Annotated in this window: 112 protein-coding genes, 1 pseudogene and 1 riboswitch (1 of these 114 only partly in view); of the genes and pseudogenes, 56 read left to right on the top strand and 57 right to left on the bottom strand. The window is 45.0% G+C overall.

Annotation, left to right across the window (positions count from 1 at the left end):
- Positions 1-176: 176 nt before the first annotated feature.
- From tdh to H9L11_RS18340, 5 genes are all read right to left on the bottom strand, one after another.
- Positions 177-1,208, bottom strand: a complete 1,032-nt coding sequence (gene tdh / locus H9L11_RS18360) for an L-threonine 3-dehydrogenase (RefSeq protein WP_005383983.1) — start codon at positions 1,206-1,208, stop codon at positions 177-179.
- Positions 1,209-1,252: 44 nt separating this feature from the next.
- Complete coding sequence (locus H9L11_RS18355) at positions 1,253-2,446, bottom strand: glycine C-acetyltransferase (protein ID WP_205391361.1); 1,194 nt, start codon at positions 2,444-2,446, stop codon at positions 1,253-1,255.
- A gap of 212 nt (positions 2,447-2,658) precedes the next feature.
- Entirely contained in the window at positions 2,659-4,989 is a 2,331-nt protein-coding gene (locus H9L11_RS18350) for an EAL domain-containing protein (RefSeq protein WP_205391360.1), read from the bottom strand.
- On the bottom strand, positions 4,986-5,918 hold the full coding sequence (locus H9L11_RS18345; protein WP_005375093.1) for a transporter substrate-binding domain-containing protein: 933 nt from the start codon (positions 5,916-5,918) through the stop codon (positions 4,986-4,988). The genes H9L11_RS18350 and H9L11_RS18345 overlap by 4 nt, the downstream gene beginning before the upstream one ends.
- Before the next feature lie 62 nt (positions 5,919-5,980).
- On the bottom strand, positions 5,981-7,390 hold the full coding sequence (locus H9L11_RS18340) for an aminotransferase class V-fold PLP-dependent enzyme (RefSeq protein ID WP_005375092.1): 1,410 nt from the start codon (positions 7,388-7,390) through the stop codon (positions 5,981-5,983).
- Between the two features lie 541 nt (positions 7,391-7,931).
- Between H9L11_RS18340 and H9L11_RS18335 the strand changes: the two genes are divergently transcribed.
- Complete coding sequence (locus H9L11_RS18335; RefSeq protein WP_104976434.1) at positions 7,932-8,447, top strand: superoxide dismutase family protein; 516 nt, start codon at positions 7,932-7,934, stop codon at positions 8,445-8,447.
- A gap of 27 nt (positions 8,448-8,474) precedes the next feature.
- Here H9L11_RS18335 and H9L11_RS18330 read toward each other — a convergent pair whose 3' ends face one another.
- The 4 genes from H9L11_RS18330 to H9L11_RS18315 all read right to left on the bottom strand — a co-directional run bounded on the left by H9L11_RS18330 (position 8,475) and on the right by H9L11_RS18315 (position 12,231).
- Positions 8,475-9,848 carry a HAMP domain-containing sensor histidine kinase gene (locus tag H9L11_RS18330; protein WP_205391359.1) on the bottom strand — a complete coding sequence of 458 codons (1,374 nt, stop codon included), beginning with the start codon at positions 9,846-9,848 and terminating at the stop codon, positions 8,475-8,477.
- A 116-nt stretch (positions 9,849-9,964) separates the two neighbouring features.
- On the bottom strand, positions 9,965-10,696 hold the full coding sequence (locus H9L11_RS18325) for a response regulator transcription factor (protein ID WP_192947989.1): 732 nt from the start codon (positions 10,694-10,696) through the stop codon (positions 9,965-9,967).
- A 146-nt stretch (positions 10,697-10,842) separates the two neighbouring features.
- Complete coding sequence (locus tag H9L11_RS18320) at positions 10,843-11,538, bottom strand: spondin domain-containing protein (protein ID WP_205391358.1); 696 nt, start codon at positions 11,536-11,538, stop codon at positions 10,843-10,845.
- Positions 11,539-11,547: 9 nt separating this feature from the next.
- Positions 11,548-12,231: a spondin domain-containing protein gene (locus H9L11_RS18315; RefSeq protein WP_005384002.1), complete on the bottom strand. Its 684-nt coding sequence runs from the start codon at positions 12,229-12,231 to the stop codon at positions 11,548-11,550.
- A 288-nt stretch (positions 12,232-12,519) separates the two neighbouring features.
- Here H9L11_RS18315 and H9L11_RS18310 point away from each other — a divergent pair, with 288 nt between their 5' ends.
- The 3 genes from H9L11_RS18310 to H9L11_RS18300 all read left to right on the top strand — a co-directional run bounded on the left by H9L11_RS18310 (position 12,520) and on the right by H9L11_RS18300 (position 14,414).
- Entirely contained in the window at positions 12,520-12,993 is a 474-nt protein-coding gene (locus tag H9L11_RS18310) for a hypothetical protein (protein ID WP_158173230.1), read from the top strand.
- 77 nt (positions 12,994-13,070) lie between these two features.
- Positions 13,071-14,000 (top strand): LysR family transcriptional regulator, encoded by a 930-nt coding sequence (locus H9L11_RS18305; RefSeq protein ID WP_104980165.1) that lies wholly within the window; start codon positions 13,071-13,073, stop codon positions 13,998-14,000.
- A gap of 30 nt (positions 14,001-14,030) precedes the next feature.
- Complete coding sequence (locus tag H9L11_RS18300; protein ID WP_009704980.1) at positions 14,031-14,414, top strand: VOC family protein; 384 nt, start codon at positions 14,031-14,033, stop codon at positions 14,412-14,414.
- A gap of 50 nt (positions 14,415-14,464) precedes the next feature.
- Here H9L11_RS18300 and H9L11_RS18295 read toward each other — a convergent pair whose 3' ends face one another.
- The 6 genes from H9L11_RS18295 to H9L11_RS18270 form a co-directional block, all read right to left on the bottom strand.
- Positions 14,465-15,904 carry a PepSY domain-containing protein gene (locus H9L11_RS18295; RefSeq protein WP_205391357.1) on the bottom strand — a complete coding sequence of 480 codons (1,440 nt, stop codon included), beginning with the start codon at positions 15,902-15,904 and terminating at the stop codon, positions 14,465-14,467.
- Between the two features lie 151 nt (positions 15,905-16,055).
- Complete coding sequence (locus H9L11_RS18290) at positions 16,056-16,415, bottom strand: hypothetical protein (RefSeq protein WP_080276971.1); 360 nt, start codon at positions 16,413-16,415, stop codon at positions 16,056-16,058.
- Between the two features lie 219 nt (positions 16,416-16,634).
- Entirely contained in the window at positions 16,635-17,024 is a 390-nt protein-coding gene (locus tag H9L11_RS18285) for a cytochrome b562 (protein ID WP_005375067.1), read from the bottom strand.
- A gap of 156 nt (positions 17,025-17,180) precedes the next feature.
- A complete protein-coding gene (locus tag H9L11_RS18280; protein WP_033906857.1) occupies positions 17,181-17,933 on the bottom strand; it encodes a phosphatase in 753 nt (250 codons plus the stop codon).
- Positions 17,934-18,016: 83 nt separating this feature from the next.
- Complete coding sequence (locus tag H9L11_RS18275; protein WP_005375065.1) at positions 18,017-18,463, bottom strand: SRPBCC domain-containing protein; 447 nt, start codon at positions 18,461-18,463, stop codon at positions 18,017-18,019.
- Positions 18,464-18,562: 99 nt separating this feature from the next.
- Positions 18,563-19,486 (bottom strand): DMT family transporter, encoded by a 924-nt coding sequence (locus H9L11_RS18270; protein WP_025768592.1) that lies wholly within the window; start codon positions 19,484-19,486, stop codon positions 18,563-18,565.
- 128 nt (positions 19,487-19,614) lie between these two features.
- Between H9L11_RS18270 and H9L11_RS18265 the strand changes: the two genes are divergently transcribed.
- Positions 19,615-20,508 carry a LysR substrate-binding domain-containing protein gene (locus tag H9L11_RS18265; protein ID WP_033906699.1) on the top strand — a complete coding sequence of 298 codons (894 nt, stop codon included), beginning with the start codon at positions 19,615-19,617 and terminating at the stop codon, positions 20,506-20,508.
- A gap of 73 nt (positions 20,509-20,581) precedes the next feature.
- Positions 20,582-21,640, top strand: coding sequence for a serine protease (locus H9L11_RS18260; RefSeq protein WP_025768593.1), 1,059 nt, complete (start codon positions 20,582-20,584; stop codon positions 21,638-21,640).
- A 16-nt stretch (positions 21,641-21,656) separates the two neighbouring features.
- Here the strand turns inward: H9L11_RS18260 and fliJ are convergent, their stop codons facing one another.
- The 8 genes from fliJ to H9L11_RS18220 are packed head-to-tail and all read right to left on the bottom strand — an operon-like array spanning position 21,657 to position 29,680.
- Entirely contained in the window at positions 21,657-22,097 is a 441-nt protein-coding gene (gene fliJ / locus H9L11_RS18255) for a flagellar export protein FliJ (RefSeq protein ID WP_005384016.1), read from the bottom strand.
- 24 nt (positions 22,098-22,121) lie between these two features.
- On the bottom strand, positions 22,122-23,468 hold the full coding sequence (gene fliI, locus H9L11_RS18250) for a flagellar protein export ATPase FliI (RefSeq protein WP_005375057.1): 1,347 nt from the start codon (positions 23,466-23,468) through the stop codon (positions 22,122-22,124).
- Positions 23,461-24,216 (bottom strand): flagellar assembly protein FliH, encoded by a 756-nt coding sequence (gene fliH / locus H9L11_RS18245; protein ID WP_005375050.1) that lies wholly within the window; start codon positions 24,214-24,216, stop codon positions 23,461-23,463. The genes fliI and fliH overlap by 8 nt, the downstream gene beginning before the upstream one ends.
- A gap of 4 nt (positions 24,217-24,220) precedes the next feature.
- Entirely contained in the window at positions 24,221-25,234 is a 1,014-nt protein-coding gene (locus tag H9L11_RS18240; RefSeq protein ID WP_005375048.1) for a flagellar motor switch protein FliG, read from the bottom strand.
- Positions 25,203-26,954, bottom strand: coding sequence for a flagellar basal-body MS-ring/collar protein FliF (gene fliF, locus H9L11_RS18235; protein ID WP_005384024.1), 1,752 nt, complete (start codon positions 26,952-26,954; stop codon positions 25,203-25,205). The genes H9L11_RS18240 and fliF overlap by 32 nt, the downstream gene beginning before the upstream one ends.
- A 3-nt stretch (positions 26,955-26,957) precedes the next feature.
- The gene (fliE, locus tag H9L11_RS18230; RefSeq protein ID WP_005375045.1) at positions 26,958-27,314 is read right to left on the bottom strand and encodes a flagellar hook-basal body complex protein FliE; all 357 of its coding nucleotides are present in this window, start codon (positions 27,312-27,314) and stop codon (positions 26,958-26,960) included.
- Positions 27,315-27,329: 15 nt separating this feature from the next.
- The gene (locus tag H9L11_RS18225) at positions 27,330-28,661 is read right to left on the bottom strand and encodes a sigma-54 dependent transcriptional regulator (RefSeq protein ID WP_017820535.1); all 1,332 of its coding nucleotides are present in this window, start codon (positions 28,659-28,661) and stop codon (positions 27,330-27,332) included.
- Complete coding sequence (locus H9L11_RS18220) at positions 28,661-29,680, bottom strand: OmpA family protein (protein WP_205391356.1); 1,020 nt, start codon at positions 29,678-29,680, stop codon at positions 28,661-28,663. Before H9L11_RS18220 ends, H9L11_RS18225 begins: the two co-directional genes overlap by 1 nt.
- A 379-nt stretch (positions 29,681-30,059) precedes the next feature.
- Here H9L11_RS18220 and H9L11_RS18215 point away from each other — a divergent pair, with 379 nt between their 5' ends.
- The 9 genes from H9L11_RS18215 to lafA all read left to right on the top strand — a co-directional run bounded on the left by H9L11_RS18215 (position 30,060) and on the right by lafA (position 38,270).
- The gene (locus H9L11_RS18215; protein ID WP_005375039.1) at positions 30,060-30,878 is read left to right on the top strand and encodes a flagellar motor switch protein FliM; all 819 of its coding nucleotides are present in this window, start codon (positions 30,060-30,062) and stop codon (positions 30,876-30,878) included.
- Positions 30,875-31,246, top strand: coding sequence for a flagellar motor switch protein FliN (gene fliN, locus H9L11_RS18210; protein WP_005375038.1), 372 nt, complete (start codon positions 30,875-30,877; stop codon positions 31,244-31,246). The genes H9L11_RS18215 and fliN overlap by 4 nt, the downstream gene beginning before the upstream one ends.
- 18 nt (positions 31,247-31,264) lie before the next feature.
- A complete protein-coding gene (gene fliP, locus H9L11_RS18205; RefSeq protein ID WP_005375037.1) occupies positions 31,265-32,023 on the top strand; it encodes a flagellar type III secretion system pore protein FliP in 759 nt (252 codons plus the stop codon).
- Between the two features lie 12 nt (positions 32,024-32,035).
- Positions 32,036-32,305: a flagellar biosynthesis protein FliQ gene (fliQ, locus tag H9L11_RS18200; RefSeq protein ID WP_005375036.1), complete on the top strand. Its 270-nt coding sequence runs from the start codon at positions 32,036-32,038 to the stop codon at positions 32,303-32,305.
- On the top strand, positions 32,305-33,081 hold the full coding sequence (gene fliR / locus H9L11_RS18195) for a flagellar biosynthetic protein FliR (RefSeq protein WP_005375027.1): 777 nt from the start codon (positions 32,305-32,307) through the stop codon (positions 33,079-33,081). The genes fliQ and fliR overlap by 1 nt, the downstream gene beginning before the upstream one ends.
- Positions 33,078-34,205 (top strand): flagellar biosynthesis protein FlhB, encoded by a 1,128-nt coding sequence (gene flhB, locus H9L11_RS18190; RefSeq protein ID WP_205391355.1) that lies wholly within the window; start codon positions 33,078-33,080, stop codon positions 34,203-34,205. The genes fliR and flhB overlap by 4 nt, the downstream gene beginning before the upstream one ends.
- Before the next feature lie 31 nt (positions 34,206-34,236).
- On the top strand, positions 34,237-36,327 hold the full coding sequence (gene flhA / locus H9L11_RS18185) for a flagellar biosynthesis protein FlhA (RefSeq protein WP_205391354.1): 2,091 nt from the start codon (positions 34,237-34,239) through the stop codon (positions 36,325-36,327).
- Between the two features lie 19 nt (positions 36,328-36,346).
- Positions 36,347-37,117, top strand: a complete 771-nt coding sequence (locus H9L11_RS18180) for an EAL domain-containing protein (protein WP_017633491.1) — start codon at positions 36,347-36,349, stop codon at positions 37,115-37,117.
- A 301-nt stretch (positions 37,118-37,418) separates the two neighbouring features.
- Positions 37,419-38,270, top strand: a complete 852-nt coding sequence (gene lafA / locus H9L11_RS18175; protein WP_005375019.1) for a lateral flagellin LafA — start codon at positions 37,419-37,421, stop codon at positions 38,268-38,270.
- A gap of 70 nt (positions 38,271-38,340) precedes the next feature.
- Here lafA and H9L11_RS18170 read toward each other — a convergent pair whose 3' ends face one another.
- Positions 38,341-38,628, bottom strand: coding sequence for a hypothetical protein (locus tag H9L11_RS18170; RefSeq protein ID WP_005375016.1), 288 nt, complete (start codon positions 38,626-38,628; stop codon positions 38,341-38,343).
- 416 nt (positions 38,629-39,044) lie between these two features.
- On the opposite strand from H9L11_RS18170, the gene fliD reads away from it, so the two are divergent.
- The 9 genes from fliD to H9L11_RS23585 all read left to right on the top strand — a co-directional run bounded on the left by fliD (position 39,045) and on the right by H9L11_RS23585 (position 45,676).
- A complete protein-coding gene (gene fliD / locus H9L11_RS18165) occupies positions 39,045-40,391 on the top strand; it encodes a flagellar filament capping protein FliD (protein WP_005375015.1) in 1,347 nt (448 codons plus the stop codon).
- 32 nt (positions 40,392-40,423) lie between these two features.
- Positions 40,424-40,810: a flagellar export chaperone FliS gene (gene fliS / locus H9L11_RS18160; RefSeq protein WP_005375014.1), complete on the top strand. Its 387-nt coding sequence runs from the start codon at positions 40,424-40,426 to the stop codon at positions 40,808-40,810.
- On the top strand, positions 40,794-41,114 hold the full coding sequence (locus tag H9L11_RS18155; RefSeq protein ID WP_205391353.1) for a LafD: 321 nt from the start codon (positions 40,794-40,796) through the stop codon (positions 41,112-41,114). The genes fliS and H9L11_RS18155 overlap by 17 nt, the downstream gene beginning before the upstream one ends.
- The gene (locus H9L11_RS18150; RefSeq protein ID WP_205391352.1) at positions 41,111-42,184 is read left to right on the top strand and encodes a flagellar hook-length control protein FliK; all 1,074 of its coding nucleotides are present in this window, start codon (positions 41,111-41,113) and stop codon (positions 42,182-42,184) included. Before H9L11_RS18155 ends, H9L11_RS18150 begins: the two co-directional genes overlap by 4 nt.
- A gap of 22 nt (positions 42,185-42,206) precedes the next feature.
- A complete protein-coding gene (locus H9L11_RS18145) occupies positions 42,207-42,707 on the top strand; it encodes a flagellar basal body-associated FliL family protein (protein WP_005375011.1) in 501 nt (166 codons plus the stop codon).
- Between the two features lie 12 nt (positions 42,708-42,719).
- Positions 42,720-43,448: a FliA/WhiG family RNA polymerase sigma factor gene (locus H9L11_RS18140; RefSeq protein ID WP_005375008.1), complete on the top strand. Its 729-nt coding sequence runs from the start codon at positions 42,720-42,722 to the stop codon at positions 43,446-43,448.
- Between the two features lie 10 nt (positions 43,449-43,458).
- Positions 43,459-44,316: a flagellar motor stator protein MotA gene (gene motA / locus H9L11_RS18135; RefSeq protein WP_005375006.1), complete on the top strand. Its 858-nt coding sequence runs from the start codon at positions 43,459-43,461 to the stop codon at positions 44,314-44,316.
- Positions 44,316-45,311, top strand: a complete 996-nt coding sequence (locus tag H9L11_RS18130; RefSeq protein ID WP_005375003.1) for a flagellar motor protein MotB — start codon at positions 44,316-44,318, stop codon at positions 45,309-45,311. Before motA ends, H9L11_RS18130 begins: the two co-directional genes overlap by 1 nt.
- A 77-nt stretch (positions 45,312-45,388) precedes the next feature.
- Positions 45,389-45,676, top strand: a complete 288-nt coding sequence (locus H9L11_RS23585) for a hypothetical protein (protein ID WP_005375002.1) — start codon at positions 45,389-45,391, stop codon at positions 45,674-45,676.
- Here the strand turns inward: H9L11_RS23585 and H9L11_RS18125 are convergent.
- The 4 genes from H9L11_RS18125 to H9L11_RS18110 all read right to left on the bottom strand — a co-directional run bounded on the left by H9L11_RS18125 (position 45,673) and on the right by H9L11_RS18110 (position 47,219).
- Entirely contained in the window at positions 45,673-45,891 is a 219-nt protein-coding gene (locus tag H9L11_RS18125; RefSeq protein ID WP_017634431.1) for a DUF6500 family protein, read from the bottom strand. The genes H9L11_RS23585 and H9L11_RS18125 overlap by 4 nt on opposite strands.
- A gap of 10 nt (positions 45,892-45,901) precedes the next feature.
- Positions 45,902-46,279, bottom strand: a complete 378-nt coding sequence (locus H9L11_RS18120; RefSeq protein ID WP_005386881.1) for a PH domain-containing protein — start codon at positions 46,277-46,279, stop codon at positions 45,902-45,904.
- Between the two features lie 112 nt (positions 46,280-46,391).
- A complete protein-coding gene (locus tag H9L11_RS18115; protein WP_005374999.1) occupies positions 46,392-46,607 on the bottom strand; it encodes a TIGR02450 family Trp-rich protein in 216 nt (71 codons plus the stop codon).
- Between the two features lie 138 nt (positions 46,608-46,745).
- A complete protein-coding gene (locus H9L11_RS18110) occupies positions 46,746-47,219 on the bottom strand; it encodes an HPP family protein (RefSeq protein WP_005374998.1) in 474 nt (157 codons plus the stop codon).
- Between the two features lie 98 nt (positions 47,220-47,317).
- Here H9L11_RS18110 and H9L11_RS18105 point away from each other — a divergent pair, with 98 nt between their 5' ends.
- On the top strand, positions 47,318-47,863 hold the full coding sequence (locus tag H9L11_RS18105) for a TetR/AcrR family transcriptional regulator (protein ID WP_025768600.1): 546 nt from the start codon (positions 47,318-47,320) through the stop codon (positions 47,861-47,863).
- A gap of 84 nt (positions 47,864-47,947) precedes the next feature.
- On the opposite strand, the gene H9L11_RS18100 is transcribed toward H9L11_RS18105, so the two are convergent.
- Together H9L11_RS18100 and H9L11_RS18095 are read right to left on the bottom strand one after the other, a co-directional pair.
- Entirely contained in the window at positions 47,948-50,386 is a 2,439-nt protein-coding gene (locus H9L11_RS18100) for a formate C-acetyltransferase/glycerol dehydratase family glycyl radical enzyme (protein ID WP_025768601.1), read from the bottom strand.
- 2 nt (positions 50,387-50,388) lie between these two features.
- Positions 50,389-51,330, bottom strand: a complete 942-nt coding sequence (locus H9L11_RS18095; RefSeq protein WP_025768602.1) for a glycyl-radical enzyme activating protein — start codon at positions 51,328-51,330, stop codon at positions 50,389-50,391.
- Positions 51,331-51,584: 254 nt separating this feature from the next.
- Between H9L11_RS18095 and H9L11_RS18090 the strand changes: the two genes are divergently transcribed.
- Complete coding sequence (locus tag H9L11_RS18090) at positions 51,585-52,259, top strand: fructose-6-phosphate aldolase (protein ID WP_205391351.1); 675 nt, start codon at positions 51,585-51,587, stop codon at positions 52,257-52,259.
- Positions 52,260-52,496: 237 nt separating this feature from the next.
- On the opposite strand, the gene H9L11_RS18085 is transcribed toward H9L11_RS18090, so the two are convergent.
- From H9L11_RS18085 to H9L11_RS18070, 4 genes are all read right to left on the bottom strand, one after another.
- Entirely contained in the window at positions 52,497-52,925 is a 429-nt protein-coding gene (locus H9L11_RS18085) for a DUF2809 domain-containing protein (RefSeq protein WP_033906692.1), read from the bottom strand.
- Positions 52,912-54,252, bottom strand: a complete 1,341-nt coding sequence (creD, locus tag H9L11_RS18080) for a cell envelope integrity protein CreD (RefSeq protein ID WP_205391350.1) — start codon at positions 54,250-54,252, stop codon at positions 52,912-52,914. The genes H9L11_RS18085 and creD overlap by 14 nt, the downstream gene beginning before the upstream one ends.
- 75 nt (positions 54,253-54,327) lie before the next feature.
- Positions 54,328-55,770 (bottom strand): two-component system sensor histidine kinase CreC, encoded by a 1,443-nt coding sequence (gene creC / locus H9L11_RS18075; RefSeq protein ID WP_033906690.1) that lies wholly within the window; start codon positions 55,768-55,770, stop codon positions 54,328-54,330.
- On the bottom strand, positions 55,770-56,480 hold the full coding sequence (locus H9L11_RS18070) for a response regulator (protein WP_033906689.1): 711 nt from the start codon (positions 56,478-56,480) through the stop codon (positions 55,770-55,772). The genes creC and H9L11_RS18070 overlap by 1 nt, the downstream gene beginning before the upstream one ends.
- Before the next feature lie 259 nt (positions 56,481-56,739).
- Between H9L11_RS18070 and H9L11_RS18065 the strand changes: the two genes are divergently transcribed.
- Positions 56,740-57,252: a DUF2799 domain-containing protein gene (locus tag H9L11_RS18065; RefSeq protein ID WP_005374970.1), complete on the top strand. Its 513-nt coding sequence runs from the start codon at positions 56,740-56,742 to the stop codon at positions 57,250-57,252.
- A 34-nt stretch (positions 57,253-57,286) separates the two neighbouring features.
- Here H9L11_RS18065 and H9L11_RS18060 read toward each other — a convergent pair whose 3' ends face one another.
- Together H9L11_RS18060 and H9L11_RS18055 are read right to left on the bottom strand one after the other, a co-directional pair.
- The gene (locus H9L11_RS18060) at positions 57,287-57,745 is read right to left on the bottom strand and encodes a GNAT family N-acetyltransferase (protein WP_033906688.1); all 459 of its coding nucleotides are present in this window, start codon (positions 57,743-57,745) and stop codon (positions 57,287-57,289) included.
- Positions 57,746-57,769: 24 nt separating this feature from the next.
- Positions 57,770-58,240 (bottom strand): GNAT family N-acetyltransferase, encoded by a 471-nt coding sequence (locus tag H9L11_RS18055; RefSeq protein ID WP_033906687.1) that lies wholly within the window; start codon positions 58,238-58,240, stop codon positions 57,770-57,772.
- Positions 58,241-58,372: 132 nt separating this feature from the next.
- Between H9L11_RS18055 and H9L11_RS18050 the strand changes: the two genes are divergently transcribed.
- The 10 genes from H9L11_RS18050 (at position 58,373) to H9L11_RS18005 (ending at position 69,576) form a co-directional block, all read left to right on the top strand.
- Complete coding sequence (locus tag H9L11_RS18050; RefSeq protein ID WP_033906686.1) at positions 58,373-59,563, top strand: MFS transporter; 1,191 nt, start codon at positions 58,373-58,375, stop codon at positions 59,561-59,563.
- Entirely contained in the window at positions 59,538-60,506 is a 969-nt protein-coding gene (gene yidZ, locus H9L11_RS18045) for an HTH-type transcriptional regulator YidZ (RefSeq protein ID WP_005374957.1), read from the top strand. The genes H9L11_RS18050 and yidZ overlap by 26 nt, the downstream gene beginning before the upstream one ends.
- A gap of 141 nt (positions 60,507-60,647) precedes the next feature.
- Positions 60,648-61,517 (top strand): DMT family transporter, encoded by an 870-nt coding sequence (locus H9L11_RS18040; RefSeq protein WP_033906684.1) that lies wholly within the window; start codon positions 60,648-60,650, stop codon positions 61,515-61,517.
- A gap of 389 nt (positions 61,518-61,906) precedes the next feature.
- Positions 61,907-64,084, top strand: a complete 2,178-nt coding sequence (locus H9L11_RS18035; RefSeq protein ID WP_205391349.1) for an FUSC family protein — start codon at positions 61,907-61,909, stop codon at positions 64,082-64,084.
- A gap of 10 nt (positions 64,085-64,094) precedes the next feature.
- The gene (locus H9L11_RS18030; protein ID WP_031778877.1) at positions 64,095-65,738 is read left to right on the top strand and encodes a TolC family protein; all 1,644 of its coding nucleotides are present in this window, start codon (positions 64,095-64,097) and stop codon (positions 65,736-65,738) included.
- Entirely contained in the window at positions 65,738-65,941 is a 204-nt protein-coding gene (locus H9L11_RS18025) for a DUF1656 domain-containing protein (protein WP_005374946.1), read from the top strand. Before H9L11_RS18030 ends, H9L11_RS18025 begins: the two co-directional genes overlap by 1 nt.
- A gap of 12 nt (positions 65,942-65,953) precedes the next feature.
- The gene (locus H9L11_RS18020; protein WP_205391348.1) at positions 65,954-66,844 is read left to right on the top strand and encodes an HlyD family secretion protein; all 891 of its coding nucleotides are present in this window, start codon (positions 65,954-65,956) and stop codon (positions 66,842-66,844) included.
- Positions 66,845-66,860: 16 nt separating this feature from the next.
- The gene (locus tag H9L11_RS18015) at positions 66,861-67,547 is read left to right on the top strand and encodes a potassium channel family protein (protein WP_017634413.1); all 687 of its coding nucleotides are present in this window, start codon (positions 66,861-66,863) and stop codon (positions 67,545-67,547) included.
- Entirely contained in the window at positions 67,540-68,688 is a 1,149-nt protein-coding gene (locus H9L11_RS18010) for an AI-2E family transporter (RefSeq protein WP_017820553.1), read from the top strand. Before H9L11_RS18015 ends, H9L11_RS18010 begins: the two co-directional genes overlap by 8 nt.
- Positions 68,689-68,904: 216 nt before the next feature.
- Entirely contained in the window at positions 68,905-69,576 is a 672-nt protein-coding gene (locus tag H9L11_RS18005; protein WP_017634411.1) for a DUF2057 domain-containing protein, read from the top strand.
- Positions 69,577-69,635: 59 nt separating this feature from the next.
- Here the strand turns inward: H9L11_RS18005 and H9L11_RS18000 are convergent, their stop codons facing one another.
- Together H9L11_RS18000 and H9L11_RS17995 are read right to left on the bottom strand one after the other, a co-directional pair.
- Positions 69,636-70,082 carry an RDD family protein gene (locus tag H9L11_RS18000; protein ID WP_005374936.1) on the bottom strand — a complete coding sequence of 149 codons (447 nt, stop codon included), beginning with the start codon at positions 70,080-70,082 and terminating at the stop codon, positions 69,636-69,638.
- 180 nt (positions 70,083-70,262) lie between these two features.
- Complete coding sequence (locus H9L11_RS17995; protein WP_017820554.1) at positions 70,263-71,027, bottom strand: ferredoxin--NADP reductase; 765 nt, start codon at positions 71,025-71,027, stop codon at positions 70,263-70,265.
- Positions 71,028-71,237: 210 nt separating this feature from the next.
- Between H9L11_RS17995 and H9L11_RS17990 the strand changes: the two genes are divergently transcribed.
- Entirely contained in the window at positions 71,238-71,690 is a 453-nt protein-coding gene (locus H9L11_RS17990; RefSeq protein WP_005374933.1) for a thioesterase family protein, read from the top strand.
- Positions 71,691-72,661: 971 nt separating this feature from the next.
- On the opposite strand, the gene H9L11_RS17985 is transcribed toward H9L11_RS17990, so the two are convergent.
- A complete protein-coding gene (locus tag H9L11_RS17985) occupies positions 72,662-72,880 on the bottom strand; it encodes a VF530 family protein (RefSeq protein ID WP_005374929.1) in 219 nt (72 codons plus the stop codon).
- A 132-nt stretch (positions 72,881-73,012) separates the two neighbouring features.
- On the opposite strand from H9L11_RS17985, the gene H9L11_RS17980 reads away from it, so the two are divergent.
- Positions 73,013-73,936 carry a LysR family transcriptional regulator gene (locus tag H9L11_RS17980; RefSeq protein ID WP_005374928.1) on the top strand — a complete coding sequence of 308 codons (924 nt, stop codon included), beginning with the start codon at positions 73,013-73,015 and terminating at the stop codon, positions 73,934-73,936.
- Here the strand turns inward: H9L11_RS17980 and H9L11_RS17975 are convergent.
- Positions 73,933-74,223: a putative quinol monooxygenase gene (locus tag H9L11_RS17975; RefSeq protein WP_054574890.1), complete on the bottom strand. Its 291-nt coding sequence runs from the start codon at positions 74,221-74,223 to the stop codon at positions 73,933-73,935. The genes H9L11_RS17980 and H9L11_RS17975 overlap by 4 nt on opposite strands.
- Before the next feature lie 69 nt (positions 74,224-74,292).
- Complete coding sequence (locus H9L11_RS17970; RefSeq protein WP_054574889.1) at positions 74,293-74,946, bottom strand: oxygen-insensitive NAD(P)H-dependent nitroreductase NfsB; 654 nt, start codon at positions 74,944-74,946, stop codon at positions 74,293-74,295.
- 167 nt (positions 74,947-75,113) lie between these two features.
- Between H9L11_RS17970 and H9L11_RS17965 the strand changes: the two genes are divergently transcribed.
- Both H9L11_RS17965 and H9L11_RS17960 read left to right on the top strand, forming a co-directional pair.
- Positions 75,114-76,577, top strand: a complete 1,464-nt coding sequence (locus tag H9L11_RS17965) for an AraC family transcriptional regulator (protein ID WP_205391347.1) — start codon at positions 75,114-75,116, stop codon at positions 76,575-76,577.
- Positions 76,578-76,706: 129 nt separating this feature from the next.
- Entirely contained in the window at positions 76,707-79,364 is a 2,658-nt protein-coding gene (locus H9L11_RS17960) for an alpha-amylase family glycosyl hydrolase (protein ID WP_205391346.1), read from the top strand.
- Positions 79,365-79,448: 84 nt separating this feature from the next.
- Here the strand turns inward: H9L11_RS17960 and H9L11_RS17955 are convergent, their stop codons facing one another.
- Complete coding sequence (locus tag H9L11_RS17955; RefSeq protein WP_024701007.1) at positions 79,449-80,606, bottom strand: D-alanyl-D-alanine carboxypeptidase family protein; 1,158 nt, start codon at positions 80,604-80,606, stop codon at positions 79,449-79,451.
- A 210-nt stretch (positions 80,607-80,816) separates the two neighbouring features.
- On the opposite strand from H9L11_RS17955, the gene H9L11_RS17950 reads away from it, so the two are divergent.
- Together H9L11_RS17950 and H9L11_RS17945 are read left to right on the top strand one after the other, a co-directional pair.
- A complete protein-coding gene (locus H9L11_RS17950; RefSeq protein ID WP_033906678.1) occupies positions 80,817-82,112 on the top strand; it encodes an alpha/beta fold hydrolase in 1,296 nt (431 codons plus the stop codon).
- Between the two features lie 464 nt (positions 82,113-82,576).
- Positions 82,577-83,557 carry a rhodanese-related sulfurtransferase gene (locus H9L11_RS17945; RefSeq protein ID WP_017634441.1) on the top strand — a complete coding sequence of 327 codons (981 nt, stop codon included), beginning with the start codon at positions 82,577-82,579 and terminating at the stop codon, positions 83,555-83,557.
- A 55-nt stretch (positions 83,558-83,612) separates the two neighbouring features.
- Here the strand turns inward: H9L11_RS17945 and H9L11_RS17940 are convergent.
- Positions 83,613-83,897, bottom strand: a pseudogene (locus H9L11_RS17940) (DUF6482 family protein); the annotation flags it as partial.
- A gap of 108 nt (positions 83,898-84,005) precedes the next feature.
- Between H9L11_RS17940 and H9L11_RS17935 the strand changes: the two are divergent.
- The 3 genes from H9L11_RS17935 (at position 84,006) to gbpA (ending at position 88,005) form a co-directional block, all read left to right on the top strand.
- Positions 84,006-85,487, top strand: coding sequence for a deoxyribodipyrimidine photo-lyase (locus tag H9L11_RS17935; RefSeq protein WP_033906676.1), 1,482 nt, complete (start codon positions 84,006-84,008; stop codon positions 85,485-85,487).
- A gap of 80 nt (positions 85,488-85,567) precedes the next feature.
- Positions 85,568-86,068, top strand: coding sequence for a fasciclin domain-containing protein (locus H9L11_RS17930; protein WP_005384595.1), 501 nt, complete (start codon positions 85,568-85,570; stop codon positions 86,066-86,068).
- Between the two features lie 274 nt (positions 86,069-86,342).
- Positions 86,343-86,443, top strand: a riboswitch (cyclic di-GMP riboswitch).
- 98 nt (positions 86,444-86,541) lie between these two features.
- Positions 86,542-88,005, top strand: coding sequence for an N-acetylglucosamine-binding protein GbpA (gbpA, locus tag H9L11_RS17925; RefSeq protein WP_033906674.1), 1,464 nt, complete (start codon positions 86,542-86,544; stop codon positions 88,003-88,005).
- A gap of 53 nt (positions 88,006-88,058) precedes the next feature.
- On the opposite strand, the gene H9L11_RS17920 is transcribed toward gbpA, so the two are convergent.
- Together H9L11_RS17920 and H9L11_RS17915 are read right to left on the bottom strand one after the other, a co-directional pair.
- Entirely contained in the window at positions 88,059-88,931 is an 873-nt protein-coding gene (locus H9L11_RS17920) for a patatin family protein (RefSeq protein ID WP_033906673.1), read from the bottom strand.
- Between the two features lie 190 nt (positions 88,932-89,121).
- Positions 89,122-89,763, bottom strand: a complete 642-nt coding sequence (locus H9L11_RS17915; protein ID WP_005374889.1) for a MarC family protein — start codon at positions 89,761-89,763, stop codon at positions 89,122-89,124.
- Positions 89,764-89,957: 194 nt separating this feature from the next.
- On the opposite strand from H9L11_RS17915, the gene nfsA reads away from it, so the two are divergent.
- The 4 genes from nfsA (at position 89,958) to H9L11_RS17895 (ending at position 94,919) form a co-directional block, all read left to right on the top strand.
- The gene (nfsA, locus tag H9L11_RS17910) at positions 89,958-90,680 is read left to right on the top strand and encodes an oxygen-insensitive NADPH nitroreductase (RefSeq protein ID WP_033906672.1); all 723 of its coding nucleotides are present in this window, start codon (positions 89,958-89,960) and stop codon (positions 90,678-90,680) included.
- Positions 90,681-91,098: 418 nt separating this feature from the next.
- Positions 91,099-92,220 (top strand): polysaccharide export protein, encoded by a 1,122-nt coding sequence (locus tag H9L11_RS17905; protein WP_033906671.1) that lies wholly within the window; start codon positions 91,099-91,101, stop codon positions 92,218-92,220.
- A gap of 69 nt (positions 92,221-92,289) precedes the next feature.
- On the top strand, positions 92,290-92,730 hold the full coding sequence (locus H9L11_RS17900; protein ID WP_064376871.1) for a low molecular weight protein-tyrosine-phosphatase: 441 nt from the start codon (positions 92,290-92,292) through the stop codon (positions 92,728-92,730).
- Between the two features lie 29 nt (positions 92,731-92,759).
- Positions 92,760-94,919, top strand: a complete 2,160-nt coding sequence (locus H9L11_RS17895; RefSeq protein WP_064376872.1) for a polysaccharide biosynthesis tyrosine autokinase — start codon at positions 92,760-92,762, stop codon at positions 94,917-94,919.
- A 65-nt stretch (positions 94,920-94,984) separates the two neighbouring features.
- On the opposite strand, the gene H9L11_RS17890 is transcribed toward H9L11_RS17895, so the two are convergent.
- The gene (locus H9L11_RS17890) at positions 94,985-95,356 is read right to left on the bottom strand and encodes a hypothetical protein (RefSeq protein ID WP_017634450.1); all 372 of its coding nucleotides are present in this window, start codon (positions 95,354-95,356) and stop codon (positions 94,985-94,987) included.
- Positions 95,357-95,363: 7 nt separating this feature from the next.
- Positions 95,364-95,672: a monooxygenase gene (locus tag H9L11_RS17885; RefSeq protein WP_005374871.1), complete on the bottom strand. Its 309-nt coding sequence runs from the start codon at positions 95,670-95,672 to the stop codon at positions 95,364-95,366.
- A gap of 109 nt (positions 95,673-95,781) precedes the next feature.
- Between H9L11_RS17885 and H9L11_RS17880 the strand changes: the two genes are divergently transcribed.
- The 4 genes from H9L11_RS17880 to H9L11_RS17865 all read left to right on the top strand — a co-directional run bounded on the left by H9L11_RS17880 (position 95,782) and on the right by H9L11_RS17865 (position 100,779).
- The gene (locus H9L11_RS17880; RefSeq protein ID WP_033906667.1) at positions 95,782-96,672 is read left to right on the top strand and encodes a LysR family transcriptional regulator; all 891 of its coding nucleotides are present in this window, start codon (positions 95,782-95,784) and stop codon (positions 96,670-96,672) included.
- A gap of 280 nt (positions 96,673-96,952) precedes the next feature.
- Positions 96,953-98,218, top strand: a complete 1,266-nt coding sequence (locus H9L11_RS17875; RefSeq protein ID WP_005374868.1) for a DUF1835 domain-containing protein — start codon at positions 96,953-96,955, stop codon at positions 98,216-98,218.
- Between the two features lie 389 nt (positions 98,219-98,607).
- A complete protein-coding gene (locus H9L11_RS17870; protein ID WP_025768631.1) occupies positions 98,608-99,912 on the top strand; it encodes a dicarboxylate/amino acid:cation symporter in 1,305 nt (434 codons plus the stop codon).
- Positions 99,913-100,314: 402 nt separating this feature from the next.
- Positions 100,315-100,779, top strand: a complete 465-nt coding sequence (locus H9L11_RS17865) for a DUF6795 domain-containing protein (protein ID WP_033906666.1) — start codon at positions 100,315-100,317, stop codon at positions 100,777-100,779.
- A gap of 133 nt (positions 100,780-100,912) precedes the next feature.
- On the opposite strand, the gene H9L11_RS17860 is transcribed toward H9L11_RS17865, so the two are convergent.
- The 5 genes from H9L11_RS17860 to H9L11_RS17840 all read right to left on the bottom strand — a co-directional run bounded on the left by H9L11_RS17860 (position 100,913) and on the right by H9L11_RS17840 (position 104,449).
- Positions 100,913-101,356 (bottom strand): DUF6795 domain-containing protein, encoded by a 444-nt coding sequence (locus H9L11_RS17860; protein ID WP_033906665.1) that lies wholly within the window; start codon positions 101,354-101,356, stop codon positions 100,913-100,915.
- Positions 101,357-101,526: 170 nt separating this feature from the next.
- Complete coding sequence (locus H9L11_RS17855; RefSeq protein ID WP_205391345.1) at positions 101,527-101,901, bottom strand: YkvA family protein; 375 nt, start codon at positions 101,899-101,901, stop codon at positions 101,527-101,529.
- 206 nt (positions 101,902-102,107) lie between these two features.
- Complete coding sequence (locus H9L11_RS17850) at positions 102,108-103,232, bottom strand: M20 family metallopeptidase (protein ID WP_205391344.1); 1,125 nt, start codon at positions 103,230-103,232, stop codon at positions 102,108-102,110.
- Positions 103,233-103,241: 9 nt separating this feature from the next.
- Complete coding sequence (locus H9L11_RS17845; RefSeq protein WP_158173260.1) at positions 103,242-103,709, bottom strand: YjiG family protein; 468 nt, start codon at positions 103,707-103,709, stop codon at positions 103,242-103,244.
- On the bottom strand, positions 103,709-104,449 hold the full coding sequence (locus tag H9L11_RS17840; protein WP_005437881.1) for a nucleoside recognition domain-containing protein: 741 nt from the start codon (positions 104,447-104,449) through the stop codon (positions 103,709-103,711). Before H9L11_RS17840 ends, H9L11_RS17845 begins: the two co-directional genes overlap by 1 nt.
- Positions 104,450-104,899: 450 nt before the next feature.
- Here H9L11_RS17840 and H9L11_RS17835 point away from each other — a divergent pair, with 450 nt between their 5' ends.
- Complete coding sequence (locus H9L11_RS17835) at positions 104,900-105,187, top strand: hypothetical protein (protein ID WP_205391422.1); 288 nt, start codon at positions 104,900-104,902, stop codon at positions 105,185-105,187.
- 96 nt (positions 105,188-105,283) lie between these two features.
- Positions 105,284-106,000: a DsbA family protein gene (locus H9L11_RS17830; protein WP_053349997.1), complete on the top strand. Its 717-nt coding sequence runs from the start codon at positions 105,284-105,286 to the stop codon at positions 105,998-106,000.
- A gap of 69 nt (positions 106,001-106,069) precedes the next feature.
- On the opposite strand, the gene H9L11_RS17825 is transcribed toward H9L11_RS17830, so the two are convergent.
- The 5 genes from H9L11_RS17825 to H9L11_RS17805 all read right to left on the bottom strand — a co-directional run.
- Positions 106,070-108,130, bottom strand: coding sequence for an alpha-amylase (locus H9L11_RS17825; RefSeq protein WP_205391343.1), 2,061 nt, complete (start codon positions 108,128-108,130; stop codon positions 106,070-106,072).
- A 180-nt stretch (positions 108,131-108,310) separates the two neighbouring features.
- A complete protein-coding gene (mtgA, locus tag H9L11_RS17820; RefSeq protein WP_240199946.1) occupies positions 108,311-108,925 on the bottom strand; it encodes a monofunctional biosynthetic peptidoglycan transglycosylase in 615 nt (204 codons plus the stop codon).
- Positions 108,926-109,121: 196 nt separating this feature from the next.
- Positions 109,122-111,314, bottom strand: a complete 2,193-nt coding sequence (gene glgB, locus H9L11_RS17815) for a 1,4-alpha-glucan branching protein GlgB (RefSeq protein WP_224721283.1) — start codon at positions 111,312-111,314, stop codon at positions 109,122-109,124.
- Positions 111,315-111,597: 283 nt separating this feature from the next.
- Positions 111,598-113,778, bottom strand: a complete 2,181-nt coding sequence (malQ, locus tag H9L11_RS17810; protein WP_205391341.1) for a 4-alpha-glucanotransferase — start codon at positions 113,776-113,778, stop codon at positions 111,598-111,600.
- Positions 113,779-113,895: 117 nt separating this feature from the next.
- Positions 113,896-114,909: the final stretch of a glycogen/starch/alpha-glucan phosphorylase gene (locus H9L11_RS17805; RefSeq protein ID WP_053307964.1), read on the bottom strand. It continues 1,440 nt past the right edge of the window; 1,014 of the gene's 2,454 nt are visible here — the last part of the coding sequence; its start codon lies off the right edge, out of view; its stop codon occupies positions 113,896-113,898.

Raw genomic sequence — 114,909 nt, 5'->3', positions numbered from 1 at the left:
TACAGAATCGACAATGAGTTAGAAGGTAGGGTGAAGTTGAGTGGAAAAAATCTAAAAAAAGTAGCAGAACGATACGAGAAGTTTAGAAAAGATTGGCGACCATTTCTTCCCGAAACAAGAATCTTCATGAAACAAAAATGCGCCCCAAAAAGGAGCGCATTTCTTACTTGAATAAGTTATTCCCAATCAAGAATAACCTTGCCTGACATGCCAGAGCGCATGACGTCAAAGCCTTCTTGGAAATCATCAATCTTGTAGTGGTGCGTGATGATTGGCGATAGATCCAAACCAGATTGGATCAGTGAAGCCATCTTGTACCACGTTTCGAACATTTCACGGCCGTAAATGCCTTTGATCACCAAGCCTTTGAAGATAACTTGGTTCCAGTCGATACCCATGTCTGATGGCGGAATACCGAGTAGTGCAATGCGACCACCGTGGTTCATTGTGGTTAGCATTGAGTTGAATGCTGCTGGGTTACCAGACATTTCTAGACCAACGTCGAAGCCTTCTGTCATGCCTAGCTCAGCCATTACGTCTTCTAGCTTCTCTTCAGCCACGTTTACTGCGCGTGTTACACCCATCTTACGAGCAAGTTCTAGACGGTATTCGTTCACGTCTGTGATCACTACGTGGCGAGCACCAACGTGCTTTGCTACTGCCGCTGCCATGATACCGATTGGGCCAGCACCTGTGATAAGCACGTCTTCGCCTACTAGGTCGAAAGAAAGTGCTGTGTGTACTGCGTTACCAAACGGGTCAAAGATAGACGCTAGATCGTCAGAGATGCCTTCAGGGATCTTGAACGCGTTGAACGCTGGGATCACTAGGTATTCTGCGAATGCACCTTCGCGGTTAACGCCCACACCAATCGTGTTACGACATAGGTGAGTACGGCCGCCACGACAGTTACGACAATGACCACACGTGATGTGACCTTCGCCAGATACGCGGTCACCGATTTCAAAGCCACGAACTTCCTGACCAATCGCAACCACTTCACCCACGTATTCGTGACCGACAACCATAGGCACTGGAATTGTCTTTTGTGACCATTCGTCCCAATTGTAGATGTGTACGTCTGTACCACAGATAGCGGTTTTCTTAATTTTGATCAGAATGTCGTTATGGCCAACTTCAGGTTTATCAACCTCAGTCATCCAGATGCCTTCTTCAGGCTTTAGCTTTGATAATGCTTTAATTTTCATAATGTAACCTTAATTAAAGGCCCTATTGTCTAAGGCCTAGAATCTTAAATAAGACCCATGTCCTTACCAACTTGGATGAACGCGTCGATTGCACGGTCTAGTTGCTCGCGAGAGTGCGCCGCAGACATTTGAGTACGGATACGTGCTTGACCTTTTGGTACAACAGGGAATGAGAAGCCGATTACGTAGATGCCTTTCTCCAGCGCACGCTCTGCGAATTCTGCTGCTACTTTTGCGTCACCAAGCATGATCGGAATGATTGCGTGGTCAGCACCACCCATTGTGAAACCAGCCTCTTCCATACGAGTACGGAAGTGTGCTGCGTTTTCCCATAGACGATCACGTAGGTCACCGCTCTCTTCTAGTAGATCTAGAACGCGGATAGAAGCGCTTACGATTGCTGGTGCAACAGAGTTAGAGAATAGGTATGGACGAGAACGCTGACGTAGCCAGTCAATCACTTCCGCTTTACCAGATGTGTAACCGCCTGAAGCGCCGCCCATTGCTTTGCCTAGCGTACCAGTGATGATGTCGATACGGTCAACCACGTTGTGGTGCTCGTGCGTACCTGCACCTGTTTTGCCCATGAAGCCAACAGCATGAGAGTCATCAACCATAGTCAATGCGCCGTACTTCTCTGCTAGGTCACAGATAGCCGGAAGGTTTGCTACTACGCCGTCCATTGAGAACACACCGTCCGTTACGATAAGAATGTGGCGAGCACCTGCTTCTTTCGCAGCGATCAGTTGTTGCTCTAGCTCTTCCATGTTGTTGTTTGAGTAGCGGAAACGCATCGCTTTACATAGACGAACACCGTCGATGATTGACGCGTGGTTTAAAGCGTCAGAGATGATTGCGTCTTCTTTGCCTAGAATAGTTTCAAATAGGCCCGCGTTTGCGTCGAAACATGATGTGTAAAGAATCGTATCTTCTTTACCTAGGAACTTAGAAAGCTTCTGCTCAAGCTCTTTGTGGATGTCTTGCGTACCACAGATAAAACGTACTGAAGCCATACCAAAGCCGTGCTCGTCCATGCCTGCTTTACCCGCTTCGATAAGTGCCGGGTGGTTAGCAAGACCAAGGTAGTTGTTCGCACAGAAGTTTAGTACTTCTTCACCAGTAGAGATTTTAACAGCCGCTTGCTGTTGAGACGTGATGACACGCTCTGATTTGTAAAGGCCTTCCGCCTTTACTTCTTCGATTTGCTGCTGAATCTGTTGGTAGAATGCAGAAGACATTTGAAATTCCTTCCTAGTTATTTTGGCGAGTATTTACTCGTTTAGAATTAGGCTTAGCCTTTATGTGACGGGCGTCACGGGCTATCACTCATCAATTAATTGTAGTGTAATTCAAGGAAGGAGGAAGGATTATACCTTAAGGTGGAAAAGCATTAATGAATCCTAGGCACAAATTCAATTAATGCTTTTCTATGAGGTTGTTATAAAAGGAATTATAGCCAGGTAGGCTTAGCCAAAAGTGCTTCAAAGTCCTTAGCAGGTAATGGTCGGCTATAGTGGAAACCTTGTCCGAACTCACAGTTTAGGTTTTTCAGGTAATCCACATGACGCTGTTCTTCGATGCCTTCTGCGACGATCTTAAGATCCAGCGCTTTCGCCATTGCTATGATTACGTTGACAAGCTCGCGGTCTGAGTCGTTCTCGAACATATTTTGCATAAAGCTACGATCAATCTTTAAGCGGTCGAACGGAAACTTCTGCAAGTAACTCAGCGCAGAATAACCAGTACCAAAATCATCAATAGTAAGTTTGGTGCCTAACGCTCGTAAGTTATTAAGCATGTCTAATAGCTCAGAATCGTGATTGAAGAGGAGACTTTCTGTCACTTCAATATCGAACTTATTTGACGGAAGACCAGACTCCTCAAGGCTGTGTTTAATAAACGTAAGTAAGCGCTCGCAGTACCTAAATTGAACACTAGAAAAGTTTACAGAAACAAACAACGGAGTCAGACTTTGCCATTGTGCCGCTTGTCGACACGCTTGTTGAATAGCAAACTCACCAATTTGATGAATTAAACCATTTTTCTCTGCAATAGAGATAAACTCTTCAGGGTTTACAAATCCGTACTTGTCATCATTCCAACGCATTAGCGCTTCTGCCCCTACGATTTTACCACTACTCAGCTCAATAATTGGCTGATAATACAGCTCTAATAACTGATTGGAGATCGCACTTCTCAGACGATTTTCCAGATCCAAATAGCGTTGCAAATCTTGGTTCATATTATGGTTATAAAAACAAAAGCCATCACGCCCATCTTGTTTCGCCCGATACATTGCCATATCAGCACATGCAAGGAGCTGCTCAGCGTTGTCTCCGTCATCCGGGAACACAGACATTCCGACGCTGCTACTCAAGAAGAATTCATGGTTGTTCCAAACAAACGGATCGTTAAACGCCGAAAGCACACTTGAAGCAACTCGCTTTGCAGTATCATTATCAGGCAAGTCTGGGATGACGAGTAAAAACTCATCCCCACCAATTCTCGCCAATAAGTCTGTTTTTCTTGCGACTTGATACAGTCGCTGAGCACTGAGTTTAAGGATTTCATCCCCAACAAAGTGTCCCATTGAATCGTTAATCTGCTTAAAGTGGTCTAAGTCGATGAACATCACCAAAACTTTAGACCCACTACGCGATGCCCTAATTAACTCCAAAGCCAATCGCTCGGAACCATAACTACGATTAGGCAAATTAGTTAATGTGTCATATTTAGCTTGGAAGGCGAGTTCTTTTTCAGACGCTTTTCGACGTTCAATTTCGTTCGTTAATTTTTTATTCTGTTGAGAAAGAATATCTTTACGCTTTTTTTCTTCCTCAAGCTTAATTTTCAATTCAATCCTATTATTGTTCGTGATGAATGCATAACATAAAGCAATGACGATCATAACGGCCAGAATACTCAAACCAATAATAAAGAGCCGTGATGTAAATATATCTCGTTCACTCAAAGGCTCGAACCACGCCATCAATTTGAAGTGATGTTTATCCACAGGCACTTCAAAGTAAATTTTTCCGTCTACAGCCTCAGAAACGAAATAGTTCTCATCCTTATTGTGAGAAGGTGTTTTATTTATGGTATCCCATACAACCATTTCCACGTCTTTTATTTTTAGCACCATTCGGCTATAACTATCTTCGTGTTCTTGGTTAGTAAGTTGGTCAATAACAATATTCTTATTAAGATCGGCAATTAAAAAGGCAACAGGCTTTCCGGAGAACTTAACTTGCTTAATGACTTGAATGCGAACGTCATCATTGTATCGCGTCGCACAAACCTCTTCGGGATGCCCGTGTTGAGTCATTAAGGTTTGTATGTCCATTTTGTGCTCGGCAAGGTTTTCAAATCCAGTGGTGACAATGGTGACTCCATCACTGCCGACCAGCGTGAGCTTTTTATAGATTTGGCTGCTATTAATTAGCTTACTGTCTATCTTCTCATCGAAGCGACGCTTTAAATTAATTAAACTGGCACCTAACCCATACTCCATTGACATGCCAGAAGCTAAATTACCAAAGAATGTTTGTATTGTTTTATCTGTAGCTAGATTATCAACATCTTCACTCGCTATGGTAAATAAATTATCGAGTGTGCTTGCATAACTTTTTACTTTTAAATCTAGTTCTCTGTATTGAGATTCTTTTAATTTATTTTGACCTACGCTAGTCACAGTAATAAGCATAGCTAAGTAAATTGAAACTAATATTGCGCTTATTGTAATAAATCTTTTACTGGAAAATTTTTTAACGGCCTTATTCATCGGACTTTCTTTTTATCTTCTATAAAGTAATCGTTATAAAAGTAGTAAATAGATGGATAGTATTTTTTTACTAGTTTTTCGTATGATCCGTCTTTTTTTATCGAGTCTAAATAACGATCAAATGCTTTGCGTAATTCAGGGGAATTTTTACGGAATGCAACAGCCATTTTTTGATTTTCAGATATAGGGCCAATGACTTTTATTTCACCCGGCCATTTTTCGAGGGCAATTAGCGTATCCGCAACATCTAATAATGTGCTTTCCGCGTCATTTTTCATTATCGCTGGAACCATCTCATTAAGGAGACGCGCCCCATCAGGTAATATAACTTTTGCACCTGTGTCATATAAGTCATAAAGGTTAGGATCCAAGCAAGAATGTTCTAAAGCTAACACTTCGCGACCATCGATCAGCTGCTTGACGTTTTTAACATCTTCATCGACCGACCCACTTGGTTTAATCGGGCTCAGACTAGAGTCGGATCTGGAAACCAACCATACACCTGAAGGAAAATAATCTTGTGAAAAATCGACAACCTCAGAACGCCAATCAAGAATAGTAACGCCATTTGCGATCAAATCGCCTTCAATTGGAACACTTTCTCCGACAACAGCCTGCTTGTTGTGATATTGCACATTTTGCCCTGTCAACTTACCAACCACGTCGCTCCACTGTGCTGGAACATACTGGTACTGAACACCTAACGACTTGGCAAAACCTTTTATTATCTCTACATCCAAGCCAGTCAAAGTTTCCACTTCACCTTGTTCAATATAGGAGACAAAGTTAGCGTACGGGACACCAATGTGACGCAGTACACCACGTTCACGGATTTGTTGTAAATCGTCTGACCAAGCGGCAGACGACGCAACAGAGGTAACCATGAGCGCCACCGTCGCTAAAGTTCTTTTGAATGTTATGACTGACATAATAATATCCTTACCTTTCACAAAGCGCCCAATAATGGGCGCTTGAGTGATAAACAACGATGTTAGAACGACGAGTAATACAAATTCGTCATCGCCACTACGAGCCCTTCCACATCTTGTTCGTCATGGAACAAATGCGTAGAGATACGCAGCGCGTAAGTATCAAAGTCATCATCCTTATGCAGCTTAAAGCTAGTCGTACGGATGATGTAACCATACTCTTCACGTAAACGATCTCGGAATTCCGTCAGTATCTCTTCATTAGTTACATCGGAGAACGGGTTAACCGTCGTTAAGCCACTGGTTAAGCCTTCCACGTTTGGTGAATACATTTTGGCTTGTGGTAAGTACTCTTGAAGCAAGGTTTTACATAAACTACCAAGGCTTACAACTCGCTCTTCGATACGGTCTCGACCAATCTCATCCCACATTTTGCAACTATCAACTAGTGCTTGTTTCGCAGGATAGTTATCGTTACCAATGTATTGCATTTGCAGCTGTTTACCCAGGTAATCAGCATGAGAAAGTGAGGAGTTGATCAACCATAACGGGTTCTCTCGGTCGCTCCAATACTCATTCAAACGGTTACCGTTATCACGAACATACAGAATACCTGTCGCGCCCGGACCACACTGCCACTTATGACCAGATCCTGCATAGAAATCACAATCCATATCGTGGAAATCAAGGTCAAACATACCGACCGTATGCGCGCCATCAACAAGAGTAGGTACACCATACTCTTTTGCTAAAGCACAAATGGCTTTTGCTGGTAGCGCGGTTCCTGTTTTGTATGTGATATGAGAGAAAACAATTAGGCGAACGTTTTGATTCGCATCAAGCGCGTCTCGGAACGCTTGAATGTAATCTTGCTCAGAAACGTTTTCGGTACCAGTAAATACTGGTAGTTGAATTTCTACCACATCCACACCAAAACGATGTTTCGCTACGTTCATAGGTGATGTTGCAGCAATATGTTCATGGTGTGTCGTTAGAATCACATCACCTGGTTCAAAGTGTAAGCCATTAATGATCGAGCATAAGCCATCAGTAGTGTTGCGGCTGAGAATGATCTCTTCTGGGTTAGCACCAAAACCTGGTGCGACGTCTTTAACCATCTCTGAAACATAAGGCCAAGAGCCAAATTTGCCTTTCATATCCCAAGGATATTTAGCCACTAGCTTGTTGTTATGCTCGTAATCTTCAAGAACATGTTTTGGCATTGAACCTGTTGTACCAATGTTCATGTAAGTGGTTCGTTTGTCCAAAACGAACTGTCTTCGCACTTTACGCCAGAAGCGCTTATCGTGTTTTCTACCTAGCCCGCGGCTGCTCCAATCAATTTTCTGTTCTCGTGCTTGAGCTACGCCTGAGAAAGCGGAAGCACTCACACCAGCAACAACAGCTCCTGTTGCGCCTTTCAGAAAATTACGGCGGCTGCTATTAGTCTGAATAGATTCCTTGTCTTTCATCTTTTTCAATCCTTGTCGGAAATTAGCCATATTATTAATTTTAAGTGCGTAACTATCTGTTACTAAAACATTATTACCCATTACAATCAGAGTTTAATTTTTTCCTCTGCCATTAAGTGACTTTAGTTCCAATTTTTTATCTTATTTGATGATATAAGCAACAGTTTGACCACAAATCTATAAACAACAATGTTCACATTAATATATTCGTTAATTTGATTATTCTTTATTGCGGACAATTCCACCAAATTCTTTATAAAACAATTATGAGCTTTGTTATAAAGTCATTAAAAATTTAACTTTGCGTTAATTTAAAAATATTCAGGCTATTTTAAGATTGGCGTCTATTCTTTTTATATCTTAACGATCTCAACATGTTAAGACTAAATAAAAGAAAGCTGATTTCGGATCGAGATATCAGTTTAAGACCATAAAGTGATACACATCACTCTATTACATAAACTCACCGCTCAACAGACATAAGTACAACAGGTTTTCACTAATATGTGCTTGAGCGTACACCCTAAAAGAAGGAGGTCCCATGTTAAAAGGATTGCTATGCATTTCAGTTGCATCCGCTCTTGTCGCCGCCCCTAACGTGCTAGCGAAAACGGTAGAAATGACTGCTCTCAACACCAATGAGAGTGCGGGTACCATTGAGATTTCACAAAGTGATTATGGCGTTGTTTTTACGCCTCAATTATCAGGTTTGTCAGCAGGTGTGCACGGTTTCCATGTTCACACTAATCCATCTTGCGATAGCATAGAAAAGGATGACAAAACCGTATTAGGCGGCGCAGCAGGTGGCCATTATGATCCTAACAACACAGGGAAGCATGGCTATCCTTGGACCGATGACAATCATTTAGGCGACTTGCCTCCACTCTATGTGGACATGGACGGCAATGCCAATCAGCCCGTTGTCGCGCCTCGCCTAAAATTATCAGATTTAAAAGGTCGAGCGTTAATGATCCATGCAGGTGGTGACAATCACTCCGATCACCCAAGTAAGCTAGGTGGTGGCGGCGCTCGCGTCGTATGTGGTGTTATTGAATAAACATTAACTTATGTCTCACACTTCTCTTTAGATTGCGAGAAGTGTGAACTTCTGTTGATATTGAGAGGATGTTGCATTGGTCTCAAGGTAGCTGTGGTGAAGCATTAAGATCGATTGGACAATCTTCGTCCCGATCCCCAAAGAACCGCCCTCCGCTTCTTCCTCGATGTGATTGACGAAGGTAAAGTGGATACGCGACTTATCTTCACTCAAATGCGCTTGGCAATGCACTTCTGAACCGATTGGGCTGTGGCGCAATGCATTTTCAAGCAGGTTCAATACCAATCGCTCCAATAGCCCCTTGTCACCCACGGTTTGGATTTCGCTATCGATATCCACTTTCAATACCACTTCTTTACGAGAAAACTGGCTCTGCATCGTTTCAGCACATTCTGCCATCAAAGCGCCCAGATCTACGGGGCGGTACTCGTAGTTTGGCATTGGAGCTTCTTTGCGTGCGGCGTCTAATAGAGAATGCAATTGAGTTGAGAGCTTCTCACAATTTCGGAAAGCGACGTCAATTAAAGGATCGGATTTCGGATGTTGCAAACGCCACGTTTCCAAATAGCCCAGCACGCTCGATAACGGCGTTTTTAAATCATGACTAAGCTGCAACAAGCTTTGACGACGATGAGACGATTGATACTCCAACTGTAAAAATTGCTGCTGAATATGCTTCGCCATCATCTGATAAGAGTGCGCAATCGGTACGAGCTCCGGCACTTGGTGAGTAAAATCAGGTTGCAGGCGGAAATCATGTTCAGCTTGCTGTTGAAGTTGCTTGGTCACACGCTCAATCGGATTCAATAGGCTACGTTTGACCAGTACATAAGCCCCAAGAGCAAAGCCTAAAATGGAGACTAAGACCAATCCTGCCAGCGCGATATAAGGAGTATCGACTTGAGCATTAGCAATGGCGTCATGTCGGGTACTGCCAATCACCACGTAGAGATAACCAACCGTTGAGCCTAATTCCTCTATCGCCGCGACAGAAAAGACTTTGTGCTCACCACGATTACGTGGGTCTTCACCCAAAATAGGAAAAGGCTGGTCATTTAAGAATTGCTTAATGGGATTGAGATCCACCTTCCCCATGATCTCCGCCCCTTCCGGTGCAGCATGGGTGGTGATATTGCCTTGGCTATCAAGGAAGTAGATTTCAAAGTCAGGGCCGATCAGCATGAGCGTGTGAAAAATCGACTTGAGCGCTTTAGGGTTGTAATCCGTCCCGATCATCAGCGGGTTATCATCACGCATGTGGCTGGCTAGCTCTTTATGCAGGCTTTGCTTGGTGCGTAACTCAATGGTTTCTTTTTGCCAATTGTAAGTCAGTGCAATCACCACCGCCGCGAGGCAGAACCACAAGCTAGTAAATACTACCAAGCGAGATTTGAAGCTCATCCTATCGCCTCCTTAAACAGCGGTGTTTTTGCAACACCCGTGATGATTGAAAAATGACGGTGAAAACAACTGCCGACTTACTGTCTTGGCTTGATGTTTTGACTTACTTTCTTGCATTAGAGTCTTGGCTGAAACTTATATCCAACACCCCACACGGTTTGAATGAAGTGATGATCAGAATCAGACAACGACAACTTGCTGCGTAAACGGTTTATGGTACTGCACACCGTATGGTGATAACCAGAATGACTGGTGTTCCAAACGTGATCGAGCAATTCATCTTTACTGTAGACTCTGCCCGGACGAGTCGCGAGAAACTGCAGCAAAGTAAACTCTGTCGCGGTAAGAGTGACGTCTTTGTCGTTTAGGGATACTCGGTGCAACTCCGGAATGATTCTCAGCGGACCAAAATCCATCGCATCGTCGAGGACTTCATTTGCCACCTTTGCTTCTGCGGTTTGGCTGACTCTGCGTAGCACGTTTCGCACTCGTGCTTGGAATTCTAATACGCTAAATGGCTTAGTGATGTAGTCATCAACGCCCGCTTCTAAACCGTCAACCTTGTCCATTTCACCGTCTCTGGCTGTCAACATGAGCACTGGACTCCAATCTTGTTGCTGACGCAAATAATGGCAGATGTCTAGGCCATCACCATCTGGTAAACCTCGGTCAAGGATCAATAAATCAAAGGGTTGTTGCTGATATTGCGCTTTAGCATCGGCGACATTTGTGGCCCGCGACACTTGGTGTCCTTGAAACTTGAGATGCATCTGAACCAGTTCTGCCAAATCATCGTCATCTTCCACCAACAAGATGTTCGCGACTAAATTGATTGCCTGTTGTTCCATGGTCCTTTCCTTGCCTTCGAGTATCCTCACTTTGCACATGACCGGAACAAATTAGAAATTCTTTCAAAAAAGGTTCCGATGACGCCGTGAGGGATAAAGCGCTCGGCTACAAGCGCTTTGGAAAGGAGACGTCATCGGAGCCTGTGTTACTCGACTTGAGTGATGGTGACTTTCGCACCTGGGTTCAAGAAACGATGGTTCGCAGAAAGTGCTGAGTTTACTAATCCATCATCTTGGCTAACAACACCCGCATGGAATGCAACAACGTCATTGCTGTCATTGCGAGCAGCATTGAAGCCCTCACCGCCACCTGCTGGACCCGGAATGGTTGCGGCAAGCTCATCGTTCAGTTCCGTGCCCGAATCCCAAACGTTCATGCTCATTTCGTAGCTTTCACCTACTGCGAGCGATTTGAGCGATAACCCCGTTTCGCCAACAAAGGCATCGTTGGTATTCACGAACATAGACGCCACAGACAAGTAACCGTAACGACTAGGGTCAACCGTGATGGTGACTTCGTCCGATGCGCCAGGCAACACCAATCCATTACCCGAAATACCTTGGTAAACACTGTCATTGCTGTTCATCAATTCAATCAGCTCGGCGTTACTGCCGCCTTCGGCAAGGTGCTCAAGTTCAACAGATGCGGCTTGTCCAATTTCAAACAGTTGGTAGTCACCATTGTGAGTGAGTACCGCGAGCGGAGACATTGGTTGATTCGCAGTCAAGTTCGCCACGTTGACGGTGTAGCGGTACGATTTCACTACGTCATTATCATCATCGCTTGGGCAACCGGCGAGCAAGCCGACTGAAGCTGCAACTAGTAAGATTCTGTATTTCATACATCCCCCTTACTTCACAACGATTGTGATGGTTGCAACTGGGTTTAACCAACGATGGCTGCTGCTGTCTAGGTCACTGATGCCGCCGGTTGGGTCGCTATCACCAAGGTTACCCGGATGCACGTGAACTTTGTCGTTAGTTACCGTTGCTTCAACGCCTGTGCCGCCAGTACCAAAGGTAATGAAAGGTGGGTTTGGCATGCTAGACGCAAGTTCATCGTTCGCTTCTGTACCAGCATCGTAACTTCTTAGCGTTGCTCGGTATGTACCCGCTTCCGTTGGAATCTTCCAACTATCTAGACCGACAAAACCATCATTGGTTGGCAGCAACATTGCGCTTAGAGAAAGATATCCGTGGTCGCCACTGTCCAAGGTGAAGGTGGTTGCAACGCCTGGATTCAAAATGCCACCAGCAGGGTTCTCAACCACCGCACCACCAGCGTTACCAATCACACTAGCAAGCCCAGAGATATCACCGCCTTCTGCCATTGCTTCTAGTTCCGGAGTCGCTGCTTGACCTGTTCTGAACATTTGAAGGTCAGAGCCATGTGCAGCAACAATAAGCGGCGTAAAGTAGATGCCTTTAGTTGCGTTTGTCACGGTGATTTCCAATTCCGCCGCATTCACTGATGCAGAGCCTAATGCCATAGCGACTGAAGTCATGACGAGTCCGAGTTGGGTACGTTTTTTCATTGTGATTCCATCCTTTAATGAGGGTTGAACTACCCAAGCCCATCTGTACGGCTTTACTTCTTTGTTCGTGACTTGAGTAGGTTAAGCATTACGTTTCGAACGTTTTGCGTTCTTGCCTCTAAGAATGACGAGCAAATCTATCAGCAACTTCATCGAATTCTCATAAAATTCTCACAAGTTCTGTTCGAATCCTGTCAGCAGCACTTTTTTACTCTTAATCAGGTGTTTACACGTCGCGCTTTCCCCTCCTACAATGCGATATTCCCTGTTTAAATCACGATTCTCACCATGATTCATAACGTTCTGTCTGCCTACTATGGCGAAATCTACGGCATCGCTTTTTTCAACCACTACTTGAGCCATTACGCCCAAAGTGAACAACAAACGCTGTGGCAAACCTTGATTGAAGTGGAAGAACTCACCGCAGAAAAGCTCAAACCTGTACTGCTGACAAATGGCATGGATATCGAAAGTCGATACCAAGAGATGCTAGATAAAGGCTTGGCAGATGCAACCAAGTGGATTGTTTTACCATGGCAAGAGTTGGTGGCGACTCTTCTGAAGTGGGTGGAGCCTTATGAGGTCAAGTATCGAGAGTGGCATGAAGAAGTGAACGCTTCACAACAGTATTCAATCGCTGAGCGAGAAGCTATCGAGTTAATTGCAGACCATGAAACGGCCATTTATCACTGTTGGCAGCAATACCATACTGGTGAATCTGGCTTGCCTGCACTCAATGCATTTTTGGCAAAATATCGTTAAAGCGAGACGGTGACACTTGAACCTCGTGAAACCGTACCAGACAATATCGTTATTCCGCTGCGCAGAACTGAACAATTATGGTTAATCCAAAACTCATTGCCCTACTTCCTGATCTTGCTTCGTTTATCTTAGTGGTAAACGAAGGCAGTTTTACCGCTGCAGCCAAACAACTCGGCGTGACGCCATCGGCTTTAAGTAAGTTGATCACACGATTAGAGCAAGCCCTCTCGGTCAAACTGTTTGAGCGCACGACTCGTAAGTTGATCATCACTCAAGCTGGGCAAAAGGTTTACGACCAAAGCATCGCAATGGTGAATGCCGCGCAGCAAGCCGTTGAGCTATCTGCGGAAGATCATGCTGAGCCAACAGGCGCACTCACAGTAGCAGCCCCTGAAGCATTTCTTAATTCGGTGCTTCAACCGTTTGTATTGCCATTCCTAGAACGTTATCCAAATATTCAGCTTAAGCTGCGTGCAGCAGATGGTGAGATCGATCTGTTCCGCCAAGGCATTGATGTCGCGTTTAAGCTCACCGACAAACCCGATGAGAATCTGGTACTCAAAGAGATCAGCAAGACCAATCTCGTTTTATGTGCCTCTCCAGATTACCTTACCAAACGCGGTATGCCTGAGCATCCCACTGAGCTTGAGCAGCACGACTGTATTTACCTCGCCGAGAATGACAAAGACAACATCTGGTCGTTCTTTAAAGAGGAAGCCTTTCATTCGATTGCAGTAAGTGGACGCTACGCCGTCAACCACTCTCAAATGCGCTTGAACGGGGTTAAGTCTGGCTTGGGAATTGGGATCTTCCATGACTTCGTGATCAAAGACGCGTTAGAGCAAGGAGAAGTGGTGGAGGTATTACCGGATTGGATGATCAAGAGTAACTACCACGGCGCTATCGCGATGCAGTATGCACAAACCAAATACATGCCTGCTCGTCTGCGCGTGTTTATCGACTTCGTTAAGGAGCATTTAGTCTCCGAGGACACTAACCATGCTTGAGGATACGAGCCATGTTTGAAGAGGCTAACCATGTTTAATGCCATTCATCACGTCGCGATCATTTGCAGCGACTACCCAAGGTCAAAACGCTTTTACACTGAAGTGTTGGGATTAAAAGTCATTGCTGAAAACTATCGTGAAGCCAGAGACTCCTACAAGCTTGACCTCGCTTTACCTGACGGCAGCCAAGTGGAACTGTTTAGCTTTCCGGGCGCACCAGAGAGACCGAGCTTTCCTGAAGCACAAGGGCTACGACATCTCGCGTTTTTGGTAGATGATGTTGAACAGGTGAAAGCCTACCTAGAATCGAATGACGTTGAAGTTGAGCCAATTCGTATTGACGAATTCACAGGCAAAGCCTTTACCTTCTTCCAAGATCCAGATGGCTTGCCACTGGAGATTTACCAGAAATAAAAAGAGCCAGCACGTCGCTGGCTCTTTTACTATTCCATTCTTTGTCTTTACTAATTCAACGCCGTTTTCAGCTTCTCGACGCGGTTAAACAACAGCCAATCCAGTGCGAGAACCGTAACAATTGCCAAACCACCCATCGGGAACGCCAAGCACAATATCACCAACGTTACTAAGCCAAGCTTCCAAATACCGTCTTGCTGAAACTTAGGTGGCGCGCCCAATGCAGCACTGCGACTTGGTCTACGAATCCACCACATCACCACACCTGTAATTGAGATTAAGATGAACGCCAAACAGAACACCACGTTGAGCACTTTGTTAAGCACACTGACATCACCTTGATGCAATGACACACCTGCCGCCATGAACTTGGCAAATAGGCTGTAATCTTGCCACGTTACATCCACCAACAAGCGACCGGAATATTGGTCAAAGTGGCTGGTGCGATCTTGTCTTGGGTCGGAAATGTCGCCGCCCATAGAGTTAGCTGCAACGGTGTAAACGCCCGTCTCAGAGCGCGGCAAAAACAACTTATAACCAGTGAAGCCCAACATTTCAGCCTTGAGGATGATATCATCAATGGAGAGCGCATCATGGCTGCCTGCGTATGCCATCTCTTCCTTCATGTTGGCATAATCATGAGCGGGCTTATCTTTCGATTCAGGCACAGCAGCAAGCTCTAAGTTCCATGGCATCTCTTCTGAAGCACCATGGTTAAGATCTTTGTGTGTCAGTGTGGATTCCGGTTTCTCACCCCATGTGTAATAGGTTGGGAAGGTATTCCAAGCTTGTACCATTTTCGCACCCCAGATCCCTGCCCACGACAATCCTGAAATCAAAAAGAACAACAGTACAATCGACAGCACGCCACCTAAATTCGCATGCAGGTCACGCATCAAAATTCGAGGGCCATTGTTAAGGCGAATTTTCAAAAAGCCGGCGCGACTTGCGTTGTCTCTAGGTAACCAAAGGTACAAACCAGATACCAACAGCAAAATCCCCAGACTTGCGGCGATTTCAATTAAACGGTCGCCTAGGTCGCCAATGAGCAGCGTACCGTGAATACTATTCATCAGTTCATAGATGCTATCACCACGATTAATGGTGCCTTGTACGTCTCCTGTGTAAGGATTTACTGCAACAATCAGCGAGCTGCCTTCTTGGTTTTGAATCGAGAATCGGTTGGCGATATCGGCCGTTTTAGCAGGTACAAATTGAGCGACATTAAAATCGGGATACGCCTGCTTTACGGTTTCCAATTGTGCAGAGACAGGAATCATGTGCTCTTGTGGTGAAACTTGTAATGTCGCTTCGTATCGAGCCAGTTCGATTTCATCATCAAACAACATCACCAACCCCGTTAGGGAAAGCATGAGCATAAATGGAATGACGAACAAACCTGCGTAAAAGTGCCATCGCCACGTCATAAAGTAGATGGATTTTGCGCGTGAGGCTTCCTTGAGTTGAGGCTTTGCCGAGTTTCTCAACATGTGTATTTTCCTTTTTTCATTGTTGAACACCCAAATTCAGCCAAACGCATCCTGCACATACACATTCGTATGCGGCGTTATTTGACTTAGATTTGGGAGTACCACTGCTCGAAGTGGCAGTGTTATGTGACTTTACTTGTTATTGTTTTCGTTATGAGAAAAGAGAAACTGGCGGCGCTCTAGGAACTGGTGTTTCAAATCGCACACTTAGAGCCAAATAAGCGTAGCTGTCAGAAGTCACCAAGCTCTGTCTTGAAAGTATCGGTGTCGTTGGAAGTGTATCGTGATGAAAAGTCGAGAAGTGGCTAAACGGACAAGGCTTGCCTTTGTGGCTGACCGAATTGTCGCCCTCTTCTATTTGAACCAACTCAAAACCGTTAAGCGTACATAGCGTCGCCCACACGCCCATGCTGTTACCATGAGCATTGATAACAGGCATCAGCGTCACTAGCACCCAACTGAGAGCACTAGCAAATAACATCGAGCGGTAAAAGGGAATTAATCTACGCATAACGGTGACTTAACAAATTTCACACAGCGTAACCAATTTTGAGTGATAGCTCAAAAAACAGTATCAATAAGTGGTTGCTACCTCACAGGTTTTCTTGAATGCATCGATTGACAGGCGCAAAAAAGCCCGCCGAAATGGCAGGCTGATAATGTGTTCATTCATTACTTAGAGATAACGCGTAATCCACTGCCACGAGCAAATGCTCCGCTCAGTAGATAATTAGCCGAACAACTTGCTCCAAATGCTTGGATTGCGCTTGTCGTGGTACTCTTCACGAAGGCTATCGATTTCACGCAGTTGGTCTTTTGCTTCTTGTAGCTTGCCCGCATCAAGATCCGCTTCAATCTTATCTAGCGTTACCGTCAGCTTGTTAAAGCCTTCTAAGTAAGTATCAAACTTCTCTGGTGGGTAATTACCACGCTTAGATTGTTCAACAATCGCTTGCAAGCTATCAATCGCAGATTTCATGGTTTCGACATCAGATGCTTCTGCCGCCTGTTTGAATTCCATCTTCATCTGTTTCATGTTTTGTTTTAAATCAACCGCTTCTGCCATTGCGTATGTTGAGCCAAACGCAATAGCACACCCTAGGACTAAAGGACGTAACATTTTTCACTTCTCCATTTATAGTGCCGAATTCTGTGTCGGCTTTATTCACCCAAATAACCTACGCCATAAAAGGCGAAAAACTAGCTTAGTTGAGTATTTCCGGGTCGCAGTGTAAAGCAATCTGGCGTCGGGTGCATACCTTAAATGTAATCAAGTTTATGCGTTGAGAATGCTGTCATATTCTGCAATTGGTTTACGGCCTCTCAAAGCTAAGAAAGACAAAAACTGCTGAGCGGTGTGAGTAATCACTTTCTTGCTATCAATACCCACTTTGTCCATTAACTCTCCAACCAACTCCAGATTACCAACATCGTGACAGAAGTGCGCGTCACTGCCCGTGGTGAAGAAAACACCGAGATCTTTCCCGATTTGTGCAATCTCGTGGCAACGGTCTACGCTGCCTACTCGGCTGTTGCCTTTCAGCGTGGTGTTATTAATTTCAATCGCGACATTGTGCTCTTTCGCGCACGCTAAAACGGTCTGAAAATCAAAGTCGAAATTTGGATTACCAAGATGACCGAGCGCATCAATACGACCACTCTGAATGACATTAACAAGTGCTTCCGTGTGAGTTTGCTTGTTTGCTGGACGAAAAACGGGTTCATGAAAACTCGCGATCACCCAATCTAAGTTGCGGTCCACACTCAGTGGAATATCAATGTCGCCTTCGGTATTCATAATGTTAGATTCAACGCCGCGAATAATCGCAACGCCTTCAAGAAAACGAGGCAGAATTTTCTGGTTAGAGAAGAACCAGTAATGAGGCGCACCCGGCATTGATTCTGCGTGATCGGTCGTGCAGAACATATCCAGCCCGTTCTCTTTTGCCAACTTTGCATTTTCAATCAAGGTACTGTACGCGTGACCACTGGCGTACGTATGTGTATGGGTATCAACTTTAAATTCCATCATCCACTCTCTTAGGTGCGCTATCTTGCGTGCTATTGTATACCTTCAGGTAACGCATCGTCAGCCCAAGATAAGCAAGAACCCTAAGCTTGCTCTTCACTAATGGCTTTTATCAAGGGTAAAGCTTTTTCCCATCCGTGATTAAACATGGAAACAAAGTCATTGTGAGTATGAATGGTAACATTGAGTAGTAAACGATCGTTGTTGGTATCGATCTGGTAGATCTCTCGCGATCCGATCCACCTAGATGCTAGGTCAGCATCGAGTTGTTGACGATTATCCGGATTAAAAATGGCAACATGATGAAATTCAAGCTTTTGAAGGGGTAGCACCGTATCTATGATCGCCCTTGTCCCGCCCATATCTGGATCAAAAAAAGTGATGCCACCTCCTTCTTCCCAAGCTCCTTCAAATTGAGACTGCGGTGAAAAGGCTTGTGCCCAACGTTTATACAACTCAACATCGGTTAGCACTTCCCACACTCGTTGCGGTGTCGCCGAAATTTCGACGTAATAATTTAGCGTAAGCATGATTTCTCTCCCTGAACCTTTCTTGACGCTAGCCCATACTCAGGAAAAATCAAACCACACGACCAATTTATCTACCTGCCCCCTTCATTTTCCGACAGACTAAGAAGTTCTCGCTTGTAAACCACCACTGCGATGCGCCGTAAAACGAACCCAACATGTGTTCAGTATGATTGCGAGCACTATTAAACTCATCCCAACAATTTGACTTTGACTCATTCGGTCTTCAAAAAACAGGCTCTGCCAAACCGCAGTGAACAATAAGTTAGTAAAAATGAGTGGTGCAAGTTGAGAGCCACTGCTTGCCAGTTTATATGCTTTGGAGCGAAAAACTTGGGTGTTAATGATCATCAGAGACATCATACCGATCCACAGCGTATTTGAAGAAATCTCAGGCGCCATAACACTCATATTAAGTAACACGTCGAAGTCGTTAAACAAAGTTAGCGGCAACAGAAATACGGCAGCAAAACCAAACGCCCAAAAGTTGATTTCTAGCGGCGACATATTTGTTTTACTCACTTTATATAACGTAAGCTGAGAACCAGAATTGAAGAGTCCACCAGCCAAGCCGAGCAATAAATCCGCTCGCCATGTGATCTCACTTCCACCGCCCGCCAACATAACCACACCAGTGAACGCCATTGCTAAAGCCGCCAATGTTGAAACACGAATGCGCCCCCTCATGAACAGCTTTTCAACCAAGGGAATAAATAATGGGCCAGTAGCAAACAAAACGACCCCCTCAACGAGCGTTAACGTTTGTAATGACGCGATAAAGCAAAGTTGTGACAAACCGATACAAAGAGCACGCAATAAAATAGGCTTTAGCGTGCCCGCTTTAGGAAAGGTAAGGTTTTTCACACGAAGTAAGATAAGCAAGATAAGCGCAGGCACCAAAAAACGTAAGAAGCTAAATAGTGTGACGGAAAGTTCGCCTGACAACTGCTTTGCTAACAGTCCAGTAACAGATAAGCTTAACGTAGACATCAACATGAAAAGGATAGATTTATTTACAGCATTCATTCAATACTCCTTAATATATGGAGCATTTTAAAAGACATCACTTATCGTAAATAGCGAGTAATATTAACCATTGATGTAAGAAAAACTTACAGTTTAACTTATCTATCACCAGCTACGGTTTTTAAATTATGCGGAAACTAGTCCCCTTAAAGTCCATCTACGCATTTGTTGCAGTAGCTGAGTCTGGCAGCATGACAGAAGCAGCACAGATATTAAGTGTGAGCCACTCAGCCGTAAGTCAGGCAATTAAATCGCTGGAGAGTCAAGTCAACAAGCCTCTATTTGATCGCATAGGCAGACAAGTTCAACTCAACGCGGACGGTAAAAAGTATTACAGGAAGGTGGCACCCGCTTTAGAGCAAATTGTCGATGCAACGGAAGCACTCATCCAAGATCAGAACTTGCAGCGTGTTACGCTCAATATGGTGAATTCATTGGCTCTTCACTGGTGGATTCCTCGAATGTCAGATTTACAAGGGTTTGCTCCTCAATTAGACGTTCGTTTATCAAACCTGTCTGGCAGATTCAATTTAGAACAAGAAGGTATCGACGCGGCCTTGGTGCATGGAAATCCCGAAGAATGGCAGGATTACTACTGCGAAAAGCTTAGTGAAGATGAACTGGTTTTGGTGTGCAGTCCTGAATTGATAGCGAAGACCAAGGACTCAAACATCACTCAACTCTTAAAGCAGTATCCCATCATTGAAGTTACTAACGAACGAAGAAAAAATGACTGGAACGTGTGGCTGGACGCGACGGGTATCCAGCGACCTAAAAATAAAAAACCAATCACTTTTAACATGTCGATACAAGCCGTCCAGGCCACAACTCGTCGTTTGGGGTTATTGGTCACTCATCGCTTGTTTGTGAAGGATGACATCAAATATGGTCAGCTAATCGAGCTGGGTGAACCCGTCATTAATCCTCATCAACAGCTTTACTTTGTATGCCCGCCACACAAGCTAAAGCTTGAATCGTTTCATCTGTTGCGATCTTGGCTACAACAATCATTCAACTATTAGAAACTTTTGTTAAGCACATTCACTGAAAAACTAGTATAAAGTTAGAAGAGCACTTTTCATCCAAGGATGGTTTATGAAGCAGTATCAAATATGGCTAAGCGCACTCTGTTTTGCAGTATCTTTGAGTACGACCGCTGAAGTAGAAAATGATAACCGCCTTTCAGAACAAGGGATCTCCACGGCAATTATTGGGGGTCAGCAGGCTACCCAAAACCAACTTCCTTTTTTTGCACGTCTTATTCTACATAAAACTGGCGCGAATCAGTTTGCCAATATTTGTGGGGGAACCATTGTAAACGACCGCTTCATTTTAACTGCGGCTCACTGCGTAGAACCAAGCGTTTTTACTGACGGCTGGACAATCAACGACCTACGAGTGCTAGTCAAAAACCCTACGATGAATGACGTGTTTGTTGAAGAATTCAAAGATGTTCGCTCTATCACGATTCATCCTGATTATGTGCCTAGCGATTTATGGATTAATGACATCGCTGTCCTTGAATTGACTAGACCTATCACCGATAACGTCCAATCCATCACTTTACCGCAAGACTTTGGAGACTACAGCAGCAAGTCAGTTTATCAGATATTCGGTTTAGGTCAGACCTCAACCAATGATGAAAGCCCCCCTAACTATTTACGCTGGGCAGAAGTAAAACCCCTTACCGACACCCAATGCGCTTCGTTGGTAACAGGGTTTAACGCTCAGGAAAGTTTATGTGCGAATGGATTTCCTGAACGAAGCTACACTGGCATCTGTCGTGGTGACTCAGGCGGTCCTCTCACCTATCAAGACAATAATGGCATGTATCAGCAAATTGGCATTGTGAGCTACGGTTCTTCAGTTTGCGAATCCGCTGCGATTCCAAGTGTGTTTACCGAGATTTTGAACTATGCAACATGGATTGAGACCCAAACCAGCTCAGGTGTAAAAACCAGTTATAACGCCCTCTTAGCAAGTTCGGAAGATTATCATAGCGAAGGGGACTCTGGCTTTGAGCCTGTCGATACCAACACATCTGGCTTTGGTAACAACGGCAGCAGTGGCGGCGGTGCTCTCGGATCAGGGTTGATCATGCTTGGAGGCTGGTTTGGTTGGCTAAGACACCGCAGAAATTATTCGCGCTCCTAGTAGCGTCAACAAGACATCATAATATCTTGCGCTTAACGCGAGAGTTAATGATGTCTTCAATCATCTTTTGCTCTTTTTTCGCTTTTTCATAGTTCTGCTTAGTACGCCAACGTTCAAGCACTTTTTCTAACCCTTGAACGCGTGCGTGCTTGTGTTCTAGCGTTTTCTGTACAGATGCACATTCCGCTTGCATAACGGCTTGCTCTTGCTCGTGGTGACGAAGCATTCTTTGTAGCATTTGGTCAACACGATTAAAGTTCATCAAAGCCGCGCTCGTCAGCGTCGGGCCGGTTCGGGTTGATTGTCCAGCGTGGCCTTTCAACGCCGACAACTGTTCCAATTGCATTGAAAGATGGGAGTGACGCTGACGCATGGCATCAAGTTGTTGACCCACACGGTCACGCTGTTTTTCTTCCATTTGCTGTAACTTGCCTACGGCTTTTAACTTGGATTTCATTTCAGCCTTGTCACTCCCATTTGATTAAGCACTTTGAAAAAGCTGCGCGAGCTCGGTCAAACTGGTTGGGTAATCTACAGACTCGTTGGCAGCTTGTTGTAGATATGCACGCAAATTTGGATACATAGCAACAGATTGATCTAACTCAGGATCTTGTCCTGGTTGATAACCCCCTAATGGCAGTAACTCTTTAACCTGAAGGTAGTTGGAGTACATTTGACGGAAGTTATTCGCAATCGTGCTGTGTGCGTCCTGCGTACAAGTATTCATACAACGGCTAATAGACGCGTTGATATCTATCGCGGGATAATGCCCTTGCTCAGCCAGTTGACGCGATAAAACGACATGCCCATCTAAGATGGCGCGCGCGGAATCCACGACAGGATCTTGTTGGTCGTCCCCTTCTGCCAATACGGTATAAATTGCCGTTAAGCTACCATGTTGATTTTCACTGTTACCCGCTCGCTCTAGGAGTTGAGGTAACACGCTGAAGACTGAGGGCGGATAACCACGAGAAGCTGGAGGCTCACCGAGCGAAAGAGCGATTTCGCGCTGTGCCATGGCGTATCGGGTTAGAGAGTCCATAAGAAGTAGAACGTCTTTGCCTTGGTCTCGGAAATACTCTGAAACGCGATGACAAAGTAGTGTCGCTCTTAACCTCATTAGCGGGGATTCATCAGCAGGAGCCGCGATAATGATCGCTTTCTTGCGCGCTTCTGGGGTTAAGTTTCTCTCGATAAACTCACGTACTTCTCTGCCTCGCTCACCGATAAGCCCGACCACAATTACATCGGCCTCCGTGTTTTTGGTGATCATCCCCATTAACACACTTTTACCGACGCCACTGCCAGCCATCAAACCAATACGTTGGCCTTTGCCTACCGTCAATAGTCCATTAATCGCTCGCACGCCTACGTTGAGTGGCGTATCAACTGGGCGTCGCTTCAGTGGGTTAATCGGTTTTGGTTCAAGTGAAACTCGATCACCCCCCTTAAGCGGTGCCCCGTCATCTAACGGCTCACCTAAACCATTCAGTACGCGTCCTAACCACTGAGAGCTTAGCTGCACGGTACTGTCACCATCAAGAGGGATGACTTTTGCACCTGCAAACAGACCGCCTAAACGGCGGATAGGCATGAGGTAAGCAATAGTGTGTTCAAAGCCCACAACTTGCGCTTCGATCATATCGCCTTCCGCGGTTTCTACGAGACAACGCTGCTCAAGCTTAAACCGACACCCTACGGCTTGTAACATTAAGCCGTTTACTTTTATCAATCGCCCTGTTACGCGAGCAACAGGGATTGAATCGAGCGAAGCCAAGGCTTCGCTCAAACGCTCACTTAATAGTTCATGGCTTAGGGTATTACTCATGCTCAGACTCTACCTGTGGAATACTGACTTCATCCAAAAGGTGTTGCTTTACATTGTCCATACAGGCTTCCAAACGAGAGTCGCAGCTCGCATCCGCTTCTGCGTCATCAGTCACTAACTGACAGCCACCAATAGGAAGCTCCGTATTAGGGACCAGTTTCCAAGATTGCGGCAAATCAGCATTGATGTGAGTAATGCGCTCTAAATCTTGCGGATTTAAATGCACAGTTACTGTTTCCGCTTTACCAGGCATGGCAGATAATGTCTCGTCCACCAAAGCTAGGATCTGCTGAGGCATTAAAGTGAGCTCGGCACGAATCACTTGCTGAGCTACCTTTTGTACCAGTTCACAAATCATATGGCGTTGTTGCTGTTCTTTTTCATCTTGCCAACGAGAAAGGGCGTGAAAAAGTTCATTGACAGGCTTCGCCGCCTCCAAAAAGCCTTGCTTTCCAGACTGCTCACCGGAAACAAAGCCTTTTTGGAAACCTTCTTTTTGGCCTTCCAACAGACCTTGTTGCTTGCCCTGTTCGATACCTTGGCGTAAGCCTTCCTCATGTCCTTGTTGCAAACCTTGTTGAAAACCTTCTTCAAGTTGCTGTTGGATATCTATTTGAGGTTCTTGCCAGCCTTGGTTATCTAGCCCGAATTCGTCTTCGATAGTCTTAGGTTGCGCTAAAGGCGGAAAACGGTGTAAACGATACCCGCTCGGAGGCAATCGCATAGTACTTGATTTTGTCTCTAGCATGACCTTACTCCACCGTTGGCTCTTCATAGAGAAGCAGCTGAACTTCACCAGATTCATCCAGCTCACGTACCATTTGCATGATGTCTTGACGTGCTTTTTGAACTCGACTTAACGCAACAGCGCCGCGTGCGTCCATGTCATCTTCTAGCGCTTTCACCATACGTTGCGGCATTGAACGCTTAATAGCTTGTTGTAAGGTAATATCGGAACCTTTTAGCGCGACTGCCCACAACTCTAGCGGAATCTGCTGCACCAACATGTCCATGGTTTCTTCGCGTTGTCGGCCAAGAACCATAAAGTCGAACATGTTTTCTTCGATTGCATTAACAACATCTTCATCATGCAACTTCAGCATTTCCATCAATGAACCACGGTCACCTTCAAAGCGGTTAATGATATCTGCTGCTTGCTTAACACCTGATAACGGCGTGCTTTGACTCGCGGATACTTTTTCGATGCAACGCTCAACGAGTTCATGCAAATCAACGGCAACTTGATGATCGATATCTTGCAATTGAGCAATACGGAACAAAATTTCGTCATGGTAATCTTGTGGCAAGTGCTTCAATACCGCTGAAGAGCTGTCCGCTGGCAAATACGCTAGAAAAATTGCTTGCATTTGTGGGTGCTCGTTCACAATGAAACGAGCGAGAGTTTCTGCTTCCACCCACTGTAAGCGCTGCATATTGTTGCGAATTTCATCGCCATATAACGTATTCAATAACCCTTTTGCCAAATCGTTACCCAACGCTTTACGCAATGTATTAGATAGGTATTCCTTAGAGGCTCCTCGAATACCGCTGTGCTCACGGAAATCTTCAAAGAAAGTTTGAATAACACCACGAGCAGAATCGCTCTTAATGCCATTTAACTTCGCCATTGCACGAGTCACACGCTGGGTTTCATCACGGCTAAAGTGTTGCAAAACCTTCGCTGCGGCATCCTCGCCCATGCCTAATAGCACGAGCGCGGTTTGTTCAACATAACTAAGCGTCTGCTTTGATAGAACTGTGTTCATTGATGTTTACCCATTGTTTCAGTATTTCGGCTACGCGCTCTGGCTCTTCATTAGCAATAAGCTGTAGGTGTTTCAATTGAATTTCTAATGGCGAACCTGCTGGTGGTAGCATGTCGCTGTTTACATCTAAACCTGAAGAGGCTGAGATGCCTTTTTCAGATAGGCGGCGATCAAGTACTTCTTCATGCTCGCGCTCTTCACGCGTTTGCAAGTTTTCGTAGTCAGGCTCTTCCTGAGGCTCAGCAAAATTTAGCTCAGGCACAGGTTTATCAACGCCAGTTAGGTGCATGATTAATGGACGCAGTACGAAGAAGATCATCGCCAAGCCTAACAAGCCACCAATAACGTAGCGTATTGGCTGCTGTACTGTAGGGTCTTGCCACCACGGCAGTGCAGGAGGAGCATCAATTTCAATTGGGGTGAAGTTGAAACTCATTAAACTTAAGCTGTCACCTCGTGTGGCAGAGATACCAACAGCATCCATGATCATGTTTGAGATTTGCTCTTTATCGGCTTCACTCCACGCCACACCATCTGGCGAAGCTTTGGAGTTCAACAGAACCGAGACACTAAGCTTTTCTATTTGGCCTTGTTGGTATTGAGTACGACGAACACTACTACCTACAGCATATTGACGATTCACTTCAGATCGCGCATTCGTGTTTTGGCTATCGTTCGTTTCCACTTCACCAGATCCTGTCACTGGCGGTTGGTTACTTAGAGAACCAGGAACACCCAACGCAATTTGATCAACCGAGTTGTTATGAATGGTGTGCTCATTACGCACAACCGGCGCGTTATCCAAAATTTCTTGTGTTTCTTCAACTTGGCTAAAGTCCAGATCGGCAGCGACTTGTACGCGGAAGTTACTCGGCCCCACAATCGGCGTAAGCATATCTGCTGCGCGTTGGATGATCTGTTTTTCAACACTCTTCTGGTATTCAAGATATTTCGCGTTTACTTTGCCGGCTTCCGCAGAAGCGACATCCGCACTAAGAAGACGGCCATACTGGTCAATGACAGAAACAAATTCTGGCTTCATTGCCGTGACACTGCCGACCACTAGGTTAATGATCGCTTCAACTTGTTCGGGCTTTAAGTCTTCACCAGGTTTGAGCTCAAGCATGACAGATGCTGAAGGATTCTCACTGTTTTGGCGGACGAATAGAGTTTGACGAGGTATTGCTAAATGAACACGCGCGTTCGCTACTGAGTTCAAAGACATGATAGTACGTACTAACTCACCTTCTAAACCATGACGATAACGCGCTGTTTCCATAAATTGGCTCGTACCAAGAGAGCTATCTTCCTTGAGCGAATCCAAACCTGTCGGCAGCTTAGCTTTAACACCTTTTGATGCAAGCAACATGCGCACCTTCGCAACCTCACCTTCTGGTACAAGAACTTGTCCATTTTGCTCTTGCATGCGGTAGCTTACGCCTTCGCTTTCTAATACCGACACAATTTCGCCGATATCAAAACGCTCTTGCTGGCTATAGAGCGGACGAAAGCTCTGCGAGGAACTCCATAGTGCAACCACAATAATCGCTGCAACAATCGCAGCTAACACCGCAGATAGCACTAAGTTTCTCTGACTGCTAGACCAGATTTGCTTCAGCTTCGTTGTCACATCGTCCATGCCGTTGGCAGTAGAAAATGTCTGTGCTGTGCCGGTAGCCATAGCTGTGTTTCCGGCGACTTGGGGGGTTAGTTCTGACATGAATTACACCGGCATCTTCATAATATCTTCAAATGAGGTCACGACTTTGTTGCGCACTTGCATCAAAGCATTAAAGGACAAGCTGGCTTTTTGGCTCGCGACCATTGCACCAACTAGGTCATCACTTTTTCCTGTTTCTACGGCCGTCATTTTTTGACTAGCCACTGATTGATGTTGATTCACTGTATCCAACACATTTGTCATCGCTTGTGAGAACGATAAAGGTGCGTTTAGTGATTGTTGATCTAAAGGATTTGCACTCACGATAAACTCTGGCGGCTGCACTTGTGCCTGCATCGCCTGCATTTTTGACAACATAAGTTGCTCTGCCGAGACCGCATGAGTAGGTTGACTTGCCATCTATTTTTTCTCCTATTAGGCAGCCGAGCCTAGTGCCGACTGTAAATCAATACCATGTTCTCGCATTGCTGCGAGCTTGTAGCGTAGCGCTCGAGTAGAGACTCCAAGCGCGTTTGCGGTTTTCGTTCGGTTTCCACCAAACTGACGTAACTTTTCCAAAATAAACTGATATTCAGCTTGCTTCTTCGCTTCTACATGACCAAAACTTGCAGTTGGCTCTGCTGTAGGAACTGACGCGACAAGCTCAATAGGCAGCATCAGGTCATGGGCTGTAATGTAATCACCATGACGCATGACCAAAGCGCGTTGAATGACATTTTCCAACTCACGAATATTGCCCGGCCAGTGATACTGACTCAGCGCACTAATCGCATCTTGGGATAGGTGACAGCGGCTGCTATCTTGATACTTTTCAATAAAGAATTGGCTAATTGGTAGAATGTCCTCTTTTCTTTCACGCAAAGGCGGCCAGTGCAGAGGCAGCACATCTAATCGATAATAAAGATCTTCACGGAACGTGCCTTTTTGAACTTCCTCACGTAAGTCTTTGTTGGTTGCCGCAATAACACGAATATCGAGCTGAACGGCTTTATGGCTACCAACACGTTCTACTTCACGCTCTTGAAGGACGCGTAACAATTTCGCTTGAACCGCAGGTGACATTTCACCAATCTCGTCAAGCAGAATCGTCCCGCCATTTGCTTCTTCAAACTTACCGCTTTGAGAATTTGTCGCTCCGGTGAACGCGCCTTTTACATGACCGAATAGCACAGCCTCTAACATTGACTCTGGAATGGCGGCGCAATTAACCGCCACAAATGGACCATTGATACGCGGAGAGTGCTCATGCACATATCGCGCCAGCACTTCTTTACCCGTTCCCGATTCACCTGTAATAAGCACACTCGCGTTAGTACATGCTGCACGATGCGCCAATTGCAGAACTTGTTTGCTTCTCCAAGACTCCGCAACAATGTTGGCCATTGGCTTACCTAACGCTTCAACACGTTTAAGCAGATTAACCAACTGATTAGATTCAAATGGGCGTAATAGATAATCAGTAGCGCCCGCTTTCATCGTCTCAGCAGCCAAGATGCCTTGTTCTTGATCGACAATCGCAATAACAACACCCGAATTTCGCTGCTTTTGGTGACACGCGACAAACTCACGAACACACATATCCGGCAGCGTAGAGCTCACTAAAGTGATTTCTGCTCGCTCTTCAAGCAAAGCGCCTCGACCAGTACGAGTGTGTTTCGCGGTGTAACCTGCATTTTGCAACACATCCAATACTGGTTGAGCAAGAGCTTCATTTGGCTCAACCAACAAAATTTTCGTTTTCGTCATCATTGAACCTTAACTTTCGTTTGTTGATTTTGTGATTGTAGATCTGGGTGGTGTTTCGCAGCCGTATACTCGTTGTCCCTCACTAAACGCAGGGTGACACGTCGGTTTTTTGCTTGGCCATTAACCGAGTTATTGCTGGCAATTGGGTAACGTGAACCATGAGCTCGTGTTTCGATCATCGACTCGTCGACCCCAAGCTCAATCAAAGCGTTGGTGACTTGCTCTGCTCGAGTACGTGACACAGAAAGGTTCGTTAAACTTGAACCAACGTTATCGGTGTGACCGTCGATGAGGATTTTGGTCACTCGATCATCCACAGATACATAGCTATACAGCGCTTCTAGTGTTGCTTTCTGTCCACGACTTAACGTCTTCTGACCAAACTCAAATGAGAGCGCCATATCCCTTGCCTCTGAAAAAGACAATTTAGGCAATCGCGCGCGACACGCATTAAATGATTTCAATGCGTTTTGAATTTGAAGAGTAGGAATCACAATCTCTGAAACAGAGGAAGCATTACTTCCTTTAAGTGACAGCGTCACCCAACTACCCGAAGCAATTGAATCCATGAATTCTTCAGCGCCTTTATTAAAGATGAAACGCTGAGACGGCTTAGTAAATTCAAGGGAGCCAAATTCTTTTCTATAAAGCTCATCACTCCAAGGAGCATTTTGAGTTGTTAAAGCAATCGTTTTCCATTTATTGTTTTCATATTCTATATCGGAAATAAAATAGAATTTATTATTAGGTTCCGCTAGGAAATAAAACTTCCCATAGTCATTATTTAATTGCAACAAGTTGCATTTGAATTTATTTCCCTCATATGTCCATTTAGAGAGGTCCATAGGGATTGTTAAGACTTCTTCTGAATATGACACTTTTGAAAAAATAAAACTGATAACAATAATTGTGTTACAAATTATCAAACGGACATGATTCATGTATATCTTACATTCCCATGACTTAAACCGTTTAATTAAATATGCCACCAAGCCGAGAGAACTGGCATAGCTAATCATTTTAATTACCTATTCTGAATATTAAAATTGGTTACAAAACGCTCAAGAGAGCACGCTTAGCCTCCAACGGAAGCTTTAAGCATAAAAAACAGTATCTTATAATTTATTTATTTGAAGTTGTTGTTACGCCATAAAGGCAATTTAAAAAATCTATAACAACTAAAACGCTCAACATTGTTATTTTATTTATTAAGCGATTTATAAAGAAAACTAACTCTTTTTAAATTTCATTAAAAGATTATGACTATATGAACAAAGCAACATGTGAACTAAAGTCACAATCTTAGAGTTTGGAGCTAAAAGATCATTAAAATTTCTGTGTAGACTACACGCCATTAAGTTAAAACACTTTCGATTGTTAACGCACGGTAAAATATAAATGGAAAATAGAGTTAGCGAGCCTATTTCTGATAGTCAACTACTTGATGTAGAATTATTAGGCAAACCTATTCATATCATTCGTGAGAAGCTCGATAATTTAATTTCAGAATCTTGCTCAAACCTTACGACTGAATTACAAAATTGGCTCAGCACAGGAAAAGTGGAAGCTAGCTTAACCTCAGTAGACTTGCACCGCTTTACATCGGTTGAGATGGACAAAGAGCAAACGTCGACCTATCAACATCAGGAAGGCGGCATGGTATTCATCCATGGTAACCCTCACACGCTCATAAAGTTGGCTGATAGATTTTATGGTGCAAGTGCAGAGCGCTCAGCCGCTACTCTGACGGCCAGTGACTTACGTTTACAAGAGCGCATCAGTCGAATCATCATCGGTTGGCTTGCTCCTGGTGAAATGTGGGACACGGGTGAGTATGAGACCCCTAGAGGTATTGGCATTAACGTTCAATTAAACATTGCGTTTGACGATCATCAAGGCTCAATTCATCTCAAGCTAGATGGTCATCTTATTCAAACGCTAATCGAGCAGCTTGAACTGCAGCCTGATACCGATTTGTTTCAACCTTTCTGTCGTTCTTTAGAGACGACCCCCGTTCGACTGAACGTTGTTCTAAGTAAAAAGAAGATGCCTTTAAGTGATGTGGTTGGCTTACAACCCAACGATATTTTACCTATTGAGCTTCTTAACACGGTTCCAGTAAGCATTGGCAACCAATCTCTATTTACAGGTCGTATTGCCGAGCAAGACGGCCAACTTGTTTTGATCTTTAACCCTGATAAGGAACCGCAGCGATGAGCGAAGCGCTAGAAACTAATGCATTCGACGCAGAAGAACTGAACTTTGATGATTTTCAATTAGAAGACTTTGAAGCCGAAGATACGCTCCAACAAGAACCAGCCACTGCGGAACGTGACCTTAGCTTTTTCAAAAGCATTCCTGTCACAGTCACGCTGGAAGTTGCGAGTAAGGAGATCCCACTTGGGGACTTAATGAAAGCGGGTGAAGGCACGGTTATCGAGTTGGAAAAGCTCAATGGCGAGCCTTTAGACGTGAAAGTAAACGGTTCTCTTATGGGCCACGCTGAAGTTGTCGTTGTCAATGATAAGTATGGACTTCGTCTGATCGATGTACATGACTCTGCATTGAGTGGCGTTGGTCAATAATCTTAGGTAGGCATCACAATGAAAAATCTGAGCGCTTGGCACCGTTGGTTACCTCTTTTGGTATTGGTGTCACTTTTGTTTGCTTTCCCAACAATGGCGGCTGACAACGGCTTAACTATCTTGTCCGTTTCTGATGGCGACACACAACAAGAATACAGCGTTAAACTGCAAATTCTGTTGTTGATGACGGCGCTCAGTTTTCTTCCAGCATTTATTTTGATGGCGACGAGCTTTACTCGAATTGTCGTTGTCCTTGCGATTTTGCGCCAAGCTCTTGGTCTTCAACAAAGCCCACCTAACAGAGTGTTGGTCGGGATCGCTCTCGCATTGACCTTGCTGATTATGCGCCCTGTCTGGAGCGATATTTATGAAAATGCGTTTCAGCCATACGACAACGGCGAAATCACGCTAATACAGGCTTTTTCTGTTGCAGAGAAACCAGTGAGAGAGTTCATGTTGGCACAGACGCACCAAAGTTCTCTTGAACAAATGTTACGTATTGCCAATGAGCCTCTCGACCAAAACGTTGAGGATATTTCATTTGCCGTTGTCTTGCCTGCATTTGTCATTAGTGAACTGAAAACCGCCTTCCAAATTGGTTTTATGCTTTTCATCCCGTTTTTGGTCATCGACTTGGTTGTCGCCAGTGTCCTGATGGCAATGGGTATGATGATGCTATCACCTTTGATTGTCTCACTTCCCTTTAAGTTGGTGGTATTTGTACTCGTGGATGGTTGGGCAATGACAGTTGGCACCTTATCTGCCAGCTTCGGTTAACTAGGAGCAGTTATGACCCCAGAACTAACCGTAACGTTATTTTCCGATGCAGTATGGCTGATCATTTTGATGGTTGCCGTATTGGTTGTTCCAGGCTTAATTGTCGGTTTGTGTATCGCCGTATTTCAGGCTGCCACACAAATCAACGAGCAAACACTCAGCTTTTTGCCACGTTTGCTCGTTACCTTATTAATGGTGATTTTTGCAGGTCACTGGATGCTACGTAAGATCATGGAACTGTTTGATTTCTTGTTCCACAACATACCAGGGATGATTGGCTAATGGCCATCACATTTGCAGAGCTCTCGGCGATACTCGGTCAACTCTGGTGGCCGTTTTTTCGTGTGGGAGCCGTATTTATTTCAATGCCTTTCTTTGGTGATGCGATTATTCCTGTTTGGGTTCGTACTTTACTGGCCCTCTCGATCGTTGTCATTACTGGACCGTTAATGCCACCCATGCCACAAGTCGAGTTATTCTCTATGACTTCCCTGTTCCTTGCTTTTGAGCAAGCTATTTGGGGAGTAATGTTTGGGTTAATTTTGCACATGCTCTTTAACGTTTTCACCATGCTTGGCCAGGTGATTTCTCTGCAAATGGGCTTAGGTATGGCGATGATGAATGATCCTATTAACGGGCTTTCTGTCGCTATTTTGGGACGCATATTTCTGATTTTCTCAACCTTGTTGTTCCTCGCGCTAGAAGGACACTTACTCGTCATAGATATCGTGATTCAAAGCTTTGTTGTTTGGCCAGTCGGATCTGGTATCACATCGCTTTCTCTGCAAGGTGTTGTCAATATTTTCGGTTGGATGTTTGCCTCTTCACTCGCTTTGGCTTTGCCCGCTATTGTTTCCATGCTTCTAGCCAACATCAGTTTTGGTGTAATGAACCGAGCCGCACCATCACTTAATGTCTATGCGTTAGGTTTTCCTATGACGATGCTGCTGGGTCTATTCAGCGTATTAATCTCAGTTTCTGGTGTTCCTGGTCGCTACACGGCGCTCGTTCACGACACCATTAGACACTTGAGTAACTTTATGTTGGGGGGAGCATGAGCGATCAATCTTCTCAAGACAAAACTGAAAAAGCCTCACCGCAGAAGGTAAAGAAAGCCCGCCAGGAAGGACAAATTCCTCGCGCGAAAGAGTTTACTACTGCGGTAATATTTCTAGCAGTGGCGCTCTACTTTTACTCTCAGCTTAATAGTATTTGGGAAAGCATGTCGGGTATCTTTCGCTACAACATGATGCTGACGCGAGCCGACCTAGAAAATCCTAAACAACTTGTCGAGCAATTGGGACAAAGTTTAGCGGTCATCATAGACATGCTATTACCATTGTTTACCGTCATTATTATCGTGACCTGTGGTAGTAGCCTTGTGCTAGGCGGCTGGATGTTCCGTCCCGCGAACGTGATGCCAAAGCTCATCAAAATTAATCCTTTGAGCGGGATAAAGCGCATTTTTTCGACCCGCTCAGTGGTTGAGCTCTTAAAGTCAACGTTCAAAGTAGCCGTGATATTCGGCATCTTATATGGCTATTTAGACAACCACTTACAGCCATTACTTGGCATGCAAAATCTCCCGCTCAGCCAAGGTTTTTCTCTAGTAATGTCAATTCTGTTTGAAGGCTTACTCTTAATGGGCTTCGCCTTGTTGTTATTTGGGGTTATCGACATTCCTTATCAGCGTTGGGAACACCTAAAAGAACTCCGCATGACGAAACAAGAATTGAAAGAGGAATTTAAAAATAATGAAGGTCGTCCGGAAGTAAAGCAACGTATTCGTCAAATACAGCAACAGTTTGCGCGCCGTAAGATCGATAAAATGGTGCCGACGGCTGACGTGATCATCACTAACCCAACGCACTATGCAGTCGCACTGAAATACGAGCCTTCACTTTCTGACGCGCCCTTTGTCGTCGCAAAAGGTGTAGACGAAACCGCTATGCACATTCAACGTATCGCCCGAGAAAACAAAGTGGAAATCATTAACTCCCCGCCACTTACCCGTTCGATTTATCACACGACGGCGATTGAACAAGCAATCCCAAGCCAACTGTACATCGCAGTGGCACATATTCTTACTTACGTTTTGCAATTGAAAGCCTTTCGTAAAGGTGAGGGAAAAGAGCCAATTCCTTTACCTCATTTTTCGATTCCAAAACATTTGCAGCACTGATTAACCCGCGTTTATCCAAGGACACGAAAGTATGCTTAACCGGTTAAAACAACTTCAAACATCAACCAAAGGCTACGTTGGCATTCCAATCGTCTTGCTAATGATATTAGCAATGGTGATTCTTCCTTTGCCTCCTCTGCTACTGGATGCGCTGTTTACCTTTAATATCGTCTTAGCAATCCTAGTATTGCTGGTCAGCACAACCGCAAAGCGACCATTAGATTTCTCTGTTTTTCCAACTATTTTGCTGGTCGCAACATTATTACGTCTCACATTGAACGTGGCTTCTACGCGAATTGTACTCCTAGAAGGACATAATGGTGGTGACGCAGCGGGTAAGGTCATTCAAGCATTCGGTGAAGTCGTCATTGGCGGTAACTACGTCGTTGGTATGGTGGTGTTCGTCATCTTGATGATCATCAACTTCGTCGTAATCACCAAAGGTGGTGAACGTATTTCTGAGGTTTCAGCCCGCTTTACGTTGGATGCTTTACCAGGCAAACAAATGGCAATTGATGCCGACTTAAACGCTGGCCTTATCGATCAGGAAACGGCTCGCTTACGCCGTAAAGAAGTCGCCAACGAAGCCGATTTTCATGGTTCGATGGATGGTGCATCAAAGTTTGTGCGTGGCGATGCCATCGCAGGTTTGTTGATTCTGTTTATCAATATCATTGGTGGTATTAGTATTGGTGTCTTCGAGCATGGACTCGCTGCGTCTGACGCCTTTAAAACTTATGCCCTACTCACAATCGGTGATGGTCTAGTTGCTCAAATTCCTTCACTACTATTGGCAACGGCTGCCGCGATTATCGTTACGCGAATTAATGATAGCGATAATGGCATGTCGGAAACCATGCAAAAGCAATTACTGGCAACTCCTGCAACGCTATTTACTGTCGCAGGTATTATGGCGGTAATCGGTATGGTACCGGGTATGCCACACCTAGCCTTTTTTGCGTTTTCTGGCGCATTAGCGTTCGCAGGGTGGCGTCAAACCAAGAAGCCAGTGCAAGACTCCCAGATTGAAGAGGTCGAAGCACTTTCACAAGCGATGCAAGACGATGATACACCGCTGACATGGGATGATATTCCTCACGTCCAAACATTATCACTTGCGCTTGGTTACCGACTCGTCCATCTAGTCAACAAAGAACAAGGGGCACCTTTATCACAACGAATTCGCGGTGTGCGTCGAAACCTTTCTGAACAAGTTGGCTTTTTATTACCTGAAGTTCGTATTCGTGACAATCTGAGCCTCAAGCCAAACCAATACACAATTGCTCTAAATGGCGAAGTCATTGAGCAAGGTTTTATTGAACCAGAGCGTTTAATGGCGATAGCGGTTGGCGAAACTTACGGTGAGGTAGATGGCATTTTGGGTAGCGATCCTGCTTATCAGTTGCCAGCTGTGTGGATTGAGCATCAAGATAAAGCAAAAGCACTTAATATGGGTTACCAAGTTGTCGATGATGGCACTGTTATTGCCACTCATATTAGTAAAATCATGAAGACAAACCTTGCAGAATTGTTTACGCACGACGATGTGGAAGCAATAACCCAGCGTTTGACACAACAAGCCCCGAAACTAGCAGAAGCATTAGCAGCAGCACTTAATCCAGCACAGCAGCTGAAAGTATATCGCCAGCTTTTATTGGACCAAGTGCCACTAAAAGATATTCGCACGATTGCCAACACAATGTTGGAATCCGCGGAAAATACAAAGGACCCGATCCTACTTGCATCTGATGTACGCTGTGCACTAAAGCGTACGCTTGTTAACTTAATTGCAGGACAAAAGAACGAATTAAATGTCTACGCACTGTCTGATGAGTTAGAACAAATGCTACTAACTTCACTGCAACAAGCACAATCTTCTGGTACGGTAACACTAGATAGCTTCCCAATTGAGCCAAACATTCTTGGTCAGTTCCAACAAAACTTGCCATTGATTAGACAACAGCTTAAACAACAGGGGCTACCTCCGATCCTTCTCGTTATGCCACAGCTGCGCCCTCTTCTAGCGCGTTACGCTCGCACATTTACACAAGGGCTGGCAGTATTGTCTTACAACGAAATCCCAGAAAACAAACAAATCAATGTGGTAGGAAACCTTGGTTAATCTTATTTCAACACATGCGATGTACGAACATTTGGTTGGTCTCGCAGTACAACACATCGTCACGGATGACGATCAATTAGTCTTTGATGCTTTAAAACACAATGATGTCCAACACGCATGCCAAGCAATTAGGGAAGCTCAATCAGGGGAAGTAGAATTCCAACACCTGACGTTGAGATTTGGTATGCGTGGAGAACAAAGTGTCTATCAATTCAAACTCTCTGAACAAATGCAGTACTGCCTGGATTTGTTCAGTCTTTACCTTGCACTAAGACAAACACAATTTCAGTTAGAAGCCTTTCATCACGACTTGATTAGTAATGTTGTCGTGCCGATTCGCGTGGATGCATTACTTTGGGAGCCTGGGGTTTATTTTCTCGAACAGACGATTCAATTCCACTCTTCTGCTTTTCAACATGTGATTCCTTCTCTTCAAGCTGATGAAACGTTATGTGATAGTGATAAAGTCGCCACACTCACCAAAAAGTTAAAAGAGAATGCATATTCACTTTGGTTTGAAGTCGCGACATCGCAAGTGAACTTCGAGCGCGTCGCAGACTTTAGTCCCGATATGATCAAATTGTCAGTCACACTAGAGGATAAAGAAGAAAGACACGCTTTCCTACCTATTGCTAAGTTCTTAAGAAAGCATAAATATACTTGGGTTGCCGGACGTGTAGCGAGTCAAACGGAACTTAACCGCTATCGTTTATTGGGTGCCAGTTATTATTTTGGTTATTTCAGCGATATCCCAACCTCTCTCTCCTTTCAGTCTTTTGATGAGGAATAGTTGAAACTCAACCATTTATATTTAAAACAGCACGATTTATTCGTGCTGTTTTTTTATTTATAACGGATAACCACAAGATCATTGGGCAATAGTTTCTTTAACTTAACTAAAAAATTTAGGCTTATATGATGATTTTCCCGGTTTTCATGGAATACAAATCACTAAAAATCATCAATTTTTATCTTTTTTAGAAATTTTTTAATTTTCAAATTAATCATTAAAGCCGACCGACCGCCTCTAGTTAGTGACAAGGGAATATCCCGAGGCCTGAAAGATATAGTGACTAACTAAGGAGACTAAGATGGCTTTATCAATGCACACTAACTACGCTTCGCTTGTAACTCAAAACACAATGAACACAACAAGCGGACTTCTAAACACAGCAATGGAACGTCTAAGCACAGGCTACCGTGTGAACTCAGCTGCTGATGACGCTGCTGGTCTTCAAATTGCTAACCGTCTAGAAGCGCAAACACGCGGCATGTCAGTAGCAATGCGTAACGCACAAGACGGCATCTCTATGATGCAAACTGCTGAAGGTGCGATGGATGAAATGACAAACATCGTTTACCGTATGAACGACCTTGCTACACAATCGTTGAACGGTTCAAACAGTGCAACAGACCGTGCGTCTCTTAACAAAGAGTTCACACAGCTTACTGCAGAACTAAACAACATCGTAGACAACACTAAGTTCGGTGGTCAAAACCTTCTTAAAGGCGGCGGCTTCGGTGCAGGTGACGTAACATTCCAAATCGGTGCATCTTCTGCTGAAACATTGACTGTAAGCGCAAGCGCAGGTATCGGTGAAATCACTACTATTCTTGCTGATGCAGCAATTACAGATGGTATCGATGACGCGACTAAAGCAAAAGCAGCACTAGACAAAATCAGCGGCGCTGACGGTCTAGTAGAAAAAATTGGTAGCTCTCGTGCAGACTTCGGTGCGAACATCAACCGTCTTGAGCACACTATGGCTAACCTTGGTAACATGGTAGAAAACGTTACAGCATCTAAAGGTCGTATCATGGATACAGACTTTGCAGTAGAGTCTTCAAACATGACTAAGAACCAAATGTTGATGCAAGCAGGTACAACTGTTCTGTCTCAAACTAACCAGCTTCCAAGCATGGCAATGTCACTACTACGCTAATTACTTAGTTAATAGTGCGCTTAATTTAAATCGTCTTAATTATAAAGCCTTCCTATGGAAGGCTTTATTTTTATCTACGAATATAAATAGAGCTCGTATTATCTTTGTGAGATTCAGGCACTCTGAATCCGAATTTCAACATAATATTAAATAAAACCTTATTAAACAGTTCTAATTCTATCGTCTCTAATTTGCTTCCTATTTTACTATCTCTAAGTTCAGGAAAATTGAACTTAGCTTCCTTTAAGATACTAGCTATCTCATCAGAATTGATGCTCTGTTTACTTAATAGTTTTTTGTTAATGAACTCTTCATATGCACGAGCACATTTCATCAATCGCAACGCAAATTCATTCATAACTGACATTCTTTGAAACGTAAAAAATTTAATTTTTAGTGAGAACACTTGCACTTCGCACTATCAAAAATAATATCAGAACGCAATTAATGCACTCTGTAATAATTATCTGAATCAAGCTGAAGTAAAGGCTGAATATAACGTCCAATTAAAACATCTCTCCTAATTAGAACCGTCAATACAATTAAATATTTTCTTTGTTTAGGTCGCCTTTTCTTATAAGGAAATTACTTTTTCCATGGAGGAAGGAGGAACAAACAAGGTGGAAACACCACTTCCTCCCAAGAAAACAAAATAGCTTTAAACCTTTGTTTTAATTGAATTTAATATACGGCACGTATCTTGCCACTGATAATTAAACTAAGGCGTAGCATTCAAAGTATTCAAGCCAATAAGAGATGAGAGGAGCACACCTCATGAGTTCTTTAGACCCAGTAAAAATGGCAACCCAATTCGCACAATTGGACACAAACCCATTCAAAAACCGTTACCAAGCGCAAGCTAATGTGTACCAGTCACAACTGTCAGCTTTTAATAAAGTTGAAAGCGCACTACGTGATTTTCGTACTGCAATGAAAGAGATGAATAACAGTACAAACAGCATCATCAAAAACAGTGCGACACTCTCTCAAGAAGGTAACTTTACTGCAAACGCGGATGCTAAAGCGCTAACGGGTAACTATCAGATTTTTGTAGAAAAAGTGGCAACGGCGCATCAAGTATCTACAGGTATGCCTGCAGACCTTGAGGCAACGACAGAAGTACCAACAACTGGATCTTTAGAATTCACCATCAACGGTGAAACAATGACTCTAGACTTGTCCTCCGTTGATGTTAATGGTGACGGCACTGCAACGATCAGCGATTTAGCCAGTGCGATTAACAATCACACGGATAACCCTGGCGTTAACGCCACTCTAGTTCGCTCGAATGGTCAAACACACTTTATGCTATCGAGCACTGAGACTGGTGTCGAAAATAAGATCAACGTATCTGCATCGGGTACTGGCCAAGCGTGGTTTGAAGACGCCTTCACCAACCTCAAGCAAATCAACGCTCCGCAAGATGCGGTTATGTGGCTAGGTGCAAAAGACTCAGGCCTGAAACTAACCAACGCAAGTAATACTTTTGAAGGTGTCATCGACGGTGTTGACATTACCGTATCTAAACCGCAAGCCGCGGGAGATTCGCCAATCGGTTTAAAAATTGGAGCTGATAGCGAAGGCACTAAAGAACAACTAGATAAGTTTGTGGAAACCTACAATGCCCTTGTTTCGACTATCGATCAGTACACCCAAATTGGCGGTGAAGATCAGAAACGCGGCGTGCTCGCTAGCGACTCGACATTGCGTTCTATTGAGAGTCAGTTAACGGGGTTAATCCGAGGTGAACACAATGGTATGCGCCTAAGCGAAATCGGCGTGAGCCTAGACCGCAACGGTAAAATGAAAGTTGATCAAGAAAAGTTCAAAGAAGCTCAACAAACAAACAGCGCAGGCTTAGAGGCGTTGTTTAATGGAGATGACGCTTTGCTAGATTCTCTTGACGCGATGGTAGAGCCTTTCTTGAAGTTCTCATCAGGTACCTTCAGCACGCGTAAAGACGCAATACAGTCAAGCTTAGACCGAATCAAAGATAAACAAACCAATTTAGAGCGTAAGTACGAAATGTCGTACAACCGCTATCTCAAACAATTCACTCAAATGAATTCAATTATGACCCAAATGAACCAAACCATGTCCATGTTTAATGCTCAAAAATAAGACATTTGGTTCCAAATTTAGGAGAAATATTCATGCTTATGGATTCTGGTTACGATTCGTACCAACAAGTCGATCTCGACGCTCAAGCGGCAGCAGCAAATCCACACCAATTGGTCATCATGTTAATCGATGGCCTACTCGATGAAGTTGAACGTATTCGCGGCCACCTAGCCGCAAATCGTTTGGCCGAGAAAGGGAATGGAATCAACAAATGCATGAACATCTTGATTGGACTAACAAGTGCTCTAGATGATGAAAACGGCGGTGAAATTGCGGAAAACCTACGCCAGCTGTATGACTTCTGCCAAGTCGAACTTTATTACGCTAGCGTGCAAAACGATGCAAATCGCTTGGTTAACGTTGAGCGTGTAATGGGTAACATTCGTGAAGGTTGGATGAATTTTGGACAACAAGCATAAAGTATCGCCAGAGCGATTCCGTCATTTATCTCAGCTCATCCAGTTCGCCGCAAAAACGGCCGATTGGCATGCGCTCAAGCGGTACGACTTGCAGTTGCGAAAGCTTTTGATCAGTCACAAGCCTTTTTTGAAAGATCCTAAGCTTGCACCTGAAATCCAGCGAGCGAAAACAGTGCACGCTAATGCCTTCGCAGTATTAGAGAAGTCGACCAACGAGTTGAAAAAAGAGATGAACATGGTCAATGACCATCAAGAACGCGCTATGGCCTATCAATTAGCAATGACCATGGAGCTAACTCAATGATCATACCTTCTTCCACTCAGCACTCGGGTAATTCGCCAGCTAACAATGAGGGTCACATCAAGCAAGCGAACTCGGTACACGGCTTTTCTCATGGTTTTAAATCAGGGAACAAGCAGAATGGTGAGCAAGACTTTAACTCTGCGTCAGCGGTACCGAGTTTTCACCTTACGGCCTCTACTTTGAACAACGCAAACAAAGTACAAAGTCATGGTTTTGATACTGATGACCGCTCAGCTTCAGATCCGGATGCCAACTTGACCAGTACACCAGGGTTAACAGAATCGACTGATCTTGCAGCGCAAGCTCAAGCTTTAACCCAGGGTATGATTACCATGGCAGAGAAGCAGGCTGAGAAACTAGGAAAAGCGTCATCTTTAATGGCTGCGAGCGAAGTTAAGTCTGTTACTCAAGATTCGTCTAACGCTATGTTAAACACATCATCAAAACAAGATGTGAAGCAAAGTCTGCCGACTTCATCGAGTTCGCGTTTGCCTATCTCCGGTGCTGAGTTTCAAACTCTTTTGAATCAACCTGTTCAAGGGCAACCAACCGCATCTCTACTTCAAGCACAAGCTCCTACAACACAACCTGCACATTCACCGGTTGCTACGAGTCATGTTCAAGCTCAAGGCTCTGAGTGGGCAGCGGTGCGTGTTGATACCACTGCCGGAAAGTGGGGCGAGCAAATGATGCAAGTTTTACATGATCGCGTGACGCTCCAAGCTCAACAAAATGTACAAGAAGCAAAAATCCGCCTAGACCCACCAGACTTAGGGAAATTGGATTTACTTGTACGTGTTGAAGGTGACCGATTAAGTGTCCACATCAACGCCAATGCCGCAGCAACACGAGAAGCTTTAATGCAAGTTTCGGAACGATTGCGTACTGAGTTACAAGAGCAAAACTTCGTTCATGTCGATGTCAATGTTGGCTCTGATCAAAACCAAGGTCGAAATGACCCACATGCAAACGAAGAAGACGCCAATATTTTCGCCGCACGAGAATCTGGTGAATTCCAAACCACGACAACAACTAACTATTCAGAACACTGGCTAAGCACTCAAGCTTAGTGAATCTTCGAGGAAAAAGGTTATGACCAAACAACAAATGATCGCCCTGTTTATCGCCATGATCATCACCAGTGCCCTCGTTTCGGCCGTCACAATTATGGGCGGAATCTGGTACTTAAACAAACACGCTCAAGAGTCACCTGACTCTGGTTCACTGATCGAAGACTCTCCACTGTCTTTTTTGGTCACAGAACAACCGACAAGTAAAGGTCCTAGCTTCCATCCTTTGGACAAAGTCGTTTTGACCGTTAAAGGCAAGAAACAGACTCACTTTGTGATGCTAGAACTGGCAATTGAGACACGCCGTCCAGAGCGTATCAAAGAGATCGATGAATACATGCCTATGGTACAAAACTCTCTATTAAAACTGTTTAGCGACAAAACGTTTGATCAGTTACAGCAAGCGGGTGCCATCGATATTCTGCAAGACGAAGTGAAGCAAACGCTTCTACTCGCTTTTGCCAAAACAGACATCGTCCGAGAAATCGACGATGTTTTGTTGACTAAATATGTTGTGCAATAACGGAGCACAACCATGTTAGACATGAATGTACAAGACACTTACACCACAGAAGAGGAAGTGACAACACCGTCACGACCAATTGATGAAAACGCATTGCTACAACGTCATCAGGTCATGGTAAAACGCGTAGTTAACCAGCTGCGCGTTCATGCCACTTCTCACTGTAGTATTGAAGATATGCAGCAGATAGGCCTTATCGCTCTAGTCGAGGCTGGACGCCGATATGGCGATGTTGACGATCCTCACTTTCCTGCTTTCGCCGTTTGTCGAGTTCGGGGAGCTATTTTAGACGAATTACGCCGACTAGATTGGCGTTCACGTAAGACTCGTCAACAAGCCCACGAGCTCAACGACGTGACTCGAGATCTCACTCGAACGTTAGGTCGAATGCCAACGGATGCCGAAATCATCCAGGCTTTAGGGACGAATGAGCAAGATTATTACAACCGCCAAAATGCCGCTCTCGCAGGCGAGATGCAAAGCCTTGACCAACTGATGGAGAGCAGCGGTGATAGCTACATTGGCGGGCAATACGATGGCATGGAACATGAACATATTCGTCGTAGTTTAGACAGTGCTTTGGGTAAATTACCTAAGCGCGATCAACTGCTCCTGACTCTGTTCTATCAACATGAACTCAACTTACACGAAATAGCTCTGGTATTGGATCTGACACCACCTCGTATATGTCAGCTTCACAAACAAGCGCTGAAACAACTCAACCAATTAATGTCCTCTTAGGAGTCACAAGATGCAAAAGTTTTTTGGAGTGCTCACTATCCTGGTGTGCGTCTTCGGTGGATATATGTGGGCCGGTGGTAGCTTAGGTGCTATCTGGCAGCCAGCCGAATTCCTTATCATTATTGGCGCCGCTGCTGGTTCTTTGATCATCGGTAATCCGCCTCATGTACTGAAAGAAATGCGTCGCCAAGTGCCAGCGACCATTAAAGGTCCAACAGAAGAGCATGAGTACTACATGGAATTAATGGCACTACTCAACAACTTGCTAGAGACAGCGAGAAACCGCGGATACAAGTTTCTGGATTCTCATATTGAGGCTCCGGAGCAAAGCTCTATGTTCCTCGCTTACCCGACGATCGCAGAAGATCATCGCCTAATTTCTTTCATTACTGACAATTTACGTTTAATGGCAATGGGACAGATGTCGCCTCATGAATTAGAGGGACTGCTAGAGCAAGAAATCGAAGCAATACAGAACGAAATGCTTTTACCTTCACGCTCACTACAGCGTACAGCAGAAGCACTACCTGGCTTCGGTATTCTTGCAGCAGTTGGTGGCATCATTATCACCATGCAAGCTATTGATGGCTCAATCGCTATGATTGGTTATCACGTTGCGGCAGCTCTCGTTGGTACATTCATTGGTATTTTCGGTTGTTACTGTGGCTTAGATCCACTAAGTAACGCCATGGCTCAGCGAGTAAAACGTAATATGACTGCTTTTGAGTGCGTTCGTGCAACCTTGGTTGCCTACGTAGCGAAAAAGCCGACATTGCTCGCCATTGACGCTGGTCGTAAACATATTCAGCTAGACATCAAACCAACATTCAACCAAATGGAGAAGTGGTTAGCTGAACAGGAGGGATAATGCAAAAACAAGAGCATGTAGTGTTCAAACGTGCTAAAGTATACAGCCATGATGAGTCGTCTCATGGCGGCGCGTGGAAAGTCGCGTTTGCTGACTTCATGATCGCCCTAATGGCGCTGTTTCTTGTACTTTGGGTTATGCAGGTGGTAGACAAAGAAGAGCGTAAAGCGATTGTTGCCCACTTGCATAGTTCAAGCGTATTCGACAAGAGTTACGGCAACCCATTTGATACATCACAAAGTATTTCTCCTATCGACTTGGCACAGGACTCTTCTGTGCCAAGTAAACACAACTCCAACCATGTGGTAAGCTCTTACTTCAAAGGTGATGGGGATGGACCAGAAATTGATTCTTTGATTCCTGGTAACTTCGATACTCAAGAGCAACTTGCCGCACTAGCGAAAGTAATTGAGCAAATGACTGCCCAAATTAATGCGCAGGGAAATGTAAACGTCACGGTGACACCACAAGGTTTGCGTATCGTCCTTCAAGATGATTACAAACAGCATATGTTCAGCCGTGGTGGTGCAGAACTTACTCCTTTTTTTGAAGATTTACTGCTCGCACTAGCGCCTGTATTTCATCGTGTTAACAACCCTCTGATCATCAGCGGACACACAGATGCAATTCCATTTAAAAAGCGTTTTGGTCGTCAATCTAACTGGGCGTTATCAGCCTCTCGAGCAGACGTAGCAAGAAATACGTTAGTTGAAGGCGGTATGCCGGACGATAGAGTAATGCAGGTAACGGGTATGTCAGATAGAGCGCTGCTTAATCCTGATGAGCCAGATTCTAGCGAAAACCGTCGTATTGAGCTGTTTGTTTTAACGACTCCTGCCGCTAAAGTGCTTGAGACCCTTTTTGGCAACCACCAAGAAAGTGAACTGCAAAAAGCGAAAGATAAGGCTGAATTTAACCAACCAGTCATTCGTCAAGAAGTCATCAATTACTCCGGCGATACCGCCACCAGCGAAGTAAAAATTCAAGAATTATAACCTTAAAAGGTCACCACTCTGATGGTGACCTCTCTAACCAAAGCCTCTGTTACTGTGACTTTTTAGTTGAGTTCTATATGCACATAACATCATCCGAAAAAAGAAAAAGCGACTTACTAAAGAAAGCCTTTTTATGGCTCATTGTCTTCGATTACCTTTTATTGGCGTTTTTCTTAACTCAGCTATCAAGTATGACACTAAACAGCGGAACCATGATCAGCTTGTTACTTGTTGTTTATAACGTCTTACTTGTTTCGCTATGTTTTCAACGAACCAACAAGCAGGACTCTTACATTATCTACCCTGTTTTGTCCGCAACGTTATTAGCATTTGTCTGCTTTCTTTACTTCTTTTTTTTAATTTAGCTCCCCGACTCGACCATTGATTTTATTTTTACTGCTTTTTCGAAGTGGTCGAGCTGATGAGTCTGAATCCACCACGTAGCCGCTTCCATCAACAGCTCTGGGTCGTCATTTTTATTAGCGAAAAACGCATAAAATGAGAGACCAACCAATTCACCTTTACTCGCGATCTTTTTGTCACAGACCTCTATAATTTTGTCTCTCAGCGAAGCTCTCATTTCTAATCCCTTAACCTAGTACATACTCACTAACCATACGGTTGAAAGAAATCAAATCAAACGAGCCTTTAATTTCAAAACGCACTCTTCCCACCTCACTCATGAAGAACTCGATTTCACAATCCAAATCAAAAGTACCAGAGGTCTCGATAGAAAATGCATTGATCTTACTGTAAGGCAAAGAAGTGTAATCCACTTTTGAGCCGGTAATCCCTTGCACATTTGCCGCTATCACTCGCTTGTTCGTAAACACCACTTGGTCACGAACTGTTTTAAAAGCAGCGAAAATAGTCTCACCATCAATCAAGAACTTAAGGAAGTCTTCTCTGGCATTAGAAACGTCAATCGGCTTAAGCTTAAATACAGAGGAATTGTCGAAATCAATCATAATTAATCCTTTGAGTGGGCGTTAGAACGAATTATCAACGTATCAGATAGCACCACTTTTGCCTACTCGCAACGCACGTTTCTGCTTGATTCGCCCAACAACGAAGCGTCACTCACTTCCACCCTTGCATCCATTGCTCAGAGTCTTTTAGGTCTTGCCAGTTCATCTCTCGGTCGCGTTTACTCATGACTGCCTCGATGACACATCTCACAACGTTACCATCTTCATCTAGTTCCATTTCCGTCACGACAAAATGCTTCTCTTTGTTTTTAGGTGAAATTGCCGTCCATTTACTGTGCAATAGTTTCTTAGGGTGGATTCTGTTCATCGCATTGTACCAATTTAACTACCATGTTGATGTATACGACTGAATACCAAGAGAGAATCAGATTTTGTTTTTGCAAACCGACAAAAGATAAAACCGCAAAAGAGATCACTCCCTTTCGCGGCTCTAACTACAATCCGACTAGGTCTTCTGACCATTCAGTCGAGGGTTTAAGTACTGACTTTGTAGCAACTGTAACCCTTTACCGACCAGAACAATCACTACCGCGCCAATCAGGACAGGCGTGAAGAGAAAACTCCATCCCTGCCCAGACGCCATGATCAAAATTGGATTTGCCCCCGCAGGTGGATGAGTGGTCTTCGTAATCAGCATCGCAGACACACCTAGCCCCGTCGCAATCGCGAGCGTGACCGGCGTGACGTCAACATACTGGCTAAACGCAATACCGATAGATGCCGTAATGAAGTGACCAATGATCACGTTTTTTGGTTGAGCGAGAGGGCTGCTAGGCACCCCAAACACCAGTACTGCGGTAGCACCAAATGGTGCCATCAGGAGTACAACCTCCGTCAGTGATACCTCAGCGTAGGACAATACGCCAATAGCCAACGTAGCGCCAAGCCCGGCAACCAACGATAAAATTAAATTATTCATAAACACCTCAAAGTAGACCGAATTGTCTACAAAATAAAATAGACAAATCTGTCTACCTTTGTCAATATGTGTTTATGGAACTTTTTGAGGACGTAGTTATGAACAAAAAGAAACAGTTATTGATCGACACAGCTTTGTCACTGTTTTATAAACAAGGCATCAACTCTATTGGCATCAATGAAGTCCTCAATGTTTCCGGCGTGGCTAAACGCACGCTATATAACCATTTTGAGAGCAAAGAAGCGCTTATCATCGCCGCATTAGAACAACGCCACCAAGTATTTATGGAATGGTTGGAGGAAAAGCTTTCTTCAGCACAAACGTGCGCGGAGGTGATCGATCAGTTATTTACAGCACTCAACGGCTGGTTTCATGGCTCTGAAGAAAAGTTGGGCGAGTTTCGCGGTTGCTTTTTCATCAATACGTCCGCGGAATTCAGTGACGACAGTGGCGAGATCGCAACGTATTGCCGCTACCATAAGCAGCAAGTCAGAGAGCTAATTCATCACTATCTCAAATCAGACAACGCTGCATTACTCGATGCCATTTGCATCATGAAAGAGGGCGCGATCACTACCGCTTACATGACGAAAGAGTACGACAACATCACGAAGAAATGCGTGACCATTTTGCACAAGCTTTAATGCGTTCAGGTATAGTCATTTGCGGATTAAGTATGCAAACCAAAGGCACCAATCGGTGCCTTTCGTTTTAGTTAGTGAGTGTACTTACAGCTCGTGCTCGGTACGAGCAATGATATCGTCTTGAGCATCTGGTGATAGCGCGGTGAAGAAGGCTGAGTAGCCTGCAACTCGCACAACCAGATCACGATATTGTTCAGGGTTCTTCTTCGCTGCTAGCAAGGTCTCGCGAGAGACGATGTTGTACTGAACATGCCAGCCTTTGTGGTGGTTGAAGAAGGTGCGAATCAACATAGAAAGCTTGAGCTTGTCCCCTTCAGACTCAACTGCTGCCGGGCTTAACTTCTGGTTAAGCAGCACGCCACCAAGGATCTTATTCGCTTGAATCTTACCAACCGAGTTGTACACTGCCGTTGGACCTAAACGGTCTGAGCCAGATGACGGGCTTGCACCTTCTGCCAATGGCGTTTTCGCTTTACGACCATCTGGCGTTGCCATGGTTGAAGCACCGAATGGGACGTTTGCCGAGATACTTGATGTACCTGCGTAGTAACCGCCGCCAATTGGACCACGCCCATGACGCGTATTAACGAACTGCTCTAGCTCATCAATGTACACTTGGTAAGCGTCTGCCAATAGTTGGTCTACCGCGTCATCATCGTTACCGTATTTTGGTGCAAAGTTGATAAGACGTTGGCGAAGCTGTTCGTTCTCCATGCCATCGAAATCTTCTGCCAATGCTTTTGCTAGCTGTTGTTGTGAGATAAGGGGCTGAGTGATTTGCGCATCATCGAAAACAAGGTGCTTGATGGCAGCTAGGCTGTTACCCAAGTTCGCGATACCGACTTGCAAACCAGATACCCAATCGTATTTCGCGCCACCTTCTTTCACGGTTTTACCGCGAGCCAAACAGTCATCCACCAGCGTTGAACAGAAAATGTCTTGAGCTTGCTGTTCAAGTACGCTGTCGACTACAGTATCAATCTCAATCGATTTACGGGTGTAGTAGCGGATTTGCTCTGCCCAAGAAGCGGTCACTTGCTCAAAGTTCTCAAAGTTGCCTTTTGCTAATGACTTATCGTGTGGCAAGAAAGCTTTACCCGTTGTTGCATCCACACCTTCGTTCAATGAAGCTAGCAAGATACGGGCGAAGTTAATGAAGCTCATGCCCGTACAACGGTAACCCCATTTGCCCGGAACTGCGGTCTCGATACAGCCGATAGATGCGTAGTTGTAAGCGTCTTCTTTCTCTACACCAAGCTTGATGAATTCAGGAATAACAATCTCATCGTTGTTGAACGCTGGCATACCGAAGCCGCATTTAATCACTTCAATACAGCCCATTAAGAACTCTTGGTTTAAACCTTCATGGTAACGCACACTCAAGTTAGGTTGCGTCGAACGTAACTGACCACAAGATTCCAGAATCACCCAAGAAAGTGGATTCACTGCATCTTCAGGCTCACCTTTTTCATTCAACTTCTGACCGCCGATACACACGTTTTGATACAACGGAGAACCTGCGGAGGCTTTTGAGTGCGCGCCAGAGCGAATCTTGTTTACTTCAAGCAACTTCAACCAGCAGCTTTGTAGCAACTCTAGTGCAAAGTCTTTTTCAATCGCGCCGTTTTCGATATCGCGAACATAAAACTCGTTGAGGAATTGGTCCATACGACCGAAAGAAACCGAGTGACCGTTCGATTCGATTTGTAGCATCAATTGAACAAAGTAGCTCAATTGCAGTGCTTGCCAGAAGTTTTCTGGAGCGTGGCTCGCGACATGACGACAGTTTGCCGCAATGCTTTCTAACTCAGCTTTGCGCAGCGGGCGTGTCTCTTCTAACGCCATTTTTGCCGCCAATTCAGCGTAGCTCACCATGTGATCTTGAATCGCAAGCAGTACGATTTCGACCGATTTGTAGAACTGCTCTTTCTTCAAGCCTTCAAAGGTCGAAACATCATTGTTAGCACGGTGCTGACGAACATCCTCTAACAAGCCGTTCATGCCTAGCTTCAAGATTTTCTCGTTATCCACCGCAAGGTGCGCGTCACCCGAAGTCATGTTGCCTTCAGCTTTAATGATGGTGCTGGCTAAGATTTCTTGCTGCTCATCAGTGAACAAGCCATAACAACGGTCTTGAACAGTTTTACCGCGCCAATACGGTGTGATGCTGTGGATGCTTTGCTTATCTTCTTCAGTGACCGCAAAGCCTGCACCAGGACGGTCGGCTAGCTCATCAATTTCCGCTTCAATCCAACGCACTGTGTATTCTGGGAAAATAGGCGCAGCGCGTACTTTGCTCGCTTGGTTACCGACGATTAGCTCATCGTGTTTAATCCAAATAGTACGAGTGCGTAAGTGCTCTTGCAGTGCTAGCGCACGTTGGACAATTACAGGTTTGTCTTCGTTTGCTTGATAAGCACGAGTGTATGCCTCTGCACGCTCGGTACAGACAGGTGGCGTTACGATATTTACCAGTGCCGATTTGTGCGCTTTGATACGCTCAGGAAGGTAATTCAGGTCCATAGTTAACCTCTTACAATCACGTTAAGTTGGGTGTTTTCGCTTGCGTATTGCATGGCGCTTTCTAGCAGTTCTGGTTTGTTTAGTGGCTTGTCAGAACACTCGTAAGGCATATCGAGCAAACGGTATTTATTGATGCCGAGCGTGTGGTACGGCAGCAAGTGAAGTTCTTGGCAGCTTTCTAGTGAAGCCGCAAAATCGATGATGTCTTTCAACTCTTCGATGGTGTCATTGAACCCCGGCACAACGGGAACACGAATCACAATGCGTTTCGCGATAGGTGCCAGTTTTCGGAAATTGTCTTTGATGCGTTTCAGTGAACCTTTCGCCCAGCTAAGAAACTTTTCTTCATCAGTGTGTTTTAAATCCGCCAACCAGCAATCAATATGCGGCGCGGCTTTTTCGACATTCTTCCACGGCACATGCATGCACGATTCAATGGCGGTAGAGACTTGGTTGTCATGCAGACGCTGCGCGAGTTCTGCCACCAAATCTGCTTGCATGAGTGGCTCACCACCGGAGAAGGTCACACCACCTTGGCTTTGGTCGTAGAAAGGTTTGTCTTTCATCAAGGTGTCGAACAACATGTCTGATTTCGCCTCTTCACCGCAGACAGTCAGTGCTTGCGTAGGACAGACGTCTCGCAGCGCGATCAGCTGGTCTTCTTTGATGGCTTTGCGATTGATGATGATCTGGTTGTCGATGCGTTGAATACCATCGCTCACCGTTTCACTATCCGCTCTGGATTGAGTTGTGGCTTGATAAGCAGAAACGCACAGTTGGCAACCTTCCATACAGCTTCGCTGATCAAACAACAGTGAATGTTTTTCGCTGCGACTTTCTGGGTTTTGACACCAAGGGCAAGACAAGCTGCATCCTTTAAGAAAAAGAATGGAACGAATGCCATCGCCATCATGGGTAGAGAATCGTTGGATATTGAAATACATCTCTGCTTGCCTCTTGGTCTGTGCTACCGCTGTGTACTTAATCCGTTTCTTGCTGGTTAAGTCTTATCAGCGGCTTTTCTTTGTTCGAACTGAAAGCTTCATTTGAGCGTTTACAAGTTTCACTCAACTTTCATTTAATGAAATTATTATAGTTTCAAATGAAACTTCAATTGATCAAAATCAAGATCTCGTTCGATTGTCAGATCTATAGTGATCCCATCATCAAAACGAAGATTTTGTTTAAGGTAGAAACCATGATTGAACTTTATTTAGATACTGCTGATGTGGCAGAAGTAAAACGCTTTAACCAGTGCCTACCGCTAAAAGGCGTGACGACAAACCCAAGCATTTTGGCGAAGTCAAAACAGGGACTGAATGAAACCCTAGCAGGCATGCAAGAAGCACTTGGCGGTACACCTCGCTTTCACGCTCAAGTCGTGAGTTCAACCGTCGAAGGTATGGTGGCAGAAGCGCGCCAACTGAATGAATTGCCTTACGATATAGTGGTAAAAGTGCCAGCAACAGAAACCGGCTTAGCAGCAATTAAGCTAATGAAAAAAGAGGGAATTCAGGTTCTCGCCACGGCTATCTATTCAGCTCAACAAGGTTTCCTAGCGGCACTGTGCGATGCTGACTACCTAGCACCTTACGTAAACCGCATTGATGCGATGAACGGCAACGGTGTTGAAGTGGTCGCGGATCTTCAATTGTTGCTCGATCAAAACCAACTACCAGCGAAGATTTTGGCAGCCAGCTTCAAGAACACTCAACAAGCGATGGAAGTGATGAAACTGGGCATCGAAGCCATTACATTGCCAACCGATGTGGCGGCACAAATGTTCGCTCACCCAGCAGTAAAACCGGCGGTTGAGCAGTTCGATAAAGACTGGAAAGAGACGTTCGGCGAGAAACTTTCATTTGAAAGCTAATTAAAAGTAGCAGCTAGACGTCTCAATGAATAATAAAGGGAGTCTTAACTCACCTGTGCGCCGGTGAGTTAAGATTCCCTTTTGTATTTCAGATAGAGAAGTAGCGCTACAGTAGTTCTCTATTGGTCAGTGACCAAAGGTACACGCGCTTGAGTAAACTGATTTTGATCCTTTTACGAATACCTCGTTTGGAATGGCGGAGTCGGTTTGGTAGCGCAATGGCTTTCATCTCGGTTTTCATTGCTTTTCCATCCAACAACACAGTAGACCTCCGATGCTATAAGCCAGCAGATCTTTCCAATCAAATGTGGCGCCCAAAATTACAGCCAGAGGCGATGAAGGTTCGATACCAAGCCAAGCTACGACCTGAAGCAATTGCCCCAACTCGACAGCAAACGCAATCAACACCACCAGTGAAACCAGCCAGTTAACGGGCATGGAGAACAAGCTTGCAAGAAAGTAGTAGAGCCAAACCACAACCAGAACATCACCAAATGTCGGACGAATAAAGCTGTCTCGAATATAGAGCGCAATAACGACCAATGCGATAAAACACACCAAGCTTTTCAGTCCATTTTTTGCAGAAAATCGCAGGTGGATAGCGCACGTTTCTTCCACCATATCGCTTGGCTGACCAGTGAGAGTTGCTCGCTTAAATATCTTCATGATTCGCCTTTGCACTTTCTTCTTCTTTCTTATTTCGTGCGTACCAATCGATGTTGCGTGTAATGACCATAGTGAAGCTCAAAATCGCGAAACACAGTAATGTCCCCATAACCAATGCGTAGCTTTCTGCTTGTAGCAAGCCAAACAGTAATCCGTAGAGAGTGAGCAAACACACTCCGAATATCGCGCCGTGTTTGGTGTTGCTCAACATACCGCTCACGTACACACTTAAAAGCCCCGTCGATGCGACTGCCGACACCACATATGCCCAGTTAAAGCCCAGATGTTCACTCATCGAAATCAACAACAGATAGAAAAGCGCTAAAGCCAGACCAATAAAACCGTATTGCACAGGGTGAATCGGACGCGCTTGGAACAGCTCCTGTAAGAAGAAACTCGCAAACACTAATGTGATAACCAATAGTGAATAGTTCACAGCTCGGTGGGATTTCAAATAGTGGTCCACGGGATCAATCAAATCTACGCCCATTTGTCGCTGTTCAAGCTCGTGACAAGCGTGATTCGATGACAAACAGCTTTGGAACAGCTGCGCGATATTGGTAGAGAAGTTATTGCTCGCCCATTGTGCATTAAATCCATCCTCAGAGACTTCTGATGACACCGGTAAGTAATCACCGATAAAGCTTGGATGTGCCCAAGTTGAAGAGAGTTCAACCGTTGTTTGACTGCCGATTGGTGTGACTTGAAGCTGCCCCATCCCTTGTAGCAAGAAGTTAAGATCGAATGCCAAAGGTTGTGCTGGGTTTAGGTCTGCAAGTGTCAGATCACTGTGGAAGCCTTGTGGTAACTGATTTAACCCCGTTCCCGGTGCGACTTCGATATAAGAGCTCGCCATGGTCATGTCATCCAAACGAATCAATCCACGGCTGTCTTCAATGCCAACGACTAGGCTCATGTTGTCAATATCAAGCCCCTGCAACGCCGCGAGATCGTCTGCATCAAAAGTGCCTTTCAGTACCACTTGTGCTTTGTATAAACGCGCGCGGTAAATGCCTCGGTACTTTTCAAAACTGTCCAGATTCGCGCTCATATCAAAAGTGCTAGGTAAAAGAAATTTACGACGCTCTTTAATCTGTACTTTGTCATCTCGGTAACTGGTTTCGGTGTAATTAACCATGATGAATGGACCAATGATGCGCTGTTCGCCGCTGCTGCTGCGTGCGATGTCGTTTCTGACTTCATCTTGGCGATATGAGCGTTCTGAGATCAGCCCTGTGACCATTGAAAGCGGGATTTGCAGTAAGACAAACAAAAACAGCACGAAGGCGAACTTCGTGCCGAGTTGGTTATTGAGGATCTTTTTCATGTTTCATTCTCCATTTGCTGATGGGAGTAATCTAAATCAGCAATTTGGAGAACGAATGGAGCTAATGTGGAGTTTCTATGGAGTTGGTAAAATCAAGGTCACTTTCACACCAGAATCGACGTTTTCGACTTGCAACTTACCTTTGTGCAGCTTGGTCACTTGCTCAACAAAATTTAGCCCAAGCCCAGTACTCTTAACGCCATTTTCCCGAGCGAGGGAGTAGAAGCGCTCGGTCAAACGAGGCATCGCGTAGTCAGGAATGTGAGGACCTGAGTTGAAAATCGACAGGCATACCTTCTCTTTCGTGACCTCAGTTTTCCATTCAATGCGTCCCTCTGAATCAACAAAATCCAGCGCATTGTCCATCAAGTTAAAAACGGCTTGTTTCAGTAAGAAGGCATCACCAAGTACGGAGAGATGGTCATCAATTTGGATGTTGGCAATCACCGACTTAGCACTCAAGCGCGCATCCGCCGATTCAACCACTTCATTGACCATTTGTTTTAGCGAGATAGCTTCGACTTGTTCTAGCTCGGGGCGCTTTTCAAGACGAGCAAGTTCTAGCAACTTATCAATCAATGACTGCATGCGGTCGCTTTCTCGCTCAATGTTGCCAGCAAAGCGCGTGACCTTTTCTTCAGGCAATGGCATTTGCAATATTTCACTCGCGCCTTTAATCGCTGATAACGGACTTTTCAGCTCATGAGTCAGCGTCTGTACGTACTCTTCCACATATTGTTTGCCGTCGAGTTGGTTGCGCATTTTCTCCAATGCGTCGCTTAGCGTGCCGTACTCATAGAAGATACGAAATGTTGGCTTAGAGACCTTTTCACCCTCACCCATTTTGGTCGCGTAGTCTTCTAGCTTGTTCAGTGCCGAGTGAATTCGCCAAGCAAACAATGCCCCTGCCAATAGCACTAAACCACTCATCCACACCATCCAAAACAATACATTGCGTTTAGAAAGATCGATGAAGGGTTGTACTGAGCGATTAGATTTTGCCACCGTCACGCTGCCAATGATTTCGCCTTTGTGGTAGATGGGCGCAGCAACGTGCATGACGGTTGAAAGCGGATCTTTCGGGTCTTCGATGGTACTGCGCGCGCCGTATTGACCGCGCAACGTGAGATACACATCATTCCATTGTGAGTAGTCTTTGCCAACGTCTTGCTGCCAAGAATCCGCAATCACAATCCCTTGTTTATCGGTGATGTAAATTCGATGATTAATCGCTTTTTTGCCAATTTCCCAAATGCGCGCTTGAGGTTCTCGCTGCCCATAAGCCGCTAGCAGTTTGGAGAAGCGACTCTCAGACAACTTTCCGTTTGCAACGTCCTCTTCTGCCAATACCGCGAGCAAGTTCGCCATATCCACCAGCGTCTCTTCAGTGGTTTGACGCACGGTTGGCTTAAGTTCTTGGACAACGGTTTTGCTCACCATGTAAGCCGTCATTCCGACTAAGATGAAGTAGAGAAAAAACAGTCTGAGTCCAAGCGGGATCTTCGGCCAGCGATTCATCATTCACCTTTAATGCAGTAAAAGTAACCAAAGCCACGTTTGGTACAGATGCGTTCAGACATCTCAAACGGCTTCAACTTATGGCGAATGGCTTTGATGTGGGTATCGATATTGCGCTCGTATGCAGCCTCTGGCGCCATGTCTGCCGCGACCATGAGCTGCTCTCGGCTCAATACATTGGAAGAGACGGAAATCAGCTTATCGAGAATCTTAAATTCGACCGCAGTTAACCCAAGCATTTGCCCGCCAACACCGTAGTCAAAGTTTTGCGCAACCAAATCATGGCTCAATTGAGGTTGTTCTGGAACAGCCACAGGCTCTGGTTTGTGCTCCATCATTGGCGCTTTAGCTTTGATTCTAAGTTTAATGCGCGCCAACATTTCACGCGGACTAAATGGCTTCGTCACGTAATCATCCGCGCCAATCTCCAAGCCCACTACACGGTCAATTTCATCGCTTCTTGCGGTGAGAAAGATAATGGGAATATCAGAAAACTCACGGATGGTTTTGCACAATTCAAAACCATTGCCATCCGGTAAGCCTACGTCCAACACAAGTAACGCTGCAGAGTTATGCTGCAAAAAGGCTAAGCCCTCTCCTGCCGTTGCAAACCACTCTGCGTGGTAGCCATCCATCTCTAATACATGAATCAGGTTCTCTGCGATAGCAGATTCATCCTCGATAATAAGGACGGTGGGTTGTTCGCTCAATGTCTTAGCCTCATTGACGGTGTTTATCTTTATGTTGGTATTATCACTTAATTTGGGGCCAAGGCTAGTGGATTGATGCAGCAAAGGCGCAGTTCGTGGATAATACTAATCAAACACACTTCTATTCAGCATAATAAATTTATCACTTAGATTAATGAGTCACCACAATTGTGAATACAATGATTTCAACCATTGATATGAACAGTGTTCATTTTAAACTCAAGTTATCAATTCGATTTTATTTAAAGGACAGTCACTGATGAAAAGAGCGCTAATCCCCCTGGCTTTACTGACTTTGCTCTCAGGTTGCGCCAGCATGTCTCCGGATGAGTGCAAAACGGCGAACTGGTACAACGTAGGTTATCAAGATGGCCGAGATGGCAACGATCCAAACATTATCAATAGCTATACCGAAGACTGTGGTGAAGCGGGTGTGACACCCGACCGAGCGAAATGGAAAGAAGGCTTTGATAAAGGCACTATCCAATATTGCTCACCAGACAATGGGTACACTGTCGGTATCGAAGGCAAAGAATACTACGGTGTGTGCAGCAGCAAAGAGTTCATTGAGAACTACCAGTTAGGTCATCAAGAATATCAACGCCAGCAACGCATCCAACAAATCGATACTGAAATCTCGGTCATCGATAATCAGCTTGATGGCAATCCAGACAAAGACAATGCCAAGAGACTGAAAGAGAAGAGAAAGCGATTGGCTGACGAGCGTTCAAGCCTCCTATCGCCAACCATCAACTTGAATCTGAATTTCTAAATCGATTGGATTTAGCTTCTAAAAATTCATGGCCCTAGCTCAGTTCTAGGGTCATGAATTGACTGTTCGGATCGAGTTCGTAATCCCCGAACGGCTCGCAGTACACAAAGCCATGCTTTTCATACAACAGGCGCGCTGGTTTAAAAAACTCCATCGAGCCCGTTTCTAAACTCAAGCGCTGCAAACCTTTTTGCTTCGCTTGCTCAATCACATGAATCAATAATTGAGATGCCACACCTTGGTTTCTTGCCGTAGGCGTGGTGCGCATGGATTTCAGCTCCGCGTGTTGGTCATCCAACTCTTTAATCGCCGCACACCCAAGCAGTTGCTCACCTTTCCATCCGGTCCAAAACGTCACTTCTGGCGCTTTGAGCTTATCTAAATCTAACGCATGCACGCTTTCTGGTGGCGATGTAGCGTACATGTCCTGTAAATGTCCTTCCAACATCGCAATCACTTGCGGCCGTTCTAAATTGTCGATTTCAATTCTCATCTTTCCATCCTTGGTTTTTCATAGCTAAAGCGGCTGTCTCATAATGTGCTGCGGTCCAACTGGGCCGCCGTGGTAAAGCTCATTGGTATCTTCAAACCCTGATTTTAAATAGCACTGATAAGCAGGTATGTTGCGGCAATTCACAGTGAGATAAAGCGCATCAAACTCGGGATAATGGCGTTTGGCGAAATCGGCAAACTGTTGAATGGCTTGCTTGGCGATGCCTTTGCCTTGATGACGGTGATCCACCAGCAAAGCCCGCACGCCTAAACTGTTTTCCGGGCAAAAATCGTATTTCTCACTGTAAGCTGCATCAAATAGAAAAAAGCCAACCACATCATCGTCTGTCAAAATCAGATGCGGAAGTTCTGTAGGTTCAAGACGCGTAAGCATTTCACCCACATCCGCGACCGTAAACTGCGATTGCTCTTCTAGCACGCTAAGTTCGCAAGTTTGTTCATGTCGCTCAGGCGAATACTTTTCAATAGTAATCATAATCTTCCTTGTTGTTTTTATGCTCAATTCATACAGGGTATGTCGTAAATAGAAATACCTAGTGTCGTATTTCCCACTCGCAGGCAAACGTTTAGCACTCTATTATCCTCGCCATTCGATAGAGAGGTTTCCATGTCCCGTTTTTTACTTTGTAGTTTTGCACTCGTTTTACTCTACCCTACTGCCATTGATTTGTATCTTGTTGGTTTGCCTCAAATTGCGTCAGATCTCAACGCCAGTGAGTCTCAGTTGCATATTGCGTTTTCGATCTATTTAGCTGGCATGGCTACCACCATGTTATTCGCGGGGAAAATTGCAGACTCTGTGGGACGAAAGCCTGTTGCCGTCGTCGGCGCGATGATCTTCGTGCTCGCGTCTTTTCTCGGCGGGATGGCTGAGCAACCAAACACTTTCTTGATTGCTCGCTTTTGCCAAGGCATCGGGGCTGGATCTTGCTATGTCGTCGCATTCGCGATTTTACGCGACACGTTAGACGATGAACGCCGCGCGAAAGTATTGTCGATGCTCAATGGCATCACCTGTATCATTCCAGTGATCGCACCCGTGATTGGTCACTTGATTATGCTGAAATTTCCTTGGCCGAGTTTGTTTACCACGATGGCAGGAATGGGCATTCTCGTCAGTGTATTGGCCATTTTTGTTCTCAAGGAATCACTACCCAGCCAACAAGGTGAAGAACAGACAACGCCAGAGAGCCATCAAGAGACGTTCTTCGAGCGATTTTTTATCAGTAGGCTGATCATTACTGCACTTGGAGTGACCACCATCCTGACCTTTGTTAACGCTTCACCAATTGTTGTGATGAGTATGCTTGGTTTTGATCGCGGTGGCTATTCTTCCATCATGGCGGGGACTGCGACGATCAGTATGTTGATTTCGTTCTCTGCGCCATTGGCATTGGGGATTTTTAAGCAGCGAACCTTAATGATCACCTCTCAAGTATTGCTCGCTTGTGCAGGCATCGTGCTCAGTGCTGCCCATTTCCATGATGGACAATCTCATTACTATGTGTTCGGACTTGGGTTGATTTGCGCTGGTTTCGCTTGTGGCTTTGGCGTGGCCATGAGCCAAGCGCTCAGCCCATTCTCTCAACAAGCTGGCGTGGCGAGCTCGTTACTGGGCATTGCTCAAGTTTGTAGTTCCGCGTTCTATATTTGGTTTATGGGTTTCATCGGCGTTAGTGCACTGAATATGTTGTTGTTTATCTTGGTGTTAGGTAGCGTAATCAGCCTTGCTCTAATACTATTGATTCCAAAGCCTGTTCACGATACCCATTATGAAGAAATCCCTAGCGCGACTTGATTTAAACTTACTGTTCACTCTGCAATTATTGTTGCAAGAGCAAAGCGTCTCGAAAGCCTCGAAAAAGCTGAACGTTACGCCCTCTACCGTAAGTAAGTCGCTCAACAAACTTCGTCATTGGTTCGATGATCCTTTGTTTGTCAAAACACCTAAAGGTCTTGCGCCAACGCCTTTGGCACAAAGCATGGAGCAAGATCTCGCAGAATGGCTGCAAATTGGCAGCCAAATTGCAGAAAAACGCAGCGATATTACGCCTAAAGGAGTGCGTTTTGATATCACGATTGAGTCGCCATTAGTGCTCACAGTGCTGGACAGACTCATCGTCGCTATCCACCAGCGATACCCTGAAGCGAAAGTAAAAACCAGTAACTGGGATTACGATTCACTCGACGCCATCATTCGAGGAGAGGCGGATATCGGTTTTACCGGCCGAGAGAGTCACCCGAGATCGAAAGAGTCGTTGGATCTTCTGCCGTATTTCTTGGATTTTGAGATTCTATTTTATGACCTGCCGATGGTGTATTTACATAAAGATCATCCGGCATTACAGCAAGAGTGGAATCTCGAGACCTTTCTGAGCTACCAACACATCAATATTGTTTGGGAAAAAAGTGAAACTTGGGCGTTGGATGAAGTATTAACGGAACTAGGGCTACAGCGCTCTATCGGGCTGACGATGTCCAACTTTGAGCAATCCCTTTTTATGGCAGCGCAGCCGACGCATGACATGATCACCACCGCGCCGCACTATTGCAAAAGTTACACAGAAAAGCTGCATCTCGATTTGGTGTGCTTGCCAATTCCATTAGACCAAGCTCAACAAGACAAGTTACTGATTCCATTTACCATGATTTGGCATAAACGCAATGCGTACAATCCCAAATTGCTATGGTTGAAAAACACCATTAAGTCATTGTACAAACAACCTTCCCAACCACAGTAAGACTCAGGCTAAGGTCAGGTTTTCTCTGGTTATTTTTAATGACTTTCTTGCTCTGATAGCTATAACTAATCACTTTATCAACTAATAAAAATGTTCTTTTGGATCTACACTAGCTGTTCATTTACACGCTAAGGGCCAAGGATGTCGACCTTTTTACTCACTGCTATTGCAATGCTGGCGTTCGCCGCCAATTCATTATTGTGCCGACTTGCCTTGGCCGAAGGGTTAATTGATGCAGGAAGCTTCACTCTCGTTCGATTGATATCCGGCGCTGTTATCTTAATCGCAATGCTTGTCGTGAGAGGTCAGTGGAAAACCGATCGGCCAACTTCTCGCTTTCGCTTTTTTGCTGGCGTGGCGTTATTTGGTTACGCTGCCCTTTTCTCTTTCGCGTACTTACAACTGGCGACAGGAACAGGTGCTTTGCTTTTGTTTGGTGCCGTGCAACTTACGTTACTGGCAATCTATTGGTGGCAAGGTGAGCGCTTTCAGTTTCTCGAAATCATCGGTATCGGCCTTTCAATTGTTGGGTTTGTTTGGTTGATGTTGCCATCTGCCACGCGCCCCGATATTAGCTCTGCACTTCTCATGTTGATTTCTGGCGTTTGTTGGGCTGCGTTTACTGCGCTCGGTAAACAAGCGCCTTCTCCAAGTAGTGGAATCACGTGGGGATTCATCGCAGCATCAATAATTGGCGTGCTCCTTTCGCCATTAATCTTGTCCTCAATCCACCTTTCTTTGAGCGGAGTGTTGCTCGCTATCGCATCTGGTGCCATTGCCTCTGGCCTTGGTTATACGCTTTGGTATCAAGTAATGCGTAAGCTCTCTTTGCTTCAAGCCGCCGTCAGCCAACTTTCCGTGCCAGCCATTGCTTTGCTACTCGGCACCGTCGTACTCCACGAGCCTCTTTCACTGCATATTCTTTTAACCAGCGGCATCATTCTTGGTGGCATCGCTTTGGCTTTTTTATCTCGATCCAAAAAAACAAACGAACAATCGGCAAGCCGATAAAAAGTAATAACTTTCCCTCTCAAGTACCCATTCATCATCTATGCTTTTTAAAACAGTAAAGCTCATTACAGATGGTACAAGTGGTCTGCTTTGGTACCAGGCGAAGAATATAAGGTGAGAATTGGCTCACACAATGCAGCGATTTTGTTTCAAAAGTGAGAATCATCACAGATCGCGAATTTGCTCGTTTTAGGCGTTTCACCAATAACGCCAAGGGCTAGCACGAGATCAAGCCAAATACGCACTTTTTGTTTTGACAAAGGGTTTACAAAGCACACTTTTTCACCCGCTATATTCCGCCCCCCCGAATTTATTCAGAACAAGGTTCTGATTATTCACATAAGAAATTCATCAACTTATAACGATAAGCCTGAGCAAACTTTGACACTATGAACGACAAAATAAAATTCGCTATTAAAGTATCGCTTAGCCTGACTCTGGCTTATCTGATCCCGTTTGCCATGGGTTGGCCGCAAGCATCGACGGCCGCAACCACAGTGATGCTGATTGCATCCACAGGCAGTCGTCGTGAATCCCTCGCCAAAGGTACCTTACGCGTGTTCGGTACGTTGGTTGGCGCCGTCGTTGGCTTGTTACTGGTGGGATTGTTTGCTCAAGACCGCTTGCTGTACATGTTGAGCGTGTCGGTTGTGGTCTCATTCATTTTTTACTTCCGTAATGCCTATCAAAAAGATCCAACGCTACTCATGCTGACCGGCGTGATGACGTTGATGATGTCCAATGGCGGTGACGCAGAAGGTGCGTTTCTTTATGGCGTTGACCGCGCCTATATGACGGTGTTTGGGGTGGTGGTTTACACACTCGTGGGGACTTTCTTATTCCCGACCAAAACAGAACAAAACCTAAGACAGCTCATCGAACAACTCAACCAAGCACAACGCGCGTTGTTCACCTCTATCTTGCAAAATTTCGAGCAAAAATCGGCAGGGCAAATCTCTCCTCAAGAAGGCGGAGAAGAAAATCCAGAAGCGGAAGAGCCACAACCTCCTAGCGTGGACACTCTCATCGAACAGATGTTTGCTGCTCAAAATGCGCTCGAACAGCGTTTTGCCACGGTCAGTGTGGAATGCAGTGACGTGTCGGCCTACATGAAAGAGTGGCGCTTGGCAGTTCATTTGAACAAGCAGGTAACGCAACAATTGACCGTCGCGGCGCACAGCCACTTTAGCCACCAGCAAGACCGTGAAAGCATCAGCAACTTTGCTCAAGCCGTGGCGGAAATTGACGCGCTATTTGATACCTGCCAACAAGTCTGGGACGAAAAAGAACCCGCTTATCGTGCCCAGGAATTCAAAGTCAAATACAACCAAGCGTTGCTTGAAGACGCAGCTCACCTAGAGAAAGGCTCTGCGCTTACGCTTGGTCACCTATTGGAACTGATGCATCAAAACTTGTCGCGTTTAGCGGAGAGCATTAGCTGCATTGACTCTGTGACGAACAATGTCTCCTTTGACGTGCCACTGCCGAAACCGAAAGGCAAGTTTCTATGGTGGGACGCAGAAAACTTTAAAACTGCGGTCAAAACCTTTGTTACCTATTGGGTTGCAGGACTGATTTGGATTTATTTCAATCCACCAGGCGGCTACTCGTTCGTGGTCTTCTCGACCATGTTTATGTCTTTGCTGTCGTTCGTACCTGTGCACCCGATATTGTTACTTGTTCTGTTCACTTTCGGCTTCTTGTTCGCGGTACCTTCTTACGTCTTCATCCTTCCGCAATTGGATCTCGGATTAGAACTTGGCCTGTTTATCTTTATCTACACCTTTATCGGTTTTTATCTGTTTAACGGGCCAGTGACGATTTTCTATATGATTGGCTTGTTTGTTCTTGGTTTAGACAACAACATGTTTTATCACTTCGGGATCCTCATGACGATCATGCTGTTGTTCTACATGGTGGTGTTCATGATTATTTTCGCGCACTACTTCCCGTTTAGCTCACGACCAGAACACCTCTTTTTGACCATAAAAGAACGCTACTTCCGACATACCCGAGAGCTGTTCACTACCTATCAACAGCAGTCCAGCTCGGTTATTACGCCGCTCAAACGGGCCTTGCACTTGGTGACGCTCAATGTCTCATCGAAAAAGCTCAAAGTCTGGGGTTCGAAAATCAACCACAAACACTTTGATAAAACCACGCCAGAAGCGATTGGCGCGTTTAGCAAAGCGTGTGATGTACTCAGTAATCACATCAACATCTTAATGGCCGCCGAGAAAAAGTTGATGGCCAATCCGCTGATTACTCAGCTTCGTCAACAACACCGCGATTCCATCATTCCTTTGATGGCAGGCGCTTTAGCCAGCCATCAAGCAACACAAGAACTCGACTCCGTATTCGACCAATACAGTCAGGATTACCAAACATTCGAAGATAAACTGGAAGATTTTTTTAGTGAGTTGGATTTATCTGACTACGCTTATTCAGAGATAGCCGGTTTTTATATCTTGCTGAATTTAAAACGGAACGTGTTCGAAGCAATCAAGCATTGCAAGCAAACCTACGAGGATATCGATTGGGTGAACTTACAACAGAAGCGTTTTTAAAGGTGGGGATATGATGCTTCCAAAACTAACCAAACCAAGCCTCGCCATACTTTCTTTGCTCGGACTCAGTGCGTGTACCACGGTAGGACCAGATTATGTTCATCCAAAGCAGGCGCCACTGCCAAGTGACTGGTCGGTGCAAAAAGCAGCCAAAGATACGCAGCAATCAGAGCAACAGCTACAACAATGGTGGCAGCAATTTAATGACTCAACTCTTAATCAGCTGGTTGAGTTGGCGAGCAAACAAAACCTCGATTTAGAAGCCGCAGGGCTACGAATTGTCCAAGCACGTTCATTGCTTGGTATTTCGACTGGCTTGCAATACCCACAAGTTCAAACCGTGTCAGGAAACCTAGCGCGTGCCTACGTAAATGATCAGGGCGTGAATAACGCCACTTTGTCGTTTGATGCTGCTTGGGAAATGGATGTTTGGGGCAAGTATGCTCGCGGTATTGAGTCGGCAGAAGCGGGTTACTACGCATCCATCGCATCGTATCACGACATCATGGTCACCATAACCGCCGAAGTGGCACGCAATTACATCAACTATCGCACATTCCAAGAACGTATTTTGCTGTCTCGCCGCAATATCGAGATTCAAGAGCGTGTCGTCCGCATTACACAGGTGCAGTTCGACTCTGGCAACGTTACAGAATTGGACGTTCAACAAGCTAAAAACCAACTCTACACCACCAAAGCAGCGCTACCGAGCCTCGAAGTGGCAATGAAGCAATCACGTACTGTGTTGGCTTTGCTACTGGGTCTGTTACCAGAAGAAGTAGATGGACTGCTACAGTCGGATGGGATGCACAAGCAAATCGCTGAGTACGAAGCCCAGTTCAAATCAACGGGCAGAAAATCGGCGCTATCGGGCACCGACGAGCGCTCCATTGTGCCACGTCCACCGCTTTTGGATACGCAAGTGGATGCTAACTTAGTGATGCGACGTCCGGATTTGCAAGTCTCTGAGATGCAAGCTCGCGCGCAAAGTGCGCAGATTGGCGTGGCAGAAACCGCTCTGTACCCAAGCTTTTCGTTGTTCGGTTCCATCGGTATCGACAGTACGGTTCCCGATGGCAGCAGTTTCAGTTTTAGCGATTCGCTCACCATGGTGGTTGGCCCAACGTTCAGTTGGAACATTTTCCAATACGGACGCGTGAAAAATAACATTCGTTTCGAAGATGCTCGCTTCCAAGAAACGCTGACGAACTACAACAAAAAGGTACTGCAAGCCGTTAATGAAGTCACCAATGCAATCGAAGCGTATGACCTGTATTTGCAGCAAAAAGATTTACGCTTGCAATCGGTCAACTCTTCCATTCGTGCGTTCAACATATCCATGACACAGTACGAAAACGGACAAATTTCATTCGAACGTCTGCTTAACTCGGTAGAAAAAATGACCCGCGCAGAAGACAGCTACGCAACGATCAAAGGTAATGTTGCGAACCAAGTTGTCGCGCTCTACAAAGCCCTCGGTGGAGGCTGGCAAACCCAAACAGGCAAGCCTTTCATCAGTGAATCTATTGCCAAGCAAATGACAGAACGAACTGACTGGGATGGTTATTTAAATGAAGAAAACCGCGTATTGCCGCCTTTGCGACTCGAAACTCCGGCTGAGACCAGTGATGAAAACAAAACGGAGGATCGGTAATGCCTCATGAACTCTCTTGGGGAGACGTTTACTTTTCTCCTACGCTACTCGTGCTCTTTCTCGCCGTCACGGCCACGTGGATAACGGTGATGATATTGAACAAGACACGTTTGTCTCGCTTCATCGCTTTTCCGTCTCTGACGTTTATTGCCATCATGGTCGGTTATGTGGTGGCCATCGACAGCTTTTATATTCAATTTTAGGTGCCAAACAAGATGAAAAAACTATTAGTAATCGCACTCAATCTTGTCATTCTTGGTGGCGCAGCTTGGCTCGGCTATCAAAAGTTTGAGGAATACTTTAATAACCCATGGACACGAGATGGGCAAGTGCGTGCTAACGTCATCAAAGTGGCTCCTCGCGTATCAGGCCCAATTGTAAATGTCGCGGTGCAAGACAACCAAGAAGTAAAAACGGGGGATTTACTGTTTGAAATCGACCCTGCGACTTACCAGGTTGCGTTATCTCAAGCCGAAGTAGCACTGGAGCGCTCCATTGTTAGCTCTCGCGGTAAAAAAATCGAATATGACCGCTTAAAAGACATTCGTGCCAAAGACCGTGGCGCGGTTTCTCACAAGGATCTGATTCGTCGTGAAATCGCTTACGAAGAGTCGCTACTGCAAATCAAATCTGCAGAAGAGCAACTAAAATCAGCACGCCTTAATCTCAGCTTTACCAAAGTTTATGCGACCGTCGATGGTTTTGTATCTAACCTCGATATTAGAAACGGTACGCAAGCGGTCGCAAACCAACCACTGCTCGCACTGATCGACAAAAACAGCTTTTGGGTATTTGGTTTCTTCCGTGAAAACCAACTTGCGCAAATCGAACCTGGCAGCCAAGCGCGTGTCACTTTGATGTCTCACCCAGACACGCCAATTGACGCGACGGTTGACTCGATTGGTTGGGGTATTGCGCCCAAAGACGGCACGGTCGGCTACAACCTTCTTCCAAACGTAAACCCTGTTTTTCAGTGGATTCGCTTAGCACAACGTATTCCGGTGCGAATCTCCCTACAAGAACTTCCTGAAGATGTTGATCTTCGATTCGGGCTTTCTGCGTCCATCATGGTGATGAAAGAGTCATCCGCAGACAGTGAACAATAACTAAGTGAGAAGAGCCATGGTCATTGGTAAAAACCTCAAAAACATTAATGAAGAAAACAACTTCTTCTATCTAACCTTAGCGCTAGTGATTTTGTTGCTAGGGAGTGCGATGGCACAAGTAGTAGGTGAAGGGACGATTGAACACATACTTCAGGCTTTCACGGTTCTGACGTTTATCGTCTGTTTTGCGAGCCTTCGCTTTGACAAAACCTGGTCTCGTTTCCTCTACAGCCTGTTTGGTGTTTGGGTTCTTGTGATTGTGATCAAGACCGTTTTCGACATCAGAGAGATGAATGTGGTGATGCTTGCCCTCACCTTTGCGTTCTTTTTCGGCACTTTTAAATCCATCGCAAGACAGATTCTTTTCACCGGCCATGTCAACAGCAACAAAGTCATTGGCTCGGTAGCGCTTTTCTTGCTGCTTGGTCTGATGTGGGCGATTGCCTACCTCATTCTGCTTGAGTTTTCGCCTGAAGCCTTTACCGGTATGGAAGCGATTTCTTGGGGGCAGAACTTCTCCAATGCAGCGTATTTCAGTTTCGTTACCTTAACCACGCTCGGTTATGGCGACATTAGTCCTCTAACACCACTGGCTCAAGTCGTGGTGTATTTAGAGGCCATCACAGGTGTTTTTTATATGGCGATTGTTGTTTCAAGTCTCGTCAGTTCTAACATTGATCATCAGGTAAACAAAAATGGATAAACAATCGGTAAAAATCGACAGTAAGCTTTTCATCAGTAATATGGTGGAATCAGCAATACGCATTGGCTTGATCTTTGTCTTGCTGATGTTTACGTACGACATCATCAAACCCTTCATACTTCCGGTTATTTGGGGCGCTATTATAGCCGTCGCTTTAATGCCGCTTACCCAAAAATTGCAGCGTGTATATGGTGGTCGCAGAGGCCTGGCAGCCACAACCATTGCTTTACTTGGTATTGCCCTCCTTGTCACGCCACTTGTTATGGTATCAGGCTCCATTGTGGATGGTGCAACGCACGCGCTTGAAGTACTACAAAATGGACAAGTGAAAATACCAGGGCCAAAAGCTTCCGTAGCGGATTGGCCTATCGTGGGTGATAAGCTCTACGAAGTGTGGACCCTATTCGCTACTAATCTTGAACAAGCTATTCAAACCTTTATGCCACAAATAAAGGCAGGGCTCACATCTTTACTGGGTACACTTGGGGGCGTATTGGGAAGTTTACTGCTTTCAATCTTGTCACTTGCGATTGCAGCAGGTTTCATGACGTACTCTGAATCTGCGGCATCAGGCCTAAGAACCATCGCGATTCGAACCGCAGGTGAAAACGCAAAAAGCTGGACCACGCTTATCGCAGCGACAATTAAAAGCGTACTGCTTGGCGTAGTCGGTGTAGCGGCGATTCAAGCACTGTTGATCGGTGCTGGTTTCTTCGTATTTGGCGTTCCGGCAGCAGGTTTACTCACACTGCTTCTAATGATTTTATGTATCGCTCAGCTCCCGGCGTTGCTCGCTGTGCTACCTGTGATTGGCTTCATGTACATGACCCAAGACACCTCAACAGCAACCATGTTTACTGTTTGGGTCGTAGTTGCGGCTCTTTCTGAAAACCTGTTCAAACCAATGTTAATGGGACGTGGCGTCGACGTGCCAATGCCTGTGATTCTGCTCGGTGCCATCGGTGGTATGCTTTTCTACGGCATCGTTGGTCTGTTCTTAGGTGCCGTTATCCTAGCAATTTGGTATGAGTTATTTGTTTGGTGGTTAAGCATTGAGAAAGCACAACAGCAAGAAGAAATGGCAGAACAACAAGACGCTTCTAATGACCAATCAGAACCTGGACACGGTGCAGGCATATAATAAATCAATAAGTTAGAAATAAATTTAATCTATAACTTATGATATCAAACCGCTGCATTTCAGCGGTTTGATTCTATTTGGATCACAGTTTCGTCGTAATAAATGCGATAAAAATGACGTTCTTGTTAAATTTTCATACTTATTACACTTGGGAGTTGCAATCGGGCAATGAACGATGCACTCTCGATGACCACTAATTTGCTTAGGATAAAAACAATGAAATTGATCAAGCCTTTAACTTGTGCGCTTGCTCTCGCAATGAGTGGCATGGCATTCGCAGATGTAACCGTGAGTGTTCCTGACAACGTTTCAGTATTAGCGGCTAACGGTGAAAAAGCAGATCTTTCGGGTGGTTTTTTCGCCTCTGAAAGAACACTGACGTTACCTGATGGCCTTAACCAAGTCGTATTTCGTTTCGCCCCTTACTTCAACCAAGGTAATGACCGTTTAAGTGTTGAAAGCGATGTTATCGTTACACGATTTGACGCGACCAATGCCGAACTCACTCTACAAATGCCAGAATACCGCAACCTACGTGATGCGGAAGAGAAGATCAAAGACTTAGATTGGAAACTGGTTGATGATTCTGGCAACGCAATCGCGGTTGACCAGGACAAGTTGCTCAAACCGGGTATGCAAATCGGTCGTGATTACGTGCGTGAAATCGAAGATTATAACCAAGCTGGCGGTGCAGCAGCCGTGGCTTTTGCTGGCGCAGCAACCATGCAGCCAGTCACGCTTCCTGCAAAGGTTCCTGCGGATATGAAGCAAGTGAGAGCAACTGCGGTTAAAGCGGATTCGACAGCTGAAGAGATGCTGCACTTCTGGTACCAAAAAGCAGACGCAGAAACCAAAGCTCGCTTTAAGAAATATGTTAATCAACAGTAAATCTGGTTAACTTTATCGATATTAAAAAAGCCACTTCACGTGGCTTTTTTGATCAAAAATTAGGAAGCTTGGACAACTTTAGTATTGGCGATCAAGTCATGCAACAATCGTCGCTCCGGATGAAAGAACAACAATGCCAAATTTACCAACGGGATCCCCGGAATGAGCATCTCCAGCAAGTAGCTAATAACAAGCCTTAACCCTGCTGTAACTTTCGTTGCCTTACTATCATTTTTCATTACAACTTTAATACCAATCATGCGCATACCAATGGTTTGCCCATGACTCAATGCATTCCAGTTGATCATTAAAACCGTTGGTAAAGAAAGCAAGTAAAACGCCTGAGTTTCACGAACAAGCGTGAGGTTATCTGCTAAAGAGAGCTGAAAGTCGTTAAGAAAAGAGTTAATACTCAATGCGATGATTAACACGACCACCATCGCAAAGAGCAGGTCGATAAAACCAGCAATGATTCTCTGTTGCTTGCTCGCGATAAAAGCATACATGGACTTCAGTCACCTCAATGTAATTGGTTAAGCGAGAATGACTGAGTGTACAGACGCGCAATGGTGAGCGCAGTTTAGGTATTGCCAACATAATATTCAACTAAGAACATACTAAATCGCGGTCGTATCTCAAAAGTAATCATTACATCTTGAGCATAACCGTATCAATTTAACAAAACGCTACCAGTAACGTTCGTAAATGATATTTCCCCCAGTTTGATGGCGATACTTTTCCAAGCCTAGCTCTTGTAAAACGGGCACGGTATCTTTGATCATTTGTGGATTCCCACACATCATGACAAAGCTACGCTGAGCTGAGAATGGCGCATCAGCGGCGTTGGACAGTAAACCCGATTCGATGAGTTCAGGAATTCGGCCTTGTAATTTACCATCAACCACTTCCCTGCTGACTATCGGTATATACTTTAATCTGCCTTCATATCGTTGCTGAAGCTGTTCAATTAGGTATTTATAAACCAGATCTTTTTCGAAACGAACGGCATGAACCAGCACAATGCGCTCATTGTGAGGCGGTAAGTTTATATCATCCAGCAGCGACAAAAACGGTCCAATCCCCGTACCTGTAGATAGCAGCCACAGGTCATGAGCCTGTTTAGGAATAGAATCATGGATTAAATCGCCATGTGCGGTGGTACCGACATAAATGCTATCACCAGATTTAAGCTTTTGGAGCCGTGGAGAAAGTTGTCCTTGAGGGTCGGCTACTATTAGAAACTCCAACCAATCGAATTGCTCGCTTGGCGCATTAACCACAGAGTAAGCGCGGCTGATCGGCTTACCTTCATCATCAAGCAAAGCAAGCTTGGTGAATTGGCCAGCTTTAAAGGAAAGAGGCGCGCCAGATATTCTCAAACTGAACAGCTCACCTGTCCAATCGATGCGTTTCTCAACTCTTGCGAGGTTGAAACCTTTGAGTTCAATCATGAGACACCTCCTATCTGGTTACTCTTAGTTAAACTTACGCCTTCAACTCGATTATGTAAAGTTTCTGGTTTACATAATCAAACCACTATTTCATTTCACATTTTAAAAACAATTTTATTACATATTAAATGATTACATCTAGAATAAATGCTCAAAGTGATAAGTCGCGTCGCAATTTGTGGCAAAGCAGATGAAAAAGGAGCAATAGAAATGGACACACTGTTAAAGGACTTTCCCGTTATCACAGAGATAAAAGTCGCATGGGGTGAAATGGATGCTCTGCAACACGTTAATAACGTGGTCTATTTTCGCTACTTCGAGACCGCACGTTTAGATTACTTCAACAAAATTAACCTGCTGGTCGACCTGCAGACCTCGCAAATTGGGCCAGTACTGAGCGAGACTCAATGCCGCTACAAATTGCCTGTTACTTACCCAGACACGCTATTAGTCGGTTCTCGCGTAATCGACATGCAAGAAGATCGCATCACGATGGAGTACCAAGTGCTGAGTAAGAAGTGGGGTAAAATTGCGACCATCGCGACCGCCACTGGTGTGATGTTTGATTTTAAGAACAACGTAAAAGCGGCGATTCCAGACCACGTTCGCCAGTCGATTTTAGATTTGGAAGGAACTGTGGGTAGCACGCATCATTTAGAGTAGCAAGAAATGAGAGATTAAAGGCGAGGTTCCCGACAGCGATTCTTCATCGCTGTCGGGAATAACGTATGGCTAATCTTCCAACCTACGCGATAAGAGAACTAGCGTCATTCTAGCGAGCCAAGGCGAGACTAAGAATCTACTTACCGCTTGCTGCAGGCCTATAGAGATATAAATAAACTCAATACAATCTGAGAGTAGATTCTGAATCACGCTCGTTCCTCGCGGTTCAGAATGACGGTTCGAGTTTGGCTCTGACCTCTACAAAACTATCTAAAAAAGTGATTCCAGACAAGCCTAAGTGACCATCCGGAATCTCGCTTTAGACGCATCAGCAGAGCGACTCTTCCAGCCTACGCGATAAGAAAAACTTCGTCATTCTAGCGAGCCATAGCAAGACTAAGAATCTACTTACCGCTTGCAGCAGACCATAAAGCCATGAATAAACTCAATACAATCTGAGGGTAGATTCTGAATCACGCTCGTTCCTCGCGGTTCAGAATGACGGTTCGAGTTTGGCTCTGACCTCTACAAAACCATCTAAAAAAGCGATTCCAGAAGAACCTAAGTGAGTCACTCGGAATCTCGCTTTAAACGTATCAGTAGAGCGACTCTTCCAGCCTACGCGATAAGAAAAGCTACGTCATTCTAGCGAGCCAAAGCGAGACTAAGAATCTACTTGCCGCTTGCTGCAGACCATAAAGCCATGAATAAACTCAATACAATCTGAAGGTAGATTCTGATTCACGCTCGTTCCTCGCGGTTCAGAATGACGGTTCGAGTTTGACTCTGACCTCTACAAAACCATCTAAAAAAGCGATTCCAGACAAGCCTAAGTGACCATCCGAAATCTCGCTTGAGACGCATCAGCAGCGCGACTCTTCCAGCCTACGCGATAAGAAAAGCTGCGTCATTCTAGCGAGCCATAGCGAGACTAAGAATCTGCTTGCCGCTTGCTGCAGACCATAGAGCGGTTAGCAGAATGTCTCGATGTACAGCGCTTCCACCTTATCTCTGGCCCATTGCGTTTTACGCAGGAACTTCAGCGACGATTTGATTGAAGGATCTTTCTTGAAACAGTTCACACGAACGCGCTCATACATGCCATTCCAACCAAAGTGTTCAACTAGTCGGGTGACGATTTTCTCTAAACTCAACCCGTGAAGTGGGTTATTCGGCTGCTGTTGGCTCATGCTATTGATCCGGTAAAGTGAAGTTGCGCGCTAATCTAACTCAAACTCGCCGTGCAACCTAATGTTTTAACCTTGAATTGGCCTACGACTCTCCCCTATAGTAGCCCAAACTTCTTAAAAGCCCTTTTCATTATGAAAGCCCTCAACGACCTCAATATTTTTGTCGAAACCGCGCGCCAAGGCAGCTTTTCAAAAGCCGCTAACAGTATGGACATGACACCTGCCGCCATTAGCGCATCGATTAAGCGTCTTGAAGGGCAAATCGGTTTCCCGTTGTTTGTGCGTTCCACCCGAAGCCTGCGTTTAACCTCAGAGGGCGAACTGTTTTTAGACAAAACCACGCAAGCGTTGGCAACATTGCAAGAGGGGTTGGATCAGATCTCAAGTGCGCGCGGGGAGTTGTCTGGTCAGCTGCACATTACTGCACCCTCCGATTTTGGTCGCAATATGTTGCTCGATTGGGTGGATGAGTTCATCGATCTCTACCCAAATGTTTCCATTAAACTAGAGCTGTCCGATAGCTTGACGGATATGTACACCAAGCCTGTCGATATTGCGATTCGCTACGGCGAGCCGGCCGACTCCAATCTGGTCGTATTGGCATTATGTGGGTCAAACGAACGGATATTATGTGCATCGCCAGAGTACGTAGCTACACATCCAGAACTCGCCTCTCCTGCCGATTTAACACAACACAACTGCTTGTGCTACATGGTCGCGGATTCGGTCTACAACAAATGGACGCTCACGCGTGGCAGCGAGAAAGAACAAATCGTGGTCAGCGGTAACTTGTTGAGCAACGACAGTGACTTGCCACACCGGTTAGCGATCAAAGGCAAAGGCATTGCGAATAAATCGTTGATGGACATTAGCCGAGACTTAATCGAAGGAAGATTGGTGCGAGTGTTACCAGAGTGGGATTGCGGCCCAGTGCCGCTCTACATGGTGTGCGCCGATCGTCGATTATTGACGCCAACGATTCGGACTTTCCGCGACTTTATCCAACAAAAATGCTGCCAGCAACGCGCCAACGTGCTGGCAACCTTCTGTCATTAGGCGATAAATCGAAGAGGACGAATCTGGGTATATTCAACCCAATCATTCTCTTCCAATGTTTCAAGAAACGTCGCCATATGCGGGCTTTGCAAATGCTTATCCAAGGCCTCTTGCGATGCCCAGATTTCTTGGAACATAAATAGGCCATCAACTTTTTCGTCGAGATACAACTCGTATTGGCAACAGCCTTCTTCTTTGCGAGTTGGCTCTAGTAAACCAGAAAGCAAATTCGCCACCTGACCCTTACGATCTGGATAGGCTTTAACTTCTGCAACTAAGTGGATCATCGTTTTATCACTCTTTTGCGATTTATATATTGATTACAGGGTTCTACGTCACCTGTAAGTAAGCTCGAATTAGATCTCGGTGAATACGGTTTCTGCGTCCCAGCGAGACTTTGGCGTTTTCGCGTTGAAGTCATCTTCCGCGTGGTAGCCAAGCGGCACGATCACAACACTGGTATAACCTTTTTCACGCAAGCCAAATTCTTCATCCAGCACTTTTGGATCAAACCCTTCAATTGGTACTGCATCGATTTCTAGCGTCGAAGCACCCAACAGCAACGTACCCACGTTGAGGTAAACTTGTTTCTCCATCCAATGGTTTGCATCTTTCAGATCAAAACAGTGCATGTTCACAAAGTAGCTACGACCACCGCGCACAGCCGCTTTCGCTTCTTCGGTTGGGAATCGGCCATCTTTTTCTTCTTGCGCCATTAGCGCTTCAATGTAGTCGTTATCAATGCCTGTTTTTGCACAAAACACCAATACGTGAGATGCGTTGAGAATCTTCGCCGCGTTAAACGCGTAATTCTCTTGCGCCGCTTTAGCGATGCGCTGCTTGCCTTCTTCTGTGCTTGCCAGAATGAAATGCCAAGGCTGGGAGTTCACACTCGATGGACTAAAACGAATCAGCTCTTTAACTGCGTCGATTTTTTCTTGAGGTAGCTTGCGCGTTGGGTCAAACACTTTCGTTGAGTAACGAGATTTTGCAGCTTGTACGATATCCATGAGGTTCTCCAATTAATGAATTTAAGCTGTGTAACAGCATAACCTCATGAGATAAAGGGAAAAACCGATTTCGATTAAAAACATTTTCAAAATAAATTTGAAAATAAAACGATAAGAAAGGCTTTGAGCGTTCTCACTGAACTTCTTCATCTTTTCAGCAATAATGCATGTTTGCTCGCAACCAAACTCAACTCATGCTGCCTCAAGATAACGTTATTACATCCTTTCTGTGCAAAAAGCTCGGTCACAATCACCTTCGAATTGCCGGCGAATATTGGCACATTGAGAAGTTGGTGGCCTTGCAATGCATGATGTTGAAAGAAGCGCCTAACCTCCAAGAAGGGCTGCTTTGGTGGAGTAAAAGTGTCTCATTATTCGACCGCCGTTTGTACGTCACATTGCAACATGGTGATGCCCAAATCCATCTGCAAGTCGAATGTAGAACGGCCGATATGCCAAATTGGGCGGAGTCGGTGTTTGGCTTGCTCAAAATGCAGTTGGAAATGCTTGAGCTAAGCGAATCAATACAGGTACAAGTTCACGCCAACAATCCACTCGCGGCCGATATTTTTCTAGAGGAAACGCAAGATTCTAAAACGAGTTCAAACGTGTTTGACTTGGTGAAACATGTTTATTTGCTGCTTTCTCACCAGCCAATTGAACAACCAGAATTACTGAGTGTTTTGAACGCCTTGTTCATCAAAAACAGCAATTACGCGCTCAAGTTAGAGCAAGCGGCAAGGCAACTGGGCGTCTCCAAACGCACCTTGCAACGTCGACTGCAAGAAAAGCAAATGAGCTACTCTCAATGCATTGATTTCGCTAAAAGAAATCAAGCACTCACTTTGCTTGCCGACACCCAACTCACAACGCAGCAAATCGCCTATCAACTTGGTTATGAAGAACCATCGAACTTTCACCGCACTTTTCGTCGTTGGTATCCGTTTTCGCCAATGCAATATCGCCAGCAGTGCTTGGATAACCGCACTCATCTCAATAACCAGCCCATCCGCTTGTACTACGCCAAAGCCAATACCTTCGACGATAACCATATCGACCAACCTGTCGGCAAAATCTGGATGGAAGTGGACAATATTGCGTTTGAGAAAGTGGTCTCGGTAGAATGCCGTGACCGTGATGGCGCATGGCGGCGCTACCCCGCTTTCTTCGAGCGTTTTTTAAGTCATGGCACCGAACTATGGGCAACGACCGAACTTCCGGTAGCGCACCCCCTTACCTTTCGCCTTTGTTATGAAGTCGATGGGGAACGTTACATTGAGAATAACCACCAGCGTGACTATGTGGTTTCTAAGGGGCTTTTAATTGGCGCAACGGAATACATTGTCCCGACTCGGCAGCTTATTAATATCGGGGCGCAATACACGCTCTTTATCGAACTGGCATGCCGACTTGAAAACGTTGCGAGGATTGACTGTTACGTCGATGATGACCCCACACCTCACGCAATGCGCTTGACCCAACACTCGCTACATTATGCTTGTTGGGTGCTGCAATTATCGCTCACTCAAACTGCAAAGCAGTGCCGTTTCCGCCTTTATGATGAATCCGACAACGAGCTCGCGAAAGAGCATTACCCGATACAATATCCTATTGTGCAACCGCTCAATTAAAACTGTCGGTCAGATCAAAACCATCACTTCGTGACATCATTTCACGTCTTTTTTGGCGTAAAATGACACTCTCAATTTCAAACCTTTGCTTTATCGTTTCTGCATTGCTGCATAACGGAGGCAAAAACTGTGTTTGAAACTCTACCTAGCCCAATGAATAAAATAAAAATACTTCCTTTCGCGATCGCTCTTGCCCTTTCTGGCTGTGGAAGCGACGAAACCACACCAGTCGATACAGGCAGCCACGTGGCATCTCCTGATTGGCAAGATCAAATCATTTACTTCCTGATGATCGACCGTTTTAACGACGGCGACAGCGCTCTCAATGATCAAGAGCAAAACGAATTCGATCCGACGTCGGATAAAAAATTCAGTGGTGGTGACCTTGTTGGTGTCAGCGACAAACTGGGCTACATCGAAGACCTAGGCGCTACTTCTATCTGGATTACACCGCCAGTGGCAAACCAATGGTGGGACGCAGAACAAAACTACGGCGGCTACCACGGCTACTGGGCGCGTGACTTCCAAAAAGTGGATGAGCACTTTGGTGACATGGAAAGCTACCAAGCGTTAGCGCGAGAAGTGCACGCTCGTAACATGTTCTTGATTCAAGACATCGTGACCAACCATGTTGGTAACTTCTTCACTTACGATGCCCCATACAATTACGATCCTAGCCTTCCTTGCCAAGGTTTCCGTTTGATAAAAAATGCACTACCTGCCGGGCAAGAGCTGCCGTACCCACTCAACATGAATGAGTGTAAAACAGACGGCACAGGCAGCTACCACTGGACGCCAAGCATCACCGACCATAACGACCCAGTACAAGAAAAAACCTGGCAACTCTCTGATTTGGATGACCTTAATACGTCCGATCCTGAAGTACGCGCTTATCTAAAAGAGAGCTACCGAAAATGGATTCGCGAAGTCGGCGTCGACGGATTCCGTATCGATACCGTGAAGTTTGTTGAACACGATTTCTGGAACGACTTCCTACACGCCAACGATGGTGTGATGACGCAAGCGGTTGATACCGGTCGTGACAACTTCCTCACTTTTGGTGAAGTATTCGAAACATCTACGCCATACAACACCGAAGGCGAAGATAAGATGCTGACTTACATCGGTGAAAGTGGCTCACCGAAACAGCTAACCTCGGTACTGAACTTCCCATTGCAAGCGACCATGACGCGCGTATTTGCATCAGGACAACCGACCGACTATTTACGTTTCCGTCTTGAGAAAATGATGGAGATGTTCCCGAATCCATACATCATGCCGAACTTCATTGATAATCACGACATGCCGCGCTTTCTGTCGCAAGGTAGCGTGAATGACATGAAGCAAGCACTGATCACCATGATGAGCGTGCCGGGTATTCCTGTGATTTACCAAGGTACTGAACAGGCAATGTCAGCAGCGCGCGATGCGATGTTTGCTGGCGGTTACCGTGAAGATGGCGACTACGTAGACTCATTCGACCAAAACAGTGAGATGTACTTGTTTATTCAAGAACTTGCCAAGCTACGCACTGAAAACAAAGTCATGACACGCGGCGAAATGAAAGTGATTGGCAGCGATAAAGCGGGCGCGGGCGTCTTCGCCTTTACCCGAACGTTGGATAACGACGAAGTCTTGGTTGTGATGAACACATCCAACTCGCCGATGTTGATGAACCAACTCGATGTAGAGCAAGCGGGCGGTACCGTCTTCAAACAGCAAATCATGTCGAACTGGGCAGACGCTCCAGAACAGTTAGTCGCAGATGAAAATGGTCACGTAACCCTTGAGTTGCCAGCCAAGTCAGCAGTGATTTACTCAAAAACAAGCAGCAACCAATCTGTAAATACCCCAGACCTCAACATCCAACTGGCGCAGGATTGGGAAGGAAAAACCATCACTGGTGATATTGTTATCGCGGGTAGTGCGAACGCCAACGAGAAGTTGAACCTCGTCGTCGATGGTAACTTGGAAACAGCGCAAGCCATTACTGTAGGCGCTGATGGCCAGTTTAGCGTCACGCTGTCGACTCGTCACTTTGCGATTGGCGAACAGCAACACCGCTTCGCGATTTATTCTACTGAGAAAAAAGCTGGCATTGAAGATGTTAACTTTGTGTCGGACTTAAGCTGGTCGAACACGCCAGACGACACTATTGATGACGCGGGTGATGCGCAAGATGGCATGGGCGGTCCTAACGGTAACTATTCGCTACCAACGGATCCAACATTCGATAAAAACAATAGCCAGCTCGCGATCAACAAAGCAGAAGTGTTTACCGTTGGCAGTAACGTACGTTTGACCTTCACCATGGACAAGATCACCGACACTTGGTTACCACCAAACGGCTTCGACCACGTGGGTTTCACCATCTTTATTGATTTACCGGAAGAAGCCGCAACCAACTTGTCTGAGCTACCGAAGGTCAACGCTTCTATGCCAAGCGGAACCTGGAGTCGCAATGCGGTTGTTTTTGGCTGGCAAAGCTCTATTTACAACACCAAAGGAGCAAATGCGACGACATGGGGAGAAGCCGTAACGCCAGCACCAACAGTGACAGTAGACAAAGCCAACAACACCATTTCAATGGACTTTGCTAGCGATGCACTAGGCCGCCCAGATTCGCTCGATGGTATCCGTTTCTATGTCACGACTTGGGACCTAGACGGTCTTTCAGCAACTTACCGTCCGCTAGAACAAGACAAAGGCCCTTGGAACTTCTCCGGTGGCGCATCGGATGAAAGTAAGATTTGGGACGATTTACCAATCATCACCTTGTCGGAATAAACCGTTAAATAAAACACCGCCCAGCGTTTAGCTGGGCGGCCATCAACAAAAAAATGCAGAAAGACACTTCTGCTCGTTTTTATTCTAGTTAAAGAACGATTTCACCCACAGCACCAGACTGTCCCAAAGCTGAGCGAACCACGAGCCCTCTTCTACCGCTTGGCTGCTGACCAAGGGATAACTCGCCACGGTACTGTCATCGCTTTTCCAAACGACCTTACCAATCTCATCTCCTTGCGCGATCGGCGCAATCAACGGTTCATTTAACACCACACTCTTATCAAGCCCAGCCGTCATTGAACGAGGCAGAGTGAGATAGGCATCTTTAGCAAAGATCGCCTCAACTTGATTGGTATTTCCCTTCCAAACGCGAACTTTAGACTCAACTTGGCCTTGCTTAGCAACTTGCTTGGTGTCATAAAAACGAAAACCATAGCTGAGTAGATTCTTCGATTGGCTGATCCGAGCCTGTTTACTTGGCGTGCCCATCACCACCGAGATAAGGCGCATTCTTCCTTCTTTGGCCGAACTCACCAAGCTGTATCCCGCATTGCTGGTGTAGCCGGTTTTGCCCCCGTCGACATCAATGGAATTGTCCCACAGCAATTTATTGCGGTTGTACTGTGTAATGTCGTTCCACTTGAAGACTTTCTCACTGTATAGCGCATACACATCAGGAACATCGCTGATGATCGACTGCATGAGTTTTGCCATATCGGTTGGTGAGGTTTGGATGCCATCACTATCAAGACCATGGGAGTTCACAAAATAGGTGTCTTGCAGTCCTAATTTCTCCGCCCAACCATTCATCAAGGCGACAAAGCCGCGTTCACTGCCTGCAACATGCTCAGCCAGTGCAACACACGCATCATTTCCTGATTGGATGATCACGCCGCGCATTAAGTTCGCAACACTAATTTCATCTTTCGGTTTGATGAACATTTTAGAAGAACCGGGAAACTTGGCCGACCACGCGTTTTCGCTCACGGTGACAACATCATCCCATTTCAAACGCCCCGCTTTGATTTCTTGTCCAACTACATAAGCGGTCATCAACTTGGTTAAACTCGCCGGAGCAAGGCCTGCTCGCCCGTTATGCTCGGCAATAATGGCACCGGATTGAAAGTCCATTAATACGTAACCTTTTGCCTGTAACTGAGGTGGGTTGGGCGTAACAACGGCAAAAGTAGGTACGCTTATTAAACAAGTCACAATTGTCCATCGAGCCAGTGACACTTTCATCCGACTTCCTCCATGCTCTTACTTTGTCGCAACTCTATTGAGCATAGCTCACTCAACCAGTTGCACCAGTCGCTAATCGTTTCATTTTCTTGAACTTACATTGATTTGACCAAGGTATAGAACTGAAGAGGCGATTGGGAAATAGCATTGGTTCTTCATGCCATTCGCAGTAAAGTAGCGCTACCCCTCAATAAGGAAATAAAGATAACAATGAACGCTCAATCATTTATCGACGCAGGATTGCATTACACTCCCCACAGTTTTACCGTTCCTCTGGATTACCAAGACGCGAGCAAAGGCACCATTGAAGTCTTCGCCCGTGCGGTTTGCCTAGTTGGCGATGAAGAATCGACCAAACCTTGGTTGGTTTACTTTCAGGGCGGACCTGGCTTTCCCTCTCCGCGTCAAAACGGCAATAACGGCTGGGTAAAACGCGCGCTGCAAGAGTACCGAGTTTTGCTCCTCGACCAGCGCGGTACGGGCAATAGTTCGGTGATTAATCATCAGACTCTGGCTCATTTCACACCGCAGCAACAAGCAGACTACTTAAGCCACTTCCGCGCAGACAACATTGTTCGTGATGCGGAATACATTCGTGAGCAATTTGGCGTCGAAAAATGGGCGATCTTAGGTCAAAGCTTTGGTGGTTTTTGCTCCCTCACCTATTTGTCTTTGTTCCCAGACAGCTTGCTACAAAGCTACATCACAGGTGGCGTGCCATCAGTCTCGCGTCATGCCGACGATGTGTATGAAGCCACTTTCAAACGCACCATGGAGAAAAACCAAGCGTTCTTCCAACAATTTCCCAATGCACAGCAACTTTGCCAAAACATTGCGAATCACTTGCTAGAAAATGAAGAGTACCTACCAAATGGTCAACGCTTCACGGTGGAACAATTTCAACAAATCGGCATCAACTTTGGTGTGAGTGATACTTTCTTACCAACTTACTATTGGCTAGAAAGCGCGTTGATTGAAGTGAACGGCAAACCACAACTTCGTTATGAGTTCTTAAACGATATGTTGGCGCAGCAAAACTTCCAAACCAACCCGATCTACGCCATTTTGCATGAATCGATTTACTGTCAAAGCTTCGCGTCGAATTGGAGTGCGCACCGCGTTCGCCAAACCCGATCAGAGTTTAATTATGAATCTGGCAAGCCATTTTACTTTACGGGGGAAATGGTCTTCCCATGGATGTTCGACCAATACGTTAACCTCAAGCCACTAAAAGACGCCGCAGAAATATTAGCCGCGAAAGAAGATTGGGCTGCGCTGTACGATCAAACACAACTGGCTCAAAACAAAGTGCCTGTCAGTTGCGCCGTTTACGCCGATGATATGTTTGTTGAAATGGATATCAGTCGAGAGACGCTCGCGTTAATACCAAATTCAAAAGCGTGGATCACCAATGAGTACGAGCACAACGGTTTACGTGCCGACGGTGAACGTATTCTCGATAGGCTCATAGCCATGGGTAAACAGACCGCAGCTACGTTGAAATAAGCACGGCAGACGTTAGAAAAACGCCTTTTCAGTATGTGGTGAAAAGGCGTTTTATAGCGGTTTATGAACAATGGCGATCAGTCATTCACTCTTTGTCCCTAAACCTTTATCCCTCACCACCTCATGTATAAAACTGCGACATGTCCTTTCCTTGTCAATGACTCCGGTGATTATTTGGTGCTTCTTGCGCCTAACTTTTTTGAAGGGCCTAAAACAGAATAACAGCATAAATCTAAACCAAAAGTATCGGCTCCAACCTACCTAACCCACTATAATTAATGCTTATAATTTGAACACATAGCGGCTTCACCTGCGGACATGCTCCTCCTATCAAAGACCGCCAGGCCCCGCCTACTCATAATATCCGTATAATTTGTCCGTATTTCCGACTAGTTTAGTCAGGTATACTTCGTGCCGCTAAAATTTTAAGGTCGTTGACCACCTGTATTTTTAAAGGAAACCTCATTAGTCAGTATGTAGTTTGTGCGCTGTACAAGTTTGTTGAGCTGAATAACTATCAAGAGCTACGCGAGCCATTACTTGCGTTGATGGAAAAACACCATATTCGCGGAACATTACTACTGGCAAGTGAAGGTATCAACGGTACTGTTGCATCTGATCGTGCAGGTATTGATACGCTACTGGAGTGGCTAAACAACGAACCTCGTTTGACTGGCACCGTATACAAAGAGTCGTATTCTGAGACCCAGCCATTCAATCGCACCAAAGTGAAATTGAAAAAAGAGATCGTAACATTAGGTGTTGAAGGTATAGACCCTCGCCACGTAGTGGGTACTTACGTGAAACCTCAAGAGTGGAACGATCTTATTGCTGATCCTGAAGTGTTTGTTGTCGATACACGTAATGATTACGAAATCGAGATCGGGACATTCAAAGGCGCTGTAAACCCAAATACTGAAACCTTTCGTGAATTCCCAGACTATGTAAAAGAAAACATGGACCCGGCAAAACACAAGAAAGTTGCGATGTTCTGTACCGGTGGTATCCGCTGCGAAAAATCAACGGCTTACATGAAAGAACAGGGCTTTGATGAGGTCTACCACTTAGAAGGCGGCATTCTTAAATATCTTGAAGAAGTTCCTCAAGAAGAGAGCATGTGGGAAGGCGATTGTTACGTATTTGACGGGCGTGTTGCAGTGAACCACCAGCTAGAAAAAGCAGATTACGATTTATGTAACGCTTGTCGTCTACCGATCACTGAAGAAGACAAACAGTCAGAATTGTTCGAGCAAGGCGTGAGCTGTCCAAAATGTCACGGCACACACTCAGAAGAACAAATTGCTCGATTCCGCGAGCGTGAAAAACAAATTGTTCTTGCAGAGCAGCGAGGCGAGCAGCATGTTGGTGGTGAAAGTGCCAAGCAAAGAGAAGCCCGACGTGCCGCTAAGTACGCGCAAAAAGAAGCGCAGCGTAAACAAGACTAAGCCCAACTCTCCTTATATTTAGCGAGCTGCCGTAAGGTGGCTCGCTTTTACTACGCACCAATACCTCTAGTTTATTGTCTCTTTTGCCTTCGGGTAGCCCCACCATTTCATCATAAGCACTTTGATGCACTAAAACCTGCTTATTTGCCTTGATATTCCTGCACTTCTTTTGCATCTCGATCAGGGAATGAGCCCTCAAAAAGATACCGTTGTCATCAGTGATAAATTGCGCTTCTCCATCAATCACGACAGATGCCTGGTACAATGCGAGATCAAGCGAATGAATGACCAATTTGTCTACATAGAAGTATTTTTGTAACTTACTCAATGGTATTGCCATGTGTCACCTCCCTAAAAGTTACCTCTACGTTTTGTGGAATAAAACCGATCATTGGATGAGATTTCTTCGGTTTACTTGCGTACAACATCGGAAACAAAGAGGATTCCGATGCAAACAATCAATGTCGTGTGGTTAAAACGAGATTTAAGGCTGACTGACCATCAACCACTAACTCAAGCATTATCAACAAAGCACCCAACTGTGCTTTTGTATATTGTTGAACCATTGCTATTGAACAACCCACACTATTCTGAGCGCCACTGGCGATTTGTTTGGCAATCACTGCAAGACATGGATGAGACGCTCAAAGCGTATGGGCATCGAATCACGGTGCTGTATGACGATGCCTTAGCATGTTTCCAATCAATTCAAGCGCAATATCAAATCAACGCTGTTTTTTCTCACCAAGAAATAGGACTCAACTGCACCTTTGAGCGCGACAAACAAGTTGCCGCTTGGCTGTATGAGCAGAACATCGACTGGTTTGAGTTCGAACACGGTGCTGTTATCAGAGGTGCAAAAAACCGGCAAGGTTGGGACAAACATTGGGACTCTGTCATGAGAGCCTCAATAAGCCCTATTGAGCTCCAAACCGACTTATTGCATTCATTGGATGCAGAAACTCTCGGCTGTTCGTTTTCGCCACCATCATCCTGGCTATCAAAATGCAAAGGAATGCAAACGGGAGGAAGCCGGCTCGCTTGGAAAACACTAGAGGACTTTTTTCATCGTCGAGGTCGTGATTACTATCGAAGCATTTCTAGTCCCACTGCCTCACGTACAGCCTGTACTCGCCTTTCTCCATACCTCGCTTGGGGTAACATATCCTTGCGTGAAGTTTATCAATACCTTTTGAAACACTGGCAAGTGGCTGGGTTTCGTCGCAGCTTAATTGCATTGTCTTCACGGCTTCATTGGCACTGTCACTTCATCCAAAAATTCGAATCGGAATACGACATGGAGTTTTACTGCGTTAATCGGGCTTACGAACCATTGATTAAACAAAGTAGTACTTTCGATGAAGAAAAGTTAGCAGCATGGAAATCCGGGCATACTGGCGTACCTTTGATTGATGCCTGCATGCGCTGTTTGCACCACACTGGTTACATTAACTTTCGCATGCGTGCCATGCTGGTTAGCTTTCTTACTCACCACATGAACATGAATTGGCGAGTAGGTGTAACGCATTTAGCGCAACTGTTTCTCGACTTTGAGCCCGGAATTCATTACCCACAATTCCAAATGCAAGCAGGAGTAACCGGGACTAACACAATCCGTATTTATAATCCGATCAAGCAAGCCCAAGAACATGATCCTGACGGCACGTTCATCTACAAGTGGGTACCTGAATTGCAAATGGTTCCTCCCCCTCTTTTATTCGAGCCTTGGACAATGACCCAGATGGAAGCTGTCATGTATCAGTTGCAGCCAGATAGCCGTTACCTTGCACCTATTATCACACCAGACAACGCAGCTAAGGCAGCAAGAGAGCGCTTATGGACGTGGCGGAAACGAGCCGATGTGAAACAAGAAGGCAGACGAATTCTTGCGCGACATGTTAGACCCTCAAAAGAAAGTAGGACGCGATGATCATCTCTCAATCACAATGCGTACAAATGCAAACACACTCCAGGGAACCCGTTGTACCCTCAACTAGTAAGGAACACATTATGTTCAAACGTATCTTAGTTATCGCGGCGACACTGATGGCAACGTTATCTTTTATGCTTCCCGTCAAGGCTCATGAGCATGGCATGATGAAAGCCGATATTGTCGACGTTGCCGCTGAAAACGGCTCTTTCAATACGCTTGTTGCTGCGGTAAAAGCAGCGGGCTTGGTTGACACTCTCAAAGGGGAAGGCCCATTTACTGTTTTTGCACCAACGGATGACGCTTTTGCAAAACTGCCAGACGGCACAGTCGACATGCTCTTAATGCCGGAAAACAAAGACAAGTTAGTATCTGTTTTGACTTATCACGTCGTCCCAGGGAAAGTGATGGCTGCCGATGTTGTTAAGCTAGACAAAGCGACTACGGTTCAGGGGCAAGATGTGATGATTAAAACCATGGGCGATAAAGTCATGGTTAACGATGCAAATGTCATTGCAACCGATGTGAAAGCTAAAAACGGTGTCATTCACGTGATTGATACTGTGATCATGCCGAAATAACACCATTCAAAGGGCGGTACACTCCGCCCTTTAGACAGAACTTCTTCCACCCTTAGCACGATTCCTCTCCACTTATCCCCAACAAACCCCCACTCATTCACGATGACTATAAAAAAAAGATAAAGACAAAATTAAAATCAATATCTTGCAAGACAACACTGCACAATATTGACGAGGTTAAGATATCGTTATCTTTCAATTTGAGAACAGGATTCCATGTCAGTGACGTTTACTTTTCCACATGTAAATTCTTAAGCTAAATTTTGGCTGCTCAATCACATTTCGGCAAACCATTCGAAAGGGTGGGACGCAAAGCTTCCGGTCTGTCAGCATTTAAAAATCTAAAAGAATGCTCATGATAGCGGGGTTACCATGACGCAGTGTTACAGAAGTCCAATTTCTGTAGCGTTGCTTTATGCTCAGCATGCGCCGGGGTGTGACACTAGTTTGTCAGCCATAACAGAGGACATGTGATGAAATCATTTCCAACCAAATCCGTACTCGCGTTAGCACTTGCAAGCATTAGCTCAGGTGCTGCGGCTCACGGTTATGTATCAGAAACCAATGGTGGTGTCGCTGCAAGTCGCTCGGCACTATGTAAGTATCCAACGCCAGATACTAACGAAAAAAATAATAACTGCGGTGCGATTCAATATGAACCGCAAAGCGTTGAAGGCCCTGATGGCTTTCCCGAAACAGGGCCTCGCGATGGTAAAATAGCGAGTGCCGAAACCGCTTTAGCAGCTGCCCTTGATGAGCAAACTGCCGACCGTTGGGTAAAACGCACTATTCAAGCAGGTACACAAACTTTTGAATGGACATTTACCGCTAACCACGTGACGCGCGACTGGAAATATTACATCACCAAGCCTGATTGGAACCCAAACGCTTCACTATCACGAGACTCTTTTGATCTAACTCCTTTCTGTGTCGTCGACGGCAATATGGTTCAACCCCCGAAACAGGTAAGCCATCAATGTAATGTGCCTACTCGCGAGGGATACCATGTCATCCTGGCAGTATGGGATGTTGGCGACACTGCAGCCTCATTTTATAACGTGATCGATGTGAAATTTGATGGTGACAGTCCCGTTATTCCAGATTGGAAGCAAGGCGGTCAAATTATTCCTACAATGGATTTAAATATTGGGGATTCGGTTTATACGCGCGTATTTGATCAAGCAGGTGAAAACATAGCGTATAGAACTGAACTAGAAATTACCGATGCAGCAATGGGCCAAGCGAAAAACTGGTCTTACGCACTCGCGACTAAGCTAAACCAAGAACAAGCAAAACTGCAAGCCGGGCAGTATGCAGAGGATAAATTCACTCCTGTTTATGGTACTAATCCGGTGTATCTGCAAGCAAATAGCGGCCTTGAGCGAGTAGAGATCGGCTATAACATTGAAACTCCTGTTCCAGAATACTCACTCACAGTAGATGGCTTAGCAGACGAATATATCATTGAGTCAACACCGACAACGTTGGATCTGACACTAACTGCTGAAGGCGATTTAAATGCAGAACTCACCGTTTACAATCACCATCGCGAACCACTTGCAAGTTGGGCAAACGAAATGAAAGACGGCTCGGTAGAGGCGATATCGCTCGCTTTAAGTAAATCGGAGCCGGGTCACCATATGCTCGTAACACGTATTAAGGATAAAGATGGCAACTTGGTGGATCAGCAAACACTCGACTTTCACTTAAAAGAAGAGTCAGTTACTCCACCACCATCTGATGAGTACGATTTTGTCTTCCCTGAAGGACTATCTAGCTACACGGCGGGCACAAAAGTGCTTGCCAGCGACGGGGGCATTTATCAATGTAAACCTTTCCCATACTCTGGTTACTGTATGCAGTGGAAAGAAAGCGCAAATCATTACGAGCCTGGAATAGGTTCACACTGGGAGATGGCTTGGGATAAAGTCAACTAAATCACCCTTTGAACGTTAAGTAAAAAGAGCCTCACGATGAGGCTCTTTTATAATCAAACGCAAAAATGACAGCTTTCCCGGTCTAAACCATGAACACCAGATAAACTAGTGAGATGCGCTCGCCCCTCAATCAGTCCCATTTCATACCCTTCTAGTAAAACGGATTGTCGCATTGATAAGCGCTGAACATGAAAATTATCTGGTGGGGCAATTACCCTAACATGTGTTCCTGGTGGAGGGTTACGAATAAACTCTAATGATTGATTATAGTTATCTGCACGTCTTAACATCGCATCCGCCATTTTGGGGTGCTCCGCAAAAAGTTTCTTCATCAGCCATGTGGTCTTAACTGGCTTTTTGGCATAATTCAGCGGGTGAGAGAGTACTACGGTTATGTCGCGAGCCCCTCGACGATAAGCTTCACGCACTGGGATAGAGTCCGCGACCCCACCATCGGTATAACAACCACCAGAAAAACAAGGGGTATGCTTGTAGGCAATCGGTAATGCTGTTGTCGCTTCAATCGCATGGTGAAAATTATCAGGTGTCACGCGATAGTAATCTGCCTGCCCTGTATCTACATTTGTTGTCGCTGCGAGAAAAGGAACGCCATTAAACAGTTTATTTTCATCGACGGGATACAAGCGATTAGATTCTTCAAACAACCACTTCACATCGATGAGGTCTCCACCTTTAACGAAGCGAGTCGGGTCAAAAAAGCGTTTGCTTGTGGCCAGCTTAGTAATGACGTTAATACTGCGATGCGGGTAGTCGGTCAAATACCCAATCAAATTTGATGCACCAGCAGATACACCGATTGCAAAATCAAACGGTTTATAACTCTGCTCTAAAAACGCATCTAACACTCCGCTTGCGAAGACGCCTCGCATCGCGCCACCTTCTACTACAATTGCTTTTGTTGCCATATTTCCCCCATTCTCCTTGCCAAAAGAGTAATGAAATTCGTGCAATCACAACAATTGAATATTCTTATTATTGAAATAGGTGAAGTCTATTTATTTCTCTCTTAGAAAATGAAAACTAAAGTTCAAAAAATCCGTACCCGTTAGAAATGTAATTGCGGGCTTAACCAAGGTGGCAAGGTCTAAGAGAAATCTAGGAGAAAACCGTTTTATAGGCTTCGCCCGCGCCATCAATGAACATTTGAGTACCAATAACCGCTAGAATTAAGCCCATCATTTTAGTCACAACATTTAGAGCACTTGGTCCAACCGCTTTGACCAATTTGTCTCCAAATAAAAACAGTACATAGGTGATCACACAGAGGACAGCGAAAGAAACGATAGTAATAATGGTTTGATCGAAACCACCCGCTGTCGCAAAGTTCATCGCGGTAGCAATCGTTCCAGGCCCAGCTAATATTGGCATCGCCAGTGGAGACACTGCAATACTCAATGCCGCCCGTTGCTGAGCTGGTGAATACGCCTTCTCTTTGGTTTTCTGATGCGTCGAATCACCTTGAAGCATGTTAAAACCTATCAAAAACACCAAAATACCGCCTGTTATTCGCAATGCATAAAGCGTGATACCAAACAAATCAAAAATTAACTTACCGGCAATAGAAAATATCGCGATGATAATAAATGCAATAAAAACCGAGCGGAGCGCAATGGAACGGATGGTTTCTTTATCTTCATCAGCAGTTAAACTCAAAAAGATGGGAATATTGGCGATAGGGTTCATGATGGCAAAGAAGCCCATAAACACCGTAACTGTATGAACAATGAGTTCTTTCATATATTCCACTGCATTTAAATTATTGATTCTAAAAACAGTATATACGCTCTCAAACAGAACGAGTGGTGTAATCTCGAATCGTCTTCACACTTATGCGCCAAGCATTGTTTTTCTTTTGAGATAGTTTACCGACTCATCAAATGTCGCTAAGGTGAGTCTTCAGCCTTTAACGTAACAGGGGATGTTAAGTCACCATGAACAGCACGATTCAAACAATTCTCAATCACCGCTCAATTCGAAAATTCACCTCACAACCGATTGAGAGCGAACAATTAGATGCCATTCTTCAAGCCGGCCTTGCGGCGTCCTCATCAAGCATGTTGCAAGTCGTTTCAATTATTCGCGTGACCGACAAAGAAAAACGTACGCTATTAGCTCAATATGCCGGAAATCAAGGGTACGTTGAAAGCGCGGCTGAGTTTTTGGTGTTTTGCATTGATTACCAACGCCACGCCAGTATCAACCCAGATGTTCAAGCTGATTTTACCGAGTTAACGCTAATAGGCGCTGTAGACTCGGGCATCATGGCACAAAATTGCTTGCTTGCGGCGGAGTCGATGGGACTAGGAGGTGTGTATATTGGTGGTTTACGAAACAATGCCCAAAAAGTAGACGAATTATTAGGTTTACCTAAAAATACCGCCATTTTATTTGGTATGTGTCTTGGTCATCCAGATCAAGCCCCTGAAGTAAAACCTCGCCTACCTAAGCATGTCGTGGTGCATGAGAATCAGTATCAAGACCTAAACTTGGATGATATTCAGACGTATGACCAAACTATGCAAAACTACTATGCAAACCGTTCGAGCAATCAAAAACAGAGTACTTGGTCGCAAGAAGTCACCAGTAAACTGGCTGGCGAATCACGTCCGCACATCCTGCCGTATTTGAATGGGAAGGGGCTAGCGAAGAAGTGACCATGTCGAAAGACAACAAAACAAAAAAGAGATCCGAGTCACACTTTTGATAATCCTATTTAATACAACGAGATAATTAGTCGGTAGATTTTCTTGGTTGTATTTTAGAAAGAAAACACTACATATAGAGCTAATAAACAAAATTTGAGCTAATTGAACAAGTTTTTTATCCGAAATATGAAATCTTGTAAGTGAAAACATAAAAATACGATATTTATCTGGACACTTGCTGCATTATTGTCTAATGCTCTAATCATTGAAATTCATTAGAGTTCATGCCTCCAGATGCAATCAATCCCTTATTGAGCACTTTATAAATAGAAGAAGGTGGTGCTTATAAGGTTATGTTGTGAAGTCTTTTCTGGAAAAGAATGTTGCTACCAGCAACTCGCTCTTTACGTCAGATGAATGAAAAAACATGAATTTCAAACATAAAAAGCTAGCTAGTTTAGTGCTCTCCTCAGTACTTCTTTCTGGATGTACTGTACCCGGTAGTCACCTTTCCACAGATGGAAAAAACTTCGTCGAAGACAGCAATGTTAGTCGCACTTCTGATTTCAATGTTTTTCCACTTACACTTGATAAAGTATCTCAACTTAAAAGTTTGGGGATAGAAGCCAAATCCAACCCTGAACTAGATCGCCAACTTAGCGCTTATGAGTATGAGGTTGGCCCTGGAGATATACTAAACATTACTATTTGGGATCACCCAGAACTAACTATTCCTGCTGGTTCTTATCGCAGCTCTGCTGAAGCGGGGAATTGGGTACATGCTGATGGTACTATCTTCTATCCATATATAGGTATTGTTGAAGTTGCGGGTAAAAACGTTCGTCAAATTCGTGCTGATATTTCTCGCCGATTAGCAAAGTACATAGAAAGTCCTCAAGTGGATGTCAGCGTAGCAGCTTTTCGTTCGAAAAAATCCTACATTACTGGTGAAGTAAGTAATCCTGGACAACAACCAATCACCAACATCCCACTCACCTTGTTAGATGCAATTAACCGTGCAGGTGGATTAGCCGAAAACGCCGACTGGAAAAATGTAACACTGACAAGAAACGGCATAGTTGAAAACATATCTCTTTATGCGCTGATGCAAGAAGGCGACCTCACTGAAAATAGGCTACTTCAACCAGGTGATATCATCCATGTGCCAAGAAATGATTCACAAAAGGTTTTCGTTATGGGTGAAGTTAACGATCCTAAACTACTGAAAATAGATCGCGCTGGCATGAGCCTTACGGAAGCTCTGAGCAACGTTGGCGGTATTAATCAGATATCAGCGGATGCGACAGGTGTATTCGTAATTAGGAGGTCACAAGACGCAGGTTCACTGGGCGACATATATCAACTTGATGTCTCCGATGCGGCAGCGCTCGTTATTGGTACTGAATTTGCTCTGAAACCGTATGACATCGTTTATGTCACTGCGGCGCCTATCAGTCGTTGGAATCGCGTTATTGCACAACTAGTACCTACCATCTCAGGCTTCAATGAACTTACAGAAGGCGTCCTTCGAGTCAGGACTTGGCCATAGAAAAAGCATTCTGAAGGGCTTGTTTGAACATAAACAAGTCATTCAAACGTTGTCTATAAGGAGCAAAACATGTTTTCGAACATTCTTGTCGTGTGTGTAGGTAATATTTGTCGCTCTCCCACAGGAGAGCGGTTACTACAGCAACTACTCCCAGATAAACAGATTTCTTCGGCGGGTATTGCCGTAGAAAAAAGTCGCCTAACCGGAAAGCCAGCAGATGAAACCGCCAGACTTGTCGCGTCAGAACGTGGTATCTACCTGCTAGACCACAAAGCGCAGCAGCTAACCGCTAAGTTGTGCGCAAAACAAGACCTAATATTGGTGATGGAACAAGGTCATATCGATGCTTTGACGGAGCTGGTACCAGAGGCTAGAGGTAAAGCAATGTTATTTGGTCACTGGATAGGTTCCGTGGATATTCCAGATCCATACAGACAGAGTAGAGAAGCCTTTGAGCATGCATTATCTCTGATTGAAAATGCTGCTCATGCATGGGCAAAAAAAATATAAATTCAGATCACTTGGCGAAATAAAAAATAATGGCTAACCAAACAATACAACCATCTGCTCTTGCTGATGATGAGATCGACCTAGGCAAGCTCTTCGGCATATTGATAGACGCGAAATGGTTTATCATCAGTATTACACTCTTTTTTGCAACATTAGGTATCGCGGTCGCGTTGCTATCAACTCCGATTTACAAAGCCGACTCGTTAATACAAATCGAAAAGAAAAGTTCAGGTGGTATTTCGGCGATGGTCGGTGACATGGGAGAACTCTTTTCTGCCGAATCATCTGCAACTACAGAAATTGAAATAATTAAATCGAGAATGATTCTTGGCGATACCGTTGATAAGTTTAACTTAACAACCATTGCCACTCCTGATTACTTACCTTTTGTTGGTAAAGGTCTAGCACGAATCAACGGTACTCAAAACTACATTTCTTTGACCACGTTTGAAGTACCTCGAACGGCTAAAGGATTATCTCATCAACTGATTGCTACAGACATCGAGAAAGGTCAATTCAGCTTGATGCTTGAAGACCAAATGGTACTTTCTGGTTCAGTTGGTCAACTAATTGAGATGAATGGCTATCGTGTAAAAGTGAACCAGCTCAATGCTCAAAATGAAGATACTTTTACAATAAGTAAAATAAGCAAGTTAGATGCTATCAACAAGTTAGCCTCACAACTTTCTATTTCAGAGAGAGGTAGCCAAACAGGTATTGTATCTCTAAGTATTGAAGGTGAATACCCAGACCACAATCAGCTTGTTTTAAATGACGTTGTTCAAAACTATTTTTTGCAGAATGTTAGAAGAAACTCAGCTGAAGCTGAGCAGAGCCTCAACTTCCTTAAAGGTCATTTACCCGAGATTAAGGACAAGCTAACTATTTCAGAAGATACATTGAACAGTTTTAGACAAGAAAACGAATCTATCGATTTAAATCTCGAAGCACAATCGACTCTAAAAGTGATGGTGGCACTTGAAGCCCAACTTAATGAGCTAACATTTAAAGAAAGTGAAATCAGTCAAAAATTCACCCAAGACCACCCAGCTTATAAATCGCTGTTAGACAAACGTCAGACATTACTGCAAGAGAAAGAGCGTCTTAACAAACAAGTTCAAAAACTACCAAAAACACAGCGCGAAGTCTTGCGTATGACTCGTGATGTCGAAGTAAACCAGCAAATCTACATCCAACTTTTGAATAAAGTTCAAGAGCTAAATATCATAAAAGCTGGCACCGTGGGTAATGTGCGTATTATTGACAATGCACAATCTTACGCCGTTCCTATTAAACCGAAAAAACCTTTGATTGTGGTTTTGGCTACTCTTCTAGGAGGCATGGTAGCTGTCGCATTTGTTCTGGTAAAAACCGCGTTTCATCGTGGAGTGACTTCTCCTGATGAAATTGAGCAAACTGGAATATCTGTATATGCAAGTGTTCCAAAATCAGCACAACAATTGGAAGTTGCGAACAAGCTAAAACGTAAAAACAACAAAGACTTACTTCTTTTAGCAAATGCCAATCCAGCAGATCTATCAATTGAAGCACTACGTGGACTTCGAACCAGCTTACACTTCGCAATGTTGGAAGCCAAAAACAATGTCTTAATGATTTCAGGCCCAGCGCCTTCCATAGGTAAGACGTTTGTATCAACTAACTTTGCTGCAGTTGCGGCTAAAACGGGTCAAAAAGTCCTTTTGGTGGATGCTGACATGCGAAAAGGTTATTTACAGCAATGTTTTGGCCTCACAGCAGAGCAAGGGTTATCTGACTTACTAAGTGGAAAAATTGATCGAGCAACCGCAATCAAGCCAAGTCAAGTTGAAAACTTGGATGTGGTTACTCGTGGTCAAGTACCACCAAATCCATCAGAGCTTTTGATGCATCCACGATTTGTTGAATTTGTAGAACAAGTATCAAAAGAATACGATCTAATCATCATCGATACACCGCCTGTACTCGCAGTTACCGACCCAAGCATTGTTGGCGCGCTTGCAGGAACAACTCTGATGGTCGCTCGTTTTGATCAAACGACTTTGAAGGAGATTGAAGTCGCGCAAGGTCGCTTCGAGCAATCAGGCGTTGAAGTTAAAGGTGTGATTCTCAATGCAGTTGAGAAAAAAGCATCTAACTCATACGGCTATGGATACGGCTACTATAACTACGCGTACAAAAGCGAATCATAACTTGAATTTAGATCGCTAATTAAACCAAATATGACAAAGCCCTGCTAGAAACAGCAGGGCTTTTTCTATTGCACTCTTAGTTGCTTGTACGTAATCAAACTAAGCAAGACAAAGAATATTGGGTCACTCCAACCAAAACCGACAAATACTCCGATAATGCCGGCATAGGTAGTAATCACTGCCCCTAAGCCATTAGTAATCAATAATGCTTTAAACAGCTGTTTCGCAGTATGCCCTGATTCCACATTACGTAACATCAAACTCACCGCTGCGATTCCACCTAAAAAGATCGAAGTATGCTGCGATAAAAACAGCGCGTACTGGTCGTTAATTTGTACTCCATACATCGGCCACATTATGGTTGGTACAAAAAACAACGCAAAAGCGAATACCGTATATACGACACCATGAACGGTTAGAAAAGTGCGGTTGGTCATCATCTCCTTATCCTCTAATAGGCCCTTGATTGAGCGTCGTTAACGGCACATTGATATCGAAAATTTGACCTCGTACTTCGACTACGCCCATTTTTCGTAAGCGTGCGGCATGCATTTCGAGATAAGCTTGCGCCGTGGCTTCATCTTCAAAAAGATAGATACCACCACCGAGTTTGTCTTTTTCGCTTTCCGTCCAGATTTTCCAAATCATGCCCGGCTCTTGGTTAATCGACTTAGCTAAGTCGACCAGAGCATTCGACATCTCGTCACCAAACGGACCATGAAATTCAAAATCAACTTGCAATAATTTCGCCATCTTGAGTCTCCTCTTCTTATTGACTCGTTTTCGATGACAAGATTATTACCTTTATAAAACTGACAGAAAAGTTCATAATTTCGCCATTAACTGTCTAAAAAATTGACTCATGAGACTAAAAACGACCTTAGAACAATGGCAAACGCTACAAGCGATTAATCAAGAAGGCAGCATTCAATCCGCAGCTTTACTGCTCAACAAGAGCCATACTACATTGATCTACTCGGTGAGGAAGTTAGAAGACCAACTTGGTATTCAACTTATCGAAGTACGAGGGCGCAAAGCGGGTTTGACAGAGCACGGCAAAACCATACTGCGTCGTGCACAATCCATGCTTGAACAAGCGCGGGAACTAGAAGTCATCAGCGAGCAGTTAAAAAGTGGGGTGGAATCTCAAATCACGGTCGCAGTAGATCATCTTTGTGACCCTTGTTGGCTTTATGCACCACTCAGTCAATTTTTGGAGGACAACAACACGACCTCCGTTCAAGTGGTTGAAACGTCACTGAGCAAAACAACCGAAATGGTCGTAAATGAGCTCGCTGACATCGCAATCATCAACTTACCGATAACCAACTACCCTGCCGAAGCATTTGGCGTAACAACCATGCTGCCTGTAATCGCAGCACACCATCCACTCGCTAAAAAGCCGCATGTTTCCATCGACGATTTTGCAACCACCAGCCAAATTGTCATCCGTGACTTAGGTGATTCAGACAAAACGAAAAGAGATGTGGGTTGGTTACGCGCACGTCAGCGTATTACCGTCGATAACTTCGACCACGCTTTTCACGCCGTAGAGCAAGGCGTTGGGTTTTGTCGGCTACCAGCGCACTTAGTCTCAGCCCGAAAGAGCGATAAAATTAAAGTATTGGAGCTCGAACACTCCCATCAATATCAAGTTGCGCTGCACCTCACTTTGCCCAAAGGAGCCAAAAGTGGTCCTGCGACTCAAGCGCTTTATCGTATTTTACTCAAAAGTGTAGAAACTCGAGTCTAGCAACAGTGGTATTGAGTTGAATCGCTAGTGTTATCGCCTATTGATTCTCCCTAAACATAGAGAAACGGCCATTTTGTGACGCTACACTCTCACAAAAGGTTGCACGAAGGATAGCGACCACCTACTATCACTCTGCTCATGCCTAAAGCACCCAACACTCGCGGAAAGAACTCGGTTCACGGCAATATCCTCACCTGCTTGGTTTAGCAGGCACAATCTGTTTTTACCTTCTTTTTAGCTTCTATTTAGGCGAGTGTGGAAGAAATAAGAAAGGTGAAATATGAACTCTACAAATAGCTTCTCGATCAATATCAATCAGCAAAAATCCATTGCTAAAAAAAGGCTCAAAGCTATCCGCCTATACGATGACGCCACGTTGGAGTTAGTTAAGCGATTTCACTCCAAACCAGAATCTTTGGCTCCCAATACAATTCAATTGGCTGACGTTCAACATGCACTCGCAAGAGAACTGGGCTTATCCAGTTGGAGTAAACTAAAAGCTCATGTCGAAGAGCTAGAAGCGCACAAACTAGCCATCAAAGAACAAAAACCGCCCCTAGATGCAAAAGTAAAAACGCTACACGTTCGTTGTGGCCACGACATTCAACAACAACTTAAAGCCAGCGGATTTGAAGGGACATTTTTAGCCCTGATCGATCCGCTTTGTATTGGCCCCATACCAGCAACACCACAGAACTTCCTTGCCATTCGTGCCCAATATGTCGTAGAGACTCTGCTGCCTGTGATGAAGCGTGAAGACTCGGTTCAAGATATAGTCACATTGGAACAATCAAACCTCGATCTGTTGCAAAGTGATGTATTTGAACGAATCGTCTTTTGGGTCGAACATGACAGTTATGATCAATTGATGCTAATTCGTGCTCTAACACAGTTAGAGAATGTAGAGAATAAAGTGATAGAGATCATTGAGTTGAACCAGTTCCCGGGCACTGAACGATTCATCGGCTTTGGGCAGTTGCCTGAAGAAGCTATTCGTTCTTGTTGGCGATACCGTAAACCTGTGACAGCAAAATTATTCAGTCAGGCTAAACGGTGTTGGCACGCTATTACATCACCGACACCTATTTCCATAGTTAATTTGATTCAGCAGCATAACCTGGATTGCTTGCCCAATATATTCAACGTGCTTAAACGCCATTTGCAAGAGTTACCTAATTCACAAACTGGATTGAGCTTGACACAACACCTCGCACTAAAGGTCTTGAGCTCACAAAATCGTTCAATTCCCATCAAAGATTGGTTTGAGCAATATCAACAACTAGAACCTCTTCCTTACCTAGGAGACGTGATGTTTTACGCGTTACTCCTCCCTCTAGCACAGTGTCAAACACCGTTGATCACGATTGAATCACGTGAAAGGCACTGGTGGGAACAAAGCGTCCGTATCACTGAGGCTGGCAAGCAGTGTTTGGAGGGTTTAATACGAGCGAAACAATGCTATTGGGTTGGAGGGATTAAAAATACCAGTCAAAGTTATTGGAGCTGGGATCACCTCCAACTAACTACACTTGCCAACCATCATTGAGTTGACAAATATGAAAGCATAAAAGGTTCGTTGGCTCTGATGAACACTCAATACTAAAGTATCGCTAAAGAAGCGACCGCTAGTCTGAATACAACTTAAATAGTTATGCAGAAATGCATCCACTCAAAGAGAGTATGCACTCTATCTCTTATTAAAATTTATTGTAAATCCTCTTTGTTATCGGTTGTATATTCGATAAAAGTGTTAAAATACAAACTTTTAATCCGGCCAATTCGTTAATATTTGGTTAAAATCCCATTTTTATTAGTGATAAAGTTCACATCTATTAACCATTTAGAGGATTATTCTTTCGTATTTTCTCACTCCGCTGCTAATCTGCTCGCCGCTTTGAAGTGAACTCAAGGTGCATAACTATAAGGAGTGTTCTCATGAATACCAAGAAACCGATGTCGCTTACCAGCCGCGTAATTTTAGGTATGGTTGCGGGTATCTTGACAGGATTTGCAATTCGCACACTTTTTGCCGACAACGGATTTGTCGACGCATACATTGTTAATGGATTATTCGAAGTTGGTGGACAGATCTTCGTTGCCAGCTTAAAAATGCTTGTTGTACCGCTAGTATTTGTTTCGTTAGTTTGTGGTACTAGCTCTCTCAAAGACCTTTCTACACTGGGTCGCATGGGCGGTAAAACCCTCGCTTTCTACGTTACAACAACGGCTATCGCGATTACGCTTGCTCTAACTATGGGTACTCTGTTCCAGCCAGGTGCTGGCGCTGACCTAACCGCAGCAAGTTCATTCAAATCAGCAGAAGCACCATCTTTGGGTCAGGTGATCATCGATATGTTCCCAACCAACCCTATCAGTGCGATGGCTGAAGGTAAAACCCTGCAAGTTATTGTGTTCGCGGTACTATTTGGTATCGCGATCAGCGCAGCAGGCAAACCTGGTGAACGTATTGCAGCGTTCTTCGCTGATCTGAATGAAGTGATCATGAAACTGGTTGCGATTTTGATGAACTTGGCGCCTTATGGTGTGTTCTTCTTAATGGCGAAGCTATTTACTGGTCTTGGTCTGGGCGCAATCGTCAATCTGGCAGAGTACTTCTTAGTACTGGCGGGGACGCTTGTCCTGCACGGCCTAGTCACTTACAGCTTAATGTTAAAAGGTTTCACTGGTCTAAATCCAATTACGTTCCTGCGTAAGATGGAAGACGCGATCATGTTTGCTTTCTCGACCGCATCATCAAACGCGACGATTCCAGTGACAATGGAAACAGCAAAGCACCGCATGGGTGTTGAGAACCGTGTATCATCGTTCACAGTACCACTTGGTGCAACCGTGAACATGGACGGTACGGCGATCATGCAGGGCGTAGCAACTGCGTTTATTGCTCAAGCTTTCAATATTGATTTAACTATGGGCGATTACCTAATGGTTATCATGACGGCAACTCTGGCGTCTATCGGTACCGCAGGTGTTCCTGGTGTGGGTCTTGTCATGCTTGCTATGGTATTGAACCAAGTTGGTCTGCCGCTTGAAGGTATCGCGCTCATCATGGGTGTTGACCGTCTTCTTGATATGATTCGTACCGCGGTAAATATCACTGGTGACAGTGCTGTAACCGTCATCGTTGCAAAATCAGAGGGTGCATTGGATGAAGCTCGCTTCAACGACCCAATGGCAGGCGTAGCCGAAGAAGAAGTGCACCTGAAACGCGCGGAAGCTTAAACCCTTCCAAGTTAAATTATCCTGTCTAAGCAAAAACCACCTTACTCTAAGGTGGTTTTTTATTTCCAATTAACCCGAAGTCAAAAAGGTTTAGATAAATTTCTCGTCCCCCGAGGTTGTTTCAATTACTAATCGGTAAGTAGTTCGATTCTATATTAGTTCATCTAGAGGGTTAAGATAACTCGCCTATGTTTATTACTTTGAAAATGATATAAGGAACATTTTCATCATATAGAGATACAAATTCCATTATCAAATTAAAGTTCAAAACCAAATCGCGATAGATAGTAGTCTGATAATTAAGTTGGTACTAAGATACATACATCATAATTTCATGTTTAAAAATAGTCTTTTTTATTCATTTTCTCATTTCCAATACTTGCATTAGGTTTCAACGAAAGTATGTTCGATTTTTTTAAGAAATTTAAATATACATTAAGCCCAGAGGTAAAAGGTACTTTAGTTCTTGATCAAAGACCTCTAGAAAATGTAACGGTTTACTTAGAAGCTAATTTTTTAAAAAATAATTACAAAAGGAGTTCAAGTACTAATGAGTTAGGTGAATTTCACTTTAAACCAGTCATACATGCTCAAAGGTTCAAAGAATCAGCTTTGAATCAAACATATTCATATATCGGAATATATACCTATATAAATGAAGAAAAGAAATATATTTGGGAGTCTCAGTTAAACTACGTTTCACCACCTATATTTATAAAGGACAACTTAAGTAATCTTTACTGTGAGCTTGAAGGTACCGAGTTTCGATACTTTTTCAAGAATATCAATCTAGAAAATGCTGGAGATCTAATGGTTATTAGCAACTGCAATTTAAATGGATTTTTATATAAAAGACATTTTTCATAGAGTTTATGATTGTGATGATTATTAAACTCAAAGTTCTTTAAAAGAAAAAGTTATACCTGCACGCCTCAATCAAGTTTAAACATATCAATCAAAGTGCTAATTCGCAGAATATTTCTCTAAAGTAATTCACTACTTAACTTTCGTATACTCCTGATTCTACATAACCAGTTAGTTTGCACTGACTGTACACATAAGTATCATCTTCACCATTTCCAAAATAAGAAAAAGCGAAGTAGTAAACTTCATTGGTTACTTCACAATTCAAATTTCCCATATTTTCTCTAGCAAACTCATAAGTCTCATAACCATCAATTGAAGACTCCCATATCGTCACCTCTTCTCCATTTGCTAGATGAGTCTTCAGGAAAACGAGCACGTATTTCTGATCTAAGTTCAATAAGTCTTGAGACTCATGCTCTTCAAATGCAGGGAAGGCAAACGATCCGTTAGCATCAGTAATAGTTTGAAACTCATGAATGGTTCCACGCACACCGACTCGGAGGACCACTAATTGAGATGACAACGGTTTTACGTTCAAAGTTAGCATACCAATAATATCTGGCGTATACCTGTACATGAAAGGTTTCTCTTAGATAAAAACTTGAATCTGAAAGTACCCTTTCAAATCGAGCAAATCTACTACGGAAAAACGTATTGTTACGAGCTCGTGTGCTTTGAGTAAATGTTAAAAATAACAATTTCTTGTTTGCGCTAAACCAAACATAGAACATGTTTGATGGGCCATACCTACTCCACCATCGAATTCAGTTTTTCTCTGGCTTGTGCTTCGTGTTCTTTAGTGATGGCATTACCGACTGAGTTCGCGGCTAAGGTAAGTGCTGCCATGTCATCGGTAAAACCGACGCCAGCGAGTACGTCTGGCACCATATCGGTTGGTAATACGAAGTAAGCCAATGCTCCACCTAAAATCGCCTTATGGCGAACAGAGGTGTTAGAATCTGTCATCGCGAGCCATGATTTTATGCCCATTACGGCAATTTCTTCACCCGCTTTCCTAACCGACGCTTTCACATTACGCCAGAAGGTTTTCTCATCTGGTGCTTGCATCGTTTGGTCTAAGACGTCATCGGACGCCGAATTTACAGACATGCTTGTGGTCATCGTGCCTCCTAAATTTATGACTGTGGCATAGATATTAAGGCGATGAACCTGAACGTAGGATTAATAGCGCGTAATGATAATGAAGAAAGGAAACAAAATGGCTAGATAAAAAAATCCCCAAACCGAAGTCCAGGGATTATTGCTTTGGAAACCAAATGGTTTTGAAACCAACAGCTTTGGGAGCCAAGCTTTAGAAGCAGAATGCCTTATTGAACAATCTTCTCCAGTACACGTATCAACATTTTGATACGTGGTTCAATAGACTCAAGCAACAAGTACTCTTGATCGCTGTGGAAGCCCGCACCGATAGGTCCTAGACCATCCAAAGTTGGAACACCAAGAATCGCCGTGTTGTTTGCATCAGAGCCACCACCTACTTCTTTCCAGTTGATGTCGATCGCCAGTTCACTTGCGGCTTCTTCAACTAGCATCATCAGGCTTTCTGTTTGTGGGCTTGGCACCATAGAAGGCTTATAAGCTTCACGAACCAACTCAATTCTCACGCCACCAACGAATGGTGTTTCCAGCATGCCATTTAGCTTGCTATCGACATCATCGTATTCTTCGTTGCTCCAGAAACGCACATCCACGATCGCTTCCGCGTGCTCAGGGACGATGTTCGCACCGTTGCCGCCAGAAACAATGCCGACGTTCAGCGTAGTACCAGATTCAAAGTTGGTCATTGCATTGACAGCCAGAATCCAATTCGCCATCTCAGTGATTGCGCTGCGGCCGTTTTCTGGCTCGTTACCTGCGTGAGCAGCAACGCCATTAAAGGTCATTTTGTAGCGAGCCATGCCTTTGCGCGCTTTCACTAAACCACCGTCTGCACGTGCTGCTTCTGCAACCAGCACATTCTTAGCGTTTTTCGCAACTGATTGAATCCAATCCACAGAGTCCAGAGAGCCCGTCTCTTCATCTGGGTTCATGCAGATAGCGATAGACAACTTATCCAACACCGCTTGGTCTAGATTGCGCATCGCGTATACGATGTTCAGCAAGCCAGATTTCATGTCCGAGACGCCCGGACCGTAGGCTTTTTCTGCATCTTGAGACATTGGTCGAAGCTCAGCGGTACCCACAGGGAACACGGTATCCATGTGACCAATCAGCATCACGTCGATTTGCTCAGCTTCCGGCTTGTTTCGAACTTCAAGACCGATGCCCGCTTTGCCACAGTCGATGCGTTTTACGCTCCAACCTGACATCGCTTGGTACTTCTCTTCAAATTGAGAAGCGATAAACTCGATACCATCAGTCGTGTAAGTGCCACAATCCACATTAATCAGCGGACGTAGCTCTTCTAGATATTCATTTAGAGAGAATTGCATGACTCACTCCTAGACAAACAGATTCATCACCAGCATTGCGCCAAATGCGTTCAATACTGAGATTGCAATCATAACTGGGATGTAACGACCTTCAGTACCGATTGGCCCCATGATACGACCCATGTACTGAACTTGAGAGCCCATTAGGTAGATAGCAGGTGCAAGAATCGCAATGTGCGTGCCGTTAAGGAGACCTTGGTCAAACAGCGTGATAACCACACCCACTGCGCCACCCATCGACATCCAAGCACCGATCAATACCGCTGCAGCTTCACCCGGAAGACCAAACACCGCCATGATTGGAGAGAACACCGTGCCCATCAGATCCAGCGCGCCAGTGATTTGTAGCGCCTTGATGATAACAAATGCCATCAATACGTTAGGCACCGTAGAGGTAGTCGCAATCACCCAACCTTTCTTAGCACCTTCGACGAAGATATCCGTCACCATTGGTTTTTTCGCTTTAACGTCACCCATTATGCCGTCTCCTCTTTTAAGTTCTCTGATTTGTTTTGGTCTTGCTTGTCTTCTTTACCTTCCGTCATGTTCAGGTAGATACGGAACAGGTTCGCGCCGATGATCTTAAATGCGAACATCACCACAACTGCTAAACCAATAGAAGACGTTACTGCTAGAGAGCCGTCAGCCATCGTCAGTGTGAACAGCACAGCACCCGATGAGAAGAAGTTCACGATGGTTGCACCTGCAGTGAACTGGAACATGGTAAATACGTCCGTTTCACGCTTAGTTAGGTGACCTTCATCTTTTAGCTGACGCGTCATTGCCGCACCAGCATCGGTACTTTGTAGAGAAGCAATCAAAGCCAGACCAGAGTTACCAGGGATGCCCATTAGAGGACGTAGAAGAGGAGTAAGAAGCTTACGAGCGGCTTCAAGCGCACCGTAGTGCTCAAGTACGTTGATCATACCTAATGCGAACATAACGGTTGGAATCAAAGTAAGTGCGAAAATGAAACCGTCACGAGCACCGCTACCGCCAGTACCGCGGAAAGAGGTAGTCGCAGCTTGTACCGCGCCATCCGCACCTTCCGTTACGCCGTAAGCCACTTTACCGAAAGAGCCATTAAGCGTTGTAAAGTCGAATACACCGTACCATTCGTTGGATTGCATCAGACCAGAAAAGAACACAACCGCAAACGCGAGTGCAATGTAACACCCGATCGTCACCTTGCGTTCAGCATGAACAGGGCTTGTCATAAATTCACCTATGTATGTGGAACAGAACGCATAGATGATCCCTTGAACGACGTGCTAGAGAGATGATCAAAATCAATCCATTTACCGAACAATCATGCCACTCAATTATGAAGTTTTATTTTATGATTCCAATCACAATTGAAAGATAATAAAAATTTGTGCTAACAATTAGGTATATTAATCTATGTCGATAGCTCACGACTTCTTCATCAACTCAACAAATGATTCTGACGAATATTGCTTTCTACAACATTCATGACGTACTTCATACTTTGGCATTGAGGCAATATCGATTAACTCGAAAGTAACATTCAGCCACGAAATTTAGGTTAGGATGGCCCGGTCATATGTAAACGGCATAAACCAGAATTAACAGGACTATACGACCCATTGTTACGCTCACAATATAAAATAGCCAAATGGACACTCGCCCTCGTTCTTTGGGTGGTGATGATATGCTTAAGCCAAAATTCTGGTTTCTCGAAAAGCTGCCCGAAGGCTCACCAAATACAGGGTCAGCAAGATGAGAGTGTGAATTTATCACCATCTTGCGACCTTTCAGAAAAGCTGGTTCAAGCGTACCAACATCAGTTTGATCATATTCTTATTCCATTTTTTCTGTTTGCTTTGATTGTGGCGCTGCCGATGACAACCACAGCAATTCGTTATCTGGAATACACAGAACCGATACCGGAAAAGTATCGGGTTCACCTAAAACTTTGCGTGTTTAGAGAATAAAGCCAGCAAGGCGAGAGACCTTTCCGCCTGACTTTTGTACATATTTTATTCACTTCACATAACAAACAACGAAATTTAAAAGTTTTAGGAAATATTATGACATTCACTCGTACACTTTTGGCGTTAACGATGGCTATCGTATCTGCCGTATCTTTCGCATCAGAAAAGACCGCAGAACAAAAGCTAGAGGAAGTTAATCAGATACTAAAAGATAACCCTCAAATTCTTGATTCATTGCACCAAAACCTTCAAGAATACATTGCTTATCAACAGTCATTTGGAGACACCTTAAAGGAGGTTCGTCAATATCTAAGTGATGGCAAACATTCCTCTTTTGGTGCTGAAAACCCTGAGTTAACCATTATTAACGTAACGGACTACAGCTGCCCTTTTTGTAAACGTTTAGAAGGAGAGCTGGTCAAAGTTGGTAAGGAATATCCGCAGGTAAAAGTGCTTAACCTCAATGTCTCTTTTAAAGAACAATACGAGAAAAACGGCTACAACTCGGCAAGTTACGCATTAAATGTTTGGCAAAACCAGCGAGATAAGTACGAACAAGTGCATGAGTTATTGGTGAAAAAACCGGGCGCACATGACGCACGTTCCTTAAATCAAATCGCGAAAAAAACGGGGACAGAAGCGCAGCTTGTCGACGACAAAGAGACCAAGGCGTTGCTTGATAAAAACTATCAGTATTTCACGCAACTTGGTTTACGCGGCACGCCTGCGTTGATCATTAATGATCAAGTCATTCCTGGCTATGTGCCGTTTGACGAGCTAGAACAAGTCATCGACCAAGAACTGGCGAACTAAAACAACAAAGCCCTTCCCTGATAACTCAAGGAAGGGCTTTTTCTATCTAGGCTTAAAACGAAGTTCTAACTACTTTTCGCGACCCACAAACGCCACAACGACTTTGTCATTGCCAAGCGAGCGAGAGAACACATACGCACCTTCTTGTTCAATCACTTGATGTTGACCTGCACCAATCGCTGGGTGCGCTTTACGGAACTGACCAAGGGTTTGCCAGTGTTTGAGTAGCGCTTGCTTCTCATCCGATAGCTTCCACACCATGTCAGAACGTGTGCCTTGGTGGAAATCATCCGCGTAAGGACCAATGTTACGACCAATTTCATCACCATAATAAACATGAACAGCACCAGGACTCAGAAGCAGTGCATTCGCGGCGTTACGCTGCATACCGTAATCTTTGAAGCGAGAGAAGAACAGCTCGGTATCGTGAGAAGACATGTAGCTCACAGGGTTAAAGTCTTTCTCATTGGCGATAGTATCTGCGTAACTTTGGTAAGTGTCTGCCATTTGGCTGAAACACGCCGCGCCTTTGTCTAACTTCTTCTGCATGTCGAAGTTAATCAACGCGTCAAAGCCATCGTCAAAGTAAGGGCTGCGATAAGCGGTATGTCCCCATACTTCACCCATCATCCAGAATGGCTGACCTGACTTACCGTTCTCTTTACGCCATTGCTCAAGGCTGCTTGATGCCTCTTCTTTCAAGCGTTTCCACACATCGCCTTCAACGTGCTTCACCGTGTCGACACGGTAACCATCAATACCAAAGCGTTTCACCCAATCAGTTTGCCACTCAATTAGGTAGTCCGAGACGGTGTAATTATCACGCGCCTCAACGCGAGTGCCAGGGTTATCCAATAGCCATTGAGCTGGCTTCACGGCTTTGTCTGATTCAGTGATAAAGTCAGGCAAACCCGCCAATGACATGGTGATATCACTGCTGCCCGGAGCTGGGTATCCCGGTAGACCTGTTCTTATCCAGTCACCGCCCCACCATTTCGCCCAGTTTGGACTCTGGTAATCAATATTCTGGTGGTAGCTATGCCAATTTTCACCCGCTTTTGGTTGCCAATCCCCCCACTTCTTAGGTAGTTCAGCGTTTGGTTTTAACACCTCAATACCATCAAATTGCAAATCGGCTAACGTTGAGTAACCGGTGTGGTTGATTACTGCGTCCATCAATACTTTAAGGCCACGTTTGTGTGCCTCTTCCACCAGCTTTTTCAGGTCATCTTCGTTACCGAAGTTCTCATCAATCTTGGTGAAATCACGCGTCCAGTAACCGTGGTAAGCGTAAAATGGGAATGAGCCGCTATCGCCGCCGCCCACAAAACCATGCACTTGCTCAACGATTGGCGACAGCCAAATTGCATCTGTACCTAGGCTCTTGATGTAATCTAGCTTTTCGATCACGCCTTTTAGGTCACCACCGTGGAAGGTACCAATCTCTTCTTTGCCGTCTTTCTTGCGCCCATAGCTGTTATCATTGCTGGTATCGGCATTGTTAAAACGGTCGACCATCACGAAGTAAATGTTGGCATTACGGTAATCAAACGGTACTGCTTCTTTGGTTTTCTTCACTGGCTCTAGTAGCACCAAACCGCCGGAATCTTTGCTTGGTGTCAGCGATACTTGCTGATCTTTTACTTCGACCATTTGACCAGAATAGGCATCACGCAACTTGGTGCCATCGGGGAAACTGTCACCCAGCGCGATGGTGACTTCGCCGCCTTGGTAAACCTCACATTGCACTTGTGGGATTGGGCGTTTGAATTCTGTCTTGGCAGCTTTCTTAGGTTCACGCTTGAAGCGTAGAGTTTTGGCTTCCGCATCAAAAGCAAAAGAGTAATCGCCAGTAAAACGGATTTTTAACGGCAGTTCTGTTGGTTTTCCGCAGTTCAGCGCGATAGGTTTGTTGAATTTGACCTTCTGACCATCAGGCGCGACACAGTCGCCTTCAACACCCGTGATTTTGAGCGTGTATCCGTCTTTGGTTAAGGGCACAACCAAAGGTTGCTCTGCACTTAAAGGAAAGTCACGGCTGTTGGTCGTGGTAGAAATGGTGATGTTTGGCTCGGCGATGGCACTTGCCGATGCAAGCAATAAGGTCGTCGTAATCAGATTCAGTTTCATCGTTCAGTCCATTGGTTGCGCATAGGCGCAGTATTCGTGTTGTAGTTTTATTCACACTAATAGTAAATGGATGAAAAACTGAGCACATCATTCTGAAAGGCTACGCCCTAAAGCTTGTGACGCTTCACATTTTGCTTTTATGGGGGCGTAGTTCTACTTATGAGCAGGGTAAAAAGGAGTTTAAAGCTGAATGCTACCAAGGTTACGCATTTGTCTCATCGCCCAATTGACGCGGCTGATGGTGTAAGAAGTCTGAGGGTAAACTTTGATGCGATACGGATTTGGCAGCACCACCGCAAGCCTTGCTGCTTGGCGTGTTGAAAGTTGTTTAGCAGGAATACCAAAGTAGTTTTGCGCAGCGGCTTCCGCGCCATAAATACCTGGACCAAACTCCACCACATTCAAATACACTTCAAGAATGCGTTTTTTACTCCACATTGCTTCCATCAGCAGAGCAAAATAAAGCTCATACGCTTTGCGCACATAAGAGTGTGAAGGAAACAGAAACACGTTCTTTGCAGTTTGCTGAGTAATCGTGCTCGCACCGCGAGAGGGACCGTTCTCGCCAGACTCTGAGATCACTTTAAACAAGGAATCAAAATCCACTCCGTAATGGGTCGGGAACTTTTGATCTTCTGTCGCAATCACGGCCAGTTGAATGTGTTTAGAAATATCACTCAAAGGCACCCATTCATTTTGACTCTCTTCAGGAAATCCTTCAGGAGGAGAAATCATGCGGCTGAGCTTCCATCCCCAAATTGGTGGATCGATGTATTTCACTATGCCAACGAGCATCACTGGTAAAAGCAAAAGCACTAATAAGATATTGAACAGAAGGGATTTAATCTTTCTCAAAGTCCGACCTAGCCTGATTTAACAAAACAATATGATGCAAGTATAGAGTATGCAGTCTGTTTATCGTTAGTGAAAACTTGGTCAAAAAAAGCCCGATTTACAATGTAAAACGGGCTTAGAATTTGATTAGACTAAATTATTTGTGCAGCTTGTAGAACACGGTTGAAAGTGGAGGCAAACGAAGCTCAAGTGATTGAGGCAGTGATTCACTTTCGACTTGTTCCGTTTTCACACTGGTCAGCACTTTAAAATCGCTTCCGCCGTATTTGCTGTCGTCCGTGTTCAGCAGCAGTTCGTATTGACCTGCATTTGGAACACCTAAACGGAAACGCTCGTGTGGTACGGGCGTAAAGTTGGTGATGATGAGAATACGCTCACCCTCTTTACTGATACGCTCGTGCGCTAGGATGCTTGCATCTGCCTCGTCTTGTAGACGCCACTCAAAACCAGCAGGAACACAATCTTGATCGTGCATCGCCGCTTCATTTCGGTACAAGTGGTTCAAATCTCGCATCAGCTTTTGAACGCCTTGATGACGCTCGTATTCTAGCAAGAACCATTGCAACTGATCATCGTGGTTCCACTCCGCCGTTTGACCGATTTCCGCGCCCATGAAGTTCAGCTTTTTGCCCGGTTGACCATACATATAACCGTAGTATGCTCTTAGGTTTGCGGTTTGCTGCCATTCATCGCCCGGCATCTTGTTGTGAATAGAGCCTTTGCCGTACACCACCTCGTCGTGAGAGAGAGACAAGACGTAGTTCTCGCTGTGCGCATAAACTAGCGGAAATGTGATGGTATTGTGGTGGTATTTGCGGTGAACAGGATCTTCTTTGATGTATGAAAGACTGTCGTGCATCCACCCCATATTCCACTTGAAGCCAAAGCCTAAACCACCCATAAAGGTTGGCGCAGACACACCCGGAAACGCCGTTGACTCTTCCGCAATCGTCATCGCATTCGGGAAGTGCTTGTACACTTCTTCGTTCATCCATTTTAAGGTTGCGATTGCGTCGTAGTTTTCGTTGCCACCATCAACGTTCGGGACCCACTGATCGTGGCTACGTGAATAATCGAGATAGAGCATCGACGCAACAGCATCGACACGAATGCCATCAATATGGAATTGTTCAAACCAGTACAGCGCATTCGAGACAAGGAAGCGACGTACATGTTCACGGCCTAAATCGTAAATGTAGGAGTTCCAATCTTGGTGCCAACCGCGACGAGGATCTGGATCATGGAACAGAGGCGTACCATCAAAGTTAGCTAAACCATGATCATCCGATGGGAAATGCGCAGGAACCCAATCCAGCACTACACCGATACCAGCTTGGTGACACGCATCCACGAAGAATTTGAAATCATCAGGTGAGCCAAAACGGCTAGTTGGTGCAAACAAGCCAACAGGTTGATAGCCCCATGAACCATAGAATGGATGCTCAGACACAGGCATCAGCTCAACGTGGGTGTAGCCCATATCCACAAGGTATGGCACCAACTGCTCCGCGAGTTCGCGGTAGTTCAGGAAATCACCGTTCTCGTCGCGCTTCCATGATCCAGCATGTAGCTCGTAAAACGATAACGCTTCATCACGCTTTTGTGTCACTGCTCGGTTTTGCCATTTCGCATCTTGCCATTGGTAACGCTTGTGATCGTAGGTAATGGATGCGAACGATGGGTATTGCTCAGAGTAGAAACCCCAAGGGTCTTGTTTGTGTGGCAACCCTTCCCCATTTGGCCCTTTGAGCTCAAATTTGTATTGTACCCCCTCTTCCAAACCAGGAATGAATAGGCCCCAGATACCGTAGTCTAAGCGTTGCATTGGATGACGACGGCCATCCCATTGGTTGAAGCAACCCACAAGGCTAACAGCAGATGCATGTGGTGCATAAACAAGGAAACGCACACCAGAGATGTTTTCACCGCCACGCTCTAGCGTGACAAAGTGCGCGCCCATGTAGTGATACATGTCTTTTGGCGTATGCAGATGCTCGTACTCTTGGTAGATATTGTGGTACTGGTACGGGTCATCAATAATTTGTTCAACACCATTCCAATCGACCGCTAAACGGTAGTGGGTCAGGTGTAAATCGCGTTGTTCTTTTAAGATGAAACCGCTGTCGCCATCACGCTCAAGCGCCACGCGAGGTTCACCATTAACAAGCAGTTCAACCTTGTTTGCGCCCGGCATCCAAACTCTCAGCGAAGCTTCGTCGTCAATGAATGGACCCAGCGCCGCAAATGGATCTGAGTAAGCCGCCTCAGCAAGCAGTTCGTATGCGCGTTCGTGTTGTTTCTTTATTTTCTTGGTTTTGGTGGTTTTCAAATCTTTCTCCCTAGAGCCAACATCCTTTTCAAGACCAGAGATCTGAATCAAACATCGGTTTCTCCACAGCCAACGTTGTGAACTCACAAAAAGACTCCGCTTCTCACGTTCGTTGCGTAAACGGCGTCAAAATACAAAAATGCCCGCTATTGTCGCGGGCATAATAACGGTACTTCATCCTAACGGATTGTGTTTTAGGAATGAGTGACCTAGACGGAACTTTCGTACCTCTGAGCTAACAAAATTGGTAATCAGCTCGTCCATCTACGCCACTCTAGGCATCTTACTTACTCGCCTGTGCGCGAACTTCAGTAAGGCGTTTAGAAATACGATTCACATCTTCACGGCTGAAGATTTCATCTAGGTTCATCGACAATTTACGACGCCAGTTTGGATACTCATCCACCGTACCAGGAATATTGACAGGTTGATCCATTTCTAGCCAGTCTTCAAGCTGAACGCTAAGCAGTGCAGAGTCACCCGCGGCTACGTGCAGTTGCAGCGCTTCGCTTAGGTATGAATCCATTGGCACGTACTGAGCATCATGACCAATGCCTTCTGGCAGATAGCCATGCCAGCGAACACTGTCTAGAATGCCTTGTTTGCACTTCAAGCGGTCAGCGAATAGGCCTTCCAACTGCTGCTCATCAGGGTACAGACCAATCTCACGCCCCATCTTCAAGTCATCACAGTGCCAGAAACCGCGTAGTGTTGGCATATCGTGCGTACACAGCGCAGCCATAGACTGCTCAGCGTAGTGCTTCGGAGAAATAAAACCGCCGTCGTCTTTTGATGTTTCGAAGAAGAAGACTTTGTACGAATGCACACCCGCATCACGAAGGATATCAACGATTTCATCAGGTACAGTACCCAAGTCTTCACCGATTACAGAACACTGATGACGGTGAGATTCCAACGCTAGGATGGCTAGCATGTCTTCAACTGGGTAGTACAGGTATGCGCCTTCTGTCGCTTTCTCGCCTTTTGGAATCCACCAAAGACGAAGCAGGCCAAGTACGTGGTCGATACGCAATGCTCCACAATGCTTCATGTTAGCACGTAGCAATTTGATGTAAGCGTCGTAGCCAGTCGCTTCTAAAACCTGAGGGTTAAGCGGAGGCAGACCCCAGTTTTGGCCTAGTGGACCAAGTACATCTGGTGGTGCACCGATGCTTGCATCCAATACTAGCGCGCCTTCATCAGCCCATGTTTCACTACCAGAATCAGCAACACCAACCGCAAGGTCACGGTATAAACCCACAGCCATGCCTTTTTCTTCGGCTAGCGCTTGCGCTTCTTTGATTTGATCGTCTGCGATCCATTGCAGGTACATGTACAAGTGAACACGATCTTGGTTGTCCTTAATGTACTTCTGAGTACCAGCTGCGTCGAATGTGCGGTATTTCTCAGGGAATACTGGCCAGCCCCACATGTTTGCATCTTCTGCATGTAAATCAGCATGAAGTGCATCGAATGCAGCTTGATGTAGCAAGCTGTCGCCGCCTTTTTCAACAAAGTCCAAGAAGGCACGAGCGCGATCGGTGTTCTTGTCTAAATGGCGAGCTTTAAACTCACTGAATAGCAGCGGAAGAACGCTCATTTTTAGTTGCGAAACTTCGGTGTAACTCACCCAATGAGAGTCTCGCGCTTTTTGTAGACGTTGTTGGAACTCTGCGCTACCCACTCGCTGTTGTGCTTCTGCACTAAGCGCGAACTCAGGTACAGAGCTTACGTCGATGTACATGATGTTCAGCCAGCGACGAGAAGACGGGCTGTATGGGCTTGCCCCTTCTGGATTCGCAGGGAACAGCGAGTGAATCGGGTTCAAGCCAATGAAGTCACCGCCACGAGAGGCAATATCACTCACCAGTTGTTTTAGGTCACCAAAATCACCGATGCCCCAGTTATGCTGAGTACGCAGTGTGTAAAGCTGGATACTAGGACCCCATAGCTTTTTGTGTTGGTTTAGATCGTCTTGTTTGAAACACGCTTTCGGCGTAATGATCAATGACATCTCGTAAGGTGTTTTACGACGCTTACGACTGATGATCAGTTTGTGATAACCCCAAGCCAAGTTCTTTGGCAATGCAAACACTAGAGGGCCACCCTCAGCACGCTCATCACGAACAATTTGGGACTGAAGATAGCCTTCAAGTACCTCTCCTTGTTCTGTTTCTAAACGCCAGCTGAATTCACTCTCACGAGCACTCGTACCTAGGTTTAGTTCCACTTCGACTGGTTCGCCGTCGCGTAAAACAAGAACAGGGGCTAGTACGTCTTTTTTATGTTTCTTTTCAGCAGAAGCCAGTAGTCTTTCATCACTGCTAGTATCGTAGCCAAGCGAAGCGAGCAAGCGGCGTAGCGTCTCCTCAGACACTTTAGCCTCATCTCCCCAAGCACTGACATAGCTATCAGCCAATCTCGCCATTTCCGCGACTTTCTTTAATGCTGTTTGTTCTTTCATCGCTTTCTCCGAAGGTAATACCAACACCTTCCATGTAGGGTTTTATTGTTATCAATAACTTCTTTTGGAAAATGACCAAAGGTAGCGCTTGGCTACCTTGGTCTTAACTAGGTTCTATTAGCGTTTCACCGCTTCAAGTTTCCAGATATTGTTCACGTAGTCTCGGATTGAGCGGTCTGACGTGAACTTGCCAACAAGGGCGGTATTAAGAATGGCCTTCTTCGCCCAGCCAGCTTGATCTTTATATTGTTCGCTCATGTCTTCGTGCGCTTTCACGTAAGATGCAAAGTCCGCAAGACATAAGTACGGGTCACCGCCGTCTAGTAGGCTGTCGTATGTGGCACGCAGTAAGCCCGGTTGACCTGGAGTGAATTCTTCACCCAGTAGTAGGTCCATGGACGCTTTGAGTAAGTGATCCGCATTGTAGTAATCAAATGGGTTATAACCTTGAGCTTTCAGCGCTTTCACACCTTCAACATCTAGACCGAAGATATAGATGTTCTCATCGCCTACTTCCTCACGAATCTCAACGTTTGCACCATCCATTGTACCGATAGTTAGCGCACCGTTTAGCGCCATCTTCATGTTACCTGTACCTGATGCTTCTTTACCCGCTAGCGAGATTTGTTGAGAAACGTCAGCCGCAGGGATAATGATTTCAGCCATGCTCACGCGGTAGTCAGGGATGAATACCACTTTCAGCTTGTTACCGATGCGAGGATCGTTGTTCACCTTGTCTGCAATCTTGTTGATTGCGAAGATGATTTCTTTCGCTAGGTGGTAACCCGGTGCTGCTTTTGCTGCGAAGAACACAACGCGTGGCGTACACTCAAAACCTGGTTCATTAAGAATACGGTGGTACAGAGACAGTACGTGTAGCAAGTCTAGATGCTGACGTTTGTACTCGTGCAGACGCTTGATTTGAACATCGAAGATTGCATTAGTATCGAGCTCGATACCCATGTTCTCTTTCACCCAAGTTGCTAGGCGTTCTTTGTTCTCTTTCTTCACTGCCATGAATTCTTTTTGGAATGTCGCGTCAGTAGCGTACTTCGCAATACCTTCAAGTTGCTCTAGTTTCGCTGGCCATTCTGGGCCGACTTTCTCAGTGATAAGCTGAGACAGACCTGG

Origin of the sequence: Vibrio sp. sp1 (assembly GCF_016920955.1) — a bacterium.
Taxonomy (GTDB): Bacteria; Pseudomonadota; Gammaproteobacteria; order Enterobacterales; family Vibrionaceae; genus Vibrio; species Vibrio alginolyticus.
This window is presented reverse-complemented; position numbering and strand designations above follow the sequence as displayed.

Excerpts from the sequence above, each read along its gene's own strand:
- tdh (WP_005383983.1), bottom strand. The coding sequence starts at position 1,208 with ATGAAAATTAAAGCATTATCAAAGCTAAAGCCTGAAGAAGGCATCTGG.
- H9L11_RS18355 (WP_205391361.1), bottom strand. The coding sequence starts at position 2,446 with ATGTCTTCTGCATTCTACCAACAGATTCAGCAGCAAATCGAAGAAGTA.
- H9L11_RS18350 (WP_205391360.1), bottom strand. The coding sequence starts at position 4,989 with ATGAATAAGGCCGTTAAAAAATTTTCCAGTAAAAGATTTATTACAATA.
- H9L11_RS18345 (WP_005375093.1), bottom strand. The coding sequence starts at position 5,918 with ATGTCAGTCATAACATTCAAAAGAACTTTAGCGACGGTGGCGCTCATG.
- H9L11_RS18340 (WP_005375092.1), bottom strand. The coding sequence starts at position 7,390 with ATGAAAGACAAGGAATCTATTCAGACTAATAGCAGCCGCCGTAATTTT.
- H9L11_RS18335 (WP_104976434.1), top strand. The coding sequence starts at position 7,932 with ATGTTAAAAGGATTGCTATGCATTTCAGTTGCATCCGCTCTTGTCGCC.
- H9L11_RS18330 (WP_205391359.1), bottom strand. The coding sequence starts at position 9,848 with ATGAGCTTCAAATCTCGCTTGGTAGTATTTACTAGCTTGTGGTTCTGC.
- H9L11_RS18325 (WP_192947989.1), bottom strand. The coding sequence starts at position 10,696 with ATGGAACAACAGGCAATCAATTTAGTCGCGAACATCTTGTTGGTGGAA.
- H9L11_RS18320 (WP_205391358.1), bottom strand. The coding sequence starts at position 11,538 with ATGAAATACAGAATCTTACTAGTTGCAGCTTCAGTCGGCTTGCTCGCC.
- H9L11_RS18315 (WP_005384002.1), bottom strand. The coding sequence starts at position 12,231 with ATGAAAAAACGTACCCAACTCGGACTCGTCATGACTTCAGTCGCTATG.
- H9L11_RS18310 (WP_158173230.1), top strand. The coding sequence starts at position 12,520 with ATGATTCATAACGTTCTGTCTGCCTACTATGGCGAAATCTACGGCATC.
- H9L11_RS18305 (WP_104980165.1), top strand. The coding sequence starts at position 13,071 with ATGGTTAATCCAAAACTCATTGCCCTACTTCCTGATCTTGCTTCGTTT.
- H9L11_RS18300 (WP_009704980.1), top strand. The coding sequence starts at position 14,031 with ATGTTTAATGCCATTCATCACGTCGCGATCATTTGCAGCGACTACCCA.
- H9L11_RS18295 (WP_205391357.1), bottom strand. The coding sequence starts at position 15,904 with ATGTTGAGAAACTCGGCAAAGCCTCAACTCAAGGAAGCCTCACGCGCA.
- H9L11_RS18290 (WP_080276971.1), bottom strand. The coding sequence starts at position 16,415 with ATGCGTAGATTAATTCCCTTTTACCGCTCGATGTTATTTGCTAGTGCT.
- H9L11_RS18285 (WP_005375067.1), bottom strand. The coding sequence starts at position 17,024 with ATGTTACGTCCTTTAGTCCTAGGGTGTGCTATTGCGTTTGGCTCAACA.
- H9L11_RS18280 (WP_033906857.1), bottom strand. The coding sequence starts at position 17,933 with ATGGAATTTAAAGTTGATACCCATACACATACGTACGCCAGTGGTCAC.
- H9L11_RS18275 (WP_005375065.1), bottom strand. The coding sequence starts at position 18,463 with ATGCTTACGCTAAATTATTACGTCGAAATTTCGGCGACACCGCAACGA.
- H9L11_RS18270 (WP_025768592.1), bottom strand. The coding sequence starts at position 19,486 with ATGAATGCTGTAAATAAATCTATCCTTTTCATGTTGATGTCTACGTTA.
- H9L11_RS18265 (WP_033906699.1), top strand. The coding sequence starts at position 19,615 with ATGCGGAAACTAGTCCCCTTAAAGTCCATCTACGCATTTGTTGCAGTA.
- H9L11_RS18260 (WP_025768593.1), top strand. The coding sequence starts at position 20,582 with ATGAAGCAGTATCAAATATGGCTAAGCGCACTCTGTTTTGCAGTATCT.
- fliJ (WP_005384016.1), bottom strand. The coding sequence starts at position 22,097 with ATGAAATCCAAGTTAAAAGCCGTAGGCAAGTTACAGCAAATGGAAGAA.
- fliI (WP_005375057.1), bottom strand. The coding sequence starts at position 23,468 with ATGAGTAATACCCTAAGCCATGAACTATTAAGTGAGCGTTTGAGCGAA.
- fliH (WP_005375050.1), bottom strand. The coding sequence starts at position 24,216 with ATGCTAGAGACAAAATCAAGTACTATGCGATTGCCTCCGAGCGGGTAT.
- H9L11_RS18240 (WP_005375048.1), bottom strand. The coding sequence starts at position 25,234 with ATGAACACAGTTCTATCAAAGCAGACGCTTAGTTATGTTGAACAAACC.
- fliF (WP_005384024.1), bottom strand. The coding sequence starts at position 26,954 with ATGTCAGAACTAACCCCCCAAGTCGCCGGAAACACAGCTATGGCTACC.
- fliE (WP_005375045.1), bottom strand. The coding sequence starts at position 27,314 with ATGGCAAGTCAACCTACTCATGCGGTCTCGGCAGAGCAACTTATGTTG.
- H9L11_RS18225 (WP_017820535.1), bottom strand. The coding sequence starts at position 28,661 with ATGACGAAAACGAAAATTTTGTTGGTTGAGCCAAATGAAGCTCTTGCT.
- H9L11_RS18220 (WP_205391356.1), bottom strand. The coding sequence starts at position 29,680 with ATGATTAGCTATGCCAGTTCTCTCGGCTTGGTGGCATATTTAATTAAA.
- H9L11_RS18215 (WP_005375039.1), top strand. The coding sequence starts at position 30,060 with ATGGAAAATAGAGTTAGCGAGCCTATTTCTGATAGTCAACTACTTGAT.
- fliN (WP_005375038.1), top strand. The coding sequence starts at position 30,875 with ATGAGCGAAGCGCTAGAAACTAATGCATTCGACGCAGAAGAACTGAAC.
- fliP (WP_005375037.1), top strand. The coding sequence starts at position 31,265 with ATGAAAAATCTGAGCGCTTGGCACCGTTGGTTACCTCTTTTGGTATTG.
- fliQ (WP_005375036.1), top strand. The coding sequence starts at position 32,036 with ATGACCCCAGAACTAACCGTAACGTTATTTTCCGATGCAGTATGGCTG.
- fliR (WP_005375027.1), top strand. The coding sequence starts at position 32,305 with ATGGCCATCACATTTGCAGAGCTCTCGGCGATACTCGGTCAACTCTGG.
- flhB (WP_205391355.1), top strand. The coding sequence starts at position 33,078 with ATGAGCGATCAATCTTCTCAAGACAAAACTGAAAAAGCCTCACCGCAG.
- flhA (WP_205391354.1), top strand. The coding sequence starts at position 34,237 with ATGCTTAACCGGTTAAAACAACTTCAAACATCAACCAAAGGCTACGTT.
- H9L11_RS18180 (WP_017633491.1), top strand. The coding sequence starts at position 36,347 with ATGTACGAACATTTGGTTGGTCTCGCAGTACAACACATCGTCACGGAT.
- lafA (WP_005375019.1), top strand. The coding sequence starts at position 37,419 with ATGGCTTTATCAATGCACACTAACTACGCTTCGCTTGTAACTCAAAAC.
- H9L11_RS18170 (WP_005375016.1), bottom strand. The coding sequence starts at position 38,628 with ATGAATGAATTTGCGTTGCGATTGATGAAATGTGCTCGTGCATATGAA.
- fliD (WP_005375015.1), top strand. The coding sequence starts at position 39,045 with ATGAGTTCTTTAGACCCAGTAAAAATGGCAACCCAATTCGCACAATTG.
- fliS (WP_005375014.1), top strand. The coding sequence starts at position 40,424 with ATGCTTATGGATTCTGGTTACGATTCGTACCAACAAGTCGATCTCGAC.
- H9L11_RS18150 (WP_205391352.1), top strand. The coding sequence starts at position 41,111 with ATGATCATACCTTCTTCCACTCAGCACTCGGGTAATTCGCCAGCTAAC.
- H9L11_RS18145 (WP_005375011.1), top strand. The coding sequence starts at position 42,207 with ATGACCAAACAACAAATGATCGCCCTGTTTATCGCCATGATCATCACC.
- H9L11_RS18140 (WP_005375008.1), top strand. The coding sequence starts at position 42,720 with ATGTTAGACATGAATGTACAAGACACTTACACCACAGAAGAGGAAGTG.
- motA (WP_005375006.1), top strand. The coding sequence starts at position 43,459 with ATGCAAAAGTTTTTTGGAGTGCTCACTATCCTGGTGTGCGTCTTCGGT.
- H9L11_RS18130 (WP_005375003.1), top strand. The coding sequence starts at position 44,316 with ATGCAAAAACAAGAGCATGTAGTGTTCAAACGTGCTAAAGTATACAGC.
- H9L11_RS23585 (WP_005375002.1), top strand. The coding sequence starts at position 45,389 with ATGCACATAACATCATCCGAAAAAAGAAAAAGCGACTTACTAAAGAAA.
- H9L11_RS18125 (WP_017634431.1), bottom strand. The coding sequence starts at position 45,891 with ATGAGAGCTTCGCTGAGAGACAAAATTATAGAGGTCTGTGACAAAAAG.
- H9L11_RS18120 (WP_005386881.1), bottom strand. The coding sequence starts at position 46,279 with ATGATTGATTTCGACAATTCCTCTGTATTTAAGCTTAAGCCGATTGAC.
- H9L11_RS18115 (WP_005374999.1), bottom strand. The coding sequence starts at position 46,607 with ATGAACAGAATCCACCCTAAGAAACTATTGCACAGTAAATGGACGGCA.
- H9L11_RS18110 (WP_005374998.1), bottom strand. The coding sequence starts at position 47,219 with ATGAATAATTTAATTTTATCGTTGGTTGCCGGGCTTGGCGCTACGTTG.
- H9L11_RS18105 (WP_025768600.1), top strand. The coding sequence starts at position 47,318 with ATGAACAAAAAGAAACAGTTATTGATCGACACAGCTTTGTCACTGTTT.
- H9L11_RS18100 (WP_025768601.1), bottom strand. The coding sequence starts at position 50,386 with ATGGACCTGAATTACCTTCCTGAGCGTATCAAAGCGCACAAATCGGCA.
- H9L11_RS18095 (WP_025768602.1), bottom strand. The coding sequence starts at position 51,330 with ATGTATTTCAATATCCAACGATTCTCTACCCATGATGGCGATGGCATT.
- H9L11_RS18090 (WP_205391351.1), top strand. The coding sequence starts at position 51,585 with ATGATTGAACTTTATTTAGATACTGCTGATGTGGCAGAAGTAAAACGC.
- H9L11_RS18085 (WP_033906692.1), bottom strand. The coding sequence starts at position 52,925 with ATGAAGATATTTAAGCGAGCAACTCTCACTGGTCAGCCAAGCGATATG.
- creD (WP_205391350.1), bottom strand. The coding sequence starts at position 54,252 with ATGAAAAAGATCCTCAATAACCAACTCGGCACGAAGTTCGCCTTCGTG.
- creC (WP_033906690.1), bottom strand. The coding sequence starts at position 55,770 with ATGAATCGCTGGCCGAAGATCCCGCTTGGACTCAGACTGTTTTTTCTC.
- H9L11_RS18065 (WP_005374970.1), top strand. The coding sequence starts at position 56,740 with ATGAAAAGAGCGCTAATCCCCCTGGCTTTACTGACTTTGCTCTCAGGT.
- H9L11_RS18060 (WP_033906688.1), bottom strand. The coding sequence starts at position 57,745 with ATGAGAATTGAAATCGACAATTTAGAACGGCCGCAAGTGATTGCGATG.
- H9L11_RS18055 (WP_033906687.1), bottom strand. The coding sequence starts at position 58,240 with ATGATTACTATTGAAAAGTATTCGCCTGAGCGACATGAACAAACTTGC.
- H9L11_RS18050 (WP_033906686.1), top strand. The coding sequence starts at position 58,373 with ATGTCCCGTTTTTTACTTTGTAGTTTTGCACTCGTTTTACTCTACCCT.
- yidZ (WP_005374957.1), top strand. The coding sequence starts at position 59,538 with ATGAAGAAATCCCTAGCGCGACTTGATTTAAACTTACTGTTCACTCTG.
- H9L11_RS18040 (WP_033906684.1), top strand. The coding sequence starts at position 60,648 with ATGTCGACCTTTTTACTCACTGCTATTGCAATGCTGGCGTTCGCCGCC.
- H9L11_RS18035 (WP_205391349.1), top strand. The coding sequence starts at position 61,907 with ATGAACGACAAAATAAAATTCGCTATTAAAGTATCGCTTAGCCTGACT.
- H9L11_RS18030 (WP_031778877.1), top strand. The coding sequence starts at position 64,095 with ATGATGCTTCCAAAACTAACCAAACCAAGCCTCGCCATACTTTCTTTG.
- H9L11_RS18025 (WP_005374946.1), top strand. The coding sequence starts at position 65,738 with ATGCCTCATGAACTCTCTTGGGGAGACGTTTACTTTTCTCCTACGCTA.
- H9L11_RS18020 (WP_205391348.1), top strand. The coding sequence starts at position 65,954 with ATGAAAAAACTATTAGTAATCGCACTCAATCTTGTCATTCTTGGTGGC.
- H9L11_RS18015 (WP_017634413.1), top strand. The coding sequence starts at position 66,861 with ATGGTCATTGGTAAAAACCTCAAAAACATTAATGAAGAAAACAACTTC.
- H9L11_RS18010 (WP_017820553.1), top strand. The coding sequence starts at position 67,540 with ATGGATAAACAATCGGTAAAAATCGACAGTAAGCTTTTCATCAGTAAT.
- H9L11_RS18005 (WP_017634411.1), top strand. The coding sequence starts at position 68,905 with ATGAAATTGATCAAGCCTTTAACTTGTGCGCTTGCTCTCGCAATGAGT.
- H9L11_RS18000 (WP_005374936.1), bottom strand. The coding sequence starts at position 70,082 with ATGTATGCTTTTATCGCGAGCAAGCAACAGAGAATCATTGCTGGTTTT.
- H9L11_RS17995 (WP_017820554.1), bottom strand. The coding sequence starts at position 71,027 with ATGATTGAACTCAAAGGTTTCAACCTCGCAAGAGTTGAGAAACGCATC.
- H9L11_RS17990 (WP_005374933.1), top strand. The coding sequence starts at position 71,238 with ATGGACACACTGTTAAAGGACTTTCCCGTTATCACAGAGATAAAAGTC.
- H9L11_RS17985 (WP_005374929.1), bottom strand. The coding sequence starts at position 72,880 with ATGAGCCAACAGCAGCCGAATAACCCACTTCACGGGTTGAGTTTAGAG.
- H9L11_RS17980 (WP_005374928.1), top strand. The coding sequence starts at position 73,013 with ATGAAAGCCCTCAACGACCTCAATATTTTTGTCGAAACCGCGCGCCAA.
- H9L11_RS17975 (WP_054574890.1), bottom strand. The coding sequence starts at position 74,223 with ATGATCCACTTAGTTGCAGAAGTTAAAGCCTATCCAGATCGTAAGGGT.
- H9L11_RS17970 (WP_054574889.1), bottom strand. The coding sequence starts at position 74,946 with ATGGATATCGTACAAGCTGCAAAATCTCGTTACTCAACGAAAGTGTTT.
- H9L11_RS17965 (WP_205391347.1), top strand. The coding sequence starts at position 75,114 with ATGTTTGCTCGCAACCAAACTCAACTCATGCTGCCTCAAGATAACGTT.
- H9L11_RS17955 (WP_024701007.1), bottom strand. The coding sequence starts at position 80,606 with ATGAAAGTGTCACTGGCTCGATGGACAATTGTGACTTGTTTAATAAGC.
- H9L11_RS17950 (WP_033906678.1), top strand. The coding sequence starts at position 80,817 with ATGAACGCTCAATCATTTATCGACGCAGGATTGCATTACACTCCCCAC.
- H9L11_RS17935 (WP_033906676.1), top strand. The coding sequence starts at position 84,006 with ATGCAAACAATCAATGTCGTGTGGTTAAAACGAGATTTAAGGCTGACT.
- H9L11_RS17930 (WP_005384595.1), top strand. The coding sequence starts at position 85,568 with ATGTTCAAACGTATCTTAGTTATCGCGGCGACACTGATGGCAACGTTA.
- gbpA (WP_033906674.1), top strand. The coding sequence starts at position 86,542 with ATGAAATCATTTCCAACCAAATCCGTACTCGCGTTAGCACTTGCAAGC.
- H9L11_RS17920 (WP_033906673.1), bottom strand. The coding sequence starts at position 88,931 with ATGGCAACAAAAGCAATTGTAGTAGAAGGTGGCGCGATGCGAGGCGTC.
- H9L11_RS17915 (WP_005374889.1), bottom strand. The coding sequence starts at position 89,763 with ATGAAAGAACTCATTGTTCATACAGTTACGGTGTTTATGGGCTTCTTT.
- nfsA (WP_033906672.1), top strand. The coding sequence starts at position 89,958 with ATGAACAGCACGATTCAAACAATTCTCAATCACCGCTCAATTCGAAAA.
- H9L11_RS17905 (WP_033906671.1), top strand. The coding sequence starts at position 91,099 with ATGAATTTCAAACATAAAAAGCTAGCTAGTTTAGTGCTCTCCTCAGTA.
- H9L11_RS17900 (WP_064376871.1), top strand. The coding sequence starts at position 92,290 with ATGTTTTCGAACATTCTTGTCGTGTGTGTAGGTAATATTTGTCGCTCT.
- H9L11_RS17895 (WP_064376872.1), top strand. The coding sequence starts at position 92,760 with ATGGCTAACCAAACAATACAACCATCTGCTCTTGCTGATGATGAGATC.
- H9L11_RS17890 (WP_017634450.1), bottom strand. The coding sequence starts at position 95,356 with ATGACCAACCGCACTTTTCTAACCGTTCATGGTGTCGTATATACGGTA.
- H9L11_RS17885 (WP_005374871.1), bottom strand. The coding sequence starts at position 95,672 with ATGGCGAAATTATTGCAAGTTGATTTTGAATTTCATGGTCCGTTTGGT.
- H9L11_RS17880 (WP_033906667.1), top strand. The coding sequence starts at position 95,782 with ATGAGACTAAAAACGACCTTAGAACAATGGCAAACGCTACAAGCGATT.
- H9L11_RS17875 (WP_005374868.1), top strand. The coding sequence starts at position 96,953 with ATGAACTCTACAAATAGCTTCTCGATCAATATCAATCAGCAAAAATCC.
- H9L11_RS17870 (WP_025768631.1), top strand. The coding sequence starts at position 98,608 with ATGAATACCAAGAAACCGATGTCGCTTACCAGCCGCGTAATTTTAGGT.
- H9L11_RS17865 (WP_033906666.1), top strand. The coding sequence starts at position 100,315 with ATGTTCGATTTTTTTAAGAAATTTAAATATACATTAAGCCCAGAGGTA.
- H9L11_RS17860 (WP_033906665.1), bottom strand. The coding sequence starts at position 101,356 with ATGTACAGGTATACGCCAGATATTATTGGTATGCTAACTTTGAACGTA.
- H9L11_RS17855 (WP_205391345.1), bottom strand. The coding sequence starts at position 101,901 with ATGACCACAAGCATGTCTGTAAATTCGGCGTCCGATGACGTCTTAGAC.
- H9L11_RS17850 (WP_205391344.1), bottom strand. The coding sequence starts at position 103,232 with ATGCAATTCTCTCTAAATGAATATCTAGAAGAGCTACGTCCGCTGATT.
- H9L11_RS17845 (WP_158173260.1), bottom strand. The coding sequence starts at position 103,709 with ATGGGTGACGTTAAAGCGAAAAAACCAATGGTGACGGATATCTTCGTC.
- H9L11_RS17840 (WP_005437881.1), bottom strand. The coding sequence starts at position 104,449 with ATGACAAGCCCTGTTCATGCTGAACGCAAGGTGACGATCGGGTGTTAC.
- H9L11_RS17835 (WP_205391422.1), top strand. The coding sequence starts at position 104,900 with ATGATATGCTTAAGCCAAAATTCTGGTTTCTCGAAAAGCTGCCCGAAG.
- H9L11_RS17830 (WP_053349997.1), top strand. The coding sequence starts at position 105,284 with ATGACATTCACTCGTACACTTTTGGCGTTAACGATGGCTATCGTATCT.
- H9L11_RS17825 (WP_205391343.1), bottom strand. The coding sequence starts at position 108,130 with ATGAAACTGAATCTGATTACGACGACCTTATTGCTTGCATCGGCAAGT.
- mtgA (WP_240199946.1), bottom strand. The coding sequence starts at position 108,925 with ATGCTCGTTGGCATAGTGAAATACATCGATCCACCAATTTGGGGATGG.
- malQ (WP_205391341.1), bottom strand. The coding sequence starts at position 113,778 with ATGAAAGAACAAACAGCATTAAAGAAAGTCGCGGAAATGGCGAGATTG.